The 112,109-nt window shown below is 66.4% G+C and carries 107 protein-coding genes and 2 pseudogenes (1 of these 109 running past the window's edge); 58 read left to right on the forward strand and 51 right to left on the reverse strand.

All coding sequences use genetic code 11. The features are described from left to right. Both CEY11_RS14000 and CEY11_RS14005 read right to left on the reverse strand, forming a co-directional pair. A partial coding sequence (locus CEY11_RS14000) for an MFS transporter (protein WP_143322675.1) occupies positions 1–332 on the reverse strand: 332 nt, incomplete at its 3' end. Positions 333–350: 18 nt separating this feature from the next. Beyond that, complete coding sequence (locus CEY11_RS14005) at positions 351–1,163, reverse strand: IclR family transcriptional regulator (RefSeq protein ID WP_198958900.1); 813 nt, start codon at positions 1,161–1,163, stop codon at positions 351–353. Positions 1,164–1,347: 184 nt separating this feature from the next. Here CEY11_RS14005 and CEY11_RS25755 point away from each other — a divergent pair, with 184 nt between their 5' ends. The 11 genes from CEY11_RS25755 (at position 1,348) to CEY11_RS14060 (ending at position 13,468) form a co-directional block, all read left to right on the forward strand. Beyond that, entirely contained in the window at positions 1,348–2,304 is a 957-nt protein-coding gene (locus tag CEY11_RS25755) for a rubredoxin (protein ID WP_233154880.1), read from the forward strand. A 324-nt stretch (positions 2,305–2,628) separates the two neighbouring features. Continuing rightward, complete coding sequence (locus CEY11_RS14015; protein WP_088604043.1) at positions 2,629–3,456, forward strand: enoyl-CoA hydratase-related protein; 828 nt, start codon at positions 2,629–2,631, stop codon at positions 3,454–3,456. 68 nt (positions 3,457–3,524) lie between these two features. Beyond that, positions 3,525–4,427, forward strand: coding sequence for an SDR family oxidoreductase (locus tag CEY11_RS14020; RefSeq protein WP_088604044.1), 903 nt, complete (start codon positions 3,525–3,527; stop codon positions 4,425–4,427). Between the two features lie 13 nt (positions 4,428–4,440). Continuing rightward, entirely contained in the window at positions 4,441–4,905 is a 465-nt protein-coding gene (locus tag CEY11_RS14025) for a MaoC family dehydratase (protein WP_233154881.1), read from the forward strand. Beyond that, the gene (locus CEY11_RS14030; protein WP_233154882.1) at positions 4,905–5,312 is read left to right on the forward strand and encodes a Zn-ribbon domain-containing OB-fold protein; all 408 of its coding nucleotides are present in this window, start codon (positions 4,905–4,907) and stop codon (positions 5,310–5,312) included. The genes CEY11_RS14025 and CEY11_RS14030 overlap by 1 nt, the downstream gene beginning before the upstream one ends. Continuing rightward, positions 5,309–6,466: a thiolase gene (locus CEY11_RS14035; protein ID WP_088604046.1), complete on the forward strand. Its 1,158-nt coding sequence runs from the start codon at positions 5,309–5,311 to the stop codon at positions 6,464–6,466. Before CEY11_RS14030 ends, CEY11_RS14035 begins: the two co-directional genes overlap by 4 nt. Positions 6,467–6,525: 59 nt before the next feature. Further along, positions 6,526–7,695 carry an acyl-CoA dehydrogenase family protein gene (locus tag CEY11_RS14040; RefSeq protein ID WP_088604336.1) on the forward strand — a complete coding sequence of 390 codons (1,170 nt, stop codon included), beginning with the start codon at positions 6,526–6,528 and terminating at the stop codon, positions 7,693–7,695. Between the two features lie 14 nt (positions 7,696–7,709). Next, on the forward strand, positions 7,710–9,830 hold the full coding sequence (locus CEY11_RS14045; protein ID WP_158215320.1) for an acetate--CoA ligase family protein: 2,121 nt from the start codon (positions 7,710–7,712) through the stop codon (positions 9,828–9,830). Continuing rightward, positions 9,772–10,869 carry a Bug family tripartite tricarboxylate transporter substrate binding protein gene (locus CEY11_RS14050; RefSeq protein WP_088604048.1) on the forward strand — a complete coding sequence of 366 codons (1,098 nt, stop codon included), beginning with the start codon at positions 9,772–9,774 and terminating at the stop codon, positions 10,867–10,869. Before CEY11_RS14045 ends, CEY11_RS14050 begins: the two co-directional genes overlap by 59 nt. Before the next feature lie 124 nt (positions 10,870–10,993). Beyond that, positions 10,994–12,082, forward strand: a complete 1,089-nt coding sequence (locus tag CEY11_RS14055) for a Bug family tripartite tricarboxylate transporter substrate binding protein (RefSeq protein ID WP_088604049.1) — start codon at positions 10,994–10,996, stop codon at positions 12,080–12,082. A 12-nt stretch (positions 12,083–12,094) separates the two neighbouring features. Then, positions 12,095–13,468, forward strand: a complete 1,374-nt coding sequence (locus tag CEY11_RS14060; RefSeq protein WP_158215321.1) for an MmgE/PrpD family protein — start codon at positions 12,095–12,097, stop codon at positions 13,466–13,468. Positions 13,469–13,603: 135 nt separating this feature from the next. Here CEY11_RS14060 and CEY11_RS14065 read toward each other — a convergent pair whose 3' ends face one another. The 9 genes from CEY11_RS14065 to CEY11_RS14105 all read right to left on the reverse strand — a co-directional run bounded on the left by CEY11_RS14065 (position 13,604) and on the right by CEY11_RS14105 (position 22,796). Continuing rightward, the gene (locus tag CEY11_RS14065) at positions 13,604–14,374 is read right to left on the reverse strand and encodes a sulfite exporter TauE/SafE family protein (RefSeq protein ID WP_088604051.1); all 771 of its coding nucleotides are present in this window, start codon (positions 14,372–14,374) and stop codon (positions 13,604–13,606) included. Further along, positions 14,371–15,399 carry an Ldh family oxidoreductase gene (locus CEY11_RS14070; protein WP_088604052.1) on the reverse strand — a complete coding sequence of 343 codons (1,029 nt, stop codon included), beginning with the start codon at positions 15,397–15,399 and terminating at the stop codon, positions 14,371–14,373. Before CEY11_RS14070 ends, CEY11_RS14065 begins: the two co-directional genes overlap by 4 nt. A 41-nt stretch (positions 15,400–15,440) precedes the next feature. Next, positions 15,441–16,373 carry a hydroxyacid dehydrogenase gene (locus CEY11_RS14075; protein ID WP_088604053.1) on the reverse strand — a complete coding sequence of 311 codons (933 nt, stop codon included), beginning with the start codon at positions 16,371–16,373 and terminating at the stop codon, positions 15,441–15,443. Between the two features lie 127 nt (positions 16,374–16,500). Then, entirely contained in the window at positions 16,501–17,400 is a 900-nt protein-coding gene (locus CEY11_RS14080; RefSeq protein ID WP_233154883.1) for an ABC transporter permease, read from the reverse strand. Continuing rightward, on the reverse strand, positions 17,393–18,181 hold the full coding sequence (locus CEY11_RS14085) for an ABC transporter ATP-binding protein (RefSeq protein WP_088604055.1): 789 nt from the start codon (positions 18,179–18,181) through the stop codon (positions 17,393–17,395). Before CEY11_RS14085 ends, CEY11_RS14080 begins: the two co-directional genes overlap by 8 nt. A gap of 342 nt (positions 18,182–18,523) precedes the next feature. After that, complete coding sequence (locus CEY11_RS14090) at positions 18,524–19,693, reverse strand: UxaA family hydrolase (protein ID WP_088604056.1); 1,170 nt, start codon at positions 19,691–19,693, stop codon at positions 18,524–18,526. 117 nt (positions 19,694–19,810) lie between these two features. After that, complete coding sequence (locus tag CEY11_RS14095) at positions 19,811–20,092, reverse strand: UxaA family hydrolase (protein ID WP_088604057.1); 282 nt, start codon at positions 20,090–20,092, stop codon at positions 19,811–19,813. A gap of 682 nt (positions 20,093–20,774) precedes the next feature. Continuing rightward, positions 20,775–21,902 carry an FUSC family protein gene (locus CEY11_RS14100; protein WP_088604058.1) on the reverse strand — a complete coding sequence of 376 codons (1,128 nt, stop codon included), beginning with the start codon at positions 21,900–21,902 and terminating at the stop codon, positions 20,775–20,777. 117 nt (positions 21,903–22,019) lie between these two features. Next, complete coding sequence (locus tag CEY11_RS14105) at positions 22,020–22,796, reverse strand: transporter substrate-binding domain-containing protein (protein ID WP_088604059.1); 777 nt, start codon at positions 22,794–22,796, stop codon at positions 22,020–22,022. 334 nt (positions 22,797–23,130) lie between these two features. On the opposite strand from CEY11_RS14105, the gene CEY11_RS14110 reads away from it, so the two are divergent. From CEY11_RS14110 to CEY11_RS14135, 6 genes and pseudogenes are all read left to right on the forward strand, one after another. Continuing rightward, positions 23,131–23,937: a GntR family transcriptional regulator gene (locus CEY11_RS14110; RefSeq protein WP_088604060.1), complete on the forward strand. Its 807-nt coding sequence runs from the start codon at positions 23,131–23,133 to the stop codon at positions 23,935–23,937. 70 nt (positions 23,938–24,007) lie between these two features. Next, a complete protein-coding gene (locus tag CEY11_RS14115; RefSeq protein ID WP_088604061.1) occupies positions 24,008–26,251 on the forward strand; it encodes a DUF3604 domain-containing protein in 2,244 nt (747 codons plus the stop codon). 126 nt (positions 26,252–26,377) lie between these two features. Next, positions 26,378–27,340: a Bug family tripartite tricarboxylate transporter substrate binding protein gene (locus tag CEY11_RS14120; protein WP_088604062.1), complete on the forward strand. Its 963-nt coding sequence runs from the start codon at positions 26,378–26,380 to the stop codon at positions 27,338–27,340. A gap of 234 nt (positions 27,341–27,574) precedes the next feature. After that, the gene (locus CEY11_RS14125; protein WP_088604063.1) at positions 27,575–28,786 is read left to right on the forward strand and encodes a glycine C-acetyltransferase; all 1,212 of its coding nucleotides are present in this window, start codon (positions 27,575–27,577) and stop codon (positions 28,784–28,786) included. Between the two features lie 112 nt (positions 28,787–28,898). Continuing rightward, a pseudogene (tdh, locus tag CEY11_RS14130) lies at positions 28,899–29,921 on the forward strand (L-threonine 3-dehydrogenase); the annotation flags it as partial. Between the two features lie 119 nt (positions 29,922–30,040). After that, positions 30,041–30,982 (forward strand): pseudouridine synthase, encoded by a 942-nt coding sequence (locus CEY11_RS14135; protein WP_332888368.1) that lies wholly within the window; start codon positions 30,041–30,043, stop codon positions 30,980–30,982. 44 nt (positions 30,983–31,026) lie between these two features. On the opposite strand, the gene CEY11_RS25760 is transcribed toward CEY11_RS14135, so the two are convergent. Further along, complete coding sequence (locus CEY11_RS25760) at positions 31,027–31,389, reverse strand: LysR substrate-binding domain-containing protein (RefSeq protein ID WP_233154884.1); 363 nt, start codon at positions 31,387–31,389, stop codon at positions 31,027–31,029. Between CEY11_RS25760 and CEY11_RS26110 the strand changes: the two genes are divergently transcribed. Then, entirely contained in the window at positions 31,383–31,604 is a 222-nt protein-coding gene (locus tag CEY11_RS26110) for a hypothetical protein (RefSeq protein ID WP_408608129.1), read from the forward strand. The two genes, CEY11_RS25760 and CEY11_RS26110, sit on opposite strands and share 7 nt — an antisense overlap. Before the next feature lie 63 nt (positions 31,605–31,667). Here CEY11_RS26110 and CEY11_RS14150 read toward each other — a convergent pair whose 3' ends face one another. Next, positions 31,668–32,957, reverse strand: a complete 1,290-nt coding sequence (locus CEY11_RS14150) for a Glu/Leu/Phe/Val family dehydrogenase (protein WP_088604065.1) — start codon at positions 32,955–32,957, stop codon at positions 31,668–31,670. A gap of 648 nt (positions 32,958–33,605) precedes the next feature. Here CEY11_RS14150 and CEY11_RS14155 point away from each other — a divergent pair. Genes CEY11_RS14155 through CEY11_RS14165 form a run of 3 tightly spaced genes read left to right on the forward strand, consistent with a single transcriptional unit; the run spans position 33,606 to position 36,652 of the window. Beyond that, positions 33,606–34,433 carry a phosphoadenylyl-sulfate reductase gene (locus tag CEY11_RS14155; protein WP_088604339.1) on the forward strand — a complete coding sequence of 276 codons (828 nt, stop codon included), beginning with the start codon at positions 33,606–33,608 and terminating at the stop codon, positions 34,431–34,433. Positions 34,434–34,448: 15 nt separating this feature from the next. After that, positions 34,449–35,357, forward strand: coding sequence for a sulfate adenylyltransferase subunit CysD (gene cysD / locus CEY11_RS14160; protein ID WP_088604066.1), 909 nt, complete (start codon positions 34,449–34,451; stop codon positions 35,355–35,357). Next, the gene (locus CEY11_RS14165; RefSeq protein WP_088604067.1) at positions 35,357–36,652 is read left to right on the forward strand and encodes a sulfate adenylyltransferase subunit 1; all 1,296 of its coding nucleotides are present in this window, start codon (positions 35,357–35,359) and stop codon (positions 36,650–36,652) included. The genes cysD and CEY11_RS14165 overlap by 1 nt, the downstream gene beginning before the upstream one ends. Positions 36,653–36,679: 27 nt before the next feature. On the opposite strand, the gene CEY11_RS14170 is transcribed toward CEY11_RS14165, so the two are convergent. Further along, complete coding sequence (locus CEY11_RS14170; protein WP_088604068.1) at positions 36,680–37,165, reverse strand: acyl-CoA thioesterase; 486 nt, start codon at positions 37,163–37,165, stop codon at positions 36,680–36,682. A gap of 161 nt (positions 37,166–37,326) precedes the next feature. On the opposite strand from CEY11_RS14170, the gene CEY11_RS14175 reads away from it, so the two are divergent. The 6 genes from CEY11_RS14175 (at position 37,327) to CEY11_RS14200 (ending at position 43,285) form a co-directional block, all read left to right on the forward strand. Next, positions 37,327–38,061 (forward strand): YggS family pyridoxal phosphate-dependent enzyme, encoded by a 735-nt coding sequence (locus CEY11_RS14175; RefSeq protein WP_233154885.1) that lies wholly within the window; start codon positions 37,327–37,329, stop codon positions 38,059–38,061. Between the two features lie 165 nt (positions 38,062–38,226). Continuing rightward, positions 38,227–39,060, forward strand: a complete 834-nt coding sequence (locus tag CEY11_RS14180) for an ABC transporter substrate-binding protein (protein ID WP_088604069.1) — start codon at positions 38,227–38,229, stop codon at positions 39,058–39,060. A gap of 79 nt (positions 39,061–39,139) precedes the next feature. Next, positions 39,140–39,943 (forward strand): amino acid ABC transporter permease, encoded by an 804-nt coding sequence (locus CEY11_RS14185; protein ID WP_088604070.1) that lies wholly within the window; start codon positions 39,140–39,142, stop codon positions 39,941–39,943. A 70-nt stretch (positions 39,944–40,013) separates the two neighbouring features. After that, on the forward strand, positions 40,014–40,823 hold the full coding sequence (locus CEY11_RS14190; protein ID WP_088604341.1) for an amino acid ABC transporter ATP-binding protein: 810 nt from the start codon (positions 40,014–40,016) through the stop codon (positions 40,821–40,823). 176 nt (positions 40,824–40,999) lie between these two features. Beyond that, positions 41,000–41,965: a Bug family tripartite tricarboxylate transporter substrate binding protein gene (locus CEY11_RS14195; protein ID WP_088604071.1), complete on the forward strand. Its 966-nt coding sequence runs from the start codon at positions 41,000–41,002 to the stop codon at positions 41,963–41,965. Positions 41,966–42,268: 303 nt separating this feature from the next. Next, positions 42,269–43,285, forward strand: coding sequence for an amino acid ABC transporter substrate-binding protein (locus CEY11_RS14200; RefSeq protein ID WP_088604342.1), 1,017 nt, complete (start codon positions 42,269–42,271; stop codon positions 43,283–43,285). 50 nt (positions 43,286–43,335) lie between these two features. Here the strand turns inward: CEY11_RS14200 and CEY11_RS14205 are convergent, their stop codons facing one another. The 3 genes from CEY11_RS14205 to dprA form a co-directional block, all read right to left on the reverse strand. Then, positions 43,336–43,953 (reverse strand): hypothetical protein, encoded by a 618-nt coding sequence (locus CEY11_RS14205; protein ID WP_233154886.1) that lies wholly within the window; start codon positions 43,951–43,953, stop codon positions 43,336–43,338. A gap of 3 nt (positions 43,954–43,956) precedes the next feature. Next, the gene (locus CEY11_RS14210) at positions 43,957–44,865 is read right to left on the reverse strand and encodes a hydroxymethylglutaryl-CoA lyase (protein ID WP_088604072.1); all 909 of its coding nucleotides are present in this window, start codon (positions 44,863–44,865) and stop codon (positions 43,957–43,959) included. Between the two features lie 190 nt (positions 44,866–45,055). Beyond that, the gene (gene dprA, locus CEY11_RS14215; RefSeq protein WP_088604073.1) at positions 45,056–46,270 is read right to left on the reverse strand and encodes a DNA-processing protein DprA; all 1,215 of its coding nucleotides are present in this window, start codon (positions 46,268–46,270) and stop codon (positions 45,056–45,058) included. 313 nt (positions 46,271–46,583) lie between these two features. On the opposite strand from dprA, the gene def reads away from it, so the two are divergent. Both def and fmt read left to right on the forward strand, forming a co-directional pair. Further along, positions 46,584–47,099 carry a peptide deformylase gene (gene def / locus CEY11_RS14220; RefSeq protein WP_088604074.1) on the forward strand — a complete coding sequence of 172 codons (516 nt, stop codon included), beginning with the start codon at positions 46,584–46,586 and terminating at the stop codon, positions 47,097–47,099. A 258-nt stretch (positions 47,100–47,357) separates the two neighbouring features. Next, on the forward strand, positions 47,358–48,314 hold the full coding sequence (gene fmt, locus CEY11_RS14225; RefSeq protein ID WP_088604075.1) for a methionyl-tRNA formyltransferase: 957 nt from the start codon (positions 47,358–47,360) through the stop codon (positions 48,312–48,314). A 201-nt stretch (positions 48,315–48,515) separates the two neighbouring features. Here fmt and rimO read toward each other — a convergent pair whose 3' ends face one another. Continuing rightward, positions 48,516–49,832 (reverse strand): 30S ribosomal protein S12 methylthiotransferase RimO, encoded by a 1,317-nt coding sequence (rimO, locus tag CEY11_RS14230; RefSeq protein WP_088604076.1) that lies wholly within the window; start codon positions 49,830–49,832, stop codon positions 48,516–48,518. A 242-nt stretch (positions 49,833–50,074) separates the two neighbouring features. On the opposite strand from rimO, the gene rsmB reads away from it, so the two are divergent. The 4 genes from rsmB (at position 50,075) to CEY11_RS14250 (ending at position 55,398) form a co-directional block, all read left to right on the forward strand. Beyond that, positions 50,075–51,571, forward strand: a complete 1,497-nt coding sequence (rsmB, locus tag CEY11_RS14235) for a 16S rRNA (cytosine(967)-C(5))-methyltransferase RsmB (RefSeq protein ID WP_233154887.1) — start codon at positions 50,075–50,077, stop codon at positions 51,569–51,571. A gap of 172 nt (positions 51,572–51,743) precedes the next feature. Further along, on the forward strand, positions 51,744–52,307 hold the full coding sequence (locus tag CEY11_RS14240; protein WP_233154888.1) for a DUF4390 domain-containing protein: 564 nt from the start codon (positions 51,744–51,746) through the stop codon (positions 52,305–52,307). Continuing rightward, positions 52,262–54,613 (forward strand): sensor histidine kinase, encoded by a 2,352-nt coding sequence (locus CEY11_RS14245; RefSeq protein ID WP_408608130.1) that lies wholly within the window; start codon positions 52,262–52,264, stop codon positions 54,611–54,613. The genes CEY11_RS14240 and CEY11_RS14245 overlap by 46 nt, the downstream gene beginning before the upstream one ends. 98 nt (positions 54,614–54,711) lie before the next feature. Continuing rightward, positions 54,712–55,398: a response regulator gene (locus tag CEY11_RS14250; protein ID WP_088604078.1), complete on the forward strand. Its 687-nt coding sequence runs from the start codon at positions 54,712–54,714 to the stop codon at positions 55,396–55,398. A 92-nt stretch (positions 55,399–55,490) separates the two neighbouring features. Here CEY11_RS14250 and CEY11_RS14255 read toward each other — a convergent pair whose 3' ends face one another. Continuing rightward, positions 55,491–56,414, reverse strand: coding sequence for a methyltransferase domain-containing protein (locus CEY11_RS14255; protein WP_088604079.1), 924 nt, complete (start codon positions 56,412–56,414; stop codon positions 55,491–55,493). 91 nt (positions 56,415–56,505) lie between these two features. On the opposite strand from CEY11_RS14255, the gene CEY11_RS14260 reads away from it, so the two are divergent. Then, positions 56,506–57,324: a phosphoribosyltransferase family protein gene (locus tag CEY11_RS14260; RefSeq protein ID WP_088604080.1), complete on the forward strand. Its 819-nt coding sequence runs from the start codon at positions 56,506–56,508 to the stop codon at positions 57,322–57,324. Between the two features lie 260 nt (positions 57,325–57,584). After that, positions 57,585–58,055, forward strand: coding sequence for a tRNA (cytidine(34)-2'-O)-methyltransferase (locus CEY11_RS14265; protein WP_088604081.1), 471 nt, complete (start codon positions 57,585–57,587; stop codon positions 58,053–58,055). 938 nt (positions 58,056–58,993) lie between these two features. Here CEY11_RS14265 and CEY11_RS14270 read toward each other — a convergent pair. From CEY11_RS14270 to CEY11_RS14290, 5 genes are all read right to left on the reverse strand, one after another. Then, positions 58,994–59,998, reverse strand: a complete 1,005-nt coding sequence (locus CEY11_RS14270; protein ID WP_088604082.1) for a Bug family tripartite tricarboxylate transporter substrate binding protein — start codon at positions 59,996–59,998, stop codon at positions 58,994–58,996. Positions 59,999–60,033: 35 nt separating this feature from the next. Beyond that, positions 60,034–61,272, reverse strand: a complete 1,239-nt coding sequence (locus CEY11_RS14275) for an NAD(P)H-dependent glycerol-3-phosphate dehydrogenase (protein ID WP_088604083.1) — start codon at positions 61,270–61,272, stop codon at positions 60,034–60,036. Positions 61,273–61,285: 13 nt separating this feature from the next. Next, positions 61,286–61,798 (reverse strand): protein-export chaperone SecB, encoded by a 513-nt coding sequence (gene secB, locus CEY11_RS14280; protein WP_088604084.1) that lies wholly within the window; start codon positions 61,796–61,798, stop codon positions 61,286–61,288. Between the two features lie 136 nt (positions 61,799–61,934). Further along, the gene (gene grxC / locus CEY11_RS14285) at positions 61,935–62,192 is read right to left on the reverse strand and encodes a glutaredoxin 3 (protein WP_088604085.1); all 258 of its coding nucleotides are present in this window, start codon (positions 62,190–62,192) and stop codon (positions 61,935–61,937) included. Positions 62,193–62,316: 124 nt separating this feature from the next. Beyond that, positions 62,317–62,727 (reverse strand): rhodanese-like domain-containing protein, encoded by a 411-nt coding sequence (locus tag CEY11_RS14290; RefSeq protein ID WP_233154889.1) that lies wholly within the window; start codon positions 62,725–62,727, stop codon positions 62,317–62,319. A gap of 89 nt (positions 62,728–62,816) precedes the next feature. Here CEY11_RS14290 and gpmA point away from each other — a divergent pair, with 89 nt between their 5' ends. The 4 genes from gpmA to CEY11_RS14310 all read left to right on the forward strand — a co-directional run bounded on the left by gpmA (position 62,817) and on the right by CEY11_RS14310 (position 67,776). Next, a complete protein-coding gene (gene gpmA, locus CEY11_RS14295) occupies positions 62,817–63,566 on the forward strand; it encodes a 2,3-diphosphoglycerate-dependent phosphoglycerate mutase (RefSeq protein WP_088604086.1) in 750 nt (249 codons plus the stop codon). Positions 63,567–63,603: 37 nt separating this feature from the next. Next, a complete protein-coding gene (locus CEY11_RS14300; protein WP_233154890.1) occupies positions 63,604–65,097 on the forward strand; it encodes a murein hydrolase activator EnvC family protein in 1,494 nt (497 codons plus the stop codon). Between the two features lie 111 nt (positions 65,098–65,208). After that, positions 65,209–66,759, forward strand: coding sequence for a S41 family peptidase (locus CEY11_RS14305; RefSeq protein ID WP_088604348.1), 1,551 nt, complete (start codon positions 65,209–65,211; stop codon positions 66,757–66,759). Between the two features lie 267 nt (positions 66,760–67,026). After that, positions 67,027–67,776, forward strand: a complete 750-nt coding sequence (locus CEY11_RS14310; protein WP_088604087.1) for a HesA/MoeB/ThiF family protein — start codon at positions 67,027–67,029, stop codon at positions 67,774–67,776. A 43-nt stretch (positions 67,777–67,819) separates the two neighbouring features. Here the strand turns inward: CEY11_RS14310 and slmA are convergent, their stop codons facing one another. From slmA to CEY11_RS14350, 7 genes are all read right to left on the reverse strand, one after another. Further along, positions 67,820–68,398, reverse strand: coding sequence for a nucleoid occlusion factor SlmA (gene slmA / locus CEY11_RS14315; protein ID WP_088604088.1), 579 nt, complete (start codon positions 68,396–68,398; stop codon positions 67,820–67,822). 136 nt (positions 68,399–68,534) lie between these two features. Next, positions 68,535–69,269 (reverse strand): pyrimidine 5'-nucleotidase, encoded by a 735-nt coding sequence (locus CEY11_RS14320; RefSeq protein WP_088604089.1) that lies wholly within the window; start codon positions 69,267–69,269, stop codon positions 68,535–68,537. Positions 69,270–69,288: 19 nt separating this feature from the next. Then, positions 69,289–70,188: an acetylglutamate kinase gene (gene argB / locus CEY11_RS14325; RefSeq protein ID WP_088604090.1), complete on the reverse strand. Its 900-nt coding sequence runs from the start codon at positions 70,186–70,188 to the stop codon at positions 69,289–69,291. Between the two features lie 120 nt (positions 70,189–70,308). Continuing rightward, positions 70,309–70,806 carry a peroxiredoxin family protein gene (locus CEY11_RS14330; protein WP_088604091.1) on the reverse strand — a complete coding sequence of 166 codons (498 nt, stop codon included), beginning with the start codon at positions 70,804–70,806 and terminating at the stop codon, positions 70,309–70,311. Then, positions 70,803–71,540, reverse strand: a complete 738-nt coding sequence (locus CEY11_RS14335) for a BON domain-containing protein (RefSeq protein WP_088604092.1) — start codon at positions 71,538–71,540, stop codon at positions 70,803–70,805. The genes CEY11_RS14330 and CEY11_RS14335 overlap by 4 nt, the downstream gene beginning before the upstream one ends. Continuing rightward, a complete protein-coding gene (locus CEY11_RS14340; protein ID WP_198958901.1) occupies positions 71,540–72,130 on the reverse strand; it encodes a phosphoheptose isomerase in 591 nt (196 codons plus the stop codon). The genes CEY11_RS14335 and CEY11_RS14340 overlap by 1 nt, the downstream gene beginning before the upstream one ends. A gap of 214 nt (positions 72,131–72,344) precedes the next feature. Continuing rightward, complete coding sequence (locus tag CEY11_RS14350; RefSeq protein ID WP_088604094.1) at positions 72,345–73,595, reverse strand: D-amino acid dehydrogenase; 1,251 nt, start codon at positions 73,593–73,595, stop codon at positions 72,345–72,347. A gap of 121 nt (positions 73,596–73,716) precedes the next feature. On the opposite strand from CEY11_RS14350, the gene CEY11_RS14355 reads away from it, so the two are divergent. Continuing rightward, positions 73,717–74,205, forward strand: coding sequence for an Lrp/AsnC ligand binding domain-containing protein (locus tag CEY11_RS14355; RefSeq protein ID WP_088604095.1), 489 nt, complete (start codon positions 73,717–73,719; stop codon positions 74,203–74,205). Between the two features lie 157 nt (positions 74,206–74,362). On the opposite strand, the gene CEY11_RS14360 is transcribed toward CEY11_RS14355, so the two are convergent. Next, positions 74,363–74,743, reverse strand: a complete 381-nt coding sequence (locus tag CEY11_RS14360) for a DUF4148 domain-containing protein (RefSeq protein ID WP_158215323.1) — start codon at positions 74,741–74,743, stop codon at positions 74,363–74,365. A gap of 212 nt (positions 74,744–74,955) precedes the next feature. Here CEY11_RS14360 and CEY11_RS14365 point away from each other — a divergent pair, with 212 nt between their 5' ends. Continuing rightward, positions 74,956–75,921 carry a LysR family transcriptional regulator gene (locus CEY11_RS14365; RefSeq protein WP_088604097.1) on the forward strand — a complete coding sequence of 322 codons (966 nt, stop codon included), beginning with the start codon at positions 74,956–74,958 and terminating at the stop codon, positions 75,919–75,921. Between the two features lie 145 nt (positions 75,922–76,066). Here the strand turns inward: CEY11_RS14365 and proB are convergent, their stop codons facing one another. The 3 genes from proB to CEY11_RS14380 form a co-directional block, all read right to left on the reverse strand. Continuing rightward, a complete protein-coding gene (proB, locus tag CEY11_RS14370; RefSeq protein ID WP_088604098.1) occupies positions 76,067–77,236 on the reverse strand; it encodes a glutamate 5-kinase in 1,170 nt (389 codons plus the stop codon). A gap of 110 nt (positions 77,237–77,346) precedes the next feature. After that, complete coding sequence (obgE, locus tag CEY11_RS14375) at positions 77,347–78,519, reverse strand: GTPase ObgE (RefSeq protein ID WP_088604099.1); 1,173 nt, start codon at positions 78,517–78,519, stop codon at positions 77,347–77,349. A 65-nt stretch (positions 78,520–78,584) separates the two neighbouring features. Beyond that, complete coding sequence (locus tag CEY11_RS14380) at positions 78,585–79,478, reverse strand: LysR family transcriptional regulator (RefSeq protein WP_088604100.1); 894 nt, start codon at positions 79,476–79,478, stop codon at positions 78,585–78,587. A gap of 117 nt (positions 79,479–79,595) precedes the next feature. Between CEY11_RS14380 and CEY11_RS14385 the strand changes: the two genes are divergently transcribed. The 5 genes from CEY11_RS14385 to CEY11_RS14405 are packed head-to-tail and all read left to right on the forward strand — an operon-like array spanning position 79,596 to position 84,245. Next, a complete protein-coding gene (locus CEY11_RS14385) occupies positions 79,596–80,600 on the forward strand; it encodes a Bug family tripartite tricarboxylate transporter substrate binding protein (RefSeq protein ID WP_088604101.1) in 1,005 nt (334 codons plus the stop codon). 27 nt (positions 80,601–80,627) lie between these two features. Further along, on the forward strand, positions 80,628–81,680 hold the full coding sequence (locus tag CEY11_RS14390) for an Ldh family oxidoreductase (protein ID WP_088604102.1): 1,053 nt from the start codon (positions 80,628–80,630) through the stop codon (positions 81,678–81,680). 57 nt (positions 81,681–81,737) lie between these two features. After that, entirely contained in the window at positions 81,738–82,709 is a 972-nt protein-coding gene (locus CEY11_RS14395; RefSeq protein WP_088604103.1) for a Bug family tripartite tricarboxylate transporter substrate binding protein, read from the forward strand. A gap of 4 nt (positions 82,710–82,713) precedes the next feature. After that, the gene (locus CEY11_RS14400) at positions 82,714–83,484 is read left to right on the forward strand and encodes an MBL fold metallo-hydrolase (RefSeq protein WP_088604104.1); all 771 of its coding nucleotides are present in this window, start codon (positions 82,714–82,716) and stop codon (positions 83,482–83,484) included. A gap of 20 nt (positions 83,485–83,504) precedes the next feature. Beyond that, on the forward strand, positions 83,505–84,245 hold the full coding sequence (locus CEY11_RS14405) for an ABC transporter substrate-binding protein (RefSeq protein WP_088604105.1): 741 nt from the start codon (positions 83,505–83,507) through the stop codon (positions 84,243–84,245). Positions 84,246–84,470: 225 nt separating this feature from the next. Here the strand turns inward: CEY11_RS14405 and rpmA are convergent, their stop codons facing one another. The 4 genes from rpmA to CEY11_RS14425 all read right to left on the reverse strand — a co-directional run bounded on the left by rpmA (position 84,471) and on the right by CEY11_RS14425 (position 87,091). Beyond that, the gene (gene rpmA, locus CEY11_RS14410) at positions 84,471–84,731 is read right to left on the reverse strand and encodes a 50S ribosomal protein L27 (RefSeq protein ID WP_088604106.1); all 261 of its coding nucleotides are present in this window, start codon (positions 84,729–84,731) and stop codon (positions 84,471–84,473) included. A gap of 36 nt (positions 84,732–84,767) precedes the next feature. Continuing rightward, positions 84,768–85,079, reverse strand: coding sequence for a 50S ribosomal protein L21 (gene rplU / locus CEY11_RS14415; RefSeq protein ID WP_088604107.1), 312 nt, complete (start codon positions 85,077–85,079; stop codon positions 84,768–84,770). Between the two features lie 232 nt (positions 85,080–85,311). Next, a complete protein-coding gene (gene argJ, locus CEY11_RS14420; RefSeq protein ID WP_088604108.1) occupies positions 85,312–86,538 on the reverse strand; it encodes a bifunctional glutamate N-acetyltransferase/amino-acid acetyltransferase ArgJ in 1,227 nt (408 codons plus the stop codon). A 40-nt stretch (positions 86,539–86,578) separates the two neighbouring features. Next, positions 86,579–87,091 (reverse strand): MarR family winged helix-turn-helix transcriptional regulator, encoded by a 513-nt coding sequence (locus tag CEY11_RS14425; protein WP_233154891.1) that lies wholly within the window; start codon positions 87,089–87,091, stop codon positions 86,579–86,581. Between the two features lie 244 nt (positions 87,092–87,335). Between CEY11_RS14425 and CEY11_RS14430 the strand changes: the two genes are divergently transcribed. From CEY11_RS14430 to CEY11_RS14460, 7 genes are all read left to right on the forward strand, one after another. Next, entirely contained in the window at positions 87,336–88,418 is a 1,083-nt protein-coding gene (locus CEY11_RS14430; protein WP_088604109.1) for a M14 family metallopeptidase, read from the forward strand. Between the two features lie 253 nt (positions 88,419–88,671). Continuing rightward, entirely contained in the window at positions 88,672–91,008 is a 2,337-nt protein-coding gene (locus CEY11_RS14435) for a bifunctional salicylyl-CoA 5-hydroxylase/oxidoreductase (RefSeq protein WP_088604351.1), read from the forward strand. Continuing rightward, a complete protein-coding gene (locus CEY11_RS14440; protein ID WP_088604110.1) occupies positions 91,005–91,850 on the forward strand; it encodes an SDR family NAD(P)-dependent oxidoreductase in 846 nt (281 codons plus the stop codon). The genes CEY11_RS14435 and CEY11_RS14440 overlap by 4 nt, the downstream gene beginning before the upstream one ends. 162 nt (positions 91,851–92,012) lie before the next feature. Next, positions 92,013–92,864: an enoyl-CoA hydratase family protein gene (locus CEY11_RS14445; protein ID WP_088604111.1), complete on the forward strand. Its 852-nt coding sequence runs from the start codon at positions 92,013–92,015 to the stop codon at positions 92,862–92,864. Position 92,865: 1 nt separating this feature from the next. Next, positions 92,866–94,050: an acyl-CoA dehydrogenase family protein gene (locus CEY11_RS14450; protein ID WP_088604112.1), complete on the forward strand. Its 1,185-nt coding sequence runs from the start codon at positions 92,866–92,868 to the stop codon at positions 94,048–94,050. A 111-nt stretch (positions 94,051–94,161) separates the two neighbouring features. Continuing rightward, the gene (locus tag CEY11_RS14455; RefSeq protein ID WP_088604113.1) at positions 94,162–95,805 is read left to right on the forward strand and encodes an AMP-binding protein; all 1,644 of its coding nucleotides are present in this window, start codon (positions 94,162–94,164) and stop codon (positions 95,803–95,805) included. 194 nt (positions 95,806–95,999) lie between these two features. Continuing rightward, entirely contained in the window at positions 96,000–96,410 is a 411-nt protein-coding gene (locus tag CEY11_RS14460) for a RidA family protein (RefSeq protein WP_088604114.1), read from the forward strand. Between the two features lie 191 nt (positions 96,411–96,601). Here CEY11_RS14460 and CEY11_RS14465 read toward each other — a convergent pair whose 3' ends face one another. From CEY11_RS14465 to CEY11_RS14475, 3 genes are all read right to left on the reverse strand, one after another. Then, positions 96,602–99,127: a TonB-dependent receptor gene (locus CEY11_RS14465; protein ID WP_088604115.1), complete on the reverse strand. Its 2,526-nt coding sequence runs from the start codon at positions 99,125–99,127 to the stop codon at positions 96,602–96,604. Positions 99,128–99,437: 310 nt separating this feature from the next. Next, positions 99,438–100,448 carry a FecR family protein gene (locus tag CEY11_RS14470; RefSeq protein WP_233154892.1) on the reverse strand — a complete coding sequence of 337 codons (1,011 nt, stop codon included), beginning with the start codon at positions 100,446–100,448 and terminating at the stop codon, positions 99,438–99,440. A 41-nt stretch (positions 100,449–100,489) separates the two neighbouring features. Further along, the gene (locus tag CEY11_RS14475) at positions 100,490–101,059 is read right to left on the reverse strand and encodes a sigma-70 family RNA polymerase sigma factor (RefSeq protein WP_088604353.1); all 570 of its coding nucleotides are present in this window, start codon (positions 101,057–101,059) and stop codon (positions 100,490–100,492) included. A 171-nt stretch (positions 101,060–101,230) separates the two neighbouring features. Here CEY11_RS14475 and CEY11_RS26115 point away from each other — a divergent pair. Further along, positions 101,231–101,326 (forward strand): annotated as a pseudogene (locus CEY11_RS26115) (RidA family protein); the annotation flags it as partial. Between the two features lie 395 nt (positions 101,327–101,721). Here CEY11_RS26115 and hemL read toward each other — a convergent pair. The 3 genes from hemL to thiD all read right to left on the reverse strand — a co-directional run bounded on the left by hemL (position 101,722) and on the right by thiD (position 104,646). Continuing rightward, complete coding sequence (hemL, locus tag CEY11_RS14480; RefSeq protein WP_088604354.1) at positions 101,722–102,999, reverse strand: glutamate-1-semialdehyde 2,1-aminomutase; 1,278 nt, start codon at positions 102,997–102,999, stop codon at positions 101,722–101,724. A 172-nt stretch (positions 103,000–103,171) separates the two neighbouring features. Then, positions 103,172–103,849 carry a thiamine phosphate synthase gene (gene thiE / locus CEY11_RS14485; protein ID WP_088604116.1) on the reverse strand — a complete coding sequence of 226 codons (678 nt, stop codon included), beginning with the start codon at positions 103,847–103,849 and terminating at the stop codon, positions 103,172–103,174. Further along, a complete protein-coding gene (gene thiD / locus CEY11_RS14490) occupies positions 103,846–104,646 on the reverse strand; it encodes a bifunctional hydroxymethylpyrimidine kinase/phosphomethylpyrimidine kinase (RefSeq protein ID WP_233154893.1) in 801 nt (266 codons plus the stop codon). The genes thiE and thiD overlap by 4 nt, the downstream gene beginning before the upstream one ends. A 169-nt stretch (positions 104,647–104,815) precedes the next feature. Here thiD and CEY11_RS14495 point away from each other — a divergent pair, with 169 nt between their 5' ends. The 4 genes from CEY11_RS14495 (at position 104,816) to CEY11_RS14510 (ending at position 107,072) form a co-directional block, all read left to right on the forward strand. Beyond that, entirely contained in the window at positions 104,816–104,980 is a 165-nt protein-coding gene (locus tag CEY11_RS14495) for a rubredoxin (protein ID WP_073102607.1), read from the forward strand. Between the two features lie 125 nt (positions 104,981–105,105). After that, entirely contained in the window at positions 105,106–105,699 is a 594-nt protein-coding gene (locus tag CEY11_RS14500) for a YqgE/AlgH family protein (protein ID WP_088604118.1), read from the forward strand. After that, positions 105,692–106,090 (forward strand): Holliday junction resolvase RuvX, encoded by a 399-nt coding sequence (gene ruvX, locus CEY11_RS14505; protein ID WP_088604119.1) that lies wholly within the window; start codon positions 105,692–105,694, stop codon positions 106,088–106,090. Before CEY11_RS14500 ends, ruvX begins: the two co-directional genes overlap by 8 nt. Before the next feature lie 223 nt (positions 106,091–106,313). Beyond that, positions 106,314–107,072, forward strand: a complete 759-nt coding sequence (locus CEY11_RS14510; RefSeq protein WP_088604120.1) for a lysophospholipid acyltransferase family protein — start codon at positions 106,314–106,316, stop codon at positions 107,070–107,072. A gap of 119 nt (positions 107,073–107,191) precedes the next feature. On the opposite strand, the gene CEY11_RS14515 is transcribed toward CEY11_RS14510, so the two are convergent. From CEY11_RS14515 to CEY11_RS14540, 6 genes are all read right to left on the reverse strand, one after another. Continuing rightward, positions 107,192–108,115, reverse strand: a complete 924-nt coding sequence (locus tag CEY11_RS14515) for a symmetrical bis(5'-nucleosyl)-tetraphosphatase (protein WP_088604121.1) — start codon at positions 108,113–108,115, stop codon at positions 107,192–107,194. Continuing rightward, positions 108,112–109,290 (reverse strand): LPS export ABC transporter permease LptG, encoded by a 1,179-nt coding sequence (gene lptG, locus CEY11_RS14520; protein WP_088604122.1) that lies wholly within the window; start codon positions 109,288–109,290, stop codon positions 108,112–108,114. Before lptG ends, CEY11_RS14515 begins: the two co-directional genes overlap by 4 nt. Positions 109,291–109,485: 195 nt before the next feature. Next, positions 109,486–110,214 (reverse strand): monofunctional biosynthetic peptidoglycan transglycosylase, encoded by a 729-nt coding sequence (mtgA, locus tag CEY11_RS14525; protein WP_088604123.1) that lies wholly within the window; start codon positions 110,212–110,214, stop codon positions 109,486–109,488. A gap of 16 nt (positions 110,215–110,230) precedes the next feature. After that, positions 110,231–111,118 carry a shikimate dehydrogenase gene (aroE, locus tag CEY11_RS14530; RefSeq protein WP_198958902.1) on the reverse strand — a complete coding sequence of 296 codons (888 nt, stop codon included), beginning with the start codon at positions 111,116–111,118 and terminating at the stop codon, positions 110,231–110,233. After that, complete coding sequence (locus tag CEY11_RS14535) at positions 111,115–112,029, reverse strand: energy transducer TonB (RefSeq protein WP_088604124.1); 915 nt, start codon at positions 112,027–112,029, stop codon at positions 111,115–111,117. Before CEY11_RS14535 ends, aroE begins: the two co-directional genes overlap by 4 nt. A 53-nt stretch (positions 112,030–112,082) precedes the next feature. Then, on the reverse strand, positions 112,083–112,109 hold the 3' portion of the coding sequence (locus CEY11_RS14540; RefSeq protein ID WP_088604125.1) for a ribonuclease catalytic domain-containing protein. 1,866 nt of this gene lie beyond the right edge of the window; the window shows 27 of its 1,893 coding nt (coding positions 1,867–1,893); its start codon lies off the right edge, out of view; the stop codon is at positions 112,083–112,085.

Genomic DNA, 112,109 nt, shown 5'->3' on the forward strand with positions numbered 1-112,109 from the left:
ATGGCGCCGCCCATGCCCTGTATGACGCGGAACACGACCAGCTGCGGCAGCGAGTTGGCCAGGCCGCACAGGGCCGAGCCCACGGAGAACAGGCCGATGGCCGTACAGAATACGCTGCGTGCGCCGTAGCGGTCGGCGCACCAGCCGCTGGCCGGCAGGAACACCGCCAGGCTCAGCAGATAAGAGGTAATGGCCAGGTTCAGGTGCAGCGCCTGAACCTCCAGCGAGCTGGCGATCGACGGCAGGGCCGTCGCCATGATCGAGGTGTCGAGATTCTGCAGGAATAGGGGGCAGGCAACCGTAATGGGAATGAGGCGCGTGCGATTGCTCATGGGAGATGGGTAGGACGCTTATGGAAAGATGCCTGCCTTGGCCAGCTCGGCTTGGATGGATAGTACGGCGTCTTCCAGGCAGCGTACGGCCATTTCCTGGCGGGCCTTGCTCATGCGCGATGCCATTGCCGAGATGCTCAGGCCGGCGGCCGGCACGCCGTCCGGATACCGCAGCGCCACGCCGACCGATAGAACGAGAGGAAGTTCGAATGCCTTGTTCAGCGCATAGCCGCGCCGCCGGGTCGCGTTTACGTTGGCTCGCAGCATGGCTTCCGTAAAGCCCGGATTGCGTTTACGGGTGCGTTCCACATTGATGCGGGCCAGGCGGGCGATCTCGTCGTCGGACATGGCGCTGAGCAGGGCCATGCCGCTCGCGCCCGCATTCAGGGGCCGATGCAGGCCGACGTCGATCAAATGAACTTGAATGGGATAGGAGCCTTCCGCGCGCGCGACGCAGACGCCATCGAAACCCGAGCGCACCGTCATGAAAACGGTATCGCCGGTATGTTCCGCCAGGGACTTCATATAGGGGTACACGATGTCGCGCAGCGCGAGCTTGGGCGCCGCCGCCAGCCCCAGTTCGTAAATGAACGGGCCCAGGAAATAACGCTTGGTCTGCTTGTCCTGCCGCACCGCCTGCTCTGCCAGCAAGCCCTGCAGAATGCGGTGCGCCGTCGGCCGTTCCAGCCCGGCGCGGGCGTACAAGTCTACGAGGCGTATGCCCTGGCTGTTATGTTTGGTAATGATGCGCAGCAGCGCGAATGCGCGCTGCAGGGTTTGTGTGCCGGCCGCGGATATGTCTTTTCGAGATTCGGGTCGGACGGAATTCATTTGCCCCCTTTGGCAAGCCGGCATTCGATGTTGCGGAATACATGAGTTGCCGCACTATGCGTATCATCGTTGGATCCGTGCCGGAACTCAACAAAGTTATCTCACTATTTGGACTTTGTTTGGGCACAGCTGCCTGCAGGCTTATTAGAATCCTTCGAGTCGAGCTAATCGTGGGAGAGCAATCATGGCAATCGTGGTGTCGTACGACGAGGCGATACTGAGCCGCAAGCAGCGCATACGGGATGACGGCAACTGGACGGCCCGGGTGGATTACCTCGTCTCGCCCCCCGACGCTCCGGAACGCCCGCAGGCCTTTATTTCCGAGCAGGGCCCCGGCAGGCACCTGCCTACGCATTTTCACTATACCGACCAGTTCCAGGTGTTCATCCGCGGCGGCGGCACCAACGGCCATCATCCCATCTCGCCGTATCAAGTCCACTTCGCCCGCAAGCATACGCCCTATGGGCCGCTGAACGCCGACCAAGACACGGGCTGCTGGTTTTTTACGCTGCGCCCGAGGCGCGATCCGGGGGCGCAATATCTGTCCGAAAACCGCGAGAAGCTCGAAAGCATTCCGAATAGGATGCCGTGGCAGATCAGCGCCGACGTGCGCTTCCCTGCGGATTCGATTGCCGCGTCGAGTGCGCAAATCGAGGGGGTGGACGACGAGCGCGGGCTGGCCGGTACGGCCATATCGCTGCGGTCGAACGCCAGCACCCTCGCGCCGTCCGCGCAGAACAGCGATGGGCAGTACATTGTCGTGCTCGAAGGCAGCATTGTCTACGGCGGCAAAGAATTCGACAGCAAGACCCTGGTTTACGTCGCCCCCGGCGAGGCGCCGTTCGAGCTGGTCTCCGGAGCAAAAGGGATGCAGGCGGTTGCCCTGAATTTCCCGCGGGCGGCAAGCTGCTCCGCGAACCCGCCGGCGCAGCGGAGCCCGGCTGCGCAAGAGGCTGGCGACGAGGCCGATCGCGAGTTCAATGTATGGGCGTGCGTATTGTGTTCTTTCGTCTACGACGAGGCCGAGGGCCTGCCGTCAGAGGGTATTGCGCCGGGCACCCGCTGGGAAGATGTGCCCGAAGAGTGGTGCTGTCCGGACTGTTCGGCAAAGAAATCCGATTTCGAGATGGTAAAGATCTAGTCCGCATCGCGACGCGGCGCGCGATGCGGCGTGGGCTCGCCATGCATGGCGAGCCGCTGCAATAGCCAGCCCGGAAGCGGCTCGCGCCGTCTCGCCGGCGGTTCGATGCGGCCGGGCGATTCCGATCGAATTTGAATGTATCCATTGCGCGGCGCGGGCCGCGCAATGCTTTTATGGCCCTCATGTCTTGGTTGACGAAGGCCTGCCGGACGCGCCGCACTGGCGCCTGTTCCGGGTTATCTCACTATTTGGACTTTATTTCGGCACACCGGTTTGCGTGCTCATTAGAATTCTGCAAAACCAAATGAATGCGGGAGATGACACGTGCGGGAAGGCGATCGATCCGAGCTGCTGACGATATTGCGGGATGGCGTGCAATTGCTGGTGTTCAATCGCCCCGAGCGACGCAACGCATTCAATATGGGCTTGTACGAGAAGCTGCGCGCGGCCCTGCTCGAGGCGGCGGCTTCCCCGCATGTGGGATCCGTCGTGCTGACAGGTGCCGGAGGCGCATTCAGCGCGGGCGGCGACGTCGCGCGCATGGCGGGCAGCACCATGGAGCCGCTGCCGCCGCGCACCGATCGTGCACTGGCCTTGCGCCGGCGCACCCAGATCGCGGAACTGCTGCATACCATGGACAAGCCCACCATCGCCATGATACGCGGGCCGGCGGTAGGCGCGGGCCTTTCCATCGCCTTGGCCTGCGACATGCGTTTCGCCGACACCTCGGCGCGGCTGTGCACCGGCTTTCTGAATGTCGGGCTTTCCGGCGATTATGGCGGCCACTGGTTTCTGCCGCGGCTGGTGGGCATGGCGAAGGCGCGTGAGCTGTACCTGAACTCGCCGATGCTGGATGCGGGCGCCGCGCTGGATCTGGGTCTGGTCAATCAGGTCATGGAGCCCGAGGCGCTGGAGGACACCGTCATGGGCATGGCGCGCCGCCTGGCGGCTGGCCCGCGCACGGCCATCGCCTACATGAAGCGCAACCTGAACGACGGCCTGCGCGTGTCGCTGGAAGAAATGCTGGACATCGAGGCGCGCCGCCACGTGCGCTGTACCGAGACGGCCGATCACAAAGAGGCGACGCGTGCCTATGTCGAAAAGCGGGGCTCGTGTTTTCTGGGTGAGCCGGAAGATCTGGCGGAAGACTGAACTGCGCATCGGGCAGGGATTATCGCAAGCGCTCCCGTGGGGCCGCGGCTTTTGCAAAAGGACGGAGAATGAATATGAAGTTGTGTCAGGACAGAGTCGTCATCGTGACGGGAGCCGCGCGCGGCATCGGAAGGCAGTACGCACTGGATCTGGCCGCGCATGGCGCGCGCGTCGTCGTCAACGACCTGGGTAGCACGCGCGACGGCATGGGCCAGGATCTGTCCGCGGCGCAGGCTGTGGTCGATGAAATCCGTGCCGCGGGCGGCACGGCCATCGCCAATGGCGACGATGTCGGTAATTGGGACGGCGCGCGCAGCCTGATCCAGGCGACGATCGACAATTTCGGCGGCTTGCACGGCGTGGTGAACAACGCCGGCATCCTGCGCGACCGCATGCTGGCCAATATGGAAGAGGGCGAATGGGACGCCGTGATCCATGTGCACTTGAAAGGCACTTTTGCACCGATGCATCACGCGGCGGCTTATTGGCGGGTCTTGCAGAAAGAGACGGGACAGCCGGTCGAAGCGCGGGTCATCAATACTACTTCCTCTTCGGGCCTGTACGGCAACGTCGGGCAGACGAACTACGGTGCGGCCAAGGCCGGCATTGCCGCGCTGACCATCATCGCAGCGCGCGAGCTCAAGCGCTACGGCGTGACGGTGAACGCCATCTGCCCGCACGCCCAGACCCGCATGACCGAGGGCCTGCGTGAGCGGACTCCCGAGGAAATCGAGGCACGGCATCCGCGCTGGATCTCGCCCGTGGTCGTCTGGCTGGCGAGCCGGCACAGCGGCGCGGTGACGGGCCGGGTATTTGAGGTGGGGGGCGGCATCCTGTCCGCCATGGAAGGGTGGCACCGGGGGCCTTGCGCCAGCCCGGTGGACGATCCCGAGCGCATCGGCCCGATTCTTGAAGATCTGGCGAGCCGTGCCAGGCGCAACGCCGATATGAAGGGCAACGACCTGGATTGAGCCGGAGACAAGCATGATTGAAGTCGATACGCACGAAGACATGCAGCAATATGTGGGCAAAGAGCTCGGCTCCAGCGACTGGCTGCTGATCGACCAGGCCCGCATCGACGCTTTTGCCGCGGTCTCGGGCGACTACAACTGGATCCATGTCGACACCGACCGCGCCAGCCGCGAACTGCCGGGCGGCAAGACCATCGCCCACGGGCTGCTGACCTTGTCCCTGCTGGCGTTTCTGGGCAGGGACACCTACAAGGTGCGCAAGCGCAAGCGCGCGGTGAACTACGGATCGAACCGCGTGCGCTTTACGCATCCGGTTCCTTGCGGCTCGCGCATCCGGCTGCATCGCGCCCTGGCCGCTTACGAGGCGGTGCAGGGCGGCGCACGCCTGACCTTCGACAACCGCATCGAAATCGAGGGCGTGGCGCGTCCGGCCATGTTGGCCGAAACGATCTCCATTGTTTATTCGTCGGAGGAATGATGAGCGCAGCAGCAATGTCGCCCTACGGAACCTACCTGGACTATCTGAAGCAGGGAAAGCTGGCTTATCAATTCAGCCCGGATGCCGGCAGGCCGGTATTTTTCCCGCGCGTGGTGTGCCCGTATACCGGCTCCAGGCGCCTGGAGTGGCGTGTCAGCAAAGGCCTGGGCACGGTGTATAGCGCCTCCACAGTATTTCCGCGCAAAGGCGAGCCCTACAACGTCTCGCTGGTGGACTGCGATGAAGGGTTTCGCCTGATGAGCCGTGTCGAGGGCTTGCCGGCCGAAGATGTATGCATAGGCATGCGGGTACGATTTGCCGTTCATGTCCCGCCCGGCGGCGATGACGAAGACTGCTACCCCGTGTTCGTGCCGGCCTCCTCCCCTACTGATGGAGGCCGCGCGTGAGCATTTCTGTCGAACGGGGCGCAACCGCGATCGTCGGTGCGGCCGAATCCGAGCTGGGCCAGGTGGCTGCGGGCTACGGCCCCATTGACCTGATGGCGCAAGGCGTCGTGCGGGCGCTGGACGACTGCGGGCTGGGCTTGCGCGATGTCGACGGCATTTTCTGCGCCACCACCCAGGCGCGCCTGGCGGGCCTGGCGCTGGCCGAATACCTGGGCCTGCCGGAAGCCTATATCGACTCCACCTCGACCGGCGGATCGTCTTTCCTGGGGCATGTGCTCAAGGCGCAGTACGCGATCGCCTCGGGAGCCTGCGAAGTGGCGGTGGTGGCTTATGGCAGCACGCAGCGCTCGTTGGGCCGCAAGAACACCAGCGCGTCCGAGCGCAACCCCTACGAATCGCCGTTTCGGCCGTTCCTGCCGCCCACTGCGTATGCCCTGGCGGCGGCGCGGCATATGTACCAGTTCGGCACTACCCGGGAACAGCTTGCGCAGGTTGCGGTCGCCGCCCGCCGCTGGGCGCTGCTCAATCCGAAGGCTTGGGAAAAAACGCCGCTGACGGTGGAAGAAGTGTTGTCTTCGAGGATGGTCAGCTACCCCTTGACCGTGCGCGATTGCTGCCTGGTAACGGACGGTGGCGGCGCGCTGGTGCTGACGTCGGCGGCCCGCGCCAGGAACTTGAAGAAGCCGCCCGTCCACGTGTTGGGCGCCGCGCACGTGACGACGCATCTGAGCATATCGAATATGCCCGATCTTACCGTGACCGGCGCGCGCCGATCCGGCGAGCTGGCATACGCCCGTGCGGGCATCGGGCCGCGCGACGTCGATGTGGTCGAGCTGTATGACGCCTTCACGATCAACACGGTGTTGTTTCTCGAGGATCTGGGGTTTTGCGCCAAGGGCGAAGGCGGCGAATTTGTCGCCGGCGGCGCCATCGCGCCAGGAGGTTCGCTGCCGGTCAATACCAACGGCGGGGGGCTGTCATATTGCCATCCCGGCATGTACGGCATCTTCCTGTTGGTAGAGGCAGTACGGCAACTGCGCGGCGAATGCGGTGCGCGCCAGGCGCAAGACGCCGATATCGCCCTGGTGCACGGCAACGGCGGCGTCCTGTCGTCGCAGTCCACCATCGTGCTTGGAACCGCGGGCACCGTATGACGCAATGCGCCGTGGGGCGGCGCGCCCGATTCAAACAGCAATAAATATAGGAAGGAATTATGGATTTCAGGTTGACCGAGCAACAGCGCATGTTCGCCAAGTCTGTCGAAGACTTCGCACGTCGCGAGCTGGCCGAAGGAGCCCTGCAAAGGGCGCACACGCCGGAATTCCCGCACGCGCTGGCCGAGAAGTTCGCCGCGGCGGGCTTGTTGGGCATTTCGATCCCCGAAGAAGATGGCGGCATCGGCGGCACGCTGATGGATGCCGTGCTGGCCATCGAGGGGGTGGCGCGCTTCTGCCCGCGCAGCGCAGACCTCGTCCAAGAGGGCAACTTCGGCGCGATACGCGTGCTGGCCCGGTTCTCCAGCAAAGACCAGAAAGAGCGCTATCTGGCGCCGATTCTGGCCGGCAAGGAAATCGTCGCCGTCGCCATGACGGAACCGGATGCCGGTTCGGCCGTAACCGACCTCAGGACGACGGCGACGCCGGATGGCGCGGGCTTTCGCATCAACGGATCCAAGGTGTTTCCCAATCCGCATGCGGATACCTATCTGGTCTATGTACGCTTCGGCCCCGGCGTCGGGGGTATCGGATCCGTGCTGCTGCGGCGCACCGCGCCCGGGTTTTCCATCGGCAAAGTGTCCACCTTCATGTCGGGGGCGAACTGGGCACCCTTGTTTTTCGACAATGTCTATGTGCCGCCTGAAGACGTGCTGCTGCCGGCGGGTGGGTTCAAGAAGCAGATCAGCGGCTTCAACGTCGAGCGCATCGGCAATGCCGCGCGCTCGCTGGCCTATGGCCAGTATTGCTTCGACCTGGCGCGCGAGTACGTCGCGACGCGGCGCCAGTTCGGCCGGCCGCTGTGTGAGTTCCAGGGGCTGCAGTGGAAGTTCGCCGAGATGAAAGTCAAGCTGGAAGCCTCCCGCATGTTGCTGTACAGGGCGGCGAGCAATGCCGACGACGGTTTCCCGTCGGGCGACGAAACCTCTCTTGCCAAGCTGCTGTGCAATCAATCCGGCTTCGAGGTCGCCAACGAGGCCATGCAGGCCATGGGCGGCATGGGATACACGCAGGAGACCCTGGTGGAGTACTGCGTGCGCCGCAGCCGCGGCTGGATGATCGCCGGCGGCTCCGTCGAGATGATGAAAAATCGCCTGGCCGAGTCCATTTTCGAGCGCCGCTTCCCGCAGCGGCCGCCACGCCAGGATGCCGGCGCGGCGTCGTCCTGAATCGGGAGAACACGGTGTACGAGCATAGTGGTAATTCGCTGGATAACGACCGCGCCCTGGCGCAGGCTTTCCTGCGGCCTCGCGGCGTAGCGCTGATCGGCGCTTCGGGCGATCCGAAGAAAATCACCTCGCGGCCACAACGCTTCCTGCGCGCCGCGGGCTACGCGGGCCGGGTCGTGCCCGTCAATCCGGGCCGCGACGAGGTGCTGGGCGAGCAAGCCTATCGGCGCCTGGTCGATGCGCCCGGCGAGATCGATCACGCATTCATCATGGTGGCCGCGCCAGAAGTGCCGGACGCCATAAGGCAATGTGCCGAGAAGGGGGTCAGGGTGGCCACCATCTTCAGCGCGGGCTTTGCAGAGCTGGGCGACGCGGGCATGGTATTGCAGCAGGAGGTGCTGGGCATCGCGCGCGACCATGGGGTACGCATCCTCGGGCCGAACTGCCTGGGCCTGGTCAACGTGCAGGGCCACATTCCATTGACGGCGAATGCGGTCGTCGAGCAGGAAACGCTGGTTCCGGGCTTCCTGAGCGTGGTGTCGCAAAGCGGCAGCATGCTGGGAACGCTGCTGTCGCGCGCCCAGTCGCGCGGCCTGGGTTTTTCCAAGCTGGTCTCGGTCGGCAATGAATGCGATCTGGCCGTCGGCGACATCGCCAATATGCTTGTCGACGACCCGGATACCGGCGTCATTCTGCTCTTCCTCGAGACGTTCAGAGACGCGGATCGCCTGGCGCGCGCGGCGCGGCGCGCGCATGACGCGGGCAAGCCCATCATCGCCTACAAACTGGGCCGCTCGACGGTCGGCCGCACTATAGCCAATAGCCATACCGGCGCCATTGTCGGCGCCGACGACGTCGCCAATGCCTATTTCCGCGACCACGGCATTATCCGCGTCGAGACGATGGAGGGCTTGATCGAGGCGCCGCAATTGGTATTGGGGCACCGGCCGCCGCGCACCAGGCGGGTAGGCGTGATCAGCGGCACCGGCGGCGTTGCCGCCATGGTGGTCGACCGTCTCGGTGTGCTGGGCACTGAAGTCGCGGGGCCGCCGCAGGACATGCGCGAGCGGCTCAGCGCCAGGGGAATCGAGATATCGTCCGCACCGCTGACCGATATCCCCATGGGCGGCAGCGAAGGAGGGCGCTATTCGGCCATTTTGTCCGAGTTGCTGGCATCGGATCATTGCGATGCGGTGGTATCGGTCATTGGTTCCAGTGCCAGAACCAATCCGCAAGTCATCGTGGATCGCGTATTGAATGCAGCGCCGCGCGACCGCAAGCCGCTCGCGGTATTCCTGGGGCCGAAGGCGGAGCCGGGACTTGCCATGCTACAGCAGAACGGCGTTGCCGGATTCAATACCCCCGAGTCTTGCGCCGACGCCGTGCACGCGTACCTGGAGTGGCGTGCCCCGGCCATCCATCCGTCGCAATCGCTGCCTGCGGCGGCCGCTGCCCTTGCCGCGGAACTCGGGGCCGGCAGCAAGCACGAGCAGCAGGCCGCGCGCCTGTTCTCGGCGGCCGGCGTCCCCATGGCGCCCAATTGCGTGCTGCGCGATGCCGCGCAGCGCCCGCCCTTCGATGGCCCTTATGCGGTCAAGCTGCTGTCGGGCGATATTCCGCACAAGACCGATGCGGGCATGGTGCGCCTGGGCGTCCGGGACGAGGATGTCCGTGAGGTCGTGGGCGACATGCTGGAACGCGCTGCGCGGGATTTCCCGGCGGCCCGCGTGGAGGGCGTGCTGGTGCAGCCCATGGTAAGCGGGCTGGCCGAGGTCATTGTCGGCTATCGGCGCGATCCCGAGGTCGGCCCCGTCGTCATGCTCGCCATGGGGGGCGTTACCGCCGAGCTGACCAAAAGCCGGTCGGTGCGGATAGCACCCGTCAGTGTAGGCGACGCGATGGGCATGATCGACGAAATTCCGGAGCTGGCCGTATTGAGGGGCTATCGCAATCTGCCTGCGGGCGACTGCGAGGCGCTGGCTCGCGCCATTGCGGCGATGTCGTCGTTGGCGGAAATCACAGCCCCCGTCGTAGAAGACGCGGAAGCCAATCCGCTTATCGTAAAGGAGAAAGGAAATGGAGTTCTGGCAGTCGATAGTCTCGTTACCCTGGCGCTTCCCCCAGCCAAGCAATAGGCCGATTACCGCGACATCTTCGCTGGCTCGGCACGGCATGCGTCGCCGGCCCAGGCGGCCCTTGGGAATGATGGTGGCCGCGGTGGCGTCCGTGGCGTGTTTGGCGGCCGCGTGCGCGTCCGCGGCGCCGGCGGAATCGGCGGCCGATTACCCCAGCAGGCCCATCCGCCTGATTTCGCCTTTCGCGCCGGGCGGCGGCACGGATACCGTAGCGCGCCTGCTCGCGCAGCATCTGACCCGTATTCTGGGCCAGTCCATCGTTGTTGAAAACAAGCCGGGCGCGGAAGGCGCCATCGGCACCGCGTACGTGGCCCGCGCCGTGCCCGATGGCTACACGCTGCTGCTGGGCAATTTCGGGACGTTCGCCGTTCTGCCCTTCCTGCAGAAGGTGCCGTACGACCCGATCAAGGATTTCGTCGGCGTCAGCCAGACCACGGCCTCTTCGACCATTCTGGTTGCGTCGAAGAAGCTGCCGGTGAAGTCGGTCAAAGAGCTGATCGAGCTTGCCCATAAAGAGCCGGGCAAGCTCAATTACGCCGCCAGCTCTTCATCGCCCATGATTGTGATGGAGCTGTTCAAGCAAATGACGCACACCAACATGGTGTGGATTCCGTACAAGGGCACGGGCCCTTCATTGAAGGCGATGCTGTCGGGTGAGGTGGATGTGATGTTCGGCGGAGCCTTGAACACCATTCCGGTCGTTCAGCAAGGCCGCTTGAAGGCGCTGGGCATGGCCGGCGGACATCGGGTTCCGGTGCTTCCCGACGTGCCCACCGTAGCGGAGGCCGGTGTCCCGGGCTTCGAGGCCGAGACGTGGAACGGCGTGATGGCTCCCGCCGGAACGCCGGATGCAATCGTAAGCAAGCTCAGCAAGGCGATAGCGCAGGCCATGAACGAACCGGATGTACGGAAGGCGGTATTGGCGGACGGCGCCGAGCCGCGCACCAGCACACCCGAGAAATTTGCCGCGTTCATCCGCGCCGAATGCTCCCGTTGGAGCAAGGTCGTGGAAGCGGCGCATCTGAATCCCAATAAATAGAAGAGTGCAATGACGATCCCTCGTTCGGGCGCCGCGTGCGGCGCTGCCAGCGGATTGGCGCCGTTCATATCGGCCGTTGATGGATCGTCGGAGACATGCTCGTTCATCGTAAAGGAGAAAGGAAATGGAATTCTGGCGGTCGATAATCTCATCAGTCCGGCGCGTCGCGCGGCGTGAAAACAACTTGATGGCCGCGGCATCCTGCCCGCCGCTGCATGGCGGGCGCGGGCCGTGCGTCGGGATGAAGGTGGCCGTGGCGGTGTTCGCGGCGTGCCTGACGGCCATGTGCGCGTCCGCGGCACCGGCGGAGTCGGTGGCCGATTACCCCAGCAGGCCCATCCGCCTGATTTCGCCTTTCCCGCCAGGGGGCGGCGTGGATACGGTCGCGCGCCTGCTGGCGCCGCATTTGGCCGATATCCTGGGTCAGCCCATCGTAGTCGAGAACAAGCCCGGCGCAGAAGGCGCCATCGGCATGGCATATGCAGCCCGGGCCAAGCCGGACGGCTATACGCTGATATTGGGCAATTTCGGGACGTTTGCCGTTCTGCCCTTCCTGCAGAAGGTGCCTTACGATCCGATCAAGGATTTCGTCGGCGTCAGCCAGACCACGGCTTCTGCGACCATCATGGTCGCGTCGAAGAAGCTGAAGGTGAAATCGGTCAAAGAGCTGATCGACCTTGCCCACAAGAAGCCGGGCAAACTCAATTACGCGACCAGCTCTTCATCGCCCATGATTGTGATGGAACTGTTCAAGCAGATGACGCATACCAATATCGTATGGATTCCGTACAGAGGCACGGCGGCGTCATTGACGGCGTTGGTTGCGGGCGAGGCCGACGTAATGTTTGGCAGCGCCATGAGCACCGTTCCGTTCGTCAAGCAAGGGCGCCTGGTCGCGTTGGGCATGGCGGGCAGCAGCCGGGTTCCGGCGCTTCCCAACGTGCCGACCGTGGCGCAGGCAGGCGTGCCGGGCTTCGACGCCGAGTCGTGGAACGGCGTGATGGCTCCCGCCGGAACGCCGGATGCCATCGTGAGCAAGCTCAGCAAGGCAATAGCGCAGGCCATGCATGAACCCGATGTGCTCAAGGCCGTGCTCGCCGACGGCGCCGAGGCTCACACCAGCACGCCCGAGAAATTCACGGCATTCATTCACGCCGAATGCGATCGTTGGAGCAAAGTCGTAGAGACTGCGCACCTGAACCGGAACAGATAGAGGAATGCAATGATGGCTCAATCTGCAGGCGCTTTGGACGGCGCCAGCATCAGGCTGGCGGAATTCATATCCGCCGCTCGCTACGATGCCTTGCCCGACCACGTCGTTCACGCAGTCAAGCGCGCCCTGCTGGACTATGTGTCCTGCGCCGTTGCCGGATCCGCGATGCCGGTATCGAAAGCGCTGATGGCGTATTTCCAGGAAGAAGACGCGTCCAGGCATGCGGCGGTCGTCGGCAGCGCCATACGTCTGTCCGCGCCCAATGCCGCCATGGTGAACGGCGCCAACACCCATGGGCTGGATTTCGACGATGGCTATACGCAAGGTTCCGCGCACCCGGCGGGTGCCGTTTTCCCCGCGGTCTTGGCCATGGCAGAGAGGCATGGCGCATCGCCGCGCGATATCGTTGTCGCGGCCGCGGTCGGCTATGACGTCATGCTGCGTATCGCGGCGACAGTGCATCCGTCCACCGCGCGGCGTGGGTATCACAACACGGCCATTGCCGGGGTCTTCGGCGCCGCCGCCGGCGCGGCGAGCATCCTGGGGCTGAATGCCGCACAGGCGCTCGACGCGCTGGGCCTGGCCGGAAGTTTTGCCGGCGGCATCCGCGAGTACCTGGCAGAGGGTGCCGAGATCAAGCGCCTGCATCCCGGCAAGGCGGCGCGCGACGGCATAGTCTGCGCAGAACTGGCAAAAAGAGGCATCAGCGGCCCATCGCGCGTACTGGAGGGCAGCCTGGGTTTCTTCAATGTCATCGGCAATGGCGACATACGGCCGGATCGCCTGCTCGGCGACCTGGGGGCTGCCTACGCGGTCGCGGATATCTATTTCAAGCCGTATCCCTGCTGCCGCCACTATCATGCCGCCATCGACGGCATCCGCCAGTTGCGCGCCGAGCATGCCTTTGCGGCGGCCGATGTCGAGCGCGTCGATATCGGCCTGTATTCCGTCGGCGCCATGGGACACGACCACAGGCACTGCGACACGCTGCTGGAAGCGCAGATGAGCGCGCCGTGCGCCGCCGCCATGGCCATCCTGGACGGCGACGTGGCCGCACCCATGTTCATGCCCGACAAGCTGGCACGGCCAGAGCTCGCGACGCTGATGTTGCGCATCCATACCAACGTCGACGACGAATGCGAGCGGATATATCCCCGCATACGATCGGGCGCGGCGACCGTCGTGCTGCGCGACCAGCGCTCGTTGTCGATCCGGGTGCTCGAGCCCAAGGGGGAAAGCGCCAATCCGATGACCGACGCCGACCTGGAGCACAAGTTCCTCGCCAATTGCCAGCCTTTGGTGGGCCCGGCGCGAGCCCGACAACTGCTCGATCTGGTGTGGAACTTTGATTCGGCTGCCGACGCGGCGCCGCTGTACCACTGGTAGCGGCTTGGCGGCGCCGAAAATGGCTAAAGGAGGCCATGCAATGGAACATATGCGTATTTGTCGTGGGAAAGCGGCCCGGCTGAAACTTCGTGCGCGGGCGGTTTCGTCACAACGGCCACATTCAGCCCTCTAGCCTCAGGACAACCCCTTGAAGATGGCGCTGGCTCCGCCTGCCAGCAGTATCACCCACACCACTTTTTTCACGCCTTGCGACGAGACCTTGTCGTGCAGGAAGTTGCCCAGCACGAAGCCGGCCAGGGCCACGGGCAGCGCTAGCACGGCCAGAAAATATACCGACGGGTTGGACAGCAGGCCGGCCACTGCGAACATGCACAGGCGTATCAGGGCGGTGGTGCCTATCAGCACCCCCAGGGTAGAGCGCAGCGCGCGCTTGTCGTCGATGCGCCCGGCCATGTAGATGGTGTAGAGCGGGCCGCCGGTGCCGAACAAGGTGGTGAAGACCCCGCCGCCCAGCCCCAGCGGCAGTGCGAGCCGGGGGGATATGTGCGCGGCCTTGCGCTTGACGACGTTGTTCCACAGGAATACCGCCACGACGAACAGGCCCAGCAGCAGGAACAGCGGCTTGGCGGGTGCGCGCACCAGCAGCAGCAAGCCCACCAGCGAGCCGGCCAGCATGCCGGGCAGTATGCGCTTGAGTTCGGTGGTGTCTACATGGCGCCGCTCGCGCAGGTTCAGCACGGTGCACAGCACCAGGTCGATCAGCAGCATCAGGCAGACCACGGTGTGCAGCGGCAGCACCTGTATCAGAAACGGTACGCTGGTAATCGATGAGCCGAAGCCGGCCAGGCCGAAGATGCAGTAGGCCAGCAGGATGGCGCCGCCGGCGAAGGCGAGGTGGCCCGCGGCCGGCAGCAGGTGCAACTGGTGCTGCAAGGCCTCTATCATGATCCGCCGCTGGCTTCGCTTGCCGCGCCGGCCAGTTCCCGCAGCTGCTCGAGCAGCTTGTCGGGCACTTCTATGCCGTCGTGCGCGGCGCGATCGCGCAGACTGCGGCGCCGATCGCCGGGCAGGCGCACGTGCTCGTCCTGCAGCATGGCGCCCAGCAGGGTTTCGATGCGTTCGTAGTAGGTGTCGGAGCCGGCCAGGGCGCCCGGATCCACGGCCAGGAAGAATTGGCCCAGGCGCGGCTGGTTGCCTTCTGCGGTGAAGAAGGAATCGGCTTCGAAGCCGAATGCGGCGCCGCTGAGCGAGCAGGCCAGCAGCTCGACCATCAGCGCCAGCATGGCGCCCTTGACGCCGCCCATGGCCAGCATGCTGCCCGCCAAGGCTTCTTTGGCGTCGGTGGTGGACTGGCCGTTGCGATCCACGGCCCAGCCCTCGGGGATGGGCTTGCCCTCGCGGGCGGCGACCATGATCTTGCCGCGCGCCGCTTCGCTTAAGGCCAGGTCTATGACCACGGGCCCGGCTGCGCGGCGCGGAAAGACCGCGGCGATGGGGTTGGTGCCGAACAGCGGGGTCTTGCCGCCCCAGGCGGGCATGGCGGCCGGCGAATTGCCGAAGGCCAGGCCGACCATGCCGGCGGCGGCCACCGGCTCGAGGTGGATGGCCGCGGCGCCGAAATGATTGCTGTTGGTTACGGCCGCGCAGGCCACGCCGTATTCGCGAGCGCGCTCGACGATGCTGTGCACGGCCAGTTCGCAGGCTTCGAAGGCCATGCCGTATTGGGCGTCGATCAGGCAGGCGCCGCCGCGAGCCTGGGTGATGCGCGGGGTGGCGTCGCGGCGGGTGCGGCCGTTGCGCAGGAATGTGGCGTATTGCGGTACGCGCGATACGCCGTGCGAGGCCAGCCCCTGGGCGTCGGCGGCGACCAGGGCGCGCGCCGCGGCCTGAGCGGCCCTGGCGCTGGCGCCTGCGGCCTGCAGCCCTTGCGCGGCCAGCGCGGCCAGTTCCTCTTGCGGAATCAATGCCATGGAAATAGGCTCCTTCGAAATAAGTTTGCTGCGGGATCGGGTCAGGCGGATGCCTTCATGAATTCCATGACGCGCTCGGCGATCAGGCTGCTGACCCGCACATTGGATTCGGCGGTGACCCCGGCGACGTGAGGCGTCAGCAACAAGTTGGGCGCGTCGGCCAGGGGGCCACCGCCGGGCAGCGGCTCCTGGGCATAGACGTCGATGGCCGCGCCCCCCAGGCGTCCGGCCTTGAGGGCCTCGCCCAGGGCGGCCTCGTCGACGATGCCGCCGCGCGAAGTGTTGATGAGGATGGCGTTGCGGCGCATGCGCGACAGGGCTTCGCGGCCGATCAGGCCGCGCGTCTGTTCGGTAAGCGGCACGTGCAGGGAAACCACGTCGGCCTGCGCCAGGACTTCGTCCAGGCGCGCCGGATGTACCGCCGCCTGGCCCCAGACGGCGGCGTCCGGCGCGAGCATCGGGTCGTGGGCCACGACCTGCATGCCCAGGGCCTGCGCCAGCCCGGCGGTAAGCCGGCCGATGCCGCCGAAGCCCACCAGGCCCAGGCATTTGCCGGAAATCTCGCGGCCCTGCGACAGTGCCGCGCGCGGCCAGTCGCCGGCGCCGGTCGCGGCACTGCCGGCCCAGTAGCCGCGCAGCAGCACCATGGCCGTGCCTATTACGTATTCGGCCACGGCCTGGGCGTTGGCGCCCGTGGCCGGAATGACCTCGATGCCGCGCTGCGCGCAGGCCGCGACGTCGATGTTGTCCAGCCCGACCCCCAGGCGGCCCACCACGCGCAGCGCCGGCGCCGCCTGCAGCAAGGCCTGGTCGACGCGGCTGCGGTTGCGCACGATCAGGGCGTCGGCCTGCGCCAGCGCGGCCAGCAGCGCCGGCCGGTCGTCCACCAGGCCAGGGTCGTAGATGGTGTCGAAGGCCTGCGCCAGCTTGCCTACCGCGGCTTCGTCCATGAATTCCGAAATGATGAGCTTCATTGTGTTTCTCCGGCGGTGTGCCGCCATGGTGTGCCCGTTGATCGATGAGCGCCCCGTCGGGGCGCCAGGGCAGTGCGTTGCTCGGCCGCCTGTACCGGAGCGCCGCGGGGCCGGGGGCCTACAGGGCTCATTCCTGCATGCCCCATTTGCGGATCGTGCGTTGCTCGATAAGGCGGAAGATGAAATGTTCGACGAACAGGCCAATCAGGATCACCGTCAGCAGGCCCGCGAACACGCTGGGTATGTCCAGCTCGTTCTTGTTTTCGTAGATGAACCAGCCCAGGCCGCCGCTGCCCGAGCTGACGCCGAACACCAGTTCGGCGGCGATCAGGGTGCGCCAGGCGAAGGCCCAGCCTATCTTCAGGCCCGACAGAATCGCGGGAAATGCCGCCGGGATCAGTATGGCGAACACGTAGCGAAAGCCCGACAGGCCATAGTTGCGCCCGACCATGCGCAGCGTTGCGCTGACCGACTGGAAGCCCGCCAGGGTGTTCAGCGCCACGGCCCAGAGCACCGAATGGATCAGCACGAAGACCAGGCTGCCCGTGCCCAGCCCGAACCATAGCAGCGCCAGCGGCAGCAGCGCGATGGCGGGCAGTGGGTTGAACATGGAGGTGATGGTTTCCAGGAAATCGCGCCCCAGGCGCGTACTGATGGCCAGGATGGTCAGCAGGGCGGCCAGTGCCAGGCCGGCCGCGTAGCCGATGAGCAGGACGTGGATCGAGAACCAGGCTTTCTGGATCAGGCCGCCGCTTACGATGGCGACGAAGAAGGCCTTGACCGTGGCCGAGAAGGTGGGAAACAGCAGCTCGTTGTGGACGGCGCGTGCGTAGACTTCCCAGATGATGGCGAGCACCACCAGGATGAAGATCTTGCGCACGGCATTGTTGTCGCAGATTTTCTCCCAGGTGGTCAGGGGTTTCTCGACCACGCCGAAGTCGCTGCTGACTTCACGCGGATGGAATATTTCCGGTCGTTGGTTCGCTGCGGCCGCGGCCTGCTGCGTGGACATTGCGGAATCAGGCATGGTTGGCCTCCTCGGTCTCGACGGGTTCGGAGAACAGGATGGAATTGATGCGTTCCGACAGCAGCACGCCGTTGGCGTCGCGGGTATCGGCGCCGCTGCTGTTGAGTTCTGCCGTGACCTGGCCGGGGTGCGGCGACAGCAGCAGGATGCGCGTGCCTATTTTTACGGCCTCTTCGATGGAGTGCGTGACGAACAGCAAGGTGAAGCGCGTATCTTGGCCCAGCAGCAGCAGCTCGTCCTGCATCTTGCGCCGGGTCAGGGCGTCCAGGGCCGCGTAGGGCTCGTCCATCAGCAGGATGTCGGGTTCCATGGCCATGCCGCGGGCGATGGCCACGCGCTGCTTCATGCCGCCCGAAAGCTGGTGCGGGTAGTGGTCAGCGAAGGCCGCGAGCTTGACCAGCTCTATGTACTGCATGGCCTTTTCTTCGGCTGCCCGGCCCTTGAGCTTGCCCGAGGCCAGCAGCGGGAACATGACGTTCTGCTTCACGGTTTTCCAGGGCGGCAGCTGGTCAAATTCCTGGAACACCATCATGCGATCCGGGCCCGGCCCGCCGACGGTCTTGCCCTTGAGCCGGATCTGGCCTTCGGTGGGCGTCAGGTAGCCGCCCACCGCTTTGAGCAAGGTCGATTTGCCACAGCCCGATGGCCCCAGCAGCACGAAGCGGTCGGCCTGGTACACATTGAAGTCGACCCGGTACGTGGCCGTGATCAGGTGTTCTTTGGTTTTGTATTGCAGGGTGACCCCGTCCACTTCCAGCAGGGGCCGCGACGTGTCGCTCATGTTTGTCTCCTGTACGGGAATCGGCCTGTGCTGTTGTTGTCTGGCCGGATATGTCGTGGCGGCGCGGAGAGCGGCGCTTTCTTAGTGTCGCATGGCGAGTGGCACCTGGATAGTGCCGCTTCGTCGGCGCCGCGGCAAGCGATGTCCCGCACGGCATGTGTGCGGCCTTGCCTGGCGACCGTCATGTGCGGCGGGCCAGCGGTATCCGGAAGGGATATGCGTGGCCGGGCGCACAGGCGGCCGCAGCTGGCGGGCTGCACCGGCTGCGAGGGGAACCGGCCAACTGGCCGGCCGTGACTGCGCCGATGCAATCCCAACGATGCCGCTTGCCGCGCAGCCCGCTTATGCGCTTTCGTACAGCCGCGTCATGACGAATTCGCGGTGGCCCAGCGCCTCGGCGGAGGTGAGCCGGCCGTTGGCGGTGGCCAGCATGACGTCCAGCAGCTTGTCGCCGGCTTCGTCCAGGTTCATTTCGCGCTGCAGCAGCGGCGAGCAGTCGAAGTCGATGTGCTCGCTCATGGTGCGCACGGTGCGCGGGTTGGCGCTGAGCTTGATGACCGGCAGGATGGGGTTGCCGATGATGTTGCCCTGGCCGGTGGGGAAGAAGTGCACCACGTAGCCCGAGGCCGCGCACAGCGTGACCATCTCGGCTGCCGCCGAGGACGAGTCCATGAACCACAGGCCCGGATGGGTGGGCGCTTCGGCCTTGTCGAGCACGCCGTCGACCGTGCATTTCTTGCCGATCTTCTGGATGTTGCCCATGGCCTTTTCTTCGATGGTCGTGAGGCCGCCTTCGATATTGCCCTTGGTGGGCTGCGAGTCGGACAGGTCGGAGGTCTTGTGGCGTTCGATGACTTCCTGGTAGCGGTCGAACATGGCCATGAACTGCGCGCGCACCTCGTCGTTGGCGCAGCGCGCGGCCACGATGCTCTCGCCGCCGGTGATTTCCGTGGTTTCGCCAAAGACCAGTGTGGCGCCCAGGCCGTGCAGTTTGTCGAACGCATTGCCCACCGACGGGTTGGAGCCGCAGCCCGAGGTGGTGTCGCTTTCGCCGCACTTGGTGGAGACCCACAACTCGTTGATGTGGCAGACTTCGCGCTGTTTTTCGGAGGCCCACTGCACGTATTCTTTGGCCACTTTCGAGGCCTTCATGATGGTCTCGTGGTCGCCGTGGCGCTCGATGCCAAAGCCGGTGACCGGCTTGCCGGTGGCGGCGATGCCTTCGACCACTTTCTGCGTCCAGCCGTCCTCGATGCCGATGACCACTACTGCGGCGACGTTCGGGTTGGAGCCCGCGCCGATCAGCGTGCGGAAGTGCAGTTCGAGGTCGGCGCCGAACTGCAGGCGGCCGTAGGGGTGCTGGATGGCCATCGTGCCCTTGATGTTGTTCGCCACGGCTTCACAGGCGGCATTGGACAGGTCGTCCAGCGGCATGATGATGACGTGGTTGCGTACGCCGACGCGGCCGTTTTCGCGGCGATAGCCCAGGAATGTGGTGTTCTGATTGATCATGATCGGTCCATGTAGGGGGACATTGATGAATGGAGTGGCGGGTATCCGTTGGCGCTGCAGTCCATGCGGGCGCGCTGCCGCGGATGGCCGGGTACGCCCTGCGGGGCGGCGCCCGTGCTACCAGCGCTTGGTCTTGATGTTGTGCACGTGGGCGTGCTCGCCGGTCTTGATCGGCGCCACCACTTTGCCGATGTCCACGCCGTACTTGATGACGGTGTCGCCCACGGCCATGTCGGTGAGGGCGATTTTGTGGCCGATGGGGATGTCTTGTTTGGCCTTGACCGTGATCGTGCGGTCGTCGTCCATGATCCAGGCGTTGAGGTCGTCGCCGGCCTTGACGCCTTCGACGACGGCGACGGCCACCATGTCCTTGGCGTCGTGCAATACGAGATGAATCATTCCAGGCTCCTTTCCTAGGTATTGATTGCGTTCGTTGTCAGGGTTGCGGTTTCGGATCATCTTAGATATGAATTTGGGCAAAGTCAACTAGATGACCTATATCTTTTGTTTGATTTGGAGGGGCGGGAAGAAGGGGGGCGGGCGGCATGAAGGACACGCCGCCGGCGGCTGTGCGGTATGCGCGGCGTAGCGCCGGGTGATAGTGGCAAAGTATGGGAAGTGCGGCAGGCTGCCGGGCGTGGCGTGGCGTGGCGTGGCGTGGCATGGCTTGGTGTCACGCAAGGTGCGGGCGGGGGCTGTGTTCGTCGCAGGGCCTGGTTTTTTAGGCGCGGCCTAGAACGGGGTACCTCCCTCCGGTTCGATGACCCACTCACCTCCGGGAGGCACCCCGTTCTCTCCGCTCGTTTTGTAGACGGTTTGTGGTGGTCGAGTAATTCCGGAGATTCCGACGGGAGGTCGGATGGAGTTTGTGGTGGTCAAGTTGTAGTGGTCAAGTAATTGCAGACACCCCGATAGGTGGTTGGGTGAAGTTTTGTAACTCGTAATCTGCAGGCGTCAGGTAGCCGGGGCCGGAGTGCAGTCGGCTTCTGCTATAGAAGCCTACGATGTAGTGGGCGATGTCTCGTTGTGGAGGCCCGGAGAGTCGGGGGCCGCGGGTCGGGGGGGCTCGGTTCGTCGGGCGTTATGCCTGGAACAGCGCGGAGCCTTGTTCCAGGCCGTGATCCAGTTCGTCCATTTGCAGCAGTAGCTGGCGGCAGAGCCAGTGCGGGCCTTCCAGGTCGGGCGGAAGCTGGCCGGGGGCGGCTGCCTGGACTGCGGGCTGCTGCGGGGGGCCGGCGGGTAGCTGGCTCAGGTCGCCGGCCCGTAGGGCGCGGGCGGTAAGCAGGGCTGCCCTGCGCAGTTCGTGGATGTCGCCGCGAATCTGCTGCAGGGGCATGGCGGCCGGCGCTTCTGGGAGGCGGGCGGCTATTGCGTGATGTATGCGCAGGGGCGGGGCGGGCGGTGTGCAGGCGCCCGATACCAGCATTTCCAGGCCGCTGAGCACGGCGCGGTGGCGCGCTTGTATGGCTTCCAGCGTTGCCACGGGCACGCCGGTTTCCTTGGCGACCGAGGGCATGAGCGAGCGCAGTTCGATCAGGCGCTTGCTCAGTTCGGCTTGGCGCCGCAGCTGTTCCTGCGGGCCCAGCGGCGTGTCGGTCAGCATGCGCCGGCAGATCCGGGCCACGCCGCGCATATTGTTCGCCAGGCCGTGGCGCCAGGAGTAGGTGGCGTAAAACGGCAGCACGAAGGAAAAGACCAGGGCCAGGGTGATGCCTATGATCACGTCGGCGGTGCGCCACAGCGCGTCCTGCATGGAGGCTTCGCCGTGGCCGGCGACGATGAACAGGGTGATGGCGGTAAGCAGCGCGATATAGCCGCCGCGGCCTATGGCGTGGTAGCCGCAGATGCCGGCGATTATCGCCAGCAGCAGGTAGTTGAGCGCGGCCGAGCCGATCAGCGTGTATTGCGCGATCAGCGCCAGGCCCAGCAGCGCGCCGATGAGCGTGCCCAGGCTGCGGTCGAAGGCCTTCTTGCGGATATTGCCCTGGTGCTGCAGGCCGCCTATGACCACCAGCAGCGAGACCGTTGCCCACAGGCCGTGCGGGATGTCGATGCCGGTGGTCAGGGCGATGGAGGCCAGCACCGCCAGCGTCACGCGCAGGCTGTGCAGCAGCCGGGCGTGGCGATAGCGGTGCGCGGGCGAGGCGAGCCAGCCCGGCAGCGCGGCGAGCGCGCCGAGATGGCGCCGCAGCTTATGCAGGATCCGCATGGCGCGTGGCTGGTGCGTGCGGGACGTGGGCTGCGGTCATCGCGGCACTTGTCCGCGATGCCTGCCTTCTGCTGTGATGCCGCGCCATGACGGCTCTTCCCGCCGGCGCGGCGCTGTTTATTGCGGCACCCATTTGCCGGCCAGCCTGGCATATTCACCGCCGGCCTTGCTCAAGTGCAGCCACTGATCCACGTAAAGCTTGAAGCGCATGTCGCCCGAAGGCAGCAGGTAGCCCATTTCGGCGTATTGCAGCGGTTTGTCGGGGTTGACCGGGCACAGCTTGGGGTTGAGGCGGCTCTGCACCTTGGCCTCGGCCGCCTCGGTCACGAAAACGTCGGCCCGCCCTTCGGCCACTTCCTTGAAAATGCCGATGTTGTTCTCGTGGGTGATGATGTGCGCTTTGTTCAGGTGGGTTTTGGCGAAGGTTTCGTTGCTGCCGCCGGGGTTGACGATGACGCGCACGTCGGGCTTGTCGATGTCGGCGATGGTCTGGAATTTCTTGACGTTGGTGCACAGTGTGATCGGGGTCTTGCCGTTGATCATGTACGGCGCGCTGAAATAGGCCCGCTGCTGCCGCGCCAGGGACACTGAGATGCCGCCGGCGCCGATGTCGCACTTGCCCGAGGTAAAGTCGTCCATCAGCTTGGCCCAGGTGGTCTTGACGAACTGCGCCTCGGCTCCCAGAGATTTGGCCAGGGACTGCATGAGGTCGACGTCCAGCCCCTCGAAGGAACCGTCGGGGTTGCGGAAGCTGAAGGGTTTGTAGTCGCCCGGGCTGCAGACCCGCAATGTGTGGCTTTGCATGACCTGGGCCAGAGTGTCGGGCCCGGCCTGGGCCGCCTGGGCGCCGGCGGCAGTGTATGCCAGCAGTAGCATGGCTGCGAGGTGTTTCATGGCTCTTTCCCTATGTGGGCCGGGGCGTGGCGCCGCCCCTTGTGCGGTGCGGACACTCCGCCGCGTCGGGAAGAAGCTTCACGGGCGGGGGCAGGGGTGCGCGCCACGGTATTTTTGTGGGATTGCGCATGCGCCGCAATGCGTGATTACGCGCAGCGCCCGGACGGCATGAGCTTGCGCGCGGCGGGCAGCGGCCGGGGATGCGGAAATTGGGAAGCCGGGAATTTCCGAAGGGCAGGATTCGAAGTAAAGAGTAAAGGGGGCTTTGAGAATAAATATAGAGCTATATAGCTATTGACCTATGAATTTTCAATTGATATAGTGGAAGCACATCATGGCAAAGAAGCCGAGCATGCAAACCGACAAGCTGGCGGATTCACCCGCCGAAGCCATTTCCCGCTATTTTTACCGGCTCTCGCCGCTGGGGTTGAGCAAGCACGCGCAGTTGCGCGAATCCATCATCCACGCCGTCGACGACGGCGAACTCCAGTATCAAGACAAGCTTCCGCCCGAAAAAGCCTTGGGAGACATGCTCAACATCAGCCTGGGAACCACCCAGAAAGCGCTGGGCACCCTGGCTGCCGAAGGCTACCTGGTTCGCAAGCACGGCATTGGTACCTTCGTGGGCGAGCCGCGGCGCTCCGTGCAGAAGTCCTGGCATTACCGCTTCACCGATCCGGCCAGCGGCGAGCACCTGCCGGTGTTCGCGCATCTGCTGGGCCGCTCGGTTGTCGGCGACGGCCCGTGGGCGAAGGCGCTGGGCGCCGATGCGCGGGGCTATGTCCGCATAGACCGCAGCCTGTCGATCGACGGCCGCTTCAAGTGCGTCAGCGAACTCTACCTGCCGGCCTCGCTGTTTTCCGGCATTCTCGAAATGCCGGCCGACCGGCTGGAAGACGTCAACCTGAAGCACATTCTCGAAACGGAGTTCGGCTATCCCACCCTCGAGGCCAAGGGCGGTGCAAGGCTGGTCAGGCCCGATGCGCGCATCGCCGCCCTGATGGAGCTGGGTTCCGACGCCTGGGTGCTGAAGATCAACATCCTCGGCAAGACTCGCGCGCAGCAGCCGATTTCCTACCAGAAAATGTTTGTCCCGCCTTCCGAGTGCGAGCTGGACATGGATTTCATAGGCGCTTCCTGACGGGCTGGCTTCCCGTTAGGCCGGCCGCGGGCCGCTCGCATAGCGTGCAAAGATACAAAGGAGTCGCAGGATGGGGCATTCGAAATATGCAGCGCACCTGATGGGCACGGCCTCGGTCGATCCGACCGGGGAGTTCGAGGCGGGCAGCTTTCATTCCTTCGACCTGGTGTATACCGCCGGCTATTTCGGCATCGACGATACCGGCTCGCTCAAGATCGTGCATCGCTTCGCCAGCGACATGGGCCGCCCGCAATTCAGCGACCCCAAGGGCTGGAACTACACGACGGTGCGGGCCAGCAACGGCGCCGTCCTGGAAGTGGAATACGACGGCAAGCGCAATATACGCCCCTGGGACAAGACCTTGTTCATCAGGGTGGTGCGCGGCTTCCTGCGCGAAGGCGACCAAATCATCGTGCGCTTCGGCGACACCAGCCAGGGCTCGCCCGGCATGCGCGTGCAGACTTTCGTGGAGCCCACCTTCGAGTTCAAGGTGCTGGTCGATGCCTTCGCCACCTATCAGTACACCGAAATCGAGCATTCGCCCACGATCTCGGTGGTGGCCGGGCCGCCGGTCGCCTACAAGGCCGTGCTGCCTACGCTGCTGCGCCCGGGCGAAGCCTTCCGTTTTGGGTTCAAGGGCGAAGACAAATGGGGCAATCCCAGCCACCGGGTGGCGGGCGTTTTCGAGACGCGCAGCAGCCTGGCGGTGGACGGCCTGCCGGCCAGCTTCACCATGGCCGAGGGCGAGCACGCGCGGGTCTTCGAGGGTCTGAAGGCGGCCGCCGAAGGCGACCTGGAAATCCAGATACTGCAGCAGGGCCGCGTGGTGGCGCGCTCCAACCCCTGCCGCATACGCAATGTGCCGCTGCGCCATTTCTGGGCCGACCTGCACGGGCAGTCCGAAGAAACCATAGGCACCAACTCGGCGCGCGACCTGCTGGTCTTCGCGCGCGACCGGGCTTTCCTGGACGCCATGAGCCACCAGGGCAACGATTTCCAGATCACCACCGAATTCTGGCACGAACTCAACCGGCTGTGCGCCGAGTTCAACCGCGACCATGAATTCATCATCTTTCCGGGCTTCGAGTGGTCGGGCAACACCGGGCTGGGGGGCGACCGCAACGTGCTGTATCTGCACGAAGGCCGGCCGATCCACCGCTCTTCGCATGCGCTGGTCGAGGACATGTCCGACCTGGACAGCGACGCCAACAGCGCCGACCAGCTTTTCGAAGCGCTGCGCGGCGAGGACGTAGTGGTGCTGGCGCACATCGGCGGCCGCTACGCCGACATCAGCATGTCGCACGACGCACAGCTCGAGCGTTCCGTAGAGATCCACTCCGATTGGGGCACCTTCGAGTGGCTGCTGGCCGACGCCTTCGAGCAGGGCTACCGCGTGGGCATCGTGGCCAACAGCGACGGCCACAAAGGGCGCCATGGCGCGAGCCATCCTGGCGCCTCGATGTTCGGCGCCTACGGCGGCCTGACCTGTCTGGTCGCCGCTGAACTGACCCGTGAATCGCTTGCCGAATCCTTGCGCCAGCGCCGCCATTACGCCACCACCGGCTGCCGCGCCTATCTGCAGGCCCACGCCGTCTTCGACCATGACGCGGCGCTGTATTCCGACGACCCCAATCTGGGATCGCCGGTGACGACTTCCGCGGTGCGGCGGGCCGACATGGGCGCGGTGCTCGAGTACGACGGCGACTACGTCACGCTGGAATTCGAGCTGGCCACCCAGGGCCCCATAGAAAACATCGAGGTGCGCAACCGCATGGACGTCGTCGAAGTGCTGCGCCCCTATGCCGAGCCCGACCTGGGCCGGCGCATCCGCATCATATGGGAAGGATCCGAATACCGGGGCCGGGGGCGCCAAACCATATGGGACGGCAGCGCGACCCTGGACGGCAATGCCTTCGAAGATCCGCAGCCCATCAACTTCTGGAACCTGGACAAGCGCCTGGTGCAGCCCGCGCCCGATCGCCTCGAATGGAAGTCGTTGACGACCGGCGGCTTCTCCGGCATCGACGTGCGCCTGGAGCAGGCCGACTCGGGCACGTTGCAGATCGATACTGCCTTGATACGCCAGACGATACCGGTGGCCTCGATAGGGCTGGAGCCCCTGGCGTTCGAGAACGGCGGCATACAGAGGCGCCTGCAGGTCTTCCGCCTGCCCGATGACAACCCTTGCCGGATCATGCGGCACAGCGTGCGGGTGCCGCTGCACCGCAACGGCGACAACGCGATCTATCTGAGAGCGACGACCGAGGACGGCTTCTTCATTTATTCCAGCCCGGTCTATGTCGTGCGCAAATAGGCGGTACCAGGCCGCGCACGGCGTGCCCGGCTGATTGCAACAAGCATAAGAAGAAGCAGTACAGGAACCTTGCCGCGACTAATCGGGGCCGGGTGGATCTGTGTCAAGAAGACAAGGAGACAAGCAATGAAAAAGTATCTCGCGCTGGCGGGTGTGGCCTTGGGTTTGCTGTGCACCGGGGCACAGGCCGATACGTGGCCGGGCAAGCAGCCGGTATCGATGATCGTGGGCTTTTCCCCCGGCGGCTCGACCGACATCGTCGCCCGGCTGGTGGCGGATCGCCTCAGCAAGAAGCTGGACGATACCTTCGTGGTAGAGAATCGCCCGGGCGCCAACGGCGATCTGGCCGCCGTGGCCGTGAAGAAGGCCAGGCCCAATGGCTATACGCTGCTGGTGGCGCCAGACGCCATTGTCACATCGCCGGCGGTGCGCACGACGGGATACGATCCGGTCGCCGACTTCGAGCCCATCGCGATGCTTTCGCGAGGCCCGCTGGTACTGGTTCTGAACCCCAACACTCAGGCGAGCAGCGTGGCCCAGCTCGTCGGCTTGCTGAAATCCCACCCCGGCAAGTATTCCTTCGGTTCGTCGGGGGTGGGCAACAACCAGCATTTTGCCGGCGAAAAATTCAAGGCCATGACGGGCGTGTCCATCACCCACATTCCATACAAGGGAGGCGGCCAGGCCATAGCCGATCTGGTGGCGGGGCAGATACCCATGGCGTTTCTTGGAACCGGGCCGGTGATGCCGCAATTGCGGGCGGGGAAATTGAAGGTGCTGGCGGTCACGACCATCAAGCGCTTTCCGGGCCTGCCCGAGGTGCCCACTTTGGACGAGTCCGGCTTGAAGGGCTTCGACATGTCGCAATGGATCGCGCTCATGGCGCCCAAGGGTACGCCCCCCGAAGTGATCAGGAAGCTGAACGCGGCTCTGGACGGGGTGCTGGCGGATGCCACGATCAAAGAGCGCTTCCTGGAGTCTGGCATGGAAACCCAGCACATGAGCCCCGCCGAGGTCACTGCCCAGATCAAGAAAGACCTGGCCGCATACCGCCATCTGGCCGACACACTGCATATGCGGACGGAGTAGGCGCAGGCTTTTGCCCGCTTTGCGCCGCGCCGCCGCGGCGATCGTAGGGGCGGGCGCGCCGGCGGCAAGCGCAGTCGGGCGGCGGGCTTGCGCGGCTATGGCGGGTATAAGATATAAGGGATGGAATCAAGCAGGCCCGGGGCCCGGAAGCGCGCCGCGGGCCGCGCAATACGCAGCGGAGCGCGGCCCGGCATGCGTTGGCCGGCGCCTTTGGCCGCCAGGGAATCAATCGCCATGCATCCACCTTTTCTCGACCATGTACAGGCGCAGCTGCAGCAGCTGCGCGACGACGGCTTCTACAAGCCCGAGCGCGTCATCGATGGGCCGCAAGCGGCCCAGGTAACGCTGGCCGACGGCACGCGGCTGCTGAATTTCTGCGCCAACAACTACCTGGGCCTGGCCGACGATGCGCGGCTCGTCGAGGCGGCCCGGCAGGGCCAGGAAAGCGCCGGCTACGGGCTGGCCTCGGTGCGCTTCATCTGCGGCACGCAAACCGGGCACAAGCGCCTGGAGCGCGAACTGGCCGACTTTCTCGGCATGGGCGACGCCATCCTGTATTCGAGCTGCTTCGATGCCAACGGCGGCCTGTTCGAGGCGCTGCTGGACGAGCGCGACGCGATCGTCAGCGACGCCCTGAACCACGCCAGCATCATCGACGGCGTCAGGTTGTGCAAGGCGCAGCGCTATCGCTATGCCAACAACGATATGGCCGACCTCGAGGCGCAACTGCGGGCGGCCGACGCCGCGGGTGCCCGCTACAAGCTGATCGCCACCGACGGCGTGTTCTCGATGGACGGCATCGTCGCCGACCTGAAGTCCATCTGCGACCTGGCCGACAAGTACGATGCCCTGGTCATGGTGGACGATTCCCACGCCGTGGGCTTCATGGGCGAGCACGGCTGCGGCACGCCGGAACACTGCGGCGTGCAGGGCCGCGTGCATATTCTTACCGGCACGCTGGGCAAGGCGCTGGGCGGGGCCTCGGGCGGCTACGTGGCCGCGCATGCTTCAGTGGTCGAGCTGCTGCGCCAGCGTTCGCGGCCGTACCTGTTTTCCAATACGCTGGCGCCGGGCATCGTGGCAGCCTCGCTGCGGGTGCTGGAACTGCTGCGCGGCGCCGAAGGCGCGGGCCTGCGCCGCCGGCTGCATGCCAACGGCCGGCGCTTCCGCCAGGCCATGCAGCAGCTCGGCTTCGATCTGGTGCCGGGCAGCCACCCCATCGTGCCGGTCATGTTCGGCGACGCCCGCAAGGCGGCCGGCATGGCCGAGGAACTGCTGCGCGAGGGCGTGTACGTGACCGCCTTTTCGTATCCCGTGGTGCCGCGCGGGCGGGCGCGCATCCGCACCCAGATGAGCGCCGCCCACACCGACGAGCAGATCGACCGGGCGGTGGCGGCCTTCGGGCGCGCCGGCCGCAGGCTCGGTGTGCTCGGCACTGGTTCCTGACCATGGGCTCGGGCGATGCCTGGGCCAAGCAGCGCCGCCCGTGGTCTGAATGGTGGCGCCGCGGTTCCGTCCGGAAGGCCGGCTTCTTCAATTTTCTCTCCAGGAGCGCGACATGCGGGCTCTGGCAAAACTGCAGGCGGGCGTCGGTTTGACGCTTACTCAGGTCGACCGCCCGGCGGTTGGCCACAACGACGTGCTGATCCGCATACGCAAGACGGCGATCTGCGGCACCGATGTGCACATCTGGAAATGGGACGAATGGGCCAGCCGCACCATCCCGGTGCCCATGCACGTGGGCCACGAATACGTGGGCGAGATCGTCGAAATCGGCCAGGAGGTAAGCGGCTTCGCCATCGGCGACCGGGTCTCGGGCGAAGGCCACATCACCTGCGGATACTGCCGCAACTGCCGCGCCGGCCGGCGCCACCTGTGCCGCAACACGCGCGGCGTGGGCGTGGATCGACCGGGCGCCTTCGCCGAATACCTGGCGCTGCCCGCCGTCAACGCCTTCAAGATTCCCGACGACGTGTCCGACGATCTGGCGGCGATTTTCGACCCTTACGGCAACGCCACGCACACCGCGCTGGCCTTCGACCTGGTGGGCGAGGACGTGCTCATTACCGGCGCCGGCCCCATAGGCGCCATGGCGGCGGCCATTGCCCGCCACGTCGGGGCGCGCAATGTGGTGATCACCGACGTGAACGATTACCGGCTGGATCTGGCCCGGCGGCTGGGCGCAACCCGCGCGGTCAACGTCACGCGCGAATCGCTGCCCGACGTCATGCGCGAACTGCGCATGGCCGAAGGCTTCGACGTGGGGCTCGAGATGTCCGGCGTGCCCAGCGCCTTCGTTTCGATGCTCGAGCAGATGAACCATGGAGGACGCATCGCCATGCTGGGCATTCCGCCGGCGGGCTTCGGCATAGATTGGACCAAGGTGATCTTCAAGGGCCTGGAGATCAAGGGCATTTATGGGCGCGAGATGTTCGAGACCTGGTACAAGATGGTGGCCATGCTGCAAAGCGGCCTGGACCTCTCGCCCATCATTACCCATCATTACGCGGCCGACGATTATCGGGCCGGCTTCGAGGCCATGCTGTCGGGGCAGAGCGGCAAGGTGATCCTCGACTGGACGCCGCGGGAGTCCGCATCGGGCCGGGGGCCCGGGGCCGCGCGGGCTTCGGCGCCGGTGCCCGGTTCCTCGCCGGCAGCGGGCCCCGGCACGGCCAGCCGGGCGCGGGCGCAGACATAGCCGTGGCCGTCTTGCATCATCGGGACGGCTCGATTGCGCCGCTGCCCATGCGCGGCGGCGTGGCGCCCAGCCGCGTATTCCTGCCCCCGGGGCCGTGGGCCGGCCTGCTGGAATTCATGCTGCGGCGCTTCCCCTATGTAGCGCCGGAGGTGCTGCGCGCGCGCCTGGAGCGCGGCGAGATCGTCGATGGCGCCGGGGTGCCGCAGGCGGCCGACGCGCCGTATATTCCGGGGCGCTGGCTGTGGTACTACCGGGAAGTGCCCGACGAGGAGCCGCTGCCGTTCGAGCTGCCCATACTGTATCGCGACGAGCGCCTGCTGGTGGTGGACAAGCCGCATTTCATGGCCAGCACGCCCGGCGGCCGCTACCTGCGCGAGACGGCGCTGTCGCGCTTGCGCGCCGCGCTGGACATGCCGCAGCTCAGCCCGCTGCACCGCCTGGATCGCGATACCGCCGGCGTGATGCTGTTCTGCGCCGACCCGGCCAGCCGCGGCCGCTACCAGACGCTGTTCCAGTCCCGCTTGGTGCTGAAGGAATACGAGGCCATCGCCCCGCTGCGCGCAGGGCTCGAGCTGCCCTGCGTGCGCCGCAGCCGCATCCAGCGGATACCCGAGCGCTTCGACATGCGCGAGGTGCCCGGCGAGCCCAATAGCGAAACCCGCATCGAACTGGTCGAGCGGCACGGTGCGCTGGGGCGCTACCGCCTGCGTCCCGCCTCGGGCCGCAAGCATCAGCTGCGCGTGCACATGAGCGCGCTGGGCATACCTATCTGCAACGACCCCTGCTATCCGGCGCCGCGCGCCCATCCGCCGTACGACGATTATTCCCGGCCGCTGCTGTTGCTGGCCCGTGCCATAGAATTCGTCGATCCGTACAGCGCCCGCACGCGCCGCTACGAGACGCGCCGCCGGCTCGACTTGTCGGGGCCAGGATCGGCCGCGTAAGCCGCCTTGCGCATGCCGCGCCCATGCATGGGCGCAGCATGCCGTCAGAGCCGTCCGGGCTCTTTCTTGATCTGATCGTAAAGAACCTTGGCCGTAGGTGACAAAGGGTGGTTCTTGCGGCGCAACAGCCTCAAGGTGCGGGAGACTTCGGGCTCGATCAGCGGGATGCCGCGCAGCGTCGAATGCCTTTTGCGCGGCAATGCCAGCCGGGGTACGGCGGCCACCCCAAGGCCGGCCTCTTGGATGTCTCGGACAGCGTCGTGCCCAAGCCGGTACTGGTGATCCCGGGCGGAGGCGGCTCGTCCATCTGCTCGCGCTACTTCACGCCGCAGCGCTGCCACCGCGCCACGCAGTGACTGGCGCCATAGGCGTGGCCGCCAGCCTCGTCCTGCCGGACACCGTGTCATCGGCGTTTCGCGGCGATGCCGCCTTTTCCCGCGGTGTCGTGTCGGTGCTCCATCCGGCGGGGCGCATCGGGATATCGATCGAACTTTGCAGCCGTGGCGGCAGGCCGGGAGTCGCCAGGGCGGGCGTGGTGCGCACCGCCAGAAAAATCATGCAGGGAACGGTGTGCGTACCGGCCGCCTGCCCGGCAAGCCGCTCCGGAAGCGGTGGAAGATGAAGCCCGCCATGGGGCGCCGCCGGCCTTGATTTGTACGTCTTTGCCCGCGGCGCCCCGGGTTTTTCAGGGATACAGCCCGCGCACTTCGCGAGCCTCCAGGATGCGCGAGCAGGCCACGATGTAGGCGGCGGTGCGCATGCTGACGCCGTGTTCGCGGGCCACCGCGGAAATCGAGGTGTAGGCCGCGCGCATCATGGCTTCCAGCCTGTGGTTGATTTCGGTTTCAGTCCAGAAGAAGCTGGAGAAGTCCTGCACCCATTCGAAATAGCTGACCGTGACGCCGCCGGCATTGGCGACGACGTCGGGCACGATGATCGTGCCCTTGGAGGCCAGAATGTCGTCGGCCTCGGGCGTGGTGGGGCCGTTGGCGCCTTCCACCACGATGGCTGCGCGGATCAGGTCGGCGTTGTGGCGGGTGATCTGGCCTTCGAGTGCGGCCGGGATCAGGATCTCGGTTTCCAGCCCCCAGAATTCTTCGGCCGTGAGGCTTTCGCTGTCGGGGGCGCCGGCCACTCCGCCGTTCTTTTCGACGTGGTCGAGCAGGGCCAGCACGTTCAGCCCCTTGGCGTTGTGTACGCAGCCGGTATGGTCTTGCACGGCAATGACATGGGCGCCGAGCTGGTAGAACAGGCGCGCCGCCGTGCCGCCCACGTTGCCGAAGCCTTGCACGATCACGCGCGCGCCCTGCAGGGTGACGCCGCGTTCGCGCGCCGCTTCGCAGCCCACGACGAAAACGCCGCGGCCGGTGGCTTCGACCCGCCCCAGGCTGCCGCCCAGCGAGACCGGCTTGCCGGTGACGACGCCGGTGGCGGTAGCCCCTTCGTTCATGGAATAGGTGTCCATCATCCAGGCCATGGTCTGGGCGTTGGTGTTGACGTCGGGCGCCGGGATGTCTTTGTTGGGGCCGATGATGATGCCGATCTCGCTGGTGTAGCGGCGCGTGATTTTTTCCAGCTCGGCTGTCGAGAACTTGCGTGGATCGATGCGGATGCCGCCTTTGGCGCCGCCGAAGGGCAGGTTGACCGCCGCATTCTTGACCGACATCCAGGCGGCCAGCGCCATGACCTCGGACAGTGTGACGTCTTGGTGGAAGCGCACGCCGCCCTTGCCGGGGCCGCGCGATATGTTGTGCTGCACGCGGTAGCCCTCGAAGTGGGCCACCGTGCCGTCGTCCAGCTCTACCGGCACATCGACGATCATGGCGCGTTTGGGGCGTTTGAGCGTTTCGACCCATTTGCCCAGGCGCCCCAGATAGGGCGCGACCCTGTCCACTTGTTCGAGATAGATGCCCCAGGGCCCGAGGTTGGCGGGATCCAGGTAGGAAGGAAGGGCATGCGGCATGGGTGTGGACATTTGAGCGGCCTTTGCTTGGGAGGGGAGGGGGATGACTTTATAAGCTGGGCGTATCGGCGGTGTTTAAAGCGCGAGCGGCGTGGATCGGCGGCTGTTGCGCGGTCGGGAGCAGGCGCGGCTATCACGCCGTTGGCGCCTGGGATTGCGGCCGGAACAGCCGGGCTGCAAGGGTAATTATATTGCTGCTATATTAATACGTCCCTATTTTGTTAATATATTAATTAAATAGGGACGTATTAAATAGGCATGATGCGGCCCCATGTGTTGCGGCGATACCCCGCCGATACCCATGGGCGCCAGGGCCGCCGGCCCCTGATGGCCCATGCGCGCAATCCAGCGGCGCGCCAGTCCGGCATATCCGCAAAGAGGCGGCCGCAACAGAAATCGGAACGGGGCCTCTCACCTGCGCGCTATGAGCTTATGTGCGGCGGGATTAATGTCCCGCACCCATAAACAGCTAACGAATAATTCGTTCCTTTGTGTGTGCGCAGCGCCCACACTTGAGTTCCCCCAATTCCGCCCCGAAGCCGGCAAGCCCGCGGCCTCGGGGCCAGGCACCAGACACTCGTGAGCATTACAGCAATCCCGAACCCGGTTCCGGCTCCGGCCCGATCCGGCACCGCGCATTCCGGCCCGGAACAGCCCCATCTGGCGCAGCCGCTGGCCGCGCTTTGGGCCGCGCTGGTGGAACGCGTGGCGGCAATAGGTGCGAGCCACTCGGACGCAGTCTTTGCTTCCTCGCTGGCGGCCGAGGACATGCTGCTGCTGCATGCCATCGCCTGCGCGCACGCACCCATCGAAGTCTTCACCCTGGACACCGGGCGCCTGCACGCCGAGACGCTCGGCATGGTCGACGTGATCGCCCAGCGCTACGGCATCCAGGTGCGCCGCGTACGGCCCGACGCGGCCGCCGTGCGCGAGCACGTGCGGCAGCATGGCGAATACGCTTTCTATGAAAGCCTGGAGCTGCGCAAGGCCTGTTGCGGCATACGCAAGGTCGAGCCGCTGCGCCGCGCCCTGGCGGGGCGCTCGGCCTGGCTTACCGGCCAGCGGCGCGAACAGTCGACGACACGCGCCGAGCTGCCGGAATCCGAATTCGACACAGTGTTCGGCCTGCAAAAGTACAACCCGCTGGCGGCCTGGACGCAACAGCAGCTCTGGGACGCCATACGCGGCCTGGACATCCCCTACAACCCGCTGCACGACCAGGGCTATCCGTCCATAGGCTGCGAACCCTGTACGCGCGCGGTGCGGCCGGGCGAGGATGTGCGCGCCGGACGCTGGTGGTGGGAACAGCGCGACTCGCGGGAATGCGGGCTGCACGCCGGCAATCTGGCGCCGGCCGGCGCCCCGGGCGCGGCCGCGGCGCCCGAAGTGCAGGCAACTGGGCTAACGGACGCGGCCGGCGGCGCCGCGTCCGGGCCGGCGGCAGCGGCCGCCTCACACAAGGCCGCCACGCAGCATCAAGGTATTTGATAAAGGAAACGAAACATGGGCGATATCTCTTCGCGTACACACCTGGACTGGCTGGAGTCGGAAGCCATATATATATTGCGCGAGGTCGCCGCCGAGTGCGAGCGCCCGGTGCTGCTGTTTTCGGGCGGCAAGGATTCGGTGGTACTGCTGCGCCTGGCCGAGAAGGCCTTCCGCCCCGCGGCCTTTCCGTTTCCGCTGATGCATATCGACACCGGCCACAATTTCGACGAGGTCATAGCGTTCCGCGACCGGCGCGTGGCCGAGCTGGGCGAGCGCCTGATCGTGCGCAGTGTAGAAGATTCCATTGCGCGCGGCAGCGTGGTGCTGCGCCGCGAGACCGATTCGCGCAACGCCGCGCAGGCCACCACGCTGCTCGAGGCTATAGAGGAATTCGGCTTCGACGCCTGCATAGGCGGCGCGCGGCGCGACGAAGAAAAGGCCCGCGCCAAAGAGCGCGTGTTCTCGTTCCGCGACGAGTTCGGACAGTGGGATCCGAAGGCGCAGCGCCCCGAACTCTGGAACCTGTTCAATACCAAGGTTCACAAGGGCGAGAACATGCGCGTCTTCCCGATTTCCAACTGGACCGAGCTGGACGTCTGGCAGTACATCCGGCGTGAAGGCCTGAGCCTGCCCTCTATTTATTACTCGCACGAGCGCCGGGTGGTCGAACGCAACGGCATGCTGGTGCCGGTGACGCGGCTCACGCCGCCCAAGCCGGGCGAGGCGGTGCAAACGCGCAGCGTGCGCTTCCGCACGGTGGGTGACATCTCGTGCACCTGCCCGGTGGCCTCGACCGCGGCCAGTCCCGAGGCCATCATTGCCGAGACCGCCATCACCACCATTACCGAGCGCGGCGCCACGCGCATGGACGACCAGACCTCCGAGGCATCGATGGAGCGTCGCAAGAAACTGGGGTACTTCTAATGAATGCAGTGAATGAATCCTGGCTGTCCGCCGCCGACTCCGGTGTGCTGCGCCTGATCACCGCGGGCTCGGTCGACGACGGCAAGTCCACCCTGATCGGCCGCCTGCTGTACGACAGCAAGGGCGTGTTCGCCGATCAGCTGGCTGCCATCTCGCGCTCGAAGTACAAGCGCGCCGCCGCCAGCGAGATCGACCTGTCGCTGCTGACCGACGGCCTGGAGGCCGAGCGCGAGCAGGGCATTACCATCGATGTGGCCTATCGCTACTTCGCCACGCCGCTGCGCAAGTTCATTGTTGCCGATGCGCCCGGCCACGAGCAGTACACGCGCAATATGGTGACCGGCGCTTCCACCGCCGAAGTGGCGGTGATCCTGATCGACGCCAGCCGGGTGCGCGACGGCAAGCTGCTGCCGCAGACCAAGCGCCACAGCGCGCTGGCCCATTTGCTGGGCCTGCGCCACATCGTGGTGGCGGTCAACAAGATGGATCTGGTCGGCTGGGATCCGCAGGTGTTCGAACGCATCCGCGCCGCCTATGCCGAATTGGCAGCCAAGCTCGGCATTGCCCACTTCCACATCGTGCCTATGTCGGCGCTGGAGGGCGGCAACGTGGTGCGCCGCTCCGAGCATACGCCGTGGTACGACGGCCTGCCGCTATTGGCGCTGCTGGAAAACCTGCCGCTGGGCGGCCCGTTGCCGCGGGCCGAGGCGCGCTTCTTCGTGCAGTGGGTCATACGCCACGACGGGCATGCGGTGGATGACTTCCGCGGCTACGCCGGCAGGCTGGCCGCCGGCACCTTGGCGGTGGGCGACGCAATCAAGGTGCTGCCGGCCGGCGCCACCGCCCGCGTGGCGCGGCTGGTGCAGTTCGATCGCGACGTCGACGCGGTGCATGCCGGCGACAGCGTGGCCGTGGTGCTGGATCGCGACATCGATGTGTCGCGCGGCGACCTGATCGTGGCGCAGGATGCGCCGCTGCGAGTGGCGCGCGAGTTCGAGGCCGAGCTTTGCTGGCTGGATCAGCGGGCCCTGAGTCCGGTGCGCCAGTACTGGCTGAAGCAGGGCACGCGCCTGACCCAGGCGCGCATCAAGGCCGTGCATACGCGGCGCGACATCCAGGAACTGCAGGATGTCGGCGCGGGCGGCGCCCTGGCCATGAACGACATAGGCCGGGTCACCGTGACCACGCGTGAAGCGCTGGCGCTGGATCCTTACGACGAGCAGGCGGCCACCGGGGCCTTCATCCTGATCGACGCCGCCACCCACCAGACCGCCGCCGCGGGCATGGTGCGCTGAAACGGGGCGCCCCGCGCAGCGCGGGGCTCAGGCCACTTCGTGCTTGATCTGCTGATGTCGGCGCTCCATTTCCTGGCGCAGCTCGCGGCGTAGTTGCGCCGCCTTGTAGCGCGTCTTTTCTTCCTCGGTGGCGGGCGTGAGCGGGGGCACCTCTACCGGGGTGCCCTGGTCGTCGACCGCAATCATCGTGAAATAACAGCTGTTGGTGTGGCGCACCAGCTTGCGCCGTATGTCTTCGGTCACGACCTTGATGCCGATCTCCATGGAGGTGCGGCCGGTGTAGTTCACCGAGGCGTGGAAGGTGACCAGTTCGCCCACGTGTATGGGCTGGCGGAACATCACCTGGTCGACCGACAGGGTCACCACATAGGTGCCCGCATAGCGGCTGGCACAGGCGTAGGCCACCAGATCCAGGTGCTTGAGTATGGAGCCGCCGTGCACATTGCCCGAGAAATTGGCCATGTCCGGCGTCATCAGTATGGTCATGGAAATCTGGTGCGAGGCGTCGTTCATGGCGGGGGGATCCGTGGAGGGCGAGAAAGGGCGGGCGCCGCGCGCGGATAGCATCCGCCGGCGGCCCCGGCCCGGAGGTTTCCGGGCGAGACCCTTACTGTAAAGAAGTAAAGCAAAAAGAAGAAGTACAGTAGAGGCGCCCAATGAAAAATTAGTGTGCAATGACCACAGACCTGCCGATACCTGATTCCATGGAAAGCCGCCTGGCGGCGATACGCACCCGTATGGCGGCGGCCTGCGCCCGTGCCGGACGCGCATCCGCCGAGGTGGCGCTGCTGCCGGTCAGCAAGACTTTCGGCGTCGAGGCCGTGCGCCAGGCCATGGCCCTGGGCCTGCGGCGTTTCGGCGAGAACAAGACTCAGGAAATCCGCCAGAAGGCGGCGCAGTTCGAGGCCGACGGGCCGCAATGGGTGATGATCGGCCACCTGCAGACCAACAAGGCGCGCGATGCGGCGCGGCTGGCCGCTGAAGTGCAGTCGCTCGATCGGCTGGATCTTGCGCGCGAGCTGGATCTGCGCCTGCAGAAAGAAGGCCGGGCGCTGGACGTGCTGGTACAGGTCAAGACCTCGCCCGAGCCCAGCAAGTTCGGGCTGGATCCGGCCGCGCTGCCGGCCTTCCTGCGCGAGCTCGCCGCTTTCCACAGCCTGCGTCCGCGCGGCTTGATGACCCTGGCCGTGCAGTCCGACGACCCGCAGGCGGTGCGCGAGTGTTTCTGCTGCCTGCGGATGTGGCGCGGGCGCCTGCGCGAAGACGGCTTCCTGGGCCTGGAGCGCCTGTCCATGGGCATGAGCGGCGACTTTGAACTGGCCATCGAGGAAGGCTCGACCGAAGTGCGCATCGGTTCGGCGATCTTCGGCGCGCGCAGCTACCCGGCGCGCCTACCCGGGGGCGCGTAGCAGCCGGGAACCAGCCCGCCCCGCCCGTTGCGGCGCAATGCCACGGCGGGCATGCTTCTGCTAGAATTTTTTACCGGCCTTGCCGCTGCCAGGAATAGCGCGGCGGGCCGGGCGGCGTGGGCATCTACCATGCATCGAAACAAGAAAACATAACCAGGAGCAACGATGCGATATTTCCAAAAATTCATGCTGGCCGCTGCGCTGCCCGCGGTGTGCGCGGCCATGCCGCTGGCGGCGCAGGCCGCCGGCCCGATCACCGCCGGCTCCATCACCAACAGCCCGCCGATGATCTCTTATGCCTCGGACGGCACCACGCTGCAGGGCGTCATCGTCGACCTGGCGGCGGCCATGAGCAAGCAGATGGGCCGCCAGATCGTCTTCAAGGCCATGCCCTTCAGCGGCCTGCTGCCGGCCATGCAGGCCAAGCGCATCGACATCTCCTTCACGCTCATGAACGACACGCCCAAGCGCGAAGAGCTGGTGGACTTCGTCGACTTCTTCAACCTGGGCACCATGCTGCTGATCAAGAAAGGCAACCCGCAGCATGTGCAAAGCCTGGAAACCATGTGCGGCATGACCGTGTCCACGGTGCAAGGCTCGACGCAGGTGACGCTGGTCAACGAAGTCAACGCCAAGTGCAGCGCCGCCGGCAAGCCGGCCATCAAGAACATGCAGTACGCCCAGCCGTCGGACGCCCGCCTGCAGGTGCAGACCGGCCGGGTGGCGGCCTTCCTGGGCAATTCGCCGGTCATGGTCTACCTGGCCAAGACGGCCGACAACGGCAAGCTGTTCGACGTGGTGGCCGGCCATGTGTACCAGCCGGTGCCGCTGGGCATCAGCGTGGCCAAGGACAACACCGCCTTGCGCGACCAGCTGCAAAAGGCCCTGAACGCCCTGATTGCCGACGGCAGCTACCTCAAGATCCTGCAAAAGTACGGGGTGGCGGACGGGGCGCTGAAGTCCGCCGCGATCAACGGCGGCAAGAACCTCAAGCTGTGAACATCAGGCCTAGTGCAAGCCCGGCCCGCAGGGGCGGGGCCGCACGGCACCCGGGCTCACGCCGCGCCGGGCCGGCCGCATGACGCGCATCGTTCCGCTGCGGCGCCCGTGGCTCTGGACGGGCAGCGCGGTGGTGGGCGTGCTGCTGGCGCTGCTGGCCGTGTCCATATTCCGCAACCCGAACATCCAGCATCCGGTCATCGCCCAGTACCAGTTCGCGCCGGCCATCATGGCGGGGCTGCGCACCACGGTGGTGCTGGCGGTGCTGGCCGAGATCATCGGCCTGGCGCTGGGCACGGTGCTGGCGCTGATGCGCCTGTCGTCCAGCCCGGTGCTGCGCCTGAGCAGCGGCTTCTACACCTGGCTGGTGCGCGGCACCCCGCTGCTGGTGCAGATATTGCTGTGGGGCAACCTGGCACTGCTGTTCCAGCACATCGGCCCGTTCGACACCAATACCCTCATGACGCCCTTCGTCGCCTCGGTGGTGGCCCTGGGCCTGAACGAGGCCGCCTACATGGCCGAGATCATGCGGGCCGGGCTGCTGGCGGTGGATCGCGGCCAGTACGAGGCATCGCAGGCGCTGGGCATGCGCCGCACGCTGGCCATGCGCCGCATCATCCTGCCGCAGGCCCTGCGCGTCATCATCCCGCCGGCGGGCAACCAGTTCATTTCGCTGCTCAAGGCCACTTCGCTGGTCTCGGTCATCGCCGGCGGCGACCTGCTGACTGCCGCCGAGAACATCTCTTCGGCCAATCTGCACACCATAGAACTGATGCTGGTGGCCACTTTCTGGTACCTGGTGCTGACCACGATCACCAGCATCGGCCAGTATTTCATGGAACGGCGCCTGGCGCGCGGGACGGGGCCGCATGGCACACGCTGACGCGCCCGCAAGCGCAGACCTGTTCGCCGCGAGCCGCGAAGCCGCCGCGGGCCGGCCCGCGCAACAGCCCATGGTGCGCGCCGTCGACGTGCACAAGCGCTACGGGCGCGACGAGGTGCTCAAGGGCATCAGCCTGGAAGTCGCCGCCGGCGAAGTGCTGTGCCTGATCGGCCCCTCGGGCTCGGGCAAGAGCACCTTCCTGCGCTGCATCAACCACCTGGAAAAAATCGACGGTGGCCGGCTCTGGGTCGATGGCGAACTGATGGGCTACCGGGCGCGCGGCGACTGCCTGTACGAGCTGGGCGAACGCGAGGTGTGCCGCCAGCGCTCGGCCATCGGCATGGTGTTCCAGCGCTTCAATCTGTTCCCGCACATGACGGTGCTGGAAAACATCATCGAGGCGCCGCTGCGCGTCAAGGGCGAGAGCCGGGCCGCGGCGATCCAGCACGCGCAGGCGCTGCTGCAGCGGGTGGGCCTGCTGGCCAAGGCCGGCGCCTATCCCGCCCACCTGTCGGGCGGCCAGCAGCAGCGGGTCGCCATCGCCCGGGCGCTGGCCATGCGGCCGCGCCTCATGCTGTTCGACGAACCCACCTCGGCGCTCGACCCCGAGCTCGTCGACGAGGTGCTGGCGGTGATGCGCGGCCTGGCCGAAGACGGCATGACGATGGTAGTCGTAACCCACGAAATGGCCTTCGCACGCGACGTGGGCGATACCATTGCATTCATGGACGGCGGCGTCATCGTCGAATCGGGCCCGCCCGGCCAGGTGCTGCTGCGGCCGCGCCACGAGCGTACCCGGGCCTTTCTGTCGCGCGTCATCGCCGGCGATGCGCAGGCGCAGGGCGCGTCGGGTGCAAGGCAGGATGATGGTATTTCCTAATGCCGGGAACTGCAGGCTTCCGGCATAATTGGCGCTGATCTGCATAACATTGTTACGTAATTCATAACAACGTGCGCTTAAAAGCCGCGATACAAGTCGAATAATTTGAACCCGCTCCGCTCCTGTACCACGGCAAAGGCGCCGTACCGGGCGGGTCAGCCTCCAGGAGTTTTCCCATGTCCAGATTGTTGAAAGGGCTCGTGGCCGTGTCGGCCCTGAGCGTTGCCGGCCTCGCCTCGGCCGCGTCCTGGCCGAGTGCGCCGGTGCACTGGGTCATCCCCTATGCTGCCGGCGGCGGCTCCGACGTCATCGGCCGCATGGTGGCGGCCGAACTGCAGAAGAAGCTCGGCGTCAGCATCATCGTCGAGAACAAGCCGGGCGCCAGCACCATCATCGGCGCCACCTATGTCGAAAAATCCAAGCCCGACGGCTATACCGTGGGCACGGCCGATTCCGGCACCCTGGCCTACAATCCCTCGCTTTATTCCCACCTGCAGTACGATCCGGCCAAGTTCACCTACATAGGCGGGCTGGCGCGCTTCCCGCTGATGCTGGCCGTCAACGACAAGTCGCCCTTCAAAACGCTGGCCGACGTGCTGGCAGCCGCGCGCAAGTCGCCCGGCAAGCTCACCTCCGCTTCGGCCGGCAATGGTTCGCCGCACCACCTGGCGCTGGAAATGTTCAACCAGCGCGCCGGCGTGAAGATCGTCAACGTGCCCTACAAGGGCGCGGCCCCGGCCATGACCGACCTGCTGGGCGGCCAGGTCGACATGGCCTTCGTGGATTCGGCCTCGGCCTATGCCAATATCAAGGCCGGCAAGATCCGCGTGCTGGCCACGGCCACGCCGCAGCGCATCGCTTTGCTGCCCGACGTGCCGACCATGGCCGAGGCGGGCGTCAAGAACTTCAATGCCTACGCCTGGCAGGGCCTGGTGGGCCCGGCGAACATGCCGGCCGACGCGGTCGGCAAGCTCAGCGCCGACCTCGAGGCCGCACTCAAGAGCCCGCAGCTCGACGGCAAGATCCGCGCCATCGGCGTAGAGCCCATGCCCATGACGCAGGCGGAATTCAAGAAGTATTCCGACGAGCAGGAAGCCGAGTGGGCCAAGGTCATCAAGACCGCGGGCATCAAGCTCGATTGACGCCTTCTTCTTGTTGGTACGCAGGGCCCGGCGCAGCCGGGCCTCGTGCTTTGTGCGCCGCCATTGCACCTGCAAGCTGCGCCACGACGGTGCGTGCCGCGATGGTGACCGCCGCGGCGGCGAGCCTCGGCAGCGCGGCTGCAGCCGCGTTGGCCCGTGGCAGTCTTTTCCAAAATGTAGATGAGTCTGAACATTCCAGGATACGCGGCGTTCGGGCGGCGTTGGAGTCGGCGATTCCGGCCACCGCGATTGCGGTAATATCGGCCTGAAGCTTCACTCCAGGGATTCTCATAGGGGATGTTCATGCGTTACGCCAAATATGCGGCCGCCGCGCTGCTGATGTATTCCGTGACCCAGCTGGCCTGCGCCGGTACGCTGGACGTGGTCAAGAAGCGCGGCTACGTGCAGTGCGGCGTGACCACGGGTTTTGCCGGCTTCTCGGCACCCGACTCCAAGGGCGAGTGGAAGGGCCTGGACGTGGACATGTGCCGCGCCGTGGCCGCGGCCACGCTGGGCGATGCGTCCAAGTTCAAGGCGGTGCCGTTGAATTCGCAGCAGCGCTTCACCGCCCTGCAGTCCGGCGAGATCGACCTGCTGGCGCGCAACACCACCGTCACGCAGCAGCGCGACACGGCGCTGGGCGCGATCCACGCCGGCATCAACTACTACGACGGCCAGGGCTTCCTGGTGCCCAAGTCGCTCAATGTCAAAAGCGCCAAGGAACTCGACGGCGCCACGGTCTGCATGCAGACCGGCACGTCCAACGAGAACACCATGGCCGACTGGGCGCGCGCCAACGGCATCCACTACAAGCCGGTGGTCATCGAGCAGTTCAACGAGGTCGTCAACGCCTTCGCGGCGGGCCGCTGCGACGTCTTCACCACCGATGCCTCGGGCCTGGCTTCGATACGCATCTCCAAGCTCAGCAAGCCCGACGACTATATGGTGCTGCCGGAGATCATCTCCAAAGAGCCGCTCGGGCCCTACGTGCGCCAGGGCGACGACAACTGGCTGAACATCGTGCAGTGGTCGCTGTACGCCATGATCGACGCCGAAGAGCTGGGGCTCACCTCCAAGAACGTCGACCAGAACCTGGACAGCAAGAACCCCGACGTGCGGCGCCTGCTGGGCGTGACCCCTGGCGCGGGCAAGAACATGGGCGTCGACGAGAAGTGGGCCTACAACATCATCAAGCAGGTCGGCAATTACGGCGAAAGCTTCGAGCGCAACGTCGGCATGGGCAGCCCGCTCAAGCTGCAGCGCGGTCTGAACGCGCTGTGGACCAAGGGCGGCCTGATGTATTCCCCGCCGCTGAACTGATCGCCAGCCGCGGGCACGGGCTTTACTTTCCGAAGGCGGCCCGGCGCCCGCTAGCGGCGCCGGTACACCTGGGCGATGCGGGCGAAGGCGGCCCGCAGTTCGCGGGTGCCGGCCTGGAACACCACCGGCCGGCCGCTGCGGCTGAAGCAGATCAGCCGCTTCGAGGTCAGCATGGGTATATAGCGCACGAACAGGATGTCGTCCCACGCAATGCGGCGCGGCCGTATCCAGCTTTGTTCGATGCCGTCCTGCGTGATGCGCGTTTCGGACATCAGCATGAAGCGCGCCACGATCAGCAGCGCCAGGAAGCACACCAGCACCACCACCGCGGCCACGGGGCTGACGTCGTGCCTGTGCGGGCCGGTGGCGACCAGGGTGATCTGCATGCCGACAAGTATCAGCACGGCCCAGGCCATGATCTTGATCAGGGTCGGCCAGGCAGTGCCGCGCAGCGGCAAGGGGCCGATCTCGCCCAGCAGGGCGGCGTGTTCTGCGGCATCGGGGCCATAGGCGCCCGGCTCGACGGCCGCCTGGCCGCCCGGCGCGTCTGCACCGGACGGGCCGGCCTGCCCGACAGCCTTGTGCGGCTCCGGGGGCTTCGTCTGTGCGGCGCCGGTATCGGCCGCGCCGCGCGTGGCCGCTTTGTTTTCTTGCGGATTGCTGCCCATGTATCAGGCCGCCCTGCGGGCCGCCAGCGCATTGCCGGCGCGGCTCGAGGTCTTGCGGCCGATGCGGGAGGAAATCCACATGCCGATATCGACCACCTCGTTCAGATCCACGCCGGTGTTCACGCCCAGGCCGTCCATCATGTACAGCACGTCTTCGGTGGCGACATTGCCGGTGGCGCCCTTGGCATAGGGGCAGCCGCCCAGGCCCGCCACGGATGTGTGGAAGATGCTGATGCCCGCCTCCATGGCCGCCAGGATATTGGCCAGCGACTGGCCATAGGTGTCGTGGAAGTGGCCCGAAACACGTGACGGATCGACCACCTTGGTGACCGCGTCCATGACCTGGCGCACGCGCGTGGCGGTGCCCACGCCTATGGTGTCGGCGACGTCGATCTCGTCGCAGCCCAGCGCCAGCAGGCGCCGGGCCACGTCGACCACGGACTCGATCGGCACCTCGCCCTGGTAGGGGCAGCCCAGCGCGCAGCTGATGCTGCCGCGCAGGCGCACGCCGGCCTGCTTGGCCGCCGCCGCCACGGGCTCGAAGCGCGCGATGGATTCGGCGATCGTACAGTTGATGTTGCGCTGCGAAAAGGCCTCGCTGGCCGCGCCGAATATCACCACCTCGTCGGCTTTGGCGGCGAGGGCGCCTTCGAAGCCGCGCAGGTTCGGGGTCAGCACCGAATAAATGGTGCCCGGCCGGCGCCGTATGCCTTGCATGACTTCGGCGCCGTCGGCCATTTGCGGCACCCATTTGGGCGAGACGAACGAGGCCGCCTCGATATTGGGGAAACCCGCTGCCGACAGGCGATCCACGAGTTCGACCTTGATGCCGGTGGCAATGAAGTCTTTTTCGTTCTGCAGGCCGTCGCGCGGCGAAACCTCGACGATCTTGACTTTGGCTGGTAAAGACATGTTGGTCTTCCTGGTGATTTACATGGCCCTGGCATGGGCCGGGAAGGTTCGGGGCAAGTGAACCCCGCTGCGGCGCCCCTTCGGCGGGTGCATCAGACTCGGGCCACTCGTGCGAATTTCTGTGGGCTCGCCGGGGCCGGATTTCAATGGTGTGGCCGGCAGCCTGCGGGCCGCCGCGCCCGGTCGAGCTTCAATCATAAGCTTTTTGGCGGCGCTGGTAGCGGCCGTCGTCCAGCCTGGCCACCGCATCGTCCAGTTCCAGCGCGAGCAGGGCGGCGTGCAGTTCGGCCACCTGCAGCTGCGTACGGCGCTGCAGCGTGTCGACGTCCACCGGATCGTGGCCCATGGCATCCAGCACGCGCCGCTGTCCGGTGTCGTGGGGGGCATGCGGCGCACGATCCAAAGCGACGGCCGCCCCGAGCCTGCCGGGGCGGGCCGGCGGGCTCGGGGCCGTTGCGGCGGATGGGCCGGACACGGCGACGGGGCTCGCTTGGGCCGGGCCGCTCCGCGGCGCGAGCTCTTCGAGAATGTCGGCGGCGGACTCCACCAGCTTGGCCCCCTGGCGAATCAGCGCATGGCAGCCGCGCGACAGCGGCGAGTGGATGGAGCCGGGTATGGCGAACACCTCGCGGCCGATTTCCGTGGCCAGGCGGGCGGTGATCAGCGAGCCGCTCTGACGCGCGGCTTCCACCACCAGTACGCCGCGCGCCAGGCCGGCGACGATGCGGTTGCGCCGCGGGAACTGGTGGGGCAGGGCCGGGCAGCCCAGCGGCAGTTCCGAAACCAGGGCGCCGTGCTGGGCGATTTCGTGGGCCAGCTGGTGATTGCGAGCCGGGTAGACGATGTCTATACCGGTGCCCAACACGGCGACGGTACTGCCGCCCTCGGGCCCGGCGAGCAGGGCGCCGCGGTGGCTGGCCGCGTCTATGCCCATGGCCAGGCCGCTGGCGATGCACCAGCCCTGTCCGGCCAAGTGGCGGGCGAAGGCCTGGGCGTTGTCGATGCCGCCGGCGCTGGCGTTGCGCGCGCCCACCATGGCGAGGGTGGGGGCCGACAATAGTTCCGGCCTGCCGTTCACGTACAGCAGCAGCGGCGGGTCGTGGGTGTCGAGCAGCGCCTTGGGATAGGCGGGGTCGGCCAGCGTCAGCAAGTGGTGCTGCGGGTGCTGCAGCCATTCCAGCGCGCGCGCCGCCTGTTCCTGCGCGGCGTCGGACATGGGCGCGCCCAGGCTCTGCGCCAATTCCAGGGGCAGCAGCCGTGCCAGGGCGGCCGGGCGCGAGGCATAGATGTGCTGGGGCAGGCCCAGAGCCTGCAGCAGTTGGCGCGCCTGTACGGGGCCGAGTCCGGGCTCGGCCGACAGGCGCACCCAGGCGGAGATTTCTTCGGGAGGCAGATGCAGCGGCATGGCGCGAGTGTGACACAGGATGCCGCGCCGGTGCAGCGGGTAGTGATCGGGATAGCCTGCCCCGCGGGAGGCGGCGCACGCCAAGCGGGCCTCGATGGGGCGGCCCCGTGTCTTCGGGCAGCATCCGCGGGGCATCGCCTGTAGCGCACAGGCCTTTGTTTTATTATAGAGTTTTGATATATGGCATGGGCGGGCGCGGCGCGCGCGCCGTGGCACGGAACCGCCGGTGTTACCGGCTGCGCCTAGGGCCTGGTCGAGCGGGCCGGCCTCGCGGCCCGAACCGCCGCCGAACATACTGGACGTACTCATACACATGGCTTTGCTTCCCATACTCCGTTACCCCGATCCGCGCTTGCGTAAAATCGCCAAGCCGGTGGAAGTCGTCGACGACCGCATCCGCAAGCTGGTGCGCGACATGGCCGAGACCATGTACGAAGCGCCGGGCATAGGCCTGGCGGCCACGCAGGTAGACGTGCATGAACGGGTGGTGGTCATCGATATCTCCGACGAATGCAACGACCTGCTGGTGCTGATCAACCCCGAGATCACCTGGAAGAGCGAAGAACAAGAAGTTTCCAAGGAAGGCTGCCTGTCGGTGCCCGATGTCTACGACGAGGTGCGCCGCTCGGCCAGCATCCATGTGCGCGCGCTGAACGAGCAGGGCGAACCCTTCGAGTTCGACGCCGACGGCATGCTGGCGGTCTGCGTGCAGCACGAACTCGACCATCTGCTGGGCAAGGTATTCGTCGAGTACCTGTCGCCGCTGAAGCAGAACCGCATCCGCACCAAGATCCGCAAACAGGAACGCCAGGAAGCCCACCGCATGTAGCGGCCGCGGTTCGCCAGTGTCCGGGCTGCCGGCCCTAACGGTCATGGCGGGCGCCGCCTCCCCCGAGAATGAAAGGGGCTTCTTTCACATTAAAAAGGGCTGCCGCACCGGCAGGCAAATGGGCGCCGGCTGAGTTGCGGGCCGTGCCGCGCGGCCGCGCCCGCGGCGCACGGCACGGGGCGCATCGCGGCGCGCCCGCGTCCCGTCGCCATGGGGCGCTTGCTATCATGCGGTTTTGAATCCGCAGCCCTTTCCATCATGCGACTTGTCTTTGCCGGAACCCCGGAATTCGCGCGCCTGGCGCTGGACGCCCTGATTGCGCACGGCCACGAGATCGGCCTGGTGTTGACCCAGCCTGACCGGCCCTCGGGGCGCGGCATGAAGCTCGTGCCCGGGCCGGTCAAGCAAGCGGCAGTGGCGGCGGGCATACCGGTGCTGCAGCCGCGCAGCCTGCGCCTGGACGGCAAGTATCCGGAAGAGGCGGGCGCCGCGCGCCGGGCCCTGGAAAGCTGCGTGCCCGAGGCAATGGTGGTGGCCGCCTACGGACTGATCCTGCCGCAATGGGTGCTGGACTTGCCGCGCCGCGGCTGCCTGAACATCCACGCCAGCCTGCTGCCGCGCTGGCGCGGCGCGGCGCCGATCCAGCGGGCCATAGAGGCCGGCGACGCGCGCAGCGGCGTGACCATCATGCAGATGGATGCCGGCCTGGACACCGGCGCCATGCTGCTGCGCCGGGAAATCCCCATCACGCCGCAGCACAATGCCGCGCGCCTGCACGACGAACTGGCGGCGCTGGGCGCACAGGCCATCGTCCAGGCGCTGGACAGTCTGCTAGCCGGCGACATCGAGCCGCAGCCCCAGCCGGCCGAGGGCGTAACCTACGCCGCCAAGCTGGACAAGGCCGAGGCGCCGCTGGACTTCTCGCGCTCAGCTCAGGAACTGGAGCGGCGCATCCGGGCCTTCGACCCGGTGCCCGGCGCTACTGCGCGCCTGCCGGGGCTGGCCGAGCCGGTCAAGGTCTGGCTGGCCGAGGCCCTGCCGGGCCCCGCCGCGCGCGCCCCCGGCGAAGTCGAAGCCGCCGGCCCGCAGGGCATAGACATGGCGACTGCCGATGGGGTGCTGCGCTTGCGCGTGCTGCAGAAAGCCGGCGGCAAACGCCAGCCGGTCGAGGTGTTCGTGCGCGGCTGGCAGTGGCGCGCCGATACTCGGGCCTGACGCAGCAGGGGCGACTCATGCAGCAGGGGCGACCCATGCAGCAAGGGCGGCTCATGCGGCAAGGGGCTCATGAATGGCCTTGCGGTATTGCGGCCTTACGTTACGTGTTTTAGGCGCCTAGCGCAAAGCCGTGGGTGAGCGCGGGCGCCGTCAGGTGCGGCAGCAGCAATACCGCCGGCACCGCTTCGATGGGGCGCAATATCAGACGGCCTGCGCGTACAGATCGTATTCGTCGCTGTCGGTGACGCGGGTGCGCAGCATGTCGCCGGGCTGCAGCGGGCGCTCGCTCTGCACGTAGACATTGCCGTCGATCTCGGGCGCGTCGGCGCTGGATCGGCCTATGGCCCCGTCGGCGTCGACCTCGTCGATCAGCACATCGATCTCGCGCCCCACCTTCTGCGCCAGGCGCCCGGTGGAAATGGCCTGCTGGTGCGCCATGAAACGGTCCCAGCGTTCCTGCTTGAGTTCGTCGGGCACGGCATCCGGCAGCTCATTGGCGGCCGCGCCCTGCACCGGCGAATACTGGAAGCAGCCGACGCGGTCGAGCTGGGCCTCGGACATCCAATCCAGCAGGTACTGGAAGTCTTCCTCGGTCTCGCCGGGAAAGCCGACGATGAAGGTCGAGCGCAGGGTGAGTTCGGGACAGGCCTGGCGCCATTGCTTGATGCGCGCCAGCGTGCGGTCTTCGAAGGCGGGGCGCTTCATGGCCTTGAGGATGCGCGGGCTGGCGTGCTGGAAGGGGATGTCCAGGTAGGGCAGGATGCGGCCCTCGGCCATCAGCGGTATGACCTCGTCGACGTGCGGGTAGGGGTAGACGTAATGCAGCCGCGTCCAGACGCCGAAGCCGGCCAGCGCCTGGCACAGCTCGGTAAGCCGGGTCTTGACCGGCCGGCCGTTCCAGAAGCCGCTGCGGAACTTGACGTCGACGCCGTAGGCGCTGGTGTCCTGCGAGATCACCAGCAGCTCTTTGACGCCGGCCTTGACCAGGCGCTCGGCCTCGCCCAGCACGTCGCCCACCGGGCGGCTGACCAGCCGGCCGCGCATCGACGGGATGATACAGAAGCTGCAATGGTGGTTGCAGCCTTCGGAAATCTTCAGGTAGGCGTAGTGGCGCGGGGTCAGCTTGATGCCTTGCGGCGGCACCAGATCCACATAGGGGTCGTGCTCCAGGTTGGGCGGCGCGGCCTCGTGCACCGCCCGCACCACTTGCTCGTACTGCTGCGGCCCGGTAACGGCCAGCACCGCCGGATGCACGTCGCGGATCGCCGATTCTTCCACGCCCATGCAGCCGGTAACGATGACCCGGCCGTTCTCGGCGATGGCCTCGCCGATGGCATCGAGCGATTCGGCCTTGGCGCTGTCGATGAAGCCGCAGGTGTTGACCACCACCACGTCGGCGTCGTCGTAGTCCGGCGTGATGGCATAGCCTTCGGTGCGCAGCTGAGTCAATATGCGTTCGGAATCGACCAGCGCCTTGGGACAGCCCAGGCTGACGAAACCGACTTTGGGGGAATTCATGGGTAAGGCCTCTGGAATGCCCGGGCCCGCGGCAAGGCCGCGTAAGGGCAGGAAAAGGCTGTAATTTTAACGGTTGCGGCGGCCCCTTGGAAAACGGGGCGGCGCGGGTCGTCCTGCCGCGCTCGCGATCCATGGATCAGGAGCGTCCCGGTAAAGCGAGAGCGCGGCAGGATGCTGGGCGCGTCCAGGCGCGTCCGCGCGGCAATTGATGATACAGTCCGTACCAGATTCTCTTCGCCGCCATGCCTACCTCCGCATCCGCAACCCCTGGTTCTTCCGGCCCCGCCCTGTCCGATCTCATGCTGGCCGCCGCGCACAATGTGCGCGCGGTGCTGTCGGGGCGCTCGCTGTCGGACAGCCTGGCGCAGACGCCGGCCGGGCTGCGGCCCGGGGCGCAGGCCATTTCATTTCACGCCATGCGCCGCCTGGGCCTGGCCTTTGAACTGCGCGCAGCCCTGGTGCGCCGGGTTCCGCCCAACCCCCTGTTCGATGCCTTGCTGCTGGTCAGCCTGACGCTGCTGGATGCCGCCTGCGCCGCGGCGGCAAGCACAGCGCCTGCAAGCTCGGACGCAGTTACAGGCGCAACCGCAGGCGCAGCCTCAGGCGCAACTACAGGCGCAACCGCAGACGCAACCGCGGCTGCAGCCACGGCCCCAACCGCCGCGGCGGTTGCCGCAGACGCGGCCGGACAGGACGCCTTGCGGCGCGGCGTGCCGGTGTACGCGGTGCATACGGTGGTGGATCAGGCCGTGCGCGCCGCCGCCTCGCAGAGCCGGCTCGCGCCCTACAAAGGCCTGCTCAACGGCGTGCTGCGCAATTTCCTGCGCGGCCGCGACGAGCTGCTGCAGCAGGCGCTGCGCAGCCCGCGCGGGCGCTGGAACCATCCCGGATGGTGGGTGAAACTGCTGCGGCGCGCCTATCCCGAAGACTGGCAGGCCTTGCTCGGGGCGGCCGACGAGCCCGGCCCCATGACCCTGCGTGTCAATGTACGCCGCAGCACGCCGGCCGAGCTGCTGGCCCGCCTGCGGGATGCCGGCATCGAGGCGCGGCTGCTGGGCGCCGCCGGCATCGTCCTGGCGCGGCCCTGCCCGGTGCAGCAGATTCCCGGTTTCGAGCAGGGGCTGTGGTCGGTGCAGGACGCCGCGGCGCAGCAGGCTGCCGCCCTGTTGGCGCCAACTGCCGGCATGCGCGTGCTGGACGCCTGCGCGGCGCCGGGCGGCAAGACCGCGCACCTGCTGGAGTCGGCCGATATCGAGCTGCAGGCCCTGGACGCCGACGCCGGACGGCTGGAGCGCGTGGCGCAGAACTTGCGGCGCCTGGGCCTGGACGGCCCGCACGTGGCGCTGCGCTGCGCCGATGCAGCCGATGTGGATCAGTGGTGGGACGGCCGTCCCTACGATGCGGTGCTGGCCGACGTACCCTGCACCGCATCGGGCATCGTGCGCCGCCACCCCGACATCCGCTGGCTGCGCCGCGAGGCCGACGTGGCCCGTACGGCCGCCCTGCAGCGCCGCATCGCCGACGCCCTGTGGCGCACGGTCAAGCCGGGCGGGCGCCTGCTGTACGCCACCTGCTCGATCTTCCCCCAGGAAGGCAGCCTGCAGGCCGGGCAATTCGCGCAGCGCCACCCCGATGCCCTGCGCCTGCCCGCGCCGGGCCAACTGCTGCCTCTGCCCGGGCAAGGCGCGGCCAGCCTGTATGATGGCTTTTATTACGCCTTGTTTGCCAAGAAACCCTGAGTCGTCAAAAATAATGAACCCGGGAAGCTCTGAACAAATGCTTGTGTATTGCCGGCCGTGGTTCTTGCGGGATCCATGGCTCGGGCCATTTGCTCGGGGGCTTCTGCGGGGCTTTAGCCTTGCGGCTTCCCAAGAAGCTCCCCAAGAACCGACATAAGTGATGATAGTGCGCATGCTGTGTCTGCTGCTGGTGTGCCTGGGCCTGTGTGTCCAGGCCGACACCGCGTGGGCGCAGGATCCGGCGCAGGTTACCCGGGTCGAACCTGCGGTGCGCGACGGCGAGCTGTACATCGATGCCGACATCGACTTCGACGTCAGCAGCGAATTGCGCGACGCCGCCCAGAAAGGCGTGCCCATTTATTTCACCGCCGATCTCGAGATCGTTGCGCGGCGCTGGTGGTGGTTCGACCGCACGGTGGTCAACAAGCAGCTGACTTGGCGCGTGCTCTACAACGCGCTGACCCGCCAGTGGCGCGTGGGCACCGGCGACCTGTCCCTGCCGGAGGCTTCACTGAACGATTCGCTGTCGGTGGTTCGGCACATACGCGGCTGGGCCGTGGCCAGCCTGAAAGACCTCGAGCCCGGCCGCACCTACTACGGCAAGCTGCGCCTGCGCCTTGACACGTCGCGCCTGGCGCGCCCCTTCCAGATCAATGCGCTCAACAGCAGCGCTTGGTCTATGACCACACCATGGAAAGATTTCACCTTTTCCGTCTCCGCCGCAGATCCCTCCTGACCTGGGGGTTGAGGCTGGCGCTGGTCGTTGCTGCGGTCAGTGCCCTGGCTCTGCTCGCGATGCTGGTCTGGTCCACGGGCAATGCCTCGCGCTATGCCCAGCAGTACGACACGCTGCTGGTGCTTAATGGCGTGTTCGCGGTCGCCCTGATCTTCTGGGTGCTGGTGCTGACCGCCAGGCTGCTGCGCCAGATCCGGCGCCGTCAGTTCGGCGCGCGCCTGACTTCGCGGATGGCCTTGTCCTTCGCCCTGATCGGCGTGCTGCCGGGCGCGCTGATCTATGTGCTGTCGGTGCAGTTCATGTCGCGTTCCATCGAGTCCTGGTTCAATGTGCGTGTCGACACGGCTCTGGAAGCCGGGCTGAACCTGGGGCGCGCGGCACTCGATTCCCAGATCAGCGATCTTAGTTCGCGTGCGCACGACATCGCGGCCAAGCTGGCCAATTCCAGCGATTCGGACATGGCGCTGGCCATCACCCCGCTGCGCGAGGCCAGTGGCGTGGCCGAGGCCATGGTCTTCACCGGCAGCGGCCGGCTGGTGGCTTTTTCTTCGGCCGCCTATGGCCAGATGTTGCCGGACATGCCGCCGACCAGCGTCATAAACCAGCTGCGGGTGTCGCGCGGCTATGCGGCCGCCGAAACCTACGACCGCAAGAGCGGCGGCCTGGGCGCGGACGGCGAAAGCTCGGGCCTGCGTCTGCGCATCGTGATCCCCATCAATTCGATGGATCGCTTTTCCTATACGCTGGGCGTGGCGCCCGATACGCGCTGGCTGCAGGTGCTGCAGCCGGTGCCGGATCAGATCGCGCACAACGCCAACCAGGTGCAGCAGGGCTTCCGCGACTACCAGGAACTGGCCCTGTCGCGCCTGGGCCTGCGCAAGCTGTACGGCATCACCCTGACCCTGGCGCTGATCCTGGCCGTGTTCGCCGCGGTGGTGGCGGCGCTGGCCTTGTCGCGCCGCCTGGTGCGCCCGCTATTGACGCTGGCCGCGGGCACGCAGGCGGTCGGCGTGGGCGATTACCGGCCCTTGCCCGAGCCTCCCGAAAAAGACGAGGTCGGGCAGCTTACGCGGTCTTTCAATGCCATGACGCGCCAGCTCGACGAGGCGCGCCACATGGTCGAGAGCAACCGCCAGCAGCTGGAACGCTCCAAGGTGTACCTGGAATCGGTGCTAAGCAACCTGTCCTCGGGCGTGCTGGTGTTCGACGAAGCCTTTCGCGTCACCATGTTCAACAACGGCGCGCAGGCCATCCTGCGCGTCGATCTGCGCTCGGTCAAGGGCCGGCCGCTGGAAACCGTGGAAGGGGCGTTCGAACTGTCGCAGCAGATCCGCCAGGCCTTTGCCGCCCACGCCGCCGTGGGCTCGGAACGGCAGTACTGGCAGCAGCAGTTCGAGCTGGAGATCGAGGCGGCCACCGACAACGAGCAGAAGAAACATGTGGTTACTCTGCTGGCGCGCGGCACGCATCTCAGCGTGGACGGACGCAACAACGGCTACCTGGTGGTGTTCGACGACATCAGCGAAGTCATCTCCGCCAATCGCACCGTGGCCTGGGGCGAAGTGGCGCGCCGCCTGGCTCACGAGATCAAGAATCCGCTTACGCCCATACAGCTGTCGGCCGAGCGTCTGGCGATGAAGCTGGCCGACCGCCTGAACGAGACCGATGCCGCCATGCTCATGCGTTCGACCAACACCATCGTCAATCAGGTGGCGTCGTTGAAGCAGATGGTGGACGATTTCCGCGAATACGCGCGCACACCGCCGGCGCAGATGCAGGCCATCGACATCAACGAACTGATTGCCGAAGTGCTGACGCTGTACGGCTGGGATCCGGCCGGCGGTGCTGCCGGCCGCGAAGAGCGGCGCGGGCCGGCCATCGAAGCCGATTTCGATGCGCAGGTGCCGGCTATCGAAGGCGACCCCATGCAGCTGCGCCAGGTCATGCACAATCTGCTGGCCAATGCGCGTGACGCGGCCAGCCAGGAACAGCCCCTGTCCGCGGCTCGCATCCAGGTGCAGACGCGCTATACGCGCTCGGGCGGCGATGAGGGCGAGCAGCACCGGGCGGTGCGCCTGACGGTCAGCGACAACGGCCCGGGCTTCGCGTCGCAGGTGCTGCCGCGCGTCTTCGAGCCTTATGTCACGACCAAGTCGACGGGCACCGGGCTGGGGCTGGCGATCGTCAAGAAAATCGTTGAAGAGCACGGCGGGCGCATCGACATTTCCAATCGCCGTGAAGGCGGAGCGCGCATCTCGATCCTGCTGACGCGCCTGGCCGCGCATCCAGGAGATGCGCCGACGTGATGCGCCGGCTTCCAGGCCCATGCCCCCCGCGCCCGTGCCCTCTATGGACTCGGCGGCGCAAGGGAACGATAATGCGGGGAAAAGATAAGTGAGGTTGTATGGCCAGAATCCTGGTTGTTGATGACGAAATAGGCATACGCGAGCTGTTGTCCGAAATCCTTTACGACGAAGGACACACTGTCGAGCTCGCCGAAAATGCCGCGCAGGCTCGCGCCGCGCGGCTGCGCGCACGCCCCGATCTCGTCCTGCTCGACATCTGGATGCCCGACACCGACGGCGTCAGCCTGCTCAAAGAATGGGGTTCGCAAGGCCTGCTCGACATGCCTGTCATCATGATGAGCGGCCATGCCACCGTAGATACGGCGGTCGAGGCCACGCGCATCGGCGCGGTCGACTTCCTCGAAAAACCCATCACCCTGCAGAAGCTGCTGAAGTCGATCGCCGCCGGCCTGGCCCGGCCGGTGCTTTCGCCGGGCATGGCGGCGGCCGCGCGCCTGCCCGAGCGCCGCCCCGAAGCCGGCCAGCCGCTGGTCACCACGCCGGCGCCCATAGCGGCCGAACCGCAACCCAAGGAAAGCGGCAGCTCGCTGTTGGGCAGCATCGCGCTCGACCAGCCTTTGCGCGATGCGCGCGACGAATTCGAACGCATTTACTTCGAATACCATCTGGGCCGCGAGAATCACAGCATGACGCGCGTGTCGGAAAAAACCGGCCTCGAGCGCACCCACCTTTATCGCAAGCTCAAGCAGCTCGGCATCGATTCTTCGCGCAAGAAAAGCAGCTGACCCCGGCCGCTTGCGCGCGCCTGCCTGCGCACCTATTTGCGCGACTCATCGCGCTGCCTGTGCCATTGCGCGGCGTGCTGCTGCGGTGTGTATCAGGGCTGCGGCGGGCTGGGCTTGCGCTTGCGCACGATGGCCGCCACCGACACGCGGGTCTCGCCGGGCACGCTGCGGTCGATTGCGCCGCGCCAGGCGTGGCCGTAGGCGATTTCCAGGCTCAGGTGTATGGTGCCGTCTTGGTGGCGCTGCTTTTCCAGCGCCTCGCAAAGGCGGTCGCGCCAGTTGCGCGAGGCCAGTCCGGGCTTGCGCCCCAACGCGGGGTTGCCGCCCAGGGCGCGCAAGTCGGCCAGCAGCTTGTCGGCGTTGCGGTAGGTCAGCGTGAGGATTTCCTGATCCATGACCGGGTCGGCGAAACCGTGTTCGATCAGCAGATCGCCGAAATCGTGCATGTCGACGAAGCTCGGCGTAACGGTATCCAGGCCCGCGCTTTGCAGCGCTTCGCGCACCTCGCGCAGCGAGCCCGGGCCCAGGCACGAGAACATCGCCAGGCCGCCCGTCTTGAGCGTGCGCCGCCATTCCGCCAGCACGCGGTGCGGCTGCGGGTGCCAGTGCAGGGCCATGTTCGACCAGACCAGATCCAGGCTTTCGGGCGGCAGGCCGCTGTCGGCCAGGTCGGCTCGTATGAAGCGCAAGGCGCGGGTGGGCTTGTTGCGCAGCTTCTGCCACAGGCTGGGCTTGGCCGCGTACCTTTCATTGGCCACCTGCAGCAGCGCGGCGCAGGCGTCCAGGCCGGTGTAGTCCATCTCGGGGTAGCGCGAGCGCAGGGGTTCCAGCGCATGGGCGGCGCCGCAGCCTGCATCCAGCACGGCGCTGGGCTGGATGCGTATGTAGCTCAGGCGCTGCAGCATGCGCTGCGCCACTTCACCGTACAGGAACTGCGCATCGTCCAGCGGGCTGCGGCGCGAGAATTGCTGTATGACGTGGGCGGTGTTCAGCGGCAGGGTGGGGGGCTGTGACATAGTTGCGCGCAAGGGCTGGTGGCTCTGGAAGATTCGTGCTCAGATACGGCATGAGCTCGGGCGAGTAGCGAGCCGGCATGCAGATTCTATTATGGCGTATCCCTTTGCGGCGCGCGAATCGGCGCCCGCTGCTTCCTTGCGTTCCCCTGTCGGCCATGGCTGCGCGCCGTGGGCCTGGCGGCTGCGTCGCGCCTGGGACGACCTGTTGCGTCGGGTGCCTTGCGACTGCCCGCTGTGCGGTGGCGCGGCGGCCGGCCATCTGCTGTGCGGCGCGTGCCGTGACGAGGTTTCGGCCAGCCGTGCCGCCGCCGCGCATTGCCCGGTGTGTGCCCTGCCGTTGCGTCTGCGCGGGCAGCCATGCCCGGACTGCGCCTTGCTGCGCCCGGCTTTCGACCGCGTCATTGCCGCCTTCGATTACGCTACGCCCGGCGACCAGCTCATACGCCACATGAAGAGCCGGCGCCGTCATGCGCACGCCCGCACCCTGGCGGGGCTGCTGGCCGACGCCGTGCTGGCGGCGGAGCCGCCGCTGCCGCGGCATACAATCATGGTTCCCGTGCCCGCCAGCCTGGGCGCTTTGAAGCGGCGCGGCTTCAACCCGGCGGCCGAGGTCGCGCGCGCCCTGGCGCGGCGCCTGCCTTACGCGCTGCGGCCCGAGCTGCTGCGCCGTACCCGCGAAGGGCGCCGCCAGGCGCGGTTGCCGCGCGAGCAGCGGCTAAGCAGCGTCGAGCACCTGTATACCTGCCCGGTGCCGGTGCCCGGCGCGTCCATCGCAGTCGTCGACGACGTGCTGACCACCGGCAGTACGCTGGACAGCATCGCCCGCGCCTTCAAGGCGGCCGGCGCCGCCTCGGTAACCGGGCTGGTGGTGGCGCGCACGCCGTATACGGATTCGCGGCCGAAAAGATAACGGCGCTGCTTCGCCTTGCCGTACCATTCGTGGTGTTCCGAGGCTTGGCGTCATGCTCTCTTCTGAGACTTTGCATTATCTCTTCTGAGACTTTGCGCCTCGCTCTCTCAACACACGTGCCGTTATGGCCGCGAATCCGTATTACGGCGGGGGCTGTTCAGTTCAGAGGCATTGCGGTATATGCATGCGCTTGTCGCCACGTTGGCGTAACCTCGGTTCGCCGGCGCCATGGGGCGATATGGTCAACTAAACAGGAAGCTATGTTTCACATTGTTCTGGTCGAACCCGAAATCCCGCCCAATACGGGCAATGTCATACGGCTGGCCGCCAATGCCGGCGCCTGGCTGCACCTGGTGCGGCCGCTGGGCTTCGAACTGGAAGACAGCAAGCTGCGGCGCGCGGGCCTGGATTATCACGAGTGGGTGGATGTACAGGTGCATGACAACTTGCAGCAGGCGCTGCAGGCCACGGGGGCGGGGGCGCAGCGGTGCTATGCGATGACGACTCGCGCCAGTACGCTGTTGGGCGCGGCGCGATTCCAGCCCGGCGATGTGTTCGTGTTCGGTCGCGAAACCGCCGGCCTGTCGGCGGCGCAGCTGGAGTTGTTCGCGCCGCCGCAGCGCCTGCGTTTGCCGATGCGGCCCAATCAGCGCAGCCTGAATCTGTCCAATGCGGTAGCCGTTACGGTTTACGAGGCCTGGCGGCAGGCGGGGTATGAGGGGAGTGTTTGACGCGATGCGGTCGGGGCGATGTCTGGTTGCCGTAACTGCGTTATGGCGGCGGGGCGCGTGTCGTAGAGTTCTTAACCCGCTGAGGCTGCCCTGCGTGTCAAGAACCAGCCACCGTCGCAATACCACCATCGCCGCAATACATCATCGGGCTCTTTGACCGCTGAGTGGATTCTTGGGCTGCTGGGTGTGGTTCTTAAGCCGCTGAGGCTGCCCTGCGGAGTTCCGATGCTCGCCCAAACTCGGGCTGTGCTTCGGACTCCTCCGGGGTCCTCAGCTTGCACAGTGGCACGCGACGGGTTTAATCCGTTTCTAAACCAAGGCTGGTTTAGAAACAGGGTAACAACCGTGCAGGATGTTGGGCTGCAAGCCGGGGACCCCGGAGGAGTCCGAAGCGCAGGCGAGTCTGCCGAGCATCGGAACTCCGCAGGGCAGCCCCGGCGTGTCAAGAACCAGCCACCATCGCAATACCGCCATCGCCGCAATACATCGGGCTCTTTGACCGCTGAGTGAATTCTTGGGCTGCTGGGTGTGGTTCTTAATCCGCTGAGGCTGCCCTGCGGAGTTCCGATGCTCGCCCAACCTCGGGCTGTGCTTCGGACTCCTCCGGGGTTCTCAGCTCACACCGCGGCATGCGACGGGTTTTAATCCGTTTCTAAAACCAAGCTTGGTTTAGAAACGGGATAACAACCGTACAGGATGTTGGGCTGCGAGCCGGGGATCCCGGAGGAGTCCGAAGCGCAGGCGAGTCTGCCGAGCATCGGAACTCCGCAGGGCAGCCCCGGCGGTTAAAACCAACCACCGTCGCAATACTAACCATTGCTGCAATATATCGAGCCCTTCGGCCGCAGAGCGAATCCTTTGGCTGTTGGGTGTAGCTCTTAACCCGTTGAGGCTGCCCGGCGGGTTAAGAACTACACGAGCCGAACGTAGAACGTAGCCTAGTCCAGAGACAGATGCAGCCGGTCGATCACGGCGCCCCAACGCGCCTTGTCCTTGTTCATCAGGTCAGTGAGCTGGTCAGGCGAAGACGGTGCGGCCGAGAAATAGAGGGCCGCCATCTTCTGCTTCACGCTGGGGTCGGCGAGGATCTGCGTGATGGCCTGGTTGAGGCGGTCGACGATGTCTTCGGGCGTACCGCCGGGGGCGAACATCGCGTCCCAGGATATCGCCTCGAAGCCGGGGTAGCCCTGGCTCGCCATAGTGGGGATGCCCGGCAGCAGTTCGCTGGGCTGCAGGCTGGTGATCGCCAGCGCCCGCACCTTGCCGGCGCTGATCTGCGGCACCGCCAGGCCGGGCACCATGAAGCTGGCCTGGATGTCGCCGGTGATGATGGCCGACACCACCTGCGGGAAGCCGCTGTAGGGGATCTGCTGCATCGAGATGCCCGCCTGGTGTTCCAGCATCGCCATCGACAGATGCGAGGAACTGCCCGGCCCGACGGTACCGTAGTTCAGGGTGTTGGGCTTGGCCTTGGCCATGGCCACGAAATCCTGCACGCTCTTGGCGGGCGAATCGGCCGGCACGATCAGCACGTTCGGGCTGGTGCCCACCAGTGTAATGGGCGCCAGGTCGGTGGTCGGGTCGTAGCCCAGCGTCTTCTTGTACAGCGTCGGCGCCGTGACCATCGGGCCGTTGATCGTCAGCAGGATCGTGTAGCCGTCGGGCTTGGCCTTGCTGGCGTAGCGCGTGCCGATATTGCCGCCGGCGCCGGGTTTGTTCTCGACGATGACGGGCTGCTCCAGTGCCTTGGACAGCGGATCGGCGATCAGGCGCGCCAGCGTGTCGGGCGAGGAGCCCGGCGGGAACGGCACTACCATCTGGATGGGGTGGTCGGGCCACGGCGAGGCCGTGGCCGCGGGGGCGAGGCATAGTGCCGCGGCGCTGGCGGCGAGGCATAGCATGGTCTTGTGCGCGGCCCTGCGGGACGGCATGAACTTGGACATGAAAAATCCCTTCGATGTAGGCATGGAGGAAGATGTCAGGACAGTGTCGTCTCGGCCCGGGCTTCGCGGGCCAGCAAGTTCGAGACGGCCTGTTCGGGGGAAATACCGTCGAATAATACTGCGCACACAGCCTCTGTGATAGGTAGATCGACGTTGTGACGCCGGCCCAGCTCCAGGGCGGCGCGGGCGCAGCGCACCCCTTCGGTGGTCATGCCCTTGGCCAGCACCTGCTGCAGGGTGGCGCCCTGGCCGATCGCCAGGCCCGCCTGGCGGTTGCGCGACAGCGCCCCCGTGGCGGTCAGCACCAGGTCGCCCAGGCCGGTCAGGCCCGCGAAAGTGTCCGCGTGGCCGCCGAGCGCGACGCCCAGGCGCTGCATTTCGGCCAGGCCGCGCGTGACCAGCGCCGCGCGGGCGTTGGTGCCTAGGCCCAGGCCGTCGGCGATGCCGCAGGCGATGGCCATCACGTTCTTCAGGGCGCCGCCCACCTCGACCCCGATCACGTCGGTGCTGGTGTAGATGCGCGCGTGGCCGCCGTGCAGGCTGGCCGTGACCGCGGCGGCCACTTCCGGGCGGGTGCCGGCGACGGTCAGGGCCACGGGCAGCCCGCGCGCGACTTCAAGGGCAAAAGACGGGCCGGAAAGCACGCCCAGGCCGGGAGTGGAGGCGGCATTCAGGCCGGCCGCAGCCAGGGCCTCGTGGACGATTTCGTGCGGCAGTTTGCCGGTGTCCTGTTGGAAGCCCTTGCAAGTCCAGACCAGGGACACGGGGGCGGCGTCCTTGCCGCGTGCCGCCAGTTGCGGCGCCAGGCGGGCGCACATGTCGGCCAGGCCGGCTACGGGTACGCCTAGTAGCAGCAGGCCGCCCGCCGGCCCACAGGCGTGGCGCGTGGCGGCGTCGAAATCGTCGCCGATCGCGAGTTGCGGCGGCAGGTCGATGTCGGGCAGGTATTTGTCGTTGCGGCCGGTGGCGCGCATGCGCTGCGCCAGTCCGGCGTCGCGCGCCCACAGCAGGGTGTCGGCACGGGCGCTGGACAGGGCGGCGAGTGCCGTGCCCCAGATGCCGGCGCCCAGTACCGCGACGCGCCCTCCGGGCGGCCGCGCGGGCGTAAAGGAGGAACGGCCCTCCTGCCGCTGTGCGGCATCCTCCCCGTGGGAGGGAGCACGCCCTCCGGGCGGCCGCGCGGGCGCAAAGGATGAACGGCCCTCCTGCCGCTGCGCGGCATCCTCCCCGTGGGAGGGAGTACGCCCTCCGGACGGCCGCGCGGGCGTACTCATTGCCCCGTGCGCCTTACTGCCGGGTGACGCCGGGTGGCAGGACGATGCCGGAGTCGTTCTTGTTTTGTTCGGCGGCCAGTTGTTCGAGGCGCTGTTCGTACAGGGCCTGGAAGTTGACTTCGGCCAGGTGCAGCGGGGGCAGGGAGGTGCGGTTGATGAGGTCGGCGACGTTGGCGCGCAGGTAGGGGTAGAGCATGGTCGGGCAGACGATGCCCAGCAGCGGATCGAGCTGTTCGGCCGGGATGTTCGAGGCTTCGAAGATGCCCGCCTGCGTGGCTTCGATCAGGTACAGCACCTTGTCCGAGATGCGCGTGGTAACGGTCGAGGTGACGCTGCATTCATAGACCGTATCGGCCAACTGCTGGCCGCTGACATTGATGGACACCTCGACGCTGGGGGCTTCCTGCTCCAGGAAGATTTGCGGCGCGTTGGGCATTTCCAGCGATACGTCCTTCACATAGGTACGCTGCAGGCTGAAGCTGGGATCCTGGGATTCTTGCTGGGTGTTGGTGTCTTGGTCGGCCATGGGATGGGTTTCCTGGTTGTAAGAGTGTGTCGGATAGGGCCTTGATCACCCTAGAAGAGAAATCGGTAAAAGAGGGTTGCTCTTTTCGCCAGCCCGGGCAGGCCACAGCTCATTGAAGCGCTGGGGCTCCAGCGGGCTAGTTCTGCAGCAGCGGCTCCAGGCCGTGGGCGCGATCGAGCGCCGACAGATCATCGTAGCCGCCGATGTGGCGGTCGTCGATATAGATCTGCGGCACCGTACGCCGCCCGGTACGTTCCATCATGACGGCGCGCTGGGACGGATCCTGGTCGATGCGTATTTTGTGGATTTCGGTGACCCCGCGCTTCTTGAGCAGCATTTCGGCGCGGGCGCAGTAGGGGCAAACCCCGGTGCAGTACATGGTGACGTTGGCCATAAGTCTTGCGCTAGGTAGCGGTATCTGAAATTTATATATGTAGATATGGGGGCTGAATGGCCGCTGACAAGGCCGGCGGGCGAGGGCGCCAGCGGGGGCGGGAAAGATACGCCGGGCTTGGGGTTCAGGCCTTCTTGCCCAGCGGCAGGCCGCCTTGAGTCCAGCCGCGCAGGCCGCCTTCGAGGCTTACGGCTTCCAGGCCCTGCTTGCGCAGCGCCGCCACGGCCCTGGCCGATTCCCGCCCCTGGTCGCAGACCAGGATCACGGGCTTGTTCTTGGGCAGCGCGGCGGCCTTGGCGGCGAGTTCGGCCGCGGGGATGTTGCGCGCCTGGGCGATGCTGCCGGCCTTGTACTGCTCGGGCGTACGCACGTCGACGAATATCGCCTGGCGCTGGTTGGCCAGCTGTATGGCTTCCTGTACGCTTACCGCGTTGCCGCTGCGTCCCTTGGTCAGCGTGGGCCACAGCAGCATGCCGCCGGAAACCAGGGCGATGATGACGATGTACAGGTTGTTTTGGCTTAAAAGAAAATCCACGATTTGTCCTGAATTGGCTCCTGGAATAAGAGCTGAATCAGACAATTATAAAATGGAGAAAACAATTCATTTTTCGGGCCATTCTGACCATGCACAAACTCGTACTCATGCGCCACGGCGAAAGCCAGTGGAATCTGGAAAACCGCTTCACCGGCTGGACTGACGTCGACCTCACCGAAACCGGCCGGCAGCAGGCCTGGCAGGCCGGCGAACTGCTCAAGAGCCAGGGTTTCGAGTTCGACCTGGCCTATTCGTCCGTGCTCAAGCGGGCGATACGCACCCTCTGGATCGCGCTGGACGCGCTGGGCGCCATGTACACCCCCATCGGCCTGAGCTGGCGCCTGAATGAGCGCCACTACGGGGCGCTGCAGGGGCTGAACAAGGCCGAGACGGCGGCCAAGTTCGGCGACGAGCAAGTGCTGATCTGGCGCCGCGCCTATGCCATCGCCCCCGATCCGCTGGCCCTGGACGACCCGCGCCACCCGAGCCACGACCGCCGCTACGCCAAGATCGCGGCCGACAAGCTGCCCGCCACCGAATGTCTGAAAGACACCGTGGCGCGCGTCATTCCGTTCTGGAACGAGTCGATCGCGCCGGCCATACGTGCCGGGCGGCGCGTGCTGGTGGCCGCCCACGGCAACAGCCTGCGCGCGCTCATCAAGCACCTGGACGGTATTTCCGACGACGACATCGTGCACCTGAACATCCCCACCGGGCAGCCGCTGGTCTACGAGCTGGACGACGAGCTGCGCCCCATTCGCCACTATTATCTGGGCGATCCCGACGAGATCGCGGCCGCCGTGGCCGCCGTGGCGGCCCAGGGCAAGGCCGCCAAGTAGGACGAAAACAGGAAACCTCCCGGATGCGCGCTTCCCCATGACCGGAACGGCAAAGCTGCGGCGCCTGGCGGGTTGCGCCGCCCTGATTGCGGGCGCGTGGGCGGGCGTTGCCGCGGCCGCCGATTCGTCGGCGGTGCTGGCTGCCCGCCAGGAACAGGCGCGCAAGCAGCGTTCCGAGTTGCGCGTGCGCATCCAGAAGCTGCAGAAAGACATCGACCAGCAGGAAGCATCGCGGCACGAGGCCGCCGATGCGCTGCAGGCCTCCGAATCGGCCATTTCGTCGATCGACCGGCGGCTGGTCGAGCTGGCCGACCAGAAGCACGCCGCCGAGGACGACCTGGCGCGCATCGCCACCGATACCGCTGCGCGCCGCAAAGAATTAGCCGCGCGCCAGGCCGAACTGGCCGCACAGCTGCGCTCCGAGTACGCCAGCGGCCTGTCTCCCTGGACCGCCTTGCTGTCCGGCAACGACCCCCAGGCCATAGGCCGCGAGCTGGGCTATCTGGGCTATGTGTCCAAGGCGCGGGCTGATACCTTGCGGGCCATACGCCGCGTGTTGCAGGAACTCGAGAGCCTGCGGGCCCGTGCCGAGGCGCGCCGCAAGGAATTGCTGGAGGTGGCGCAGCAGACCGAGCAGCAGAAAGAAGAACTCGAGCGCCAGAAGGCCGAGCACCAGAAAGTGCTGGCCAGCATCGACGCCCAGCTCAAGCAGCAGCGCGGCCAAGCGCACACGCTGGAACACAACGACCAGCGCATGGGCCGCCTGATCGAGGGGCTGGATCAGGCCATCGCCCAGCAGCGCGAGGCCGAGCGCAAGGAACGCGAGCGGCGCAAGGCCGAAGCCGAGCGCAAGGCGCGCGAGGCGCTCGAGGCTCGCCGGCGCCAGGCCGAGCAGGCCGCCCGCCAGGCGGCGCAGGCTCGCAAGGAAGCTCAGGCCCGGCAGGAAGCGCAGGCGCAGCAGCAGGCCCAGGAACAGGCCCAGGAACAGGCGCGCCAGGCGCGCGAGCAGGTCGAGGCGGCCCGCGCCCAGGCCCGCCAGGCCGAGGCGCAGAAGGCCGAGGCCGAAAAAGCCCGGCAGGCGCAGCAGCAGGCCGCGCCAGCTGCCCCGCAGGCGGCGCCGAGCCTGCCGCCGCCGGGCGGCTTCAGCGGGCTGAAGCACGGCCTGCCCTATCCCGTGCACGGCGAGGTGCAGGGCCGCTTCGGCATGAGCCGGCCCGACGGCGGCCTGTGGCGCGGCATCGTGCTGCGCACCGCGGCGGGCACCGCAGTGCATGCCGTAGCGCCGGGCCGCGTGGTCTATGCCAGCTGGCTCAGGGGCTTCGGCAACATTCTCATCATCGACCATGGCGATAAATACCTTAGCATCTACGGTTACAACCAGAGCCTGCTCAAGCAGGTGGGCGACGTCGTCCGCGCGGGGGAAACCATTGCCACGGTAGGGGCCACCGGCGGCCAAGTGGAGCCCGGTCTATACTTCGAAATCCGGCACGCGGGCGTGCCGGTGAATCCCCTGCTTTGGCTGGGGCATTAATTTCGGTACTATGTACGCTTGTGTCCACGCGCCCGGCGAGGCCTGTTGCGGCGGCGGGACATGGCCGGCCCGGTGCGGCCGGCCGTGAAAAGAGTCTATTTGGGAATATGCATGGGCGCTCGCAGGTTTCGCAGTTTCGGTTTGGTGGCTTTGGGTGTGGCCGGGGGTATCCTGATCAGCCTGGGCATTTCTGCCGCCGCGCAGCGCGGCAGTCCATTGCCGCTCAAAGAGCTGCAGCAGTTCGCCAATGTGTTTTCGGCGATCAAGAGCAGCTACATTGAACCCATGTCCGACAAGACCCTGATCGACGACGCGATCAAGGGCCTGTTCACGGATCTCGATCCGCATTCAGCGTATCTCGACCCCGAGGCCTTCAAGGAAATGGAGGCCATCACTCAGGGCGGCTTCGGCGGCCTGGGCATAGAAATCGGCAGCGAAGACGGCATGCCCAAGGTCATCGCGCCCATCGAGGACACGCCGGCCGCGCGCGCCGGAATCCTGACCGGCGACCTCATCACCGAGATCGACGGCAAACCCACCAAGGGCATGACGCTGAACGACGCCATCAAGCTGATGCGCGGCGAACCCAATACGTCCATCGTCCTGACCATCAAGCGCGCGGGCCAGGCCAAGCCGCTCAAGGTCAAGATCGTGCGCGCCATCATCAAGGTGCGCAGCGTGCGCAGCAAGATGCTGCCCGGCGACATCGCCTTCGTGCGCATCTCGCAATTCCAGGAAACCACTGTGCCCGACCTGGTCAAGCAGTTGCGCACGCTGGGCGGCAAGCATGCGCCCAAGGCCGTGGTGCTCGATCTGCGCAACGACCCGGGCGGCCTGCTCGAAAGCGCCATAGGCGTGGCCTCGACCTTCCTCAAGCCCGGCCAATTGGTGGTTTCCACCAAAGGGCGCGTGCCTTCGTCGAACCACCAGTACTACGTGACCCAGTCCGATGGCGTTTCCACGGTGCCGGGCTGGACCAAGACCGTACCCATGGTGGTGCTGGTCAACGTCGGCTCGGCCTCGGCCTCCGAGATCGTCTCCGGCGCCCTGCAAGACCACAAGCGCGGCAAGATCATGGGCAACCGCACCTTCGGCAAGGGCTCGGTGCAAAGCGTGCTGCCGCTTAGCGAAGACACCGGCATCAAGCTGACCACGGCGCGCTATTACACGCCCAGCGGCCGCTCCATCCAGGTCACCGGCGTCGAACCCGACATCGTCGTGGACGACACGCCGCAGGGCAATCTGTTCCGCCTGCCGCGCGAGGTCGATCTCAAGCACCACTTGCTCAACAGCGCGGTCACCGACGAAAGCACCGACGAAGAAAAGGCCAGTACCAGCAAGCCCAAGGTCGAGCCCAAGATGTTCGAGTTCGGCGGCAGCGACGACTTCCAGCTGCGCCAGGCGGTCAACTTCCTCGAAGGCCGCAAGGTGCACAAGATAGAGCCGGGCCTGATCCTGGCTTCATCCAAGAAAGATGCCAAGGCCAAGCCCGCTGCTGGTGGCTCCAGCAAGACCGAACCGGCTGAAAAAAAAAGTGAAGTGAAACCGCAAGAACCGGGCTCGGCCGACCGGCCCGCGCCCGGTGCGCTGCCCCAGCCGGCCCCGGGCCAGAAGATCGAGCGCTTCCGCATCACTCCGCATGGGCTGATCGAGCTGCACTAGGGCCTGTTCACACTAAAAGGAGAGCCGCATGGCCACAAAAAAGCTCGTCCATCAAGGCGCGAAGCGCAGCCGTGGTGGTGCCACGGCGAGCATGAGCAACGCCGAGGGGCGGGCTTTTTTGTGGCCACCCTTCGGGCTGGTGGGCAAATGGGCGCCATGCGTCGTTACAGGCTCGTTGCGTGGAGCGGCCACGCGGCCTCGCCCAGTGCCTAGCCTGGCGCCCATTTGCCCACCAGTGCGACTCCCCTTTTAGTGTGAGCAGGCCCTATGAACGATGCGCAGCTGTTGCGCTATGCGCGCCACATTCTGCTCGACGAAGTGGGCATCGAGGGCCAGCAGCGCCTGCTCGAAGCGCGCGTACTCATCGTGGGTGCCGGCGGGCTGGGTTCGCCCGCGGCCTCTTATCTTGCGGCGTCCGGGGTCGGCCACATCATCCTGGCCGACGATGACGAGGTCGAGCTCAGCAATCTGCAGCGGCAGCTGCTGCACACCACCGCGCGCCTGGGCTGGCCCAAGGCAGAATCGGGCCGGCACATGCTGGCCGAAATCAATCCCGAGGTGCAGGTGCGGGCCGAGGTGGCCAGGCTCGATGCGGCCCGTCTCGAGCAGATCGTGCCCGCCGTCGACCTGGTGCTGGACTGCACCGACAATTTCGCCACCCGCCACGCCCTGAACCGCGCCTGCGTCGCGCACCGCAAGCCGCTGGTCTCGGGGGCGGCCATCCGCTACGCCGGGCAGGTCAGCGTCTACGACCTGCGCAGCGACGCCTCGCCCTGCTATCACTGCCTGTTTCCCGAAAACGAAGGGGCGCGCGAGATCAGCTGTGCCACCACCGGAGTGCTGGCGCCGCTGGTCGGCATCATAGGCAGCACCCAGGCCGCCGAGGCCATCAAAGTGCTGACCGGTGTGGGCGAGCCGCTGGTGGGGCGCCTGCTGTGCCTGGATGCGCTGTCGATGCGCTGGCACGAAATCGCCTACCAGCGCGATCCGGGCTGCGCAGTCTGCGGTCATCGCTGACGCGGCTTTGCTGGCCCTGGCGGCGACCGCATTGCCGGACTGTTCAGGACATCCGCAGGCCCATCAGCGCCAGCTCTTCGGCGTGGCGCGCCGTGGGCAGAGCCTGCCAGCTGGTCTGCGCGTAGCGCAGCCAGCGCCCGCTTACCCAGTGCATCAGCAGCCCGCCGGCCAGTTGCGGGTCGGCGGCCAGCGCCAGCGCAGGGTGGGCCACGAGGGCGCTGGCCGCAAGCTCGTCCTGGATGGCGGCTATCAGCCCGCCGAGCCGAACTTGCAGCTGCCAGTCTTCGGTCACCAGGGCATCGCCGGTGAGCACGCGCGTTTGGCCCGGATGGCGTTCGGCGAACAGCAGCAGTGCGTGCACCTGGCGGCCGAGCCGGCGCGCGCCGTCGGCCTCGGTGGCGGCGATGTGCTGCAAGTCTTCGAACAACTGGGCCTCGATGGAATCCAGCAGCGCCATGTAGATGGCTGCCTTGCCCGAATAGTGCCGGTACAGTGCGGCTTCCGATACCCCCAGCCTGTCGGCCAGGGCCGCGGTCGTGATGCGCGCCGCATGCGGCTGCGCCAGCATCGCGGCCAGGGTTTCCAGGATTAGGGTCTTGCGTGTGCCGGAGCGCGGATTCATGAATTGCTCTTCATCATCAGCCGCCGCGCCCGGCCGTCCGGGCACGCCGGGCTCGCATGTGCCACGCCATATTGCAGTCTCCCATTTCTTCTGATGTTGTGATGGCCTGTATGGTACGCCGCCGCGCAGCGCCGGGTCAGCGGCGCAGCGGCCGGCGGCCGAGCAGCAGTTCGCTGACAGAGTTTACGCGCAGTCCCACGTGCTGGCCGCGGCCGCTGTGCTTGCCGGAAAACGGGGTGCCCGGGTGATAGACGTGCACGGTGCGCATGCCGGCCTGCCTGGCGCTGCGCAGATTGCCCAGCGTATCTTCCACCAGCACGGCGCGGGCGGCGGGCACGCGCAGCCGCGCCAGCACCTGGCGCATCAGCGCAAGCGATGGCTTGGGGCGCACGCGCCCCTGCAGGCGCATGTGGTTGATGGCCCATACCCTGTCGAACTGGCGCAGGATGCCCAGCGCGCCCAGCACCGTGCGGGCATAGGGCAGCGGCGCGTTGGTCAGGACGATCTTGCGCCCGGGCAGGCGCGCCAACCTGCGCGCCAGGCCCGATTCGCCATGTACCAGCGGGGCGATCTCGAAGCTGTGGCTCAGTTCCAGGAAGGCGTCGATGTCCACGCCGTGGTGGCGCTCCATGCCTATGGCGGTGGCGCCGTAGCGTTTCCAGTAGCGGGTGCGCAGCAGGGTGGCGGCCTCGCGATCCAGATTCAGCGACTGCATGACAGCTTCGGTCATGCTGCGGTCGATGGCGGCGAAGATGGCCTTTGATGCGTCGTGCAGGGTGTTGTCCAGGTCGAACAGCCAGACCGTGCCGCGTGCCGCCCTGCGGCCGCCGCGGACGATGCCGCGGCGCGTGTGCGCGATGTCGGTTCGCACGCTGAAAGAGGGGCCGCGGTCAGTGCGAGCTGATCATGGTTCCCACCCCGCGATCGGTGAGGATTTCCAGCAGCAGGCAGTGCGGCACCCGGCCGTCGACCACGTGCACGGAATTGACGCCGTTGCGCGCGGCATCCAGCGCCGACGAGATCTTCGGCAGCATGCCGCCGGAAATCGTGCCGTCCTGGAACAGTTCGTCGATGGTCTGCGCCGACAGGCTGCGCAGCAGCTGGCCGTTCTTGTCGAGCACGCCCGGAGTGTTGGTCATCATGATGAGCTTTTCCGCGCCCAGCACCTCGGCCATCTTGCCGGCCACCACGTCGGCGTTGATGTTGTAGGCCATGCCGTCCTCGCCGTAGCCGATGGACGAGATGACGGGAATGAACTGGTCGTCTTGCAGCGCCTTCACCACGGCCGGCTCGACGCGCATGATGTCGCCCACGTAGCCGATGTCCAGCCACTGCCCGGGGTTGTCCTGGTCGGCCAGCAGTTTCTTGCGCGCCTGGATCAGGCAGCCGTCCTTGCCGGTCAGGCCCACGGCCTTGCCGCCGGCCTCGTTGATCATCATCACGATGTCCTGCTGCACCTGGCCGCCCAGCACCCACTCGACCACTTCCATGGTCTCGGCATCGGTGACGCGCATGCCCTGCACGAAATTGCCTTCCTTGCCGATGCGCTTGAGCGCGCTGTTGATCTGCGGGCCGCCGCCGTGCACCACGACCGGATTCAGGCCCACCAGCTTGAGCAGCACCACATCGTGGGCGAAGCTGCGCTGCAGCAGCTCTTCGGTCATGGCATTGCCACCGTACTTGATGACTACGGTCTTGCCATGGAAGCGGCGGATATAGGGCAGCGCCTCGGACAGCACATCGGCCTTGACCTTGGAGGCGAGCGCGGCGGTATCGGATGGATTATTCATGGGCGGCAAACAAGAGTTGGCAGGTATGAATGGGTCGGTGGTGGCCCGACACCGGCGTGGAAATGAAAAGCCCGAGAATCCGCGTGGCGGTCTCGGGCGAAGACGGCCATGGCGCCAGGGTCAGCTGGCCAGCGCCTTTTCGACAGTGTGCATGAACGCGACCTTGTCGTAGTTGCCCAGGTAGCGCTTGATGATATGGCCCTGCTTGTCGATCAGGAAGGCCGTGGGCGTGAGCCGGATGTCGCCGAAGGCCTTGGCGATGCGCCCTTGCGCATCGATGGCCACGGGGAAGGGCAGCTTGCGCGTTTCGGCGTAGTTCTTGACGTAGTTGGGCGGGTCGTACTGCATGGCGACCGCGATCGCCTCGAAGCCCTTGGGAGCCAGGGCGTCGTAGGTCTTGATCATGTCGGGCATCTGCTGGATGCAGGTGGCGCAGTCGGTGGCCCAGAACTTCACCAGCACCACCTTGCCGCGCAGGTCTTGCGGCGTGATCTTCTGGCCGGTGAGCGACACGTAGGTGACGTCGGGAGCGGCGGCCCGGGCCGAGCCCGAGAACTGCCAGAGCGCGACGCCCGCCAGGGCGACGACGGCGATCAGACTGAGCAGGACTTTTTTCATTGCACTGGCATGGCTTGGGCGTCGCCGGAAGAGGCGGCGGGCGCCGGGGTTGTGGGGGTGGTGCCGCTGGCCCCATTGTCCTGGATCGGAGCGGGAGTTTGCCGCTGCTGCAGGCTTTCGGGCGTGACGATTTCGAACAATTTTACTACTTTATTCACGCCGCTTACCCCCGAGGCCACCTTGGCGGCGCGCTCGGCTTCGGCGGTGGTGACCTTGCCCATGAGGTACACCACGCCGCGTTCGGTGGTGACGCTGATGGTGCGGGTCGGCACGCCCTTGGTGTCGATGAGCGAGGCCGTGACCTTGGAGGTCAGCCAGGTGTCGTTGGTGCGCACGCTGAGAGGCGTGACGTCGCCCACGCGCAGTTCGTTGAAGACGCGCCTGACCTTGGGAATCTGGCCCGCGCGTTCGCCGATCTGCTGCTTCATTTGTTCGGAGGGCACGTCGCCCACCAGCAGCAGCCAGCCGGCATACGAGCTGGTATTGATGCGGCCCTTGTCGCCCACGATGGCGCCGAGGTCGTTGGCGGCCTTGATTTGTATGGTCTTGTCGTCGACCTGTTCGCCGGCGGTGCGGCGGTCGCTGGCGACCGTGGCGGTGGTGGCGGCAGCACCGCCCACCACGGCTACCCCGCAGCCCGCCAGCGAGCACAGGCTGGCTGCGGCCAGGCCGGCCAGCAGCAAGGAACGGGCACGTTTCGCGGTGGTGGCCGATAGCGTGATGGTAGGCAGCATCAGAGGGTGTCTCCCAGGAGCAAGGCGTCGATACCGTCGCATATCGCGTGCAGCAGCAGGATGTGGACTTCCTGGATGCGCATGGTGCGGTCGTGCGGAACGCATAAGTGGACATCGGTTTCGTACAGCAGGGCGCCGAGCTGGCCGCCGCCCTTGCCGGTAAGCGCGATGACCGGCATCTCGCGCTCGTGCGCGGCCTCGACGGCGCGCACGATGCTGGGCGAGTTGCCGCTGGTGGAGATGGCCACCAGGATGTCGCCGGGCTGGCCGAGCGCATTCACCTGGCGCTCGAAGACCGGTTCGTAGCCGTAGTCGTTGGCGACCGCGGTGAGTATGGAGGTATCGGTGTTCAGGGCCACGCCGGCCAGCGGCAGGCGGTCGCGCTCGAAGCGGCCCACCAGTTCGGCGATGAAGTGTTGCGCATCGGCGGCCGAGCCGCCATTGCCGCAGGCCAGGATCTTGCCGTTATTGCTGAGCGATCCGAACAGCAGGTCGACGGCGATCGCCAGCGGCGCCGCGAGTTCCCGGGCGGCCTTGAAAGTGTCGAGGGCGTCGTCGAAGTGCGAGCTCATGCGGGATGTCATGTCCATGGCGGGTATTATCTCATGATCGATCACGGATCTTGCTGATGCCGGGCCGCATCCTGTCAGAGGACGTAACGCGATCGAGGCGCCCGTCTCGAAGCTTCGAGCGCCGCGGCGCCGATAGGTTCCCCGTGCTGTGCGGCAAGGGCCTGCGGCCGCTGATCCGGAGCAGGGCGGGGCGGGCGCGCAAGCCGGTGCGCGGCGCCCGCCGCGGCGCGTTTCAGGCGTAGCGGCTGACCGCCAGATCGTCGCTGCGGATGGCCGTGGGCCTGCCCGAAACAATGTCGGCAATCAGTTGGCCGCTGCCGCAGGACATGGTCCAGCCCAGCGTGCCGTGCCCCGTGTTCAGGTACAGGCGGCGTATGCCGGTGGCGCCGATGATGGGCGTGCTGTCCGGCGTCTTGGGCCGCAGGCCCGTCCAGAACGACACGCTGCCGGCCTGATAGCCCTCGGGGAAAAGATCGCGCAGCACCATTTCCAGCGTGCGCTCGCGCCGCGGGTCGAGCGATTTGTCGTAGCCCACGATCTCGGCCATGCCGCCGACGCGGATGCGCTGGTCGAAGCGCGTGATGGCGATCTTGTAGGTTTCGTCCAGCAGGGTGGATACGGGGGCGGCGTCGTCGCGGGCCACCGGCACGGTGATGGAATAGCCCTTGAGCGGATAGACCGGCAGCTGCACCAGGCCGCGCAGCAGCGGCGTGGAGTACGAGCCCAGTGCCACCACATAGGCATCGGCCTGCAGGAGCTGGCCGGCGCAGCGCACCCCGGTGATTTCGCCGCCCGCGCTTTCCAGCCGGTCGACCGTGACGCCATAGCGGAACTGCACACCCAGCGCGCGGGCCAGGGCCTCGAGCCGGCCGGTGAAGAGCCGGCAGTCGCCGGTTTCGTCATCGGGCAGGCGCAGACCGCCGACCAGCTTGTGCAGGCTGGCGGCCAGTGCCGGCTCGATGTTCGGCAGTTCTTGCCGGCTTAGCAGTTCATAGCGTATGCCGGCTTCTTCGAGCACGCGGATGTCGCGTGCCGCGGCATCGAGCTGCTTCCGGGTGCGGAACACCTGCAGGGTGCCTTGCCGGCGGCCTTCGTATTCGATGCCCGTGCGGGCGCGCAATTGCGCCAGGCATTCCCGGCTGTGTTCCGAGATGCGCAGCAGCCGCTCTTTGTTGACGGCGTAGCGCGCCGCGGTGCAGTTGCGCCACATCTGGTACATCCAGCGCAGCTGGAACAGTGTGCCGTCGGGGCGGATAGTGAGCGGCGGATGCTTGGCGAACATCCATTTCAGGGCCTTGAACGGCACCCCCGGCGCGGCCCAGGGCGAGGAATAACCGAAAGAAACCTGGCCGGCGTTGCCGAAACTGGTTTCGCAAGCCGGGCCGGGCTCGCGCTCCAGCACGGTAACCTCGTGGCCCTGCTCGGCCAGATAGTATGCGCTGCTTACGCCGATGACTCCGGCGCCGAGGATGATGATTTTCATGGTCCGCGAGTCGGAAAACTATGTGTTTTCATTATATTAAGGCAAAATGTGCAGTGTTTTTTAATGAAAAAAGCAGATTTCCAGGCTTATTTTCTGCTCATCAAAAAATGGGGACATTGCCATGAGGGTACAGCGCCAGCCGGTGCACACGCTGGACAAGCTGGATCGGCACATACTCGACCTGTTGCAGCGCGACGGCCGCATGTCCATGACCGACCTGGCCGAGGCGGTGGGGCTGACGGTCACGCCCTGCACCGAAAGGGTCAAGCGGCTCGAGCGCGACGGCGTCATCACCGGCTATCACGCGCGTGTCGCGCCCGCGGCGCTGGACGCGGGGCTGCTGGTGTTCGTGGAAATATCCTTGTCCAGCAAGTCGGATCGCAGTTTCGACGATTTCCGCCGCGAGATCCTGTGCATACCGCAAGTACAGGAATGCCATCTGGTGTCGGGCGACTTCGATTACCTGGTCAAGGCGCGCATCCGCGAGATCGGCCAGTACCGCAGCCTGCTGGGCGACATCCTGCTGCGCCTGCCGGGAGTGACGCAGACCAAAAGCTGCATTGTCATGGAAGAGGTCAAAGAAACTCTGTTCGTGCCGGCGCAGAAATGAAAAACCGGCCTTGTGGGCCGGTCGGGGCGGGTCCGGCTGTGCGCCGGCCCGCTTACCCGGAAGTGCTGGGCGCAAACCGGGGAGAAGCCGCAAAGCAGCCCGGCCTTTGAAACGGCGGCACTGCCGCGCCGCGTAGTCATTCAAAGGCCGGCAAACATCAGAACGCTACTTGGGGCAGTTGGCCGGCAGACGCCAGCTTGGTGTACTCGGCCTCGACTTCGGCGCGGGTCACGTGGCTGGGTGCGGACGAGGCAACGGCCAGCGGATAGTCGGCGAATTCACCGCTTTCGATCTGGCCGGCAGCCTCGGCGGCAGCCAGCTCCGACTGCACTTGGGCGCGGTTCGTGGTGCTGGCTTGCTGGACGGCGACCGGGTAGTCGGCGAATTCGCCGGTCTGGATCTGGCCGGCAGCCTGGGCGGCGACCAGTTCGGCCTGTACTTGCGCGCGGGTCTTGGGGGCGTCGTTCACGGATGCTGCCTGCGCTGCGCCGGCAATCAGGGTAGCGGAAATCATCAGGGCACTTGCGAGGGCTTTCATATCAAACTCCATCTATCTACATCAAGAATTCAGCGGCTTCTTGTCTTGCCGTGCCTGTCCGCGTGGATCAGGCTGTTTTCGATGGAGTCAGTGTGTGCTTTTTTAGGCCTAGTAAAAACCCTAGTTCGTGACAAACATATTTCCGTTAATGGAATAATAATAGGGGTATAATGCGCTGAAAATAAAAACTATAAGCAATTTTGGAAAAATCTATGGAACCCTCCCTCGACGACATCGCCCTATTCGTGGAAGTGGCCAGGCGCAAGAATTTCAGCCGTGCCGCCGAGGCGCTGGACATGCCGGTGTCGACGCTGTCGCGGCGCATCAGCGAACTCGAGCGCCGCCTGGGGGTGCGCCTGCTCAATCGCAGCACCCGCAAGATCGAACTCACCGAGGCGGGCGGGGTGTATTTCGAGCGCTGCCAGAACGTCGTGGCCGAAGCGCGCATCGCCCACGAACAATTGCTGGAAGTCGCTCAACAGCCCAAGGGGCGCCTGCGCATATCCATGCCGGTCAGCTTTTCGCTGAGCTTCATGCCGGTCATATTCCGCGATTTTTGCGAAAAATACCCCGACATCGAATGCGACATCGACCTCAACACCCACGAGGTCGACCTGCTGGCCGACGCCTTCGACCTGGTGCTGCGCTTCGGCGTGCAGCCCGATTCGGGCGTGATATCGCGCCGCATCGCCGATATGGCGATGGGCCTGTATGCATCGTCGGAATACCTGGCCAGCCACGGCAGCCCGGTGCTGCCGGCAGAGCTGCCGCGCCACCAATGCCTGCGCACGCACGGCAACCGCCGCAGCTCGACCTGGGTTCTGGCGTCCGGCAAGCAGACCGAGGAAGTCACGGTGTCGGGCCGGCTGTCCATCAACAATATGGGCATGCTGCAGCGCCTGGCGGTGCAGGGCGTAGGCATTGCTCCGCTGCCCATCTATTGTCCCATCGAGGCGGACGGCGGCGAGCTCCTGCAAAGAGTGCTGCCCGATTGGCAACTGCGGCCCATGCCGCTGATGGCGTTGTTCCCTTCGCGGCTGATGCCCGCCAAGGTGCGTGTCTTCATCGAGTTCCTGCAGGAACGGCTCGCCAGCCTGCCGGCGCGCGAGCATTTCGTGCCCCGGGAACTGGCGCACGGCGCCGGCGCGAGGCTGGATGGCCAGCGGCTGCACGCCTGATACGAATTCGCGATCAAAACGACAACAGCGTTGCCGTACTACTTGTACTGCCTGCGGCTTCGCGCCTTGTTCTCTCAACGCGGTTGCCGTTTTGATCGCGAATTCGCATGAGGCGTGCGCCGTAGCGGCAGGGATGCGCCCGCCGCTACGAGGCGGCCTTGCGGGCCGACGCGGACGGCCGCGCAAATACCATGTTGTCGCGGTGCATCAGCTCTTCGTCGGACATGCTGCCCAGTATCTTGGGAATGCGGCTGCTGGGCTGGCGCAGGATGCGGCGCGTGTCGTTGGCTGAATAATTGATCAGGCCGCGGCCGCATTCGACGCCGTGCTGGTCGACGCAGGCCACCACGTCGCCGCGTTCGAACTCGCCTTCTACCTCGACCACGCCGATCGGCAGCAGGCTCTTGTGCTCTTGCGTAATGGCGCGCACCGCGCCCGGATCGAGCGTGACGCGGCCGCGCAGGCGCAGGTGGTTGGCCAGCCAGCGCTTGCGCGCCGAGCGCACCGGCAGCTGGGCGCGCAATTCGCTGCCTATCTGTTCGCCGCCCGCCAGGCGCAGCAGCACGTCGGGCTCGCGCCCCGAGGCGATCACCGTATGGCCGCCGCTGTTGGCCGCGCGCTTGGCGGCCAGCACCTTGGTGATCATGCCGCCGGTGCCGATGCCGCTGCCGGCGCCGCCGGCCATGGCTTCCAGCGCCGGGTCGCCGGCCTGCGCCACGTCGATGAAGCGGGCATCCGGATGCTTGCGCGGATCGGCGCTGTACAGGCCGCGCTGGTCGGTAAGAATGACCAGCGCGTCGGCTTCGATAAGATTGGTGACCAGCGCGCCCAGGGTGTCGTTGTCGCCCAGGCGGATCTCGTCGGTGACCACGGTGTCGTTCTCGTTGACGATGGGCACCACGCCCAGCCCCAGCAGGGTGTAAAGCGTGCTGCGCGCATTCAGGTAGCGGTGCCGGTCGGCCAGGTCTTCGTGCGTCAGCAGGATTTGCGCGGTGCGTATGTCGTGCTTGGCGAAGGCCGCCTCGTAGGCCTGAGCCAGGCCCATCTGCCCGACTGCGGCTGCCGCCTGCAGCTCGTTCATAGTTTGCGGGCGCCGCGCCCAGCCCAGCCGCGCCATGCCTTCGGCAATCGCGCCGCTGGATACCAGCACCACCTGGCGCCCCTGGGCATGCAGCGCCGCGATCTGCTGGGCCCACTGCCCGACCGCCGCCAGATCTATGCCCTTGCCTTCGTTGGTGACGAGCGTGGAGCCGACCTTGGCGACCAGGCGCTTGGCCTTGGCGACAACGGAGACAGGGGCGGTAGAGGTGGGCATGGGTGTCTGCGGCGCTGGAAGCCTGGCGGTTGTGTAACGGGAACTGCGGTGACGGGAACTGCGGGAAACTATGGGATTGCCGGGGCGGCGCCGCCATGGGCGCCGTACCTTCAGTTGTCGGTGGACGGGGGCGCGCGCCCGGGGTCGCGCTGCCCGGCGTCGGCATCGTCGCCGGGCCCGGGCCCGGGGCCGCGGGCCGCATCGAAGCGCGGGTCTTCGGGGACATAGGTGCCGTCGGCCTGATCCTGGGCGCGCTGGGCCTGCTGGCGTTGTTCGTCGAGCCAGTCCTGCAGGCGCCACACCAGTTCGCGGGTGCCGGTGCCGTCGAGTGCCGAAATGCCGAATACCGGCCCGTTCCAGTCGAGCGCCTGGCACAGGCGGCGCGTGACGTCTTCGGGGTCGGCCACCATGTCCAGCTTGTTCAGCACCAGCCAGCGCGGTTTGGCGTAAAGCTCGGCGTCGTACAGGCGCAGTTCCTCGACAATGGCGCGGGCGTCGGCGGCGGCCTGTTCGACCGGATCGCAATCGGGGTCAGGCGTCGAGACGTCGACCAGGTGCAGCAGTACGCGCGTGCGCGACAAGTGGCGCAGGAACAGATGGCCCAGCCCGGCGCCTTCGGAGGCGCCTTCGATCAGGCCGGGAATGTCGGCCACCACGAAGCTGCGCGAGGCCGAGGTGCGCACCACGCCCAGATTGGGATGCAGCGTAGTGAAAGGGTAGTCGGCGATCTTGGGCCGGGCGTTGGAAATTTTGCTGATCAGCGTGGACTTGCCGGCATTGGGCAGGCCCAGCAGGCCGACGTCGGCCAGCACCTTGAGTTCCAGCCGCAGGCGGCGCTGTTCGCCTTCGCGCCCCGGCGTCCACTGGCGCGGCGCGCGGTTGACGCTGGACTTGAAATGGATGTTGCCCATGCCGCCGGCGCCGCCGGCGGCCAGCGTGACGCGCTCGCCGTGGCGGTTCAGGTCGAACAGCTGCTCGCCGCTGTCGGCGTCGTGGATCACGGTGCCCACCGGCACGCGCAGCGTGATGTCGGGCGCCGCCGCGCCGTACTGGTCGGAGCCCCTGCCGTTCTCGCCGTTGCGGGCGCGGTGCAGGCGGGCGTAGCGGAAATCGATGAGCGTGTTGATGTTGCGGTCGGCGATGGCGTATATGCTGCCGCCGCGCCCGCCGTCGCCGCCGTCCGGGCCGCCCTTGGGGATGAATTTCTCGCGGCGAAAACTCGCCACGCCATTGCCGCCCTTGCCGGCAATGACTTCGATGGTGGCTTCGTCGACAAATTTCATAGTGGTGTAATAAGTGTGCGAGCCATATTGTATGCCGGCTTGCAGATGGGTAAGCGAGACGCCGTTCAGCGGCTTCCCCGGGTGCGCACAATTATGTCGTACAGCAGGCGCGCCACGGTGCCGAGTTCCCGGTTGCGGCGGTGAATCAGCCCGAGGGTGCGGCTGATCACAGGTTTTTTCAAGGGGACGCTGACCAGAGCCGTATGCCCGACCGGGGGCATGGCCAATCGGGGCACTACCCCTACGCCCAGCCCGGCTTCCACCATGCTTACTAGCGCAGGCACGTGCTTTACCTCGCAAAACCAGCGTGGCCGTTCGGTGCTTTGGGCGAGCGCCTGGTCGATCAGGAAGCGGTTGCCGCTGCCGTGAGCCAGGCTGATGTATTCATGGGCCATCAGGTCGCGCCAGGCGACTTCGCGACGCCCGGCCAGCGGGTGGTCGGCACAGACGGCCAGTACGAACGGCTCTTCCAGCAGGGGATGGAATTCAATGTCGGAATCGTGGGTGCCGATATAGGTCAGTCCGAAGTCGGCGTCCCCGCTTGCCACCGCCGTCAGCGCCACTGACGACGATTCGTCGATGATGCGTATCCGGATGCGCGGGTATTGACTATGGAATTCGCGTATCACCGCCGGTAGAAAGTACGCCACGGCCGATGGCACGCAGGCGATGGTGACCGTTCCCGACATGCGCTCGGCTACGTCTTGTATGCCGATGAGCGCGTTTTCCAGCTCGTTGAGCACATTGCGTGCGCGCGGCACGAACCCGCGCCCCACAGTGGTGAGCTCGATCCTGCGTGTGGTGCGGGAGAACAGTTTGACTCCCAGTGCCTGCTCCAGCTTGTCGGTACGGCGCGACAGCGCCGACTGGGACAGGTGCAGGGCTTCGGACGCAGCACGAAAACTCCCGAGATCGGCAACCGCCAGAAAGGCGCGTAAATCGCCCAAATCGAAATTCATGCGTTTTAATCAAAAATAGATCTAATTTTTGCATTTTACACTGCATTAGGGCTTACGTATCATCGCAGCCAGATGAAATATACAGACATGATCCGGACTAAAAGAGGAGGTGGATAAATGAGTTTCCTGCAACGATTCCTGCGGCGTTCCACTGCATTGGCGGCCATCGCGACCAGCACGTTCGTTCTGGCTTTCGGCTCGCCCATGGCAGCGGCGGCCGAGTGGTCGCCCGAGAGGCCCGTGCACCTGCTGGTGCCTTATGGGCCAGGCGGCAGTTCGGATGTGATTGCACGTGCGATAGCGGCCGAGATGTCGCGTACCCTGGGGCAGCCGGTAGTCGTCATCAATAAGGGCGGCGGCCAGGGCATCATCGCAACGCAGGAGGCAGCTCGGGCGGAGCCTGACGGCTACACCCTGTTGCTGGGCCATGTGGGTACGCTGGCGGTCAACCCGGCCATGATGCGTAATCTTCCCTATGACCCGCAGCGCGATTTCGCGCCGATCGTTCTATTGGCCAAGGTTCCGATGATCTTCGCGGTGGGCAAGAAGGTGCCGGCCCACGACTTGTCGTCGTTCGTCGCCTTGGCCAAATCCAAACCCGGCGTACTGAACTATGGGTCGGCCGGCAATGGCAGCGCCGGCCATCTGGCATTCGAAATGCTCAAGACCGCCACGGGCATCGACGTCGTGCACGTACCTTACAAGGGCACCGGCGCACAGATCACCGATCTGCTGGCCGGCAATATCGACGCGGCCTCGGCCGGTACGCCTGGCCTGTTGCCGCACGCGCAGGCGGGAAGCATCCGCATTATCGCGGTGGGCTCCGCGCATCGCCTGGCGGCCCTCCCCGATGTGCCCACCGTCGCCGAGCAAGGCTATCCCGGCTTTGAAAGTTCTCAGTGGTTCGGCCTGATGGCCCCGCGAGGCACGCCGCCGCAAATCATTGCCCGGCTGGAAAAGGATGCATTGGCGGCCTTGAACTCGCAGTCGGTCAGCGAACGTCTCAAGCACGATTCGAGCGAGCCGATGGGATGGGGGCCTGAAAAATTCGCCGCTTTCATTCAATCCGAGCGCGTGCGCTGGGGTGAAGTCGTGCGACAGGCCAAGCTCGGCGCGCAGTGAATCGGCTTTCTGATCAATAGGGTAGGTATGAACACGACTTTGAATCGCGCTCGCACGTTTGGCGAGGCTGAATTGCTGGACTTGGGCAAAAGGGCTTTTGTCGGCCTGGGCTTGCCCGAGGAGCACGCCGGCGACGTTGCGCGCGTACTGGTACAAGCCGACTTGTTCGGCATAAACACGCATGGCTTGAGCCGTATCGAGTCATACGGCGAGCGTTTGCTGGTGGCCGGCATACAGGCGCACGCCAGCGTTACGGTGCGACACCCTGCGCCCGCCATACGGCTGGTGGACGGCGGCAATGGCATAGGCCCGCTTGTCGGCATGAGTGCCCTGCGTGCAGCCATGGATGCGGCCCGGGAGTGCGGCGTGGGCGTAGCCTTTGCCAGGCAGAGCAATCATTTCGGGCCCGTTTCGCCCTATGCGTATTTCGCGGCGCAGCGCGGCTTTGCCAGCATCATAGGCAGCAACGCCACCACCACGATCGCTCCGTGGGGCGGCAGCGACGCGCGGCTGGGCAACAGTCCCTTGGGTTTTGGCGTACCGAATCCAGGCGGCCAGCCCTTCCTGCTGGACATGGCCATGAGCGTAGTGGCGCGTGCCAAGATCCGTAACGCGCTCAAGTGTGGCGAGGCGATTCCGGACACCTGGGCTACTGACAGCAAGGGACGGCCGACCACGGATGCCGCCGCGGCGCTAGGCGGGTTCTTGCTGCCCGTCGGCGGGCACAAAGGCTATGGGCTTGCCCTGATGGTCGACCTGTTTGCCGGCCTCTTGTCCAATGCGGCGTATCTGACCCATGTGAAGTCGTGGGTGGATGCGCCGGATCAGGCGCAGGATCTGGGGCATTTCTTCGTTCTGATCGATACGGCTCGGCTGGGGTCGGCCGCATGGCTGGCCGAGCGCATGACCGACTTCGCGGCCATTCTGCACGACAGCCCGGCCGCGGATCCGTCCCGCCCCGTCATCGTGCCCGGAGAAATCGAGTTGGCCAAGATGGCGCGCCAGCAGCGCGAAGGCATCGAGGTCGATCCGGCAGTCTTGGCCTTGTTGCAGCGGTATGCCGCCCAGGCGCAAGCATAAAGCATCCCATTGAAAAAGCAGTACGACGCACACCATTATCCAGAGAGGAGTACAGCCATGAAACGTATCTGCGCATTAGTTGTTGCATGCTTGCTGGCGTCCGCGGGCCGGATTGCGCTGGCGGGCACATATCCCGATCGGCCCATACGCGTAATAGTCCCTTATTTAGCCGGAGGCAATGCCGACATCACCGCGCGCGTCATCGCGCAGAAAATGTCGATCAGCATGAAAGTGCCGGTGGTCGTCGAAAACAAGCCTGGCGCCAATGGCATGATAGGCACCGACTACGTAGTCAAGGCCGCCCCCGATGGCTACACCCTGCTACTCGATGCCAGCGGCCCATTGGTCGTAAATCCATCGCTGTACAAATCGGTTCCCTATGATCCTCTGACCGACCTGGCTCCCGTCAGCCAAATCACCAGCTATCAGTATGCGCTGGTCGTGCGCCATGGCTCGCCCATTCATAGCGTTGATGAATTGGTGGCCCAGGCCCGCGCCAAGCCCGGCGAGTTGACCTATGGATCGGCGGGAGTCGGATCTGGCGGCCACCTGGCGGGCGCGCTGCTGGGTGTAATGACACATACTCAATTGACACATGTGCCCTACAAGGGCAATGCGCAGGCTTTGACCGATACCTTGAGTGGCCAGCTGTCATTCGACTTTGACACTATTGCGACTTCGGCGCCGCACATCGCTGCCGGACGCCTGCGTGCTTTTGCCGTGTCGGGCCCTCAGCGCAGCAGTGCGCTGCCGAACCTGCCCACCATGGACGAACTGGGCTACAAGGGGTTCAATGTCACCCAATTCCAGGGCTTGCTGGCTCCGGCGCGGACACCGCCCGACATCATTGCGCGGCTGCACAAAGAGGTGGTCGAGGCGGCCCGTCAGCCGGATGTGGTAAAAAAACTGGCCGACGAGGGCGGCAACGAGATCGTGGCCGGCACCCCCGAGGCATTCGCCGCCCTGTTGCGCAGCGATCTTGCGCGTTTCCGCACTTTGCTGCGGCAGGCCAACGTCAATCTGGAGTAGGTGCGTGCTGAAGACGGATGTGTTGATTCAAGGCTACCCCGGACGCGCCATCTGCCACGGCGGCCTGGGCTGGAGCACTACCACCCTGCTGCGCGGAGAGGGCTCCAATATTCTGGTCGACGTGGGCGCCTTCGGGGTGCGGCATCTGCTAAGGCAACAGCTGCGCGACCTGCAGGTCGAGCCCGCCGATGTCACGGATGTCGTGCTTACCCATGCCCATTACGATCATGCGGTCAATTTCACGCTTTTTCCAAATGCGGTGATATGGATAGGCGGCCGCGAACTGGCATGGGCGGCTGCGCAGCCGGCGGGTTTCAACCCTCTGCCAGAGCTGTATGTGCGTGAATTGGATGTGTCGCCGCGCGTACGGCGAGTGGCCGATGGCCAGGAGTTCCTGCCTGGTTTCACGGCCATAGCCGCGCCTGGCCATACCCCGGGCCATTTGCTGTTTTATGTGACGGCCACTGAAAAGCCGGTACTATTTACCGGGGATGCGGCGAAGAATCGCGCAGAGCTATTGTCCGGAATGGTGAACGACACTTATGATGCTCAGGCCAGCCGCGCCAGCCTGGATCTGATCTGGCAATGGTGGCGCCGGGAGCCCGACACCCTGTTGGTGCCGGGGCACGATGTTTGCATGCGCCTGGACGCCGCTGGGCAGCCCGTTTACGTCGCCGAACGCAAGGCTGCCATGAACGCCTGGTTTGGCGAAACCCTGGAACCTGCGGTCATCGATCTGTGTTGTGCGGGCCAGACCGCGCGCTACAGTGCCTGACCGCATATCTGGATCTCAATATGACGCTCGATTCCAAGATTATTAATGCTTTCACGCCCACCGGCCGCCTGCGCGCCTCCATCAACGTGGGCAATCCCATCCTTGCCCGCCGTGATCCGGCCTCTGGCGCGCCCATGGGCGTGTCTATCGATCTGGCGCATGCCTTCGCCGAGCGGCTGGGCGCCGAGCTGGATCTGGTCGTCTGGGACAGTGCCGGCAAGTCCGTCGAAGCGGTGACGGCCGAACAGGCCGACATCGGCTTTTTTGCCATCGACCCCGTGCGCGGCAAGGGCATCACTTTCACCGACGCCTACGTGCTGATCGAAGGCGCTTACCTGGTTCGCCAGGCCTCGCCCTTGCATGATCTGGAGGCCGTCGACCGCGACGGTATCCGCGTCACCGTCGGCAAGGGTAGTGCGTACGACCTGTATCTGACACGTGAACTCAAGCATGCGAGCATCGTGCGTGCGCCTACCTCGCCTGCCGTGGTGGATACGTTCCTGTCCGAAAACGTAGATGTCGCGGCCGGCGTAAAACAGCAATTGGAAGCCGATATGGCCCGTGTCCCCGGCTTGCGCATGCTGCCCGGCAGCTTCATGGTCATCCGGCAGGCCATGGGCTGCCCCAAAAGCCGAGGCGCCGAGGCCGCGGCGGCGCTGGGCGCCTTCGTTGAGGAAATGAAAGCCAGCGGCTTCGTGGCGGACGCCCTGCGGCGTCATGGCATTCAGGGCGCCGCGGTGGCCCCTGCTTCGGGTGCGTAAGCGCTAAGCGGGCCCATCGCAAGGTCTTGACCGGCCTGCGTAGCCTGTGTGCGGCCGGGCCGGGGGCGCAAGAGCCCGCTGGCCGCTCTGCAAAAAAACAGAATCCGTGCGCGGAAAACAGAATCCCCACGCCGCATGTTGCGGCGTGGGGATTCTGTAGGCAATTCCGTGCGGCCTTTGTGTCGGCCCAGGGCACGCGGCTGCCGGCCGCGTGCCGCGTCGCGCCTATTCGGCGGCGACCACCGAGACCGTATGCTTGTTCAGCGCGCCCTTGACCGCGAACTGCACCGTGCCGTCGACCAGCGAGTACAGGGTGTGATCCTTGCCCATGCCGACGTTGGTGCCGGCGTGGAAGCGCGTGCCGCGCTGGCGCACGATGATCGAGCCGGCGGGAATCAGCTGGCCGCCGTATGCCTTGACGCCGAGTCGCTTCGATTCCGAGTCGCGTCCGTTGCGGGTCGAGCCGCCGCCTTTTTTCTGTGCCATGTTTAGCTCCTGCTATGCAATACCGGTGCTTCGATCTTAGGCCGTGACGGCTTCGATGCGAATTTCGGTGTAGTTCTGACGATGGCCCTGGTGCTTCTGGTAATGCTTGCGACGGCGCATCTTGAAGATCTTGACCTTGTCGTGCCGGCCTTGCGCAAGAACCGTTGCCTTGACCGAGGCCCCATCGACCAAAGGCGTACCAATCTTGAGTTGGTCGCCTTCGCCTACCGAGAGAACCTGATCCAGCGTGATTTCTTGCCCGATGTCTGCCGGTATCTGTTCTACCTTGAGTTTTTGGCCGGCGGCAACACGATACTGCTTGCCTCCGGTTTTTATGACCGCATACATTTGGGGTATACCTCAAAAAATTACCTTGGCAAAATGCCAAGCTCGCTACTATAGCGTGAATTTGTTTTTGAAGTCAAATAGTTGCGGGCGCCCCGCGCCGCGTGCACGGGCGCCGCGGGGCGGGGTTCCCGGCGCTCGGCCCCGGCGATCGAGGGCATTCCGTCTGCCCAGGCCTGAGTGGCAACGCCAGCATGGGCCGCACCCGTAGGGCGCGGGCTGAGCCGCCCCAGGCTCAGGATCGGTAGTCGGCGTTGATGCTGACGTATTCGTGCGAGAAGTCGCAGGTGTAGACGGTGTCGGCCACATTGCCGCGGCCCAGGGCGATGCGCACCACGATTTCGGGTTCTTTCATGACCCGCTGGCCGTCTTCTTCCCGGTAGTCGGGGTGGCGGCCGCCCTGGCTGGCCACCAGTACGTCGCCCAGCCAGAGGCGGATGCCGTCCACGTCCAGGTCGGCTATGCCGGCATAGCCGATGGCGGCCAGGATGCGGCCCAGGTTCGGGTCGGAGGCATAGAAGGCGGTCTTGACCAGCGGCGACTGGGCCACCGAGTACGCCACCTTGAGCGCTTCTTCGGTGCTGGCGGCTTCTTCGACGCGTATGGTCATGAACTTGGTGGCGCCTTCGGCGTCGCGCACGATTTTTTGCGCCAGCTCGGCCGCGGCCGATTCCAGGGCCGCGTACAGGGCGGCATAGCGCGGGTCGTTTTCGGATTCGATGCGCAGGCCCGAGCGCCCGGTGGCCATGATGATGAAGGAGTCGTTGGTCGAGGTGTCGCCGTCGACCGTGATGCGGTTGAACGAACGGTCGGCGATCGCGCCGGCGGCGCGGCGCAGCAGCGCGGTGTCGATGCCGGCGTCGGTGGCCAGGTAGCCCAGCATCGTCGCCATATTGGGCCGGATCATGCCGGCGCCCTTGCTGATGCCGGTGATGGTGACGGTGGTGCCGTCCAGTTCCAGCCTGCGCGAGACGATCTTGGGCTGGGTGTCGGTGGTCATGATGCTGTGGGCGGCAGCGTACCAGTTGCCCGGCGCCAAGTTGGCCACTGCCTGCGGCAGCGCGGCGGTAAGGCGCTGCACCGGCAGGGGTTCCAGAATGACGCCGGTGGAAAAGGGCAGCACTTGCTGCGCTTCGATGCCCAGCAGGCCGGCCAGCGCGGCGCAGGTTTCCTGCGCGGCGGCCAGGCCCGGCGCGCCGGTGCCGGCGTTGGCGTTGCCGGTGTTGATCACCAGGGCGCGCACGCCGCGGCCGGCGGCCAGGTGGCTTTCGCAAACTTGCACCGGCGCGGCGCGGAAGCGGTTGCGGGTGAATACGCCCGCCACCGAGGCGCCTTCGGCCAGGCGGAATACTGTCAGGTCGCGCCGTCCGGCCTTGCGTATGCCTGCTTCGGCAATGCCGATCTCCACGCCGGCGACGGGGAAGATCTCGGATTCGGAGGGGATGTGCAGATTGACGGCCATGACGCTGTGCTCGACGGTGGGTTGTGTGTGGGGGTTTGGTTCAGGGTTTGGCGTTGCGGCGCGGCTGGTTGAGCAGCTTCAGTTCGCCCAGCGCCTCGTACAGGGCGTCGCGGCTTTTCTCGGACAGCCCGCCCAGCATTTCGCGTATCCATTGCTCGTGCGACTGGGCCATCTTGCGGAACACACGCTTGCCGCGCGCGGTGAGGCGGATCAGCGAGCTGCGCCTGTCGGTCGCCACCTTGATGCGCTCGACCATGCCTTCTTTCTCGAGCTGGTCGGTGATGCCGGTGATGTTGCCGTTGGTGACCATCATGTGGCGCGACAGCTCGCTCATTTTCATGCCGGCCGGTTCGCGCAGCAGTTGCGCCATGAGGTCGAAGCGCGGCAGGGTGGTTTCGTATTCGACGCGCAGCCGGCTGCGGATCTCGCCCTCGATCAGGTTGCAGCAGGTCAGCAGCCGCAGCCAGAGGCGCAGATCGTGGTGGTCTTCCGGCACAGTCCGGCTTTCCAGGTCGGGCATGTGCTGCTCGGCGCTTGCTTGGATATCGCTCATGGTCAGGGCCGGCTCACGCTAAAAAGAGTGCCGCAATGGCGCCACGGCCGCGGCCGCCGGCGCGCCGTGCAGCACGTCATTATGAAAACAGCTTGAATTGTAAAGGCAAACACTTTTTAATCCTAAACCACAAGCCCTGAGCCGCGAACCATACAAAACCGCTGTAAAGCCCGCTCGGCTTTCCATCGGCCGGGTGGTTTGTCCGCCAACAACACAAGCACGCTTTCCGAGGGATGCTCCTGCCATGTTCGAGAAATTCTTTTCCGCCTCGTATGCCGAAGCCCGGCAGTCATTCCTGGCCGCCGCGCACACCCGTGGCTACACCGTGCGCAGCGAGGTCAACCCCGTCGGCCCGGGCGTGGACGGTGAAGCGCTGGCCATAGACACTGCCTACGCCGGGCCGGACGACGCCCGCGCGCTGCTGATGCTCAGTTCGGGCACGCACGGGGCCGAAGGCTATTGCGGCTCGGGCTGCCAGATTGCCCTGATGCACGACGAGCCGCTGCTGCACAAGGCCGCCGCGGCCGGCATAGGCATACTGCTGGTGCATGCCCTGAACCCCTACGGCTTTTCCTACGGCCATCGCACCAACGAAGACAATATCGACCTGAACCGCAATTTCTGCGATTACACCAAGCCCCTGCCGGTAAACGCCCACTACGCCGATCTGCATCCGCTGCTGCTGCCCGAGGCGTGGCCGCCGGGCCCGGACAACGAGGCGGCCATCCAGGACTTCATCCGCACGCGCGGCGAGCGCGCCTACGGCGAGGCCGTGATGAAAGGCCAACACACGCACGCCGACGGCCTGTTCTACGGCGGCGTGGCGCCGTCCTGGAGCAATCTCGTGCTGCGCCGGATCTGCCGCGAATACGGCAGCGGCCGCGAGCGTGTGGCCTGGATCGACTATCACACCGGCCTGGGGCCCTACGGCCACGCCGAGAAAATCTTCGTGCAGCCGCCGGGCGCTGACTACGAGCGGGCGCTGCAGTGGTGGGGCCGCGACTTGGTGCCCATCTTCGGCGCCGAGTCCAGCACGGTGGACATTGCCGGTACGCTGGTGCAGGCCATGCTGGAAGAGTGCGGCGATGTGCCGCAGCGCACTTTCCTGGCCCTGGAATACGGCACGCGGCCGCTGCCGGAAGTGTTCATGGCGCTGCGCAGCGACCGCTGGCTGGAAAGCCATCCGCAGGCCGACCCCGAACTGCGCCGGCAATTGAAGGCGGTGCACCGGGATACCTTCTACCCCAACCACGACGACTGGCGCGGCGCCGTCATAGGCCAGTCGCGCGCCACGCTGCTGCAGACGCTGAACGGCCTGGCCGGCTAAGTCCGCGGCCCTCGGCCGCGCCGCCGCGCTCGATGCACGGAAGGGAGGCGGCCCCGATGGCCCGAAGCCCGGGCTGCCGGAGCGGGGTGACGGCGGCAGGGCGGCCGATCCCGATCATGATCGCAAATACCACTTGCCAGCTTCGTTTGTTAGCGATATAGTTTAAACCTAAAGTATTTTGACGGACGGCCCGGCATGGCGTCCGCCGCCTGCCGGTTCCTGGATGCCGGCGCCGCGCCCGGAGATCATCGACATGAAAGTCTTGTGCATAGGTGGAGGCCCCGCGGGCCTGTATTTCGGTCTGCTGATGAAGCTGGGGGATCCGAGCCGCGATGTCACCGTGGTCGAGCGCAACCGCCCCTATGACACTTTCGGCTGGGGCGTAGTGTTCTCCGATGCCACGCTCGATAATCTGCGCCAGGCCGACCCCGTGTCGGCCGAAGAGATCAGCGCCGCCTTCAACCACTGGGACGACATCGAAATCAATTACCGCGGCCGCAGCGTGCGCAGCGGCGGCCACGGCTTCATCGGCATCGGCCGCAAGAAGCTGCTGAACATCCTGCAGGCCCGCTGCGAACAACTGGGCGTGAAGCTGGTATTCGAAACCGATGTCACCGACGACCAGGCCCTGGCCGAGCAATACCAGGCCGACCTGGTAATCGCCTCCGACGGCCTGAACAGCCGCGTACGCACGCGCTACGCCGATACCTTCAAGCCCGACATCGACACGCGCCAGTGCCGCTTCGTCTGGCTCGGCACGCGCAAGACCTTCGACGCCTTCACCTTCGCTTTCGTGCAGACCGAGCACGGCTGGTTCCAGGCCCACGCCTACCAGTTCGAGCCTGGCATGTCGACCTTCATCGTCGAAACCCTGGATTCCACCTGGAAGGCCGCCGGGCTGGACACCATGAGCCAGGAAGACGGCATCGCTTATTGCGAGCAGTTGTTCGCCCCCTGGCTGGACGGTAATCCGCTGGTTTCCAACGCCACGCACCTGCGCGGCTCGGCCATCTGGATCCGCTTCCCGCGGGTCATCTGCAACACCTGGGTGCACCGCCAGGCGCTGCCCGGAGGGCGCACGGTACCCGTGGTGCTGATGGGCGACGCGGCGCATACCGCGCATTTCTCCATCGGCTCGGGCACCAAGCTGGCGCTGGAAGACGCCATCGAACTCGACCGCTCCATCCGCGCCCATCCCAGCGACCTGGAAGCCGCCCTACATCACTATGAAGAGGTGCGCAGCGTCGAAGTGCTGAAGATCCAGAACGCGGCGCGCAACTCCACCGAGTGGTTCGAGAATGTCGAGCGCTATGCTGCCCTCGAGCCCGAGCAGTTCGCCTATTCGCTGCTGACCCGCTCGCAGCGCATTTCGCACGAAAACCTGCGGCTGCGCGATGCGGGCTGGCTGGAAGGCTACGAGCGTTGGATGGCCGGCAAGGCCGGCGTCGATACGCACGACCAGGCGGTGCCGCCCATGCATCTGCCCTATACCGTGCGCGGCGTAACCCTGAAGAACCGCGTAATGGTCTCGCCCATGGCCATGTATTCCAGCGTGGACGGCGTGCCGGGCGACTTCCACCTGGTGCACCTGGGCGCGCGCGCCATGGGCGGCGCCGGCCTGGTCATGGTCGAAATGACCTGCGTCTCGCCCGAGGCGCGCATCACCCCGGGCTGCCCCGGCATGTGGAACGACGAACAAATGCACGCCTTCAAGCGCATCGTCGATTTCGTGCACGGCAACAGCAGCGCCCGCATCGGCATGCAGCTGGGCCACGCCGGGCGCAAGGGATCCACGCGCGTCAGCTGGGAAGGCACCGACCTGCCCTTGTCCGAAGGCAACTGGCCGCTGGTATCGGCCTCGTCCATACCCTATATAGAAGGCGTGTCGCAGGTGCCGCAGGCAATGACGCGCGCACAAATGGACGAGGTGCGCGACCAGTTCGTGGCCGCGGCGCGGCGCGCCCACGAGGCCGGCTTCGATTGGCTCGAGCTGCACTGCGCCCACGGCTACCTGCTGTCCAGCTTCATCTCGCCCCTGACCAACCAGCGCGGCGACGAATACGGCGGCTCGCTGGAAAACCGCCTGCGCTATCCGCTGGAAGTCTTCCACGCGGTGCGCGCGGCCTGGCCCGAAGACCTGCCCATGTCGGTGCGCATCTCGGCCCACGACTGGGTCGAGGGCGGCATCACGGCCGACGACGCCATCGAGATCGCCCGCCGCTTCAAGCAGGCCGGCGCCGATCTGGTCGACTGCTCGTCGGGCCAGGTCAGCAAGGCCGAACAACCGGTCTACGGGCGCATGTATCAAACGCCGTTCGCCGACCGTGTGCGCAACGAGGCCGGCGTGGCCACGATTGCCGTGGGCGCCATCTTCGAAGCCGACCACGTCAACAGCATCATCGCTTCGGGCCGCGCCGACCTGTGCGCCCTGGCCCGCCCGCACCTGGCCGACGCGGCCTGGACGCTGCGCGAATCGGCACGCATCGGCTATACCGACGTGGCGTGGCCCAAGCAATACTTCCCGGCCAAGCGCCAGCTCGAGACCAATTTCGAGCGCGCCGCGGCCTATGCCCAGCAGGTGGGCAAATGAGCGTGGCTGCTGACGCCGCTTCCGGCGCGGGTGCCGCGCCGCGTCGCGATGGCGGGCCGGCCGGCCTGGCCCTGCAGGGGCGCCACGCGCTGGTCACCGGCGCGTCGCGCGGCATAGGGTATGAAGTCGCGCGTGCGCTGCTGGCGCAGGGCGCGCGCGTGACCTTGCTAGGTCGCTCGCAGCACTCCCTGCAGCAGGCCGCGGCGGCCTTGGCGGAACTCGGCGAGGTGTATGCCGCCAGCGCCGACGTGGCACGCCGGCAAGATGTAGACGCCGCGTTCGCCTCGGCCGCGCAGCACTTCGGCCCCGTGGACATCCTGGTCAACAATGCCGGCCAGGCGGTCAGCCAGCGTTTCGACCGCCTCAGCGAAGAGCAGTGGCAGCAGATGCTGGCCGTCAATCTCACCGGCACCTTCCATTGCATGCAGGCGGCGCTGCCCGGCATGCTGCAGCGACAGTGGGGGCGCATCGTCAACGTGGCCAGTACGGCCGGCCTGGTCGGCTATGCCTATGTCAGCGCTTACTGTGCGGCCAAGCATGCGGTGGTGGGTCTGACGCGCTCGGTCGCGCTGGAAGCCGCCGGCAAGGGCGTGACCGTGAATGCAGTCTGTCCGGGCTATACCGAAACCGACATCGTGCGCGAGGCTGTCTCCAACATCAGCGACAAGACCGGCATGAGTCCCGAGCAGGCGCGCGCCAAGCTGGCCGAGCGCAATCCGCAAGGCCGGCTGGTGCAGCCCGAAGAGGTGGCCTGCGCGGTGCAGTGGCTGTGCCTGCCGCAGGCCGGCGCAGTCAATGGGCAGTCCATCCCCGTCGACGGGGGCGAAGTCATGTCCGGCTAGGCGCGGCCGGCCAGGCGCGGCCGGCTAGGCACGCGCAGCTTGCCGCCGACGGCCCTGCGGCAGCCGGCGCCGGAATCGCGCGGTAGCCAGGCGGTATTCGGCAACAAGATCATCGGCGCCGGGTTCCCAGCGAACCGGCCCATAACGCACAGGAGTCCACACATGGAACAAGTCGTACACACCATGGCGCATCACAAGCGGCCGTATGCCGGCTATGAAGCCCGCAATTTTCTCTGGGAAGTGTCGGCCGACGCCAAGGTCGCCACCATCACCCTGAACCGCCCCGAGCGCAAGAACCCGCTTACCTTCGATTCCTATGCGGAACTGCGCGACCTGTTTCGTGGGCTGGTCTATGCCACCGACATCAAGACCGTCGTGGTCACCGGGGCCGGCGGCAACTTCTGCTCGGGCGGCGACGTGCACGAGATCATCGGGCCGCTGACCCGCATGAGCATGCCCGAGCTGCTCGACTTCACCCGCATGACGGGCGACCTGGTCAAGGCCATGCGGCTGTGCCCGCAGCCTATCGTGTCTGCCGTCGACGGCATCTGCGCCGGCGCCGGCGCCATGGTGGCGCTGGCGTCCGACATGCGCCTGGGTACCCCGCAGGCGCGCACGGCTTTCCTCTTCACGCGCGTGGGCCTGGCCGGCGCCGACATGGGCGCCTGCACGCTGCTGCCGCGCATGATAGGGCAGGGCCGCGCCTCGGAGCTGCTGTACACCGGCCGCGCCATGAGCGCCGACGAAGGGCTGGCCTGGGGCTTCTTCAACAGCCTGCACGACGGCGGCGCGGTGCTGGGCGCGGCGCAGGAACTGGCGCGGCGCCTGGCCGACGGCCCCACCTTCGCGCATGGCGTCACCAAGAAGCTGCTGCTGCAGGAATGGTCCATGAGCGTCGAGGAGGCTATCGAGGCCGAGGCCGAGGCGCAGGCCATCTGCATGCAGACCAAGGACTTCCGCCGCGCCTACGAGGCCTTCGTGGCCAAGCAGAAACCCGCTTTCCAGGGCGATTGAAATGAGCATCGACGACAGCTGGCTGCAATGGCCATTCTTCGACGCGCGCCACCACGAGCTGGCGCACGAGCTGCGGGCCTGGTGCGCCGGCACCCTGGCCGCGGTCGACCACCATGACACCGACGCGGCCTGCCGCGATCTGGTGGCGCGGCTGGGCGCGGCCGGCTGGCTGCGGGTGGCCGTGCCGCTGGGCCCCGAAGGCAGCTGGGGCGGCCGCTGGCCGGCCATCGATTCGCGCGCCCTGTGTATCATGCGCGAGACCCTGGCCAGCCACGACGGCCTGGCCGATTTCGCCTTCGCCATGCAGGGCCTAGGCAGCGGCGCCATTTCCATCGCCGGCAGCGACGCGCTGCGCCTGGCGTACCTGCCCAAGGTCGCCAGCGGCGAGGCAATCGCGGCATTCGCGTTGTCGGAACCCGAGGCGGGTTCTGACGTGGCGGCCATGAGCTGCGCCGCGCGCCGGGACGGCGACAGCTATGTGCTGGACGGCAGCAAGACCTGGATCTCCAACGGCGGCATTGCCGATTTCTATTGCGTGTTCGCGCGCACCGGCGAGGCGCCCGGGGCGCGCGGCATCAGCGCCTTCGTGGTCGACGCCGGCACGCCGGGCCTGTCCATTTCCGAGCGCATCGACGTCATCGCGCCGCATCCGCTGGCCACGCTGCGCTTCGAGAACTGCCGGGTGCCGCTCACGCATCGCCTTGGCGAGCCGGGCCAGGGCTTCAAGATCGCCATGATGACGCTGGATATCTTCCGCGCTTCGGTCGCGGCCGCGGCGCTGGGCTTTGCCCGCCGTGCCCTGGCCGAAGGGCTGGCGCGGGCACGTTCGCGCCGCATGTTCGGCCAGACCCTGGGCGACCTGCAGCTGACCCAGGCGGCGCTGGGCGAGATGGCCACCGAAATCGACGCGGCGGCGCTGCTTACGTACCGCGCGGCCTGGCTGCGCGACGTCAAGGGCGTGCGCACCACGCGCGAGGCGGCGATGGCCAAGATGGCGGCCACCGAATCGGCCCAGCGGGTCATAGACCGGGCGCTGCAGATGTACGGCGGCGCGGGCGTGGTCAGCGGTGCGCCGGTCGAAAAGCTGTACCGCGAGATCCGCGCGCTGCGCATCTATGAAGGTGCGACCGAAGTGCAGAAGCTGATCATCGCGCGCGAGCTGCTTAAAGAGGCCGCCGCCGGCTGAGGCCGGCGGGCGGGAATAAGCAAGAGTTGCCGCTCTTGCCGTGCGGCGGGCCCATATGCACAGGCCCTGGCCCGCGGGCATCGGGGTGGCTGGACAGTCAAGGAGATGAACATGGAAGTATCGGCCCATAAAGACACATTTGCCCGCGACCACCTGCCGCCGCTGGAGGAATGGCCCGAGCTGCTGCTGGAAGGCAACCCGGATGTGGCGTATGCGGCGCGGCTGAACTGCGCGGTGGAGCTGGTCGATGCCATCGTGGCGCGCGGCCAGGGCGAGCGCGCGGCGCTGCACTGGCGCGAGGGCGGCGAGAAGCGCAGCATGAGCTATCTGCAGCTGATGGAACTGACCAACCGCATCGCGCACGTGCTGGCCGAAGACATGGGGCTGGTGCCCGGCAATCGCGTGCTGCTGCGCGGCCCGAACAACGTGATGATGGCAGCCTCGTGGCTGGCGGCGGTCAAGGCGGGGCTGGTGACGGTTCCCACCATGCCGCTGCTGCGTTCTTCCGAGCTCAAGCCGATTATCCAGAAGGCGCAGATACAGGCGGTGCTGTGCGACGCGCGGCTGGCCGACGAGGTCGAGCGCTGCCTGGATGCGCGCCACGCCGACTTCTGCCCCGAACTGAAGCAGGTGCGCTATTTCAATGAAAACGGCGAGGAAAGCCTGGACACGCTGGCCGCGGCCAAGCCGGCCCGTTTCCAGGCCTGCGATACGGCGATCGACGATGTGTGCCTGATCGCCTTCACCAGCGGCACCACCGGCAAGCCCAAGGGCTGCATGCACTTCCACCGTGACGTGCTGGCGATGTGCGACACGTTTTCCAGGCATGTGCTGCGCACCAATGCCGACGACGTGGTCTGCGGCACGCCGCCGCTGGCCTTCACTTTCGGGCTGGGCGGCCTGCTGTGCTTCCCCTTGCGCGAGGGCGGCTCGGTGGTGCTGACCGAACGCCTCACCCCCGATGAGCTGCTGGCCACGGTGCAGGAATTCGGCGTGACCATGAGCTTCACGGCGCCCACGTTCTATCGTCAGATGGCGGCGCTGGCGCCCAAATACGACTTGTCGACCCTGAAGAAGACGGTGTCGGCCGGCGAGGCCCTGCCGGAAGCCACGCGCCGGTTGTGGAAGGATGCGACCGGGCTCGAGATGATAGACGGCATCGGCGGCACCGAGATGATCCACGTCTATGTGTCCAGCGCCGGCGACGAGGTGCGCCACGGCGCGATCGGCAAGGTAGTGCCGGGCTATGTGGCGCAAATCGTCGACGCCGATTTCAACCCCGTGCCCAGCGGCACGGTGGGCCGCCTGGCGGTCAAGGGGCCGACGGGCTGCCGCTACCTGGACGACGAGCGCCAGCGCGTCTTCGTGCAGCATGGCTGGAACCTGCCGGGCGACACCTTCACCATGGACGACGATGGGTATTTCTATTACCAGGCGCGCAACGACGACATGATCATTTCCGCCGGCTACAACATTGCCGGCCCCGAGGTGGAAGATGCGCTGCTGCGCCACGAGGCGGTGGCCGAGTGCGGGGTGGTGGCCATGCCCGACCCCGAGCGCGGCAATATCGTGGCCGCCTATGTGGTGCTCAAGCCCGGCCACGCGGCGGGCGAGGCCATGGTCAAGACCCTGCAGGAACACGTCAAGTCCGTGATCGCCCCCTACAAGTATCCGCGCCACGTCGAGTTCGTGGACACCTTGCCGCGCACCGAGACCGGCAAGCTGCAACGCTTCGTGCTGCGCAAGAAGGCATGACGAGTGCACCGTCAGAAAGATAACGGCGTTGCTTCGCCTTGCCTTGCCGTACTGCTTGTACTGCCTGTGGCTTAGGGCACGTTCTCTCTTTGACAGCAGGCCCTAACGATGATGGCAGTTGCGGCCACCCCCAAGGATGAAAGAGGCTTCTTTCACATTAAGCCGCCGAAATCAAGATTCAAGAGGAATATGGAATGAAGATATTGCAACCCCCCGACTGGCTGGAGCCGCGCGGCTATGCCAATGGCGTCATGACGGAATTCGCGGCCGGCAGCCGGCTGTTGTTCGTGGGCGGCCAGATCGGCTGGAATGGCCAGCAGCAGTTCGAGACCGATGATTTCGCCGAACAGGCCGGGCAGGCGCTGCGCAATATTGTGGCGGTGCTCGAGCAGGGGGGCGCGGGGCCCGAGCACATCACCCGCATGACCTGGTATGTGTGCGATAAAAAAGAATACGTCGGCGCCTTGCGCGAGGTGGGGCGCCACTATCGCGACGTGATCGGCCGCCACTATCCGGCCATGACCGCGGTTGAGGTCGCGGAACTGGTCGAAGACCGCGCCCGGGTCGAGATCGAGGTTACCGCGGTGGTGCCGCCGGCGGGGTGAGTTGAGTACTTGAGCCGCCGGGGCTGCCCTGCGGAGTTCCGATGCTCGGCAGACTCGCCTGCGCTTCGGACTCCTCCGGGGTTCCCGGCTCACGACGCGGCTTGCGGTGGGTTGTTACAATTTCGCGAAAGCATGCTCGGCCGCGGCCAGGGTGGACTGGAATGACGGCGCCGCCTTGCCGCACGGCCCGCTCAGAACTCCATGCTGGCCGACAGCATGAAGATGCGCGGACTGCCGAGGTATATCCAGCTGCCCGAGCCGCTGGCCCAGTAGTCGCGCCCGAACAGGTTCTCGATGCCGGCCCGCAGGGTCAGCGGCCGGCCCATGGCCGTGGTCTTGTAGCGCGCGCCCACGTCCCAGCGTGTCCAGCCGGGTATGCGGGCCGAATTCTGGGCATCCAGGTATTGCGGGCTGGTCGAGATCATGCGGGCGGTCAGGGTCAGGCCGGGCACCGCTTGCAGATCGTATTCGCCGCCAAGGTTGAGCTGCCAGCGCGGCACGTTCGGCGCCTGCCTGCCGTCGTTCACGCCGTCGGCCGTGTGGGCGAGTGTGGCTTGGGTATACGCCACGCCGCCCAGCAGGCGCAAGCCGTGCGCGACCTCGCCGAAAACGTTCAGCTCCACCCCGCGATTGCGCTGTTCGCCGTTCATCTGGTAGGTGTAGGTGCCGTCGCCGTTGGAAACGGCCAGGCCGCTGGGCTTCTGGATCTGGAACAGGGCGAGTGTGGTGGCGTAGCGCCCGAAATCATACTTGGCGCCTACCTCGTATTGCTTAGTCTTGATGGGCGAGAATACCTGCCCGGCATTGGTGGTGCCGATGGGTGCCGTGTCGCCCTGGCTGAGCCCTTCTATGTAATTGCCGTAAAGCGACAGATCGTCTCTTGGCTTGAATACGAAGGCCAGCATGGGTGTGACGGCGCTTTCGTCGTAGGTGGTGTCGCCCGCTCCGGTGCTGGTGTCGTACGTGATGTACTTCACTCTTTGGTGGCGTGCGCCCAGCGTGATGGAAAAACGGTCGTCGGGCAGTGAAATTGTGTCCGAGAATGCCAGTGACGGCAGTTTCACGGTATCCGTCTTGGGCGGGCTCGACGAGAACCCCGCGGTCGAGGGGCGTGGTACCGACACCTGGTCGTATATATTGGTGTTGAAGCTGGCGAAGCCGTAGTAGTCGACCGTGTAGCCGTGATCCTGCTGCAGATAGGCGGCATTCAAATTTATCTGATGCTTGAGCGGCCCGGTCTGGAACGAACCGCGCACGCCGCCTTGCACGCTGCGGTAGTTCCAGAAATCGGGCCAGTAATACACCGTCGCCTCCGCATTGCCCTGCAGGTCGGTCACGTACTGATCGGTGGACAAGTAGCGGAAACGATTGTTGCTGCCTCCGGCCGCGCCATAGACCGTCCAGTCGGGGCTGATGTCGTATTCCAGCTTGCCCAGCACGTAGTCGCTGCGGGTCTTGGAGTATTCCCAGTCCTGCGCTACGCGCCGGCTGGCATCGGGCGGCCGGGGCACGCCGATGCCGTCGGCGATGCCGAAGCCGCCCGCGCCGTTCGGCGCCTGGTTGTTCAAGGTCTGGTGGCCCACGTCCAGAGACGCCCGCAGGCGGGCGCCGCGGTAGTCCAGGCCGAGCGTGGCCGCGCCCAGCTCCACGGACTGCCCGTCGGTGGCGGTGCCGCCATTGCTGTATATGCCGTTGAAGCGTATGCCCCATTGGCCGTCGTCGCCGTAGCGCCGGCCCATGTCCAGGTGCGTGCCGAGCTGGCCGCGCGACTGGTAGAAGGCCGTCACGCGGGTCAGGGGCTGGTCGTCGGCCCGCTTGGGCACGATATTGATTGCGCCGCCCGTCGTGCCATTGGGAGCCATGCCGTTGAGCAGCGCATTGGGGCCTTTCAGCACTTCGATGCGTTCGGCCGTGCCGGCGGGGAATGTGCGGCTCGGCGCCACGCCGGCCACGCCGTCGAACAGCACGGCGTTTTGCGTGGAGTAGCCCCGTATCATGAACGAGTCGCCGGCTCCGGCCGCGTTGGTCAGGCCATAGGAAATGGTGCGCACGGAAGGGTCGTTGGCAAGCACGTCGGCGATCGACACGGCCTGCTGGTTCTCCACCAGCGCAGAGGTGTAGCTGGTGACATTGAAGGGCGTGTCCATGATGCTTTTGTTGCCCAGCATGCCCAGGTGGCCGCCGCGTGCGACCTGGCCGCCGGCATAGGCGGGCGGCAGTGCGTCGGGCAGGCCGGTGCTGCCCTTGACGAGTACCGGCGCCAGCACGCTCACGCCCGTGCTGCCCGTGCCGGCCGCCCGGCGCAGCGAGTAGGTGCCGTTGGATTGCCGCACGGCCTCCAGGCCGGTGCCGGCCAGCAGCGCCTGGATGGCGGCCGTAGTGGTATAGGTACCGCTCAGGCCTGGGCTGCTGCGGCCTTGCACGAGTTCGGAAGAGCCTGCCAGCAGCACGCCCGAGGCGCCGGCGAATTGGGCCATTACGGTACCCAGCGGGCCGGACGGAATGTCATAGTGCCTGGCGGCCTGCGCCGCCACGGTTTGCGCTGCCGCGCCGCCTTGCGCCCAGGCCGCGGCGCTGCAGCCCATGGCCAGCGCCGCGCCGCCCGCCAGCGCCAGATGCGCCCGCAGGCTCAGTGCCGCGGGGCGTGGGCCGGGCCTGCGGGCTTTTGGATAGGGTATGTCGGCCCGGTTGGCGGCAAGTGCGGCACGGCGTGTCATGGTCTGGTTCTTCCTCGGCATGGGTGGATCAGTGCAAGAGGGCCATCCTGTCGAACGAACCGGGCCTGTGGCTGCGGGCGCACCCGGCGCGCGCGGCTTGCGCCGGGCGCCGTATAGGCTTGGGGGCCCGCCGCCGTGGGCGCGTCGTCGATGGGAAGGCTTCTCATTGGTTTGATCGAACGAGAGGCCGAAAAGCGGAACCGGATTTTCGCGGCGATGTAAAAATTATGGCGGCCCGGGCCGGTCGGAAAGGCCTGCTGCCCGTATGCCGGCCCGGGGAATAGCCGGCCGGGCCGGAGCCGGCGCGCCTTCAGAGCGTGGCGCCGGCGCCGTGCGCGGCGGGCCGCGCCTCGATGGTGCTCCACCAGGGCAGGGGATGGCGCACGCGGATCGGCAGGATGGCGGCGAGCATGGCCAGAGCCCGGTCGGTGTCCTGCAATGGGAAGCTGCCGTACACGCGCAGCCTGGCCACTGCTGGCGCCACGCCCAGGTGACCGTGGCGGTAGCGGGCCAGTTCGGCTGCCACCTCGCTCAAGGGCATGTCTTGCGCGATAAGCATGCCGTGGATCCAGGAGGCTCCCGCCGCGTCCGCGGGGCCGGCGGCCCGGACGGTATGCCGGTCGAAACGGGCCTGCTGGCCGGCCTGCAGCACGAGCCGGCCGTCGCTGGCCATGGTGCGCACCTCGACGGCGCCTTCGTAGACGGCGACGGCGGTCTGTTCGCTTTCGAGGCGCACGTTGAAGCGCGTGCCCAGCGCCCTCAGGCGGCCCTGGGGAGTATCCACCACGAAGGGCCGCGCATCCGCTGCCGTCTCGATGAAGATGTCGCCGGCCACCAGGCGCAGGCGGCGCAGGTCGGCCCGGTAGTCCTGGTCGAGGGCGCTGGCCGAGGCTAGCCACACGCGGGTGCCGTCCGGCAGCGCCAGCTGTCGGGTCTCGCCTGTGCCGGTGCGGTAATCGGCTGTCCAGGCCATGGTCATCGCGGGCAGCGGCGTGTGGCGCCAGAGAGCCCAGCCCAGCAGGCCGCTGCCGCCCAGTGCGGCCGCGCCCAGCAGCAACTGGCGGCGGCGGACGAGCTGTGCGCGTGCGGTTTGCAGCACTGCGGCGGCCGCCTGCGGATCGGCGCTGGCGCGTATGGGAGCGAAGCGCCGGCTGACGCGCTCGACGTATGCCCAGGCGCTGCGCTGGGCCGCGCCGGCCTGCAGCCAGGACTGCCAGGCGTGGCGGTCGGCCTCGGTGGCCTCGCCGGAACGCAGCAGCGCAAACCACTCGGCGGCCTCTTCCATGGCCTGGTGCAACGCGGCATCTTGCGAGGTCTGCATGGGTAGGCTGGGGGCGGGCACGGTAGCTGACCGGCGGCGGTTCAGGGCCGCTGCGGTGCCGCGGCCGGCATCGCCGGCAGGCAGGCCTGGCCGTCGGCCGAGCGCTCTTCCATCCGGGCGCACAGCAGCATGGCCCGGGCCACGTACTTGCGCACCATGCGCGTGGAAACACCCAGCTCGGCGGCCACCTCTTTGTCGGTCATGTCGCAGCCGACCGCCAGGACGAAAGCCTGCGCAGCCTTGGCGGGCAGGCCACCCAGCATGGCATCGATTTCCTGCAGCGCCTGCAGCACGATGGCCTGGTGTTCGGCCGAGGGGGCGAAAGATTCGGGCTGTGCCGCCAGGGCTTCCAGCCACGCTTGTTCGATCTGGCGGCGGCGCCACAGGTCGACGCACAGGCCATTGGCCATGGCGCGCAGGTACAGGCGCGCCTGTGGCCGGCTGTCGAAGCGCCGCGGCGCAGCCAGCAGGCGCACGAAGGCGTCCTGCGCCAGGTCGGCGGCGTCGCCCGCATTGCCCAGGCGCCGGCGCAGCCATCCCTGCAGCCAGGCGTGATGGTCGCAGTAAAGGGTTTCGACCGTAGGCGGAAGGGAGTAGTCGGATGCGTTCACGGGCCGGCCGCGGGCCGTGCGGCGGCTGGCGCACACGGCGGGGGAATCAAATGAAAGTTAGATAGTAAATGAGAATTACTAACAATTATCCACGAACACGAGCCCTTATGCAACGCGACTTGCCAGTCGTGTCGGAGCAAATAGAAGTGTCTGGTTTTATAGCTCGTGAAGTTTCCGCTTGCTTGCGCGGTGGAAGTCGCGGAACTGGCCGAGGATCGGGCTCGGGGCGAGATCGAGGTTACCGCGGTGGTGCCGCCGAGGGAGTGAGTTGGGTTCTTGAGCCGCGTCGACGGCGGCCCGGGCGAGGCGGCTAAGTTCGCCCGGCCCCGGCTGCGCCGGGGCTGCCCTTGCCTCCGGGTGTTTTGGGGCGGTCGGCAAACTCGCGCGGCGGCCAGTCCCCCGGACTGGCCGCAAGCATCGCGCTCAGACAGTGCCTCCCTTGCACCCCCAAAACGCCCGGAGGCCGCGGCGGGCTCTCAAATCGCCGCCCCGCCCGAGCCGCCGCCGGCGCTCGCGTTGAGGTCGGTGGTACGCGTCCGCAGTGGCTGCTTGCGGAGGCATTTGTGGTGCTCCGGGGTAGATGCTTTGGTCGCCGTCGGTCGCGGTTCCGGGATGCCAGTCGCGGCGGGTGTGGGGGCTTGGCCCCCACGTTTTTATAGTTCCTACAGCTTGGCGAAAGCCTGCTCGGCCGCGTCCAGGGTGGCCTGGATGACGGCGTCGTCGTGTGTTGCCGACACGAAACCGGCTTCGAAGGCCGAGGGCGCGAAGTGCACGCCCTTGATCAGCATGGCGTGGAAGAACTTCTTGAAGCGCTCCACGTTGCAGGCCGAGACCTCAGCGAGGCTGGTGGGCACCTGTTCGCTGAAGTAAATGCCGAACATGCCGCCGATGTGATCGGCGCTGAAGGGTACGCCGGCGGCGCGGGCGCGCTCGGCCAGGCCCTGGGCCAGCTTGGCCGTCTGCGCCGACAGGTGCTCGTAGAAGCCGGGGGCCGACAGCAGGCGCAGCGTGGCCAGGCCCGCCGCCACGGCCACGGGGTTGCCCGAGAGCGTGCCGGCCTGGTAGACGCCGCCCAGCGGCGCGATGTGCTCCATGATGTCGGCGCGGCCGCCGAAGGCGCCCACCGGCATGCCGCCGCCTATCACCTTGGCCAGCGTGGTCAGGTCGGGCCGGATGCCGGTCAGGCCCTGCACGCCTTGCGGGCCGACGCGAAAGCCGGTCATTACTTCGTCGAATATCAGCAGCGCGCCGTACTGCGTGCACAGCTCGCGCAGGCCTTCGAGAAAGCCTGGCGCCGGCTTGACCAGGTTCATATTGCCGGCCACCGGCTCGACGATGATGCAGGCGATGTCCTTGCCTTCCTCTTCGAAGGCGGCGCGCACCTGGTCGAGCTTGTTGTATTCCAGCACCAGGGTGTGCTGGATGAATTCGGGCGGCACGCCGGCTGAGGTGGGCGTGCCGAAGGTCAGCAGGCCCGAGCCGGCCTTGACCAGCAGGCTGTCGGCGTGGCCGTGGTAGCAGCCTTCGAACTTGACGATCTTGGGCCGGCCCGTGACGCCGCGCGCCAGGCGGATGGCGGTCATGGTGGCCTCGGTGCCGGAGCTGACCAGGCGCAGCTTGTCTATGGACGGGATGCGCGCGGCGATGGTCTCGGCGATTTCGATCTCGGCCTCGGTGGGCGCGCCGAAGGACAGGCCGCCGACGGCGGCTTCCTGCACCGCGCGCACGACTTCCGGGTGCGCGTGGCCCAGGATGGCCGGGCCCCACGAGCCGATATAGTCGATGTAGCGGGTGTCGTCGGCGTCCCACATGTAGGGGCCCTGGGCGCGCTTGATGAAGCGTGGCGCTCCGCCCACCGAGCGGAAGGCGCGCACCGGGGAATTGACGCCGCCCGGGATGGTCTGGCAGGCTCGTTCGAACAGTTCGGGATTGCGGGACATGATGTGGCTCTTAGTGGCGATGTTGGGTTGTATGCGCTTGTGCAGCGATTCGGTGCTGCGGTGATTCGGCTTGCAGCCATGCGGCGCGGGCTGCGCGGGCAAGATTCAGGCGGATCGGGCGTAGAGGATACGCGCACATTGCTGTATAGGCCCGCATGGGTTTGCCGCGCCCTCAGCCGTGCGCGTGGCGGCGGTGGCCGATGTCGAACAGCTCGCGGCCGCGCGCCGCGGCGCCGCGGATGCTGCCGGCCGCGAACAGCCCGCTGATCAGGGCGATGCTGTCGGCGCCTGCGGCGATGACGGGTGCGGCATTGGCCGGATCCAGGCCGCCGATGGCCACCACGGCGGCCCGGGTGGCGCCGCCGGCCGCCTCGGCCAGCGCGCGCCCGCGCCGGATGTCGTCCAGGGTGGCGCGCACCGCCTGCGGCTTGATTCTGGAAGGATAGACCGCGCCGAAGGCGATGTAGTCGGCGCCGGCCTCCAGGGCCTGGCGCGCCAGGGCGGGCTCGTTGTAGCAGGAGCAGCCTATGATGGCCTGCGGGCCGAGAGCCAGGCGGGCCTGGCGCGCGCTGCCGTCCTCGCGCCCCAGGTGCACGCCGTCGGCGCCGGTCTCGGCGGCCAGGCGCCAGTCGTCGTTGACGATGAAGACGACTTTCAGTTTGGCGCACAGGGCGCGCAGGGCGCGAACCTGGAACCGCCTGGCACGCGCGTCGCCGGTCTTGCGGCGCCACTGCAGCGCGGTCATGCCGCCGGCCGCCGCGGCTCTTACCGCGGCCAACAGGCGCTGCGTGTCGTCCCATTCGGGGGTGACCCCGTACAGGCCGCGCGGGAATCGCAGCCGCGCCGTCATGCCAGGCTCCGGCGGATCAGGCGCTGTCCCATGCCGGGCTGGAACGAGGCTGCCGACAGTGCGGCCGCCTGTTCGATGGCGGCGGCAACGGCGTCGGCTACGCCCAGGCCGCGGGCCAGCTGGTTGGTGACGGCACAGGCCAGCGGCCCGTCGGCGTCGTGCACGCGGGCGGCGGGCGCGGCCCAGGGCCAGCTATGGGTTTCGTTGCGCTGGCCTTGCAGCAGGTATGCGGACAGCCCCGGGCGCATGGGCGTGGCCGTGCTCAGCACCCATTTCGCCCCGTACTGCAGCAGGGCCTGTGCCGCCGACCCGCCTTCGACTTCGGGCAGCAGGCCTTCGGCCTGCCACTGCAGCAACAATTGGTTGTCGACGATGGCGATGTCGGTCTGGGGCAGCAGCAGCTCGAAGGTGGCGCCCAGGGCTTCTTCGGGGTCGCTGTCTTCCAGCACGGCGGCGCCGGGCATGGCGCCCAGGTGCAGCACCAGGGGCACCTTGCTGTAGTCGGCGGCGATCTGGGCCACCACGCTGGCCGTTTCGGCGGTATACAGCGGCCCGATCTTGATGGCCTGCACGGCCATGTCTTCGAGCAGGCAGCGGGCCTGGTCGTCGATGGTTTCGGGGGCCACGACTTGAATGTCTTCGACGCTGGCCGTGTCCTGCACGTGCAGGGCCGTCAGGGTGCCCAGCGCGTGGCAGCCCAGGGCGGCGCAAGTAACCGCATCGGCAGGCAGGCTACCCGCCCCGCTGGGGTCGAAAGGGCCGAAAATAAGGACTAATGGGGGCTTGGTTTCTGGCACGGAGTAACAGGTTGCAGAAATGGGCGGAAATCTTTGGTTATGATCGCAGAAATTGCGGTGTGGATCCGGGCGGCTTGTCGAACGGCTCCGCGCCCCCATTCTAATCTAACGAGTCGGGTGTACCGCGCGCCATTGCGCCGGGCCCGTAGCCTTCAACGAGTAACATAACATGCGAACCTGGATGTGTTTGATTTGCGGCTGGATCTATGACGAAGAGGCCGGCCTGCCCGAAGAGGGCATTGCCCCCGGCACGCTTTGGGAAGACGTGCCGCCGAACTGGGTCTGCCCGGAATGCGGCGCGCGCAAGGAAGATTTCGAACTGATCGAAGTCTGAGCGGTGCGCGGTGTTCCGCCTTGCCGGGATTTTGAACTGATAGCGGTTTGCAAGATCCAATAACTGGAAATGGGCTGAAAGTGCAGGTAAAAAGGTAAAGGCAGGCAAAAACCAGGAGAAAGGCCATGGAAACCTCCGCCAAGCAGTCCCACAGCGGCAGCAGTGCCGACCTGTCGCGCCAGTTCCTGGTCGCCATGCCGGGCATGGTTCATGGCAACCTGGCCGATACGGTGATCTATGTGTGCGAACACACCGAGCAGGGCGCGCTGGGCCTGGTCATCAACCGGCCCACTGACCTTACCGTCGGCAGCCTGCTCGAGCGCATCGACCTCGATCTGGCGCTGGAAATCGGCCCGGTCAAAGATTCGCCGGTGTTCTTTGGCGGCCCGGTGCAAACCGACCGCGGCTTCGTGCTGCACGCGCCCGCCGGCGACTATGGCTCCAGCATACGCCTGGGCGAAATGGCGCTGACCACCTCGCGCGACGTGCTGCAGGATGTCGCACAGGGGCACGGCCCCGAGCATTTGCTGGTCACCCTGGGTTACGCCGGCTGGGGCGCCGGCCAACTGGAAAGTGAAATGGCGCAGAATGCCTGGCTGAACGTGCGGGCCGACGAAAGCATTCTGTTCGACACGGCGCCCGAGAACCGCTACGAAGCCGCCATGCGCTTGCTGGGCATAGATCCCATCATGCTGGCCGGCGGCGCCGGCCATGATTGACGAGACTCTGCTGGCCTTCGACTATGGTATCCGCAAGATCGGCGTCGCCATCGGCAACACCCTGACGCGCCAGGCCCGGCCGCTGGAAATCCTGGCGCCGGTCACGCGCGAACAGCGCTTCGCCGCCATCGGCCGCCTGCTGCAGGAATGGCGGCCCGACCGGGTGGTCGTAGGGCTGCCCTACACTGCCGACGGCGGCGAGCAATACGCCACTTCGCGCTGCCGCCGCTTTGCCAACCAGCTGCATGGCCGCTACGGCGTGGCGGTCGAACTGGTCGACGAACGCGGCTCCAGTGTCGAGGCGCAGGCCATCCTGGGCACCCACGAACCCGACGACGCGGTGGCGGCGGCCGTCATCCTGCAGCGCTATCTCGACGCGCTGGGCACCTGATACGGCTTTGCGATCGGAACGGCACGCGCATTGAGCGCACAAGCCGCAAAGCCGCAGAACAATACGAATGCTGCGGCAAGGCGAAGCAACACCCTTATCTCTTATCTTTTTGATCGCGAGTCCGTATGGTGCGTCGCGGCCCGTGCGGGGCGGGCCGGCGCCGATATTGCGATATCGAATATCATGGCGCGACATCGTTTTCGACTTTTGATGAGGGATCGGCTTGAGAGTTCTGCTGTTCGCGTTGCGCGCGCCCTGTGTCGCCGTCTGGATCGTACTGGGCCTGCTCACCGAGGTCTGCGTGTTTCCCCTGCTGTCCCTGTCGGCCCGCGGCGCCGTGAGCCGCACCTGGTCGCGCGTCCTGATGTGTCTGTGCGGCGTGCGCATACGGGTGTGCGGAGCCCCGGTACAGGGCGCGCCGGTGCTATGGGTGGCCAATCACGTCTCGTGGGTCGACATCTTCGTGCTCAACAGCGTGCGCTGCACCGCCTTCGTCGCCAAGAGCGATATCCGCCGCTGGCCGGTGCTGGGCTGGCTGGTGGCCGGGGCGGGCACGGTATTCATAGAGCGCGGCCAGCGCCAGGCGATCCGCGCCGTGGGCCGGCAGATGGCCGAGCGCTTCCGCCGCGGCGAGGTGGTAGGGCTGTTTCCCGAGGGCACGACCTCGCCGGGCTTCGACGTTGCGCCGTTCCATTCCAGCCTGTTCGAGGCCGCCATCCAGGCCGGCGTCGACGTGCAGCCGGTGGCGCTGCGCTTTCTGCACCGTGGCCGGCGCAGCGATCTCGCGTCCTTCGTGGGTGAGCAGAACCTGATCCAGAACCTGTGGTGCCTGCTGGGCGCCACCGGCGTGGAGGTCGAGGCGGATTTTCTTGCGCCGCTGCGCAACGAGGATTGCCGGGCGCGCGGGCGCGCCAGTACGGCCGCGCAGGTGCACCGCGCGATACGCGCGGCGGTTGTGGCCGAAGAGCCGGCGCAGGCCTGATTCGACTGCCAAATCATTCGTGCACTTTGTCGGCCTTGCTTGCCGTACCGGGTGTACTGTCTGCGCTTGGCTTTCGCGTTCGCGATTGATTTGGAAATGGAATGGCTCTGGGCCGGTAGTCAGTCGCTGGCGGGCTTTAGGTATTGCGTGCAGGGCACCTGCACCAGGCGCCGGTCGCGCAGCCGCAGCGCGCTGAGCTTGCCGCCCCAGACGCAGCCGGTATCCAGGCAGATGGCATCCGGGCGCAGCAGCAGCCCCAGCGCCGACCAGTGGCCGAACACCACGGTGTCTTCGGCCGCGATGGCGCGGCCGGGTACATCGAACCAGGGCATCAGGCCCGCCTCGCTGCTCGGCGGCCCCTTGTGCGGTAGTTCGATGTGGCCCTGCGCATCGCACATGCGCATGCGCGTCAGCGCATTGATGATGATGCGCATGCGCTTGCCGCCGTGATAGCTGTCCTTCCATTGCACGGGCCGATTGCCGTACATTTTTGCCAGGTGTTCCTGCCAGCCCGGGCCGCGCAGCGCCTGCTCGACTTCGGCCGCCAGGGCCAGAGTCTGGGGCACGTCCCAGCAGGGCAGCACGCCGGCGTGCACCAGCAGGTGGCGATGTTCGTAGTGGGCCAGCGGCCGATGCCGCAGCCAGTCGATCAGTTCCTGGGAGTCGGGTGCGTCCAGCACATCCTGCAGCGTGTCGGACTTGCCCGGCGGGCGGATGCCGGCGGCCACGGCCAGCAAGTGCAGGTCGTGGTTGCCCAGCACGGCCACGGCGCGGTCGCCCATCTGCTTGACGCGCCGCAGGGCGCCCAGCGAATCGGGGCCGCGATTGACGAGGTCGCCGGCGAACCAGTAGCGGGCCGCGGGGTCGCCGGCGATTTCGGGCTGTTCCAGCAGTTGTCCCAGCGGGGTGCAGCAGCCCTGCAGGTCGCCGATGATCCAGATGTCGCCCGAATCGCCAGCCGCGCCACCCGCCGCTTGCGGCGCGGCATGGTCTGCGCCGGGGAACGCATGTTCTTCGGGCTGCTGGCCCGGCACGCCGCTCATGCCGGTCTCTTGCTCCAGGGCCAGCGCAGCTCGGCATAGCGGCGCACCTGGTGCTGGTTTTCCATGAAGATCAGGGTGCCCAGGGCCAGGCTCAGGACGACGATATTGGGCACCAGGGCCGTGACCCATGGCGCCCATTTGCTGAGCATGCCGACATTCAGGGCAAGCTGGTTGAGCATGAAGAAGCCCACGCCCAGCAGAATGCCGACGAAGACCTTGCTGCCCACGCCGCCGCGGCGCGTCTGCATGAAGCCGATGGGCGCGGCGATGGTGATCATGACCAGCAGGGTGAAGGGGTAGGCGATCTTGCGCCACAGCGCCACCACTTGCCTTTCGGTCTGCAGCTTGTTGGCTTTCAGGTACTTGATGTAGTCGAGCAGATCCAGAATCGACATGCGTTCGGGTGTCAGGATGCGCGCGATCAGCCGTTCGGGGGTAAGCGTGGTTCTGAATGAGGCCTCGGGCACCGTCTTGAGGTGCACCAGCGGCTGCGTGGGCTGCACCGCGTCGGCCAGTGCGCGGCGCGCGGCGGGATCGATGACCGACTCGGTGACGTCGTTCAGCACCAGCCGGCCGTCGCTGAAGTGGCCTTCCTTGGCCTGCATGAATGAGCTGAGTTCCTGGCCCTTGCGGAACTGGTACAGCGTGACGCCGGCCACGCCGCCGCTGGCCAGCAGGCGCGAGATATTGATGACGCGGGTGCCGTCGTCGGGCAGTGGCTCTTTGAACCAGTAGCCGCTGCTGAGCCGGCCGCCTTCGGCCCTGCCCAGCAGCGTCAGGTTGGCCTCGCTGGACTTGATTTCGGCCGCTGGCGTGACCACCTCGGACAGCACGAAGGCGCCCACCACCAGCGGAATGGTGATGATCCAGAGCATGGCCAGCATCTTCATGCCGCTGACCCCCGAGACCCGCAGGATCACCAGCTCGTTGCGCTGCGCCAGCCCGGCCAGCGCCAGCACCGCGCCGATCAGCAGGCCTATGGGCAGCAGATCGTAGAGGCGGGTGGGCAGGGCCAGGGCCTGCAGATAGAACAGGCTGAGCAGCGTGAATTTGGGGCCTATATTGTCCAGATCGTCGATCAGTGCGAAGAAAGTGAACAGGCCCACCAGGGCGATCAGCACGACGGCGCTGGAGCGATATATCTCGCTGGCTAGGTAACGGCGGGCAGTGCGCATCGTAGCGGCTATGATTCCTGTGTTGCGGTGGAGCGGGTGTCGCGATACCCGCAAGCTTAACAAAACCCGGCCGCCGGCGGCGCAGGCGCAGACAGGATGATCCCGCCTGCGCGCGGCCGGCCCGGGCGCTCATCGCGAGGGGCGCCTGCCATTGCGCGGGCCCGGTGGGTCGGCCATCCCTGCGGATCTCGGCCTTCAGGGGCTGCCGGGTATGTCGACCAGGTGCATGCGCCGCTGCACGATCCGGGCGTGGCGCCTGAGGTAGGCGGTGTCGCGGTGGCGGTCGTAGTAGTCGGGGTTGGGCAGCATCGAGGCCAGCCTGGCCGCCTGGTAGCTGTTGAGCATCCTGGCGCCGACGTGATAGTAGTGGCGCGCCGCGGCCTCGGCGCCGAAGACATTGGTGCCCCACTGCGCCAGGTTCAGGTACAGCTCGAGTATGCGCCGCTTGCTCATGACCAGTTCCAGCATATAGGCCAGCGCCAGTTCCTGCGCCTTGCGCAGGTACGAGCGCGAGTCGGACAGGAACAGGTTCTTGGCCAGCTGCTGCGTGATGGTCGAGCCGCCGCGCCGCCGGTGCGTGCCCCTTTCCTCTTGCTTGAGGTTATAGGCCCAGGCCTGGCGGATGGCGCTCCATTCGACGCCGTCGTGGCCAGTGAAATTCGAATCTTCCGAGGCGATCACCGCGCGCTTGAGCGTGGTGCTGATCTGCGCGTAAGGCACCCACCGATGCTGCAGGCTGGCATGCGGGTCGGTGGCGCGCAGCTGCTGCAAGGTGGCGGCCATGAACGCGCTGCTGCCCGGGTTCTGGTACTTGTACCAGACGATCATGGCGAACAGGCCCAGTTCATACAGCAGCAGCGCGCATACGCCGATCGCCAGCAGCGATCTGAATATGCCGCGCCGCCCGGGCTTGCGCCTGCCCATGGGTGTCAGGGCCTGTTCATGCCGACGCGGCGGCGCGATGCAGTTCCTGGCGCAGCGCCGCCAGGGTGGCGTCCACGCCGGGCTCCGCGCCGTGCCAGATGGCGAAGCTGGCCGCCGCCTGGCCGACCAGCATGCCCAGGCCGTCGGCCAGCAGCGCCGCGCCCTGGCCGCGCGCCTGCTGCAGGAAGGCGGTGGGCAGGGCGCCGTACATCATGTCGTAGGCCAGCGCGCCGGGGGCGTACAGCCCGTCGGGCAGCGCCAGGCCGGCGGCGCCCAGGCTGCTGGACGTGGCGTTGATGACCGCGTCCCACTGCCCGTCGCGCGCGTCCAGGGCGCCGAGTGCGCCGGCCGACAGCGTGGCGGCGTGCCGCGGCAGCTCGCGCGCCATGTGGGTGCACAGTTCGGTGGCGCGCAGCGGGTTGCGGTTGGCCACGTGCAGCCGCGCGCAGCCGGCTTCGAGCAGCGGCGCCAGCACGCCGCGCGCCGCGCCGCCGGCGCCCAGCAGCAGCACGCGGCGCTGGCGCAGTTCGACGCCCAGGCGGCGGATGTCGCCGACCAGGCCTACCCCGTCGGTGTTGCAGCCGTGCAGCTGCCCGTCTTCCATCCACAAAGTGTTGACGGCGCCCGCCAGCCGGGCGCGCGCGCTGAGGTGGTTTTCGGCCAGGCGCCAGGCGGCTTCCTTGAACGGCACGGTCACGTTCAAGCCGCGGCCGCCCTGCGCGAAGAAGCCTCGCACCGTGTCGGCGAAGCTGTCTTCGGCGGCCTGGATGCGTTCATATTCCAGCGCGATGCCGGTCTGCGCGGCGAAGTGCCGGTGTATGAAGGGCGAGCGGCTGTGACCGACGGGGTTGCCGATGACGGCATAGCGCTGTATCTGTGCGGGTGGGGTAGCGGTGGCGTTCACGGAGTCTGGGTGGTGTCGAGTCGGTCGTTAATGAAGTGCCAGGTGCGGGTGATGGCCAGCACGTCGGTGTGCGCCGCGACTGCCGGCGGCAGCGGCGCGAACGGCGCAGCCAGCTGCACGATGCGCCGCGCGGCCAGATTCAGTTCGGCGTGTTCCGAGGGCCGGTCGATTTCCACGCGGGCCAGCTCGCCGTCTTTTTTAATATATACCGTCAGTTGCAAGTCGCCGTGGATGCCGCCGGCCGGCCCCTGCGGGTAGTGCTCGGTGCCCAGCAGCTCGATCTTCTTGCGCCACGCCTCGACATATTGCGCGTAGTCGGCTTCGGCCGCCGAAGGCCCGGTGTAGCGCTCGCGCGGCCGCGCATTGTAGCGTTCGATGCGCGCCTCCAGGGCGCCGATGCGGGAGTTCAGCATCAGGTTCTGCTGGTAGCGCTCGTCGTTGCCGGGGTCGTCCGACTGCTCGAACAGGTCGGGGCTCTTGCGCGCTTGCGGCGTCTTGAGCCGCGCCTGCAGCTGCGTGTAAAGCTCGCGCTGCTCGGCCTCGAGTTCGGCCTGGCGCTTGCGCAGCGCCTGCAGCACGATCTCGTTGGCCGATTCATCGGTATTGCGCGGCAGTGGCGTGGCCGCGTGCCCCGCATCGGCATTGCCGCCGCCGTCCAGCGCGTGCTGCGCCAGCAGGCGCGGGCGCAGCGGGGCGGCGTCGCTGCGCGCGTTGATCAGCGCCACCTGCATGCGGTTCGGCGGCACGGGCGCGGCGGGCGCCGCCGCCAGGCGCAGGGCAAGCAGCGCCAGGTGCGCGCAGAGCGACACCGCCAGCCCCGCGTACAGGTAGCGGCGCCGCTCCCAGAGCCGCGGGTAGCGAAGCAGTATGCCGGGGTCGGCGGCCCTTGGCGGTCTCGCGGCAGTAGCCATGGCTCCCCTTTTAGTGTGAACAGGCCCTGGTGCGAACGGCCCGGGACACGACGCTAGGCCGCGGCGGGGGCCAGTTCCAG

The organism is Candidimonas nitroreducens (genome assembly GCF_002209565.1).
In the GTDB taxonomy this organism is placed as follows: domain Bacteria; phylum Pseudomonadota; class Gammaproteobacteria; order Burkholderiales; family Burkholderiaceae_B; genus Candidimonas; species Candidimonas nitroreducens.

Coding starts and splice junctions, on each gene's coding strand:
- CEY11_RS14460 (WP_088604114.1), top strand. CDS start 96,000: ATGAAGATATTGCAACCCCCCGACTGGCTGGAGCCGCGCGGCTATGCC.
- slmA (WP_088604088.1), bottom strand. CDS start 68,398: ATGAATCCGCGCTCCGGCACACGCAAGACCCTAATCCTGGAAACCCTG.
- CEY11_RS14365 (WP_088604097.1), top strand. CDS start 74,956: ATGGAACCCTCCCTCGACGACATCGCCCTATTCGTGGAAGTGGCCAGG.
- CEY11_RS14170 (WP_088604068.1), bottom strand. CDS start 37,165: ATGAACGACGCCTCGCACCAGATTTCCATGACCATACTGATGACGCCG.
- CEY11_RS14105 (WP_088604059.1), bottom strand. CDS start 22,796: ATGAAACACCTCGCAGCCATGCTACTGCTGGCATACACTGCCGCCGGC.
- CEY11_RS14120 (WP_088604062.1), top strand. CDS start 26,378: ATGAAAAAGTATCTCGCGCTGGCGGGTGTGGCCTTGGGTTTGCTGTGC.
- CEY11_RS14110 (WP_088604060.1), top strand. CDS start 23,131: ATGGCAAAGAAGCCGAGCATGCAAACCGACAAGCTGGCGGATTCACCC.
- hemL (WP_088604354.1), bottom strand. CDS start 102,999: ATGTCCCGCAATCCCGAACTGTTCGAACGAGCCTGCCAGACCATCCCG.
- CEY11_RS14445 (WP_088604111.1), top strand. CDS start 92,013: ATGGAACAAGTCGTACACACCATGGCGCATCACAAGCGGCCGTATGCC.
- CEY11_RS14085 (WP_088604055.1), bottom strand. CDS start 18,181: ATGAGCGACACGTCGCGGCCCCTGCTGGAAGTGGACGGGGTCACCCTG.
- CEY11_RS14300 (WP_233154890.1), top strand. CDS start 63,604: ATGACCGGAACGGCAAAGCTGCGGCGCCTGGCGGGTTGCGCCGCCCTG.
- CEY11_RS14175 (WP_233154885.1), top strand. CDS start 37,327: ATGACCACAGACCTGCCGATACCTGATTCCATGGAAAGCCGCCTGGCG.
- CEY11_RS14275 (WP_088604083.1), bottom strand. CDS start 61,272: ATGAGTACGCCCGCGCGGCCGTCCGGAGGGCGTACTCCCTCCCACGGG.
- def (WP_088604074.1), top strand. CDS start 46,584: ATGGCTTTGCTTCCCATACTCCGTTACCCCGATCCGCGCTTGCGTAAA.
- CEY11_RS14065 (WP_088604051.1), bottom strand. CDS start 14,374: ATGATAGAGGCCTTGCAGCACCAGTTGCACCTGCTGCCGGCCGCGGGC.
- CEY11_RS14005 (WP_198958900.1), bottom strand. CDS start 1,163: ATGAATTCCGTCCGACCCGAATCTCGAAAAGACATATCCGCGGCCGGC.
- CEY11_RS14195 (WP_088604071.1), top strand. CDS start 41,000: ATGTCCAGATTGTTGAAAGGGCTCGTGGCCGTGTCGGCCCTGAGCGTT.
- CEY11_RS14270 (WP_088604082.1), bottom strand. CDS start 59,998: ATGTCCAAGTTCATGCCGTCCCGCAGGGCCGCGCACAAGACCATGCTA.
- rsmB (WP_233154887.1), top strand. CDS start 50,075: ATGCCTACCTCCGCATCCGCAACCCCTGGTTCTTCCGGCCCCGCCCTG.
- CEY11_RS14245 (WP_408608130.1), top strand. CDS start 52,262: ATGGAAAGATTTCACCTTTTCCGTCTCCGCCGCAGATCCCTCCTGACC.
- rplU (WP_088604107.1), bottom strand. CDS start 85,079: ATGTATGCGGTCATAAAAACCGGAGGCAAGCAGTATCGTGTTGCCGCC.
- dprA (WP_088604073.1), bottom strand. CDS start 46,270: ATGCCGCTGCATCTGCCTCCCGAAGAAATCTCCGCCTGGGTGCGCCTG.
- CEY11_RS14210 (WP_088604072.1), bottom strand. CDS start 44,865: ATGTCTTTACCAGCCAAAGTCAAGATCGTCGAGGTTTCGCCGCGCGAC.
- CEY11_RS14185 (WP_088604070.1), top strand. CDS start 39,140: ATGACGCGCATCGTTCCGCTGCGGCGCCCGTGGCTCTGGACGGGCAGC.
- grxC (WP_088604085.1), bottom strand. CDS start 62,192: ATGGCCAACGTCACCATGTACTGCACCGGGGTTTGCCCCTACTGCGCC.
- argB (WP_088604090.1), bottom strand. CDS start 70,188: ATGAATAATCCATCCGATACCGCCGCGCTCGCCTCCAAGGTCAAGGCC.
- ruvX (WP_088604119.1), top strand. CDS start 105,692: ATGATTGACGAGACTCTGCTGGCCTTCGACTATGGTATCCGCAAGATC.
- gpmA (WP_088604086.1), top strand. CDS start 62,817: ATGCACAAACTCGTACTCATGCGCCACGGCGAAAGCCAGTGGAATCTG.
- CEY11_RS14395 (WP_088604103.1), top strand. CDS start 81,738: ATGAAACGTATCTGCGCATTAGTTGTTGCATGCTTGCTGGCGTCCGCG.
- CEY11_RS14495 (WP_073102607.1), top strand. CDS start 104,816: ATGCGAACCTGGATGTGTTTGATTTGCGGCTGGATCTATGACGAAGAG.
- CEY11_RS14080 (WP_233154883.1), bottom strand. CDS start 17,400: ATGCCTGATTCCGCAATGTCCACGCAGCAGGCCGCGGCCGCAGCGAAC.
- CEY11_RS14040 (WP_088604336.1), top strand. CDS start 6,526: ATGGATTTCAGGTTGACCGAGCAACAGCGCATGTTCGCCAAGTCTGTC.
- secB (WP_088604084.1), bottom strand. CDS start 61,798: ATGGCCGACCAAGACACCAACACCCAGCAAGAATCCCAGGATCCCAGC.
- CEY11_RS14050 (WP_088604048.1), top strand. CDS start 9,772: ATGGAGTTCTGGCAGTCGATAGTCTCGTTACCCTGGCGCTTCCCCCAG.
- CEY11_RS14255 (WP_088604079.1), bottom strand. CDS start 56,414: ATGTCACAGCCCCCCACCCTGCCGCTGAACACCGCCCACGTCATACAG.
- CEY11_RS14360 (WP_158215323.1), bottom strand. CDS start 74,743: ATGAAAGCCCTCGCAAGTGCCCTGATGATTTCCGCTACCCTGATTGCC.
- CEY11_RS14165 (WP_088604067.1), top strand. CDS start 35,357: ATGAATGCAGTGAATGAATCCTGGCTGTCCGCCGCCGACTCCGGTGTG.
- CEY11_RS14430 (WP_088604109.1), top strand. CDS start 87,336: ATGTTCGAGAAATTCTTTTCCGCCTCGTATGCCGAAGCCCGGCAGTCA.
- CEY11_RS14305 (WP_088604348.1), top strand. CDS start 65,209: ATGGGCGCTCGCAGGTTTCGCAGTTTCGGTTTGGTGGCTTTGGGTGTG.
- CEY11_RS14205 (WP_233154886.1), bottom strand. CDS start 43,953: ATGGGCAGCAATCCGCAAGAAAACAAAGCGGCCACGCGCGGCGCGGCC.
- proB (WP_088604098.1), bottom strand. CDS start 77,236: ATGCCCACCTCTACCGCCCCTGTCTCCGTTGTCGCCAAGGCCAAGCGC.
- CEY11_RS14310 (WP_088604087.1), top strand. CDS start 67,027: ATGAACGATGCGCAGCTGTTGCGCTATGCGCGCCACATTCTGCTCGAC.
- CEY11_RS14425 (WP_233154891.1), bottom strand. CDS start 87,091: ATGAGCGATATCCAAGCAAGCGCCGAGCAGCACATGCCCGACCTGGAA.
- CEY11_RS14340 (WP_198958901.1), bottom strand. CDS start 72,130: ATGGACATGACATCCCGCATGAGCTCGCACTTCGACGACGCCCTCGAC.
- CEY11_RS14095 (WP_088604057.1), bottom strand. CDS start 20,092: ATGATTCATCTCGTATTGCACGACGCCAAGGACATGGTGGCCGTCGCC.
- CEY11_RS14115 (WP_088604061.1), top strand. CDS start 24,008: ATGGGGCATTCGAAATATGCAGCGCACCTGATGGGCACGGCCTCGGTC.
- CEY11_RS14470 (WP_233154892.1), bottom strand. CDS start 100,448: ATGCAGACCTCGCAAGATGCCGCGTTGCACCAGGCCATGGAAGAGGCC.
- CEY11_RS14380 (WP_088604100.1), bottom strand. CDS start 79,478: ATGAATTTCGATTTGGGCGATTTACGCGCCTTTCTGGCGGTTGCCGAT.
- CEY11_RS14250 (WP_088604078.1), top strand. CDS start 54,712: ATGGCCAGAATCCTGGTTGTTGATGACGAAATAGGCATACGCGAGCTG.
- CEY11_RS14350 (WP_088604094.1), bottom strand. CDS start 73,595: ATGAAAATCATCATCCTCGGCGCCGGAGTCATCGGCGTAAGCAGCGCA.
- CEY11_RS14515 (WP_088604121.1), bottom strand. CDS start 108,115: ATGAGCGGCGTGCCGGGCCAGCAGCCCGAAGAACATGCGTTCCCCGGC.
- CEY11_RS14100 (WP_088604058.1), bottom strand. CDS start 21,902: ATGCGGATCCTGCATAAGCTGCGGCGCCATCTCGGCGCGCTCGCCGCG.
- CEY11_RS25760 (WP_233154884.1), bottom strand. CDS start 31,389: ATGACACGGTGTCCGGCAGGACGAGGCTGGCGGCCACGCCTATGGCGC.
- thiE (WP_088604116.1), bottom strand. CDS start 103,849: ATGACGGCGCGGCTGCGATTCCCGCGCGGCCTGTACGGGGTCACCCCC.
- CEY11_RS14500 (WP_088604118.1), top strand. CDS start 105,106: ATGGAAACCTCCGCCAAGCAGTCCCACAGCGGCAGCAGTGCCGACCTG.
- CEY11_RS14060 (WP_158215321.1), top strand. CDS start 12,095: ATGGCTCAATCTGCAGGCGCTTTGGACGGCGCCAGCATCAGGCTGGCG.
- obgE (WP_088604099.1), bottom strand. CDS start 78,519: ATGAAATTTGTCGACGAAGCCACCATCGAAGTCATTGCCGGCAAGGGC.
- CEY11_RS14335 (WP_088604092.1), bottom strand. CDS start 71,540: ATGCTGCCTACCATCACGCTATCGGCCACCACCGCGAAACGTGCCCGT.
- CEY11_RS14030 (WP_233154882.1), top strand. CDS start 4,905: ATGAGCGCAGCAGCAATGTCGCCCTACGGAACCTACCTGGACTATCTG.
- argJ (WP_088604108.1), bottom strand. CDS start 86,538: ATGGCCGTCAATCTGCACATCCCCTCCGAATCCGAGATCTTCCCCGTC.
- CEY11_RS14180 (WP_088604069.1), top strand. CDS start 38,227: ATGCGATATTTCCAAAAATTCATGCTGGCCGCTGCGCTGCCCGCGGTG.
- CEY11_RS14090 (WP_088604056.1), bottom strand. CDS start 19,693: ATGATCAATCAGAACACCACATTCCTGGGCTATCGCCGCGAAAACGGC.
- CEY11_RS14440 (WP_088604110.1), top strand. CDS start 91,005: ATGAGCGTGGCTGCTGACGCCGCTTCCGGCGCGGGTGCCGCGCCGCGT.
- CEY11_RS14405 (WP_088604105.1), top strand. CDS start 83,505: ATGACGCTCGATTCCAAGATTATTAATGCTTTCACGCCCACCGGCCGC.
- CEY11_RS14330 (WP_088604091.1), bottom strand. CDS start 70,806: ATGAAAAAAGTCCTGCTCAGTCTGATCGCCGTCGTCGCCCTGGCGGGC.
- CEY11_RS14390 (WP_088604102.1), top strand. CDS start 80,628: ATGAACACGACTTTGAATCGCGCTCGCACGTTTGGCGAGGCTGAATTG.
- CEY11_RS14260 (WP_088604080.1), top strand. CDS start 56,506: ATGGCGTATCCCTTTGCGGCGCGCGAATCGGCGCCCGCTGCTTCCTTG.
- CEY11_RS14355 (WP_088604095.1), top strand. CDS start 73,717: ATGAGGGTACAGCGCCAGCCGGTGCACACGCTGGACAAGCTGGATCGG.
- CEY11_RS14435 (WP_088604351.1), top strand. CDS start 88,672: ATGAAAGTCTTGTGCATAGGTGGAGGCCCCGCGGGCCTGTATTTCGGT.
- CEY11_RS14535 (WP_088604124.1), bottom strand. CDS start 112,029: ATGGCTACTGCCGCGAGACCGCCAAGGGCCGCCGACCCCGGCATACTG.
- fmt (WP_088604075.1), top strand. CDS start 47,358: ATGCGACTTGTCTTTGCCGGAACCCCGGAATTCGCGCGCCTGGCGCTG.
- CEY11_RS14240 (WP_233154888.1), top strand. CDS start 51,744: ATGCTGTGTCTGCTGCTGGTGTGCCTGGGCCTGTGTGTCCAGGCCGAC.
- CEY11_RS14450 (WP_088604112.1), top strand. CDS start 92,866: ATGAGCATCGACGACAGCTGGCTGCAATGGCCATTCTTCGACGCGCGC.
- CEY11_RS14150 (WP_088604065.1), bottom strand. CDS start 32,957: ATGTCCACACCCATGCCGCATGCCCTTCCTTCCTACCTGGATCCCGCC.
- rpmA (WP_088604106.1), bottom strand. CDS start 84,731: ATGGCACAGAAAAAAGGCGGCGGCTCGACCCGCAACGGACGCGACTCG.
- CEY11_RS14265 (WP_088604081.1), top strand. CDS start 57,585: ATGTTTCACATTGTTCTGGTCGAACCCGAAATCCCGCCCAATACGGGC.
- CEY11_RS14455 (WP_088604113.1), top strand. CDS start 94,162: ATGGAAGTATCGGCCCATAAAGACACATTTGCCCGCGACCACCTGCCG.
- lptG (WP_088604122.1), bottom strand. CDS start 109,290: ATGCGCACTGCCCGCCGTTACCTAGCCAGCGAGATATATCGCTCCAGC.
- CEY11_RS14070 (WP_088604052.1), bottom strand. CDS start 15,399: ATGGCATTGATTCCGCAAGAGGAACTGGCCGCGCTGGCCGCGCAAGGG.
- CEY11_RS14190 (WP_088604341.1), top strand. CDS start 40,014: ATGGTGCGCGCCGTCGACGTGCACAAGCGCTACGGGCGCGACGAGGTG.
- rimO (WP_088604076.1), bottom strand. CDS start 49,832: ATGAATTCCCCCAAAGTCGGTTTCGTCAGCCTGGGCTGTCCCAAGGCG.
- CEY11_RS14125 (WP_088604063.1), top strand. CDS start 27,575: ATGCATCCACCTTTTCTCGACCATGTACAGGCGCAGCTGCAGCAGCTG.
- CEY11_RS14020 (WP_088604044.1), top strand. CDS start 3,525: ATGAATATGAAGTTGTGTCAGGACAGAGTCGTCATCGTGACGGGAGCC.
- cysD (WP_088604066.1), top strand. CDS start 34,449: ATGGGCGATATCTCTTCGCGTACACACCTGGACTGGCTGGAGTCGGAA.
- mtgA (WP_088604123.1), bottom strand. CDS start 110,214: ATGGGCAGGCGCAAGCCCGGGCGGCGCGGCATATTCAGATCGCTGCTG.
- CEY11_RS25755 (WP_233154880.1), top strand. CDS start 1,348: ATGGCAATCGTGGTGTCGTACGACGAGGCGATACTGAGCCGCAAGCAG.
- CEY11_RS14055 (WP_088604049.1), top strand. CDS start 10,994: ATGGAATTCTGGCGGTCGATAATCTCATCAGTCCGGCGCGTCGCGCGG.
- CEY11_RS14025 (WP_233154881.1), top strand. CDS start 4,441: ATGATTGAAGTCGATACGCACGAAGACATGCAGCAATATGTGGGCAAA.
- CEY11_RS14465 (WP_088604115.1), bottom strand. CDS start 99,127: ATGACACGCCGTGCCGCACTTGCCGCCAACCGGGCCGACATACCCTAT.
- CEY11_RS14075 (WP_088604053.1), bottom strand. CDS start 16,373: ATGAAGCTCATCATTTCGGAATTCATGGACGAAGCCGCGGTAGGCAAG.
- CEY11_RS14385 (WP_088604101.1), top strand. CDS start 79,596: ATGAGTTTCCTGCAACGATTCCTGCGGCGTTCCACTGCATTGGCGGCC.
- CEY11_RS14200 (WP_088604342.1), top strand. CDS start 42,269: ATGCGTTACGCCAAATATGCGGCCGCCGCGCTGCTGATGTATTCCGTG.